Origin of the sequence: Clostridium weizhouense, assembly GCF_019431045.1 — a bacterium.
Taxonomy (GTDB): domain Bacteria; phylum Bacillota; class Clostridia; order Clostridiales; family Clostridiaceae; genus Clostridium; species Clostridium weizhouense.
In genome coordinates, this window is record NZ_JAHXPT010000002.1 from 1 (window position 1) to 115343 (window position 115343).

Consider the following 115343-nt stretch of genomic DNA (forward strand, 5'->3'; position numbering starts at 1 on the left):
ATAGTGTAAAAAAAATAAGTGCTAGCTTTAATCTTTTACAAGATTATTGGCTACACTTATAACGTACCAAAAACACCCTATTGGTGCTCACTTATTGCCATTTAAATTATTCAATTACTATAAATAAAAACTTCTTAATCCAATAAGTATTATTATTTATACAAATTCTATATAGATCATCTGTTTCACATTCTGTAAAATATATTTTGTCTTTTTCTAAAATACCTTCAAAATCTTTTTTTATGCATAAAAGCTTTTTCATATTTATAAGCTCCTTATTCTATTGTACAGCAACTTCTGCTGGTCTTGCTTCTGTATATTCCACTTTAGTTATTTCTGTATATTGTTCTGTTGTTATTTTTTTATAACTTACAAAGTCCCATACATCTGCATTATTATAGCAATGCCAATCATTATAATACCTATTTACTTTTTCAAACCAATTCATTATTTAATACCTCCTACTATTTGTTTTGTTAAATCTGCTACATCTTTTTGTAGTTGCTCTATAGCTAAATCTTTCTTCGCCATTTCTTTTGCATTTTGAGATAATTCTTCTTTAAGTAATTCCATTTCTGTTTTTGGTATATCTTCTAAAACAAGTTCTTTTGTTTCTACATTTACGCCTTTAACCATTTTACCTTTAGGTATTTCTGCCTCTAAGTATTGTATGCCTCCTTCTGGTACTTTATAAGAACCTGTTTGTTGCATTAGTATATATCCTGTATTGTCGTAAATTATTAATGTTTTCATATTATCTCTCCTTTAAAATATTATTAAACTAAATTTTTTATTTAAAACATATATATCTAACAACATCCCCACCTGGTCTATTAAAAGTTTCATAAGCATAAAATCCATCTTCTGTTACCCTTACAACATCCATTGAAAAATCGTTTTTCAAAAACAATTCTAGACTAGGAACGTATAAACTGTTTATTTTTTTTACGGTGTTATAATTATATATTACAACTGCAGATGGCTTAAATCCTACGTTAATAAATATTTCATGTTTTTCACCTTGTCCTGTTTTAGATGTATATGTTTCTCCGGATGAAAATCCATTTGTTGTTATTTTACTTATTTTAGATACCAAACTAGCTAAAGTTTCATTTCCATTAGCACTTACACCTTTACTATTAAGATTACTAGCTGCTGTATTCTTATCGATTTGTATCCTATTTGCTATTTCTGCATGAGTATTATTTCCACTTACATTTCCAACTTTGCCAGCAATAAGATTTTTCCCATTACTGGCATACTGAAAAGCCTGATTAGCTTTATTTAATGCTTCATTTCCTTTATCATAAGCAACTTTAACTGAATTTGGTGTAGCTGCTTTAATTGTAGATGTACTTGAAATACTATCTTCTAGTTGTACTATACCCTTTTGGCTTGTAGTACCATCTGCAATCTTTATATTTTCAACTTTGTTTATAACATTATTTACTGATGTATTATTAGCTTTTAATTCTTTATCAATAATTTCAAAGTTGTCCACAAAGTCCTGACGTTTAACATTGTCAGTACCTTCCATTAACTTTAATCCATAGTTTGTACTTTTTCTCAACTTTAATCATCTCCTTAATCGTAAATTTCTAAGTCGTCCCACGCAATACTATCTGCATTGTTATAGGATAAGTTCTTACCATCTAAGTAGTTCCAGTTTGTATAGGTGTATTTAAATTTATAATCTAAATGAGCAGGCTTTATATTATCTAGCATATCCTTGAAAGCCTGTAAATTACGTGGAATACCTTTCACACCTACAAATTGTATTGTAAATTCATATGGTCCAGTATTTTCTATTACATTACATTCTCCACCAGAAAAGGCTTCAGCAGCGTTTTTTATAAGTGCTTTAGTACATGTGCCTTGTCCCCTTTTTTTAGCCTTTAAGATTTCTCTTCTTTCTTCATAGCTGTAATTAAGATTAGTTTCTATACCATATTCCTGTTCCCAGTAGACTAGTCCCCATGTTGCTGTATCTATAAAACACTGATTAATTAAATCATCAATGCAATAATAAAGACTACCTAATTCCATGCCTTGAGCATCATAGATAGCCTTTATTTCTTTTAAATTACTTATAAAAGATGGTACATATTTAGTTAAATCTACAAAATACTTTTTTAAATCTTCTTTATTAGGGATATTTTCTGCATATCTACTTAATCCATACTGGCTTTGTCCATATCGCATCTATAATCCCTCCAGTTCATTCCAGGTCATACCCTTCTTTACTTTCTTATCCTCTAGTTCTTCAAGAGCTCCTTTTACATTTGAACTTTTAAATTTATCGGATGCTATTAAAACTACATCACTTTCAGTTTCAAGGTGATATATATTTCCGGCTGAATCTTTAACTCGAATTTTCCTTGTTGCCATAATCTATACCCCCTCTAACTCATTCCAGGTCATGCCTTTTTTTACATAGGTCATATTTATTTGTTTCCCATCAGAATCTTGCGTTGCTTTTGTCGCAGTTCCATAAACATTAGAAGTTATTGTAGCTATAGAGCAATTAATTGTAGTAGCATAATTATTAGGTAATGAAGTAGCTGTTGTACCATTAAAATTAACTGTACAATTAGAATGAAATAAATTAGATATAGCTATAGCATCATATCCTTCAGCTTGTTTTATCCAAACTTCATACGTATTTCCTGTTGCACTTACTTTATATAATTTAGCATTACTTCCATATGATATACTTCCTTCATAAGTAAATAATGAGATATTAGGAGTAATATTATTTTCATTATTAAATTTTATAGTAAATGTAGTTTTTTGATTTGCACTTCTGCCTATTAAATCAAATATTATAGGACTATTACTATAATTAGATGTTACTGTTATAGTAAGCAATTTCATGTAAGCTACATTGTTAAAAGAAAAATATTTATCATAACCACTTCTAGTAGTATTTATATTTATATTTTCACTACCGTCAAATATAGCATTTCCAGTTACTGCACCGTTTAATGCTATATTTCTAGCTGTTGCTAATTTTACAGCAGTATTAGCTGAATCCGAGCTCTTTGCATGACTTACATTAAAATTACTTGGATTATATACATACATGTTATTAGAATCATTACCACCCCATAACCAATTTGGTTGTCCTCCTTGACCGGACCAATTCCAGTTTTTATTACATGAAGCACTTTTATCAATTTTATTATTAAGAGCATTTTGAGTGGCTTTAGATATTGGTTTCTCTAAGTCATTAGTGTTATCTACATTATTTAATCCAACATCTGATTTATTAGGTTTTCTATTGGTAGTATATACATTAGCTCCATTAACTTGTAAATTATTTGCGTTAATTGTTCCTTTAGATGCGATATCTCCATTTCTAGTATTTATAACAGTAGTACAACCATTAGTTCCACAGGTGCTAGTAAATCCTATTCCATACCATGAACTTAATTCTAGATTATATTTAGAAAAATCTGCTCCATCAGCTATCCCTGCAAATAGTCCATTATGTGAACCATAACCATCTATACTACAAGCGGATGATGTTCCTCCATTAGCAGGTAATGAAGTTGGGAAATCTGTTATCTGACTTTTTGTATGAGTATGTGAACTATTAGCTTTACTATTAATTTTATTATTTAAATCATTAATCTTAGTATTTATTTCTGTTTCTGTATAATATCTATCATCATGAGTATGACCGCTAGGCGTATAAGTACTAGGTTTTCCAGTTACATCACCCCATGATGGAACCCATGTATCTTGTCTATAAGGATGATTATGATTATTAGCTTTTTTCGTCAATTCTCCATCTACATATGATTTATCAGTTTTTTTATTTACAGTATTCCAAGAATCTATTAAAGCTTGTGTTATCTTATCTAATATAGGTTTGTTGCTATGCACATGATTTTGAGAAGTATCTACATCACTAGCTGTAATATAACCTTTGTCATTAACAAATTGACTTAGCTTTGTAGGCATATCCGTAATATTGGCTTTACTATGAGTATGTGAACTATTAGCTTTTCCATTTAAAGCATTTTGAGTAGCTTTTGAAATAGGTTTTTCCAAATCACTCGTATTATCCACATTATTTAAACCAACATCGGATTTACTTGGCTTATTACCTTCGTGGTATATTTTAGTTGTCTTGGTATCATTACCGTTAGTTATAACCGCATTTTGATTTGGGTCAAATCCCATTGAACCCAAATTACCATTAATATTACTATAAAGTATTTCTGAAAAACCATTAGCATCTCGTTTTATGTTTAATTGTCCTCTGTAATTTGGGTTTGAAATGGTATCACCCGATTTACTAACTCTATTACTTACAGTATTCCAAAGATTTCTCTCATTACTTGTAATATGTTTTACAGCATCTGAAACATGAGAAAAGGCACTATTCCAGTTATCCAAAAGTGCCTGTGTTATCTTGTCTATAATACTGTTATTATCATGAGTATGTTTTTTATTATTACAATCATTAAGATTATTTCTTTCAGTATCAGTCATGAATCTATGTGTTGAATCTTCTGTTATCATACTTGCTGCATGAGTACTCGGATGTGTATAATTATTTGCATTATTAGCTATTCCATCTAATTTGGATTTATCATTTTTAGACATTCTACCATCTAAACTAGAAGTAGCTAAAGGAATAGAATTTGATGATATATCTATCCATTTAGAACCATCATATCTATAAGTGATATTATTATCTTTTACATTAACAGTCCAACCATCATCGGGTTTAGGATAAGTTTTAGATATATCACTAAAAGTATTTACACTTTCTTTCCAATCTAAATCTGTTATAACTCTACTTATTTTATTATCTATTTCATTTTTAGTATATTTATCACTCCAATTATCCAATGAAGATTGATTGATTTTATCTAAAATGTTTTTATTAGAATGTTCATGCTTTTTTGATATTAGATCATCTACTTCTAGTATCTTTTTTAAGATTCTATTTATATCCATATAACACTCCTTTCTAGTCTATTATTTCAAAAAATAGACTTATTGGTTTTGCATCTTCTAATGTTTTTCCAATAGAAACACCTCCTTGAACAGCACTTACTAAATCTTTTAAGACTTTTCCTTGTTTAGCTGAAAGAGCCTTGTTAGAATCACTAGAATTTAAATTATCTATAACTTCAGTAGGCTGTCCACTAGAATTAATAATAACCTTGCAGTCTATAGGTTCATTATTTGACAAAATAATAGAGTTGGCATCTTTTATTTTAATTCCTACCAACTCAAGTTTTTGTGTCCCATTATAAACACCTATTATAATATTAGTATCATTTAAGTTATGCTGTACTATAACATTATAGGTGCCAGAATTATTATCTAATATCCAATCATTTTGAGATACATTTATAGGAGTATTAGTTACTATTTTTTCTTGTCCTCCAGCTGTAGATACTACAATTTTATTACCAGTTTTTGAAACAGTAACATTGTTACCACCTTCAAGAATAATATCATCTGTAAGACCATTAACTGTTGTACTTACTATTTTTCCACCTTTAAAGGTTAAATCTCCAGTAGTACTTTCACCTAATCCATCTAAAATAGATTTATTAGAATGAATATGTCTTTTATTATAAGCATCATCCCAATTAGGCTTATTACTATTAAAAGTACTTTTTATAGATTCTTCTTCTTTTTTAGCTCTATTAATTTCTGTATTTAAACTATTATTTGTATTATTGATATTATCATTTAAACTTTTTTCTGCTGCTTTTGATCTACTAACTTCTTCAATTAAATTTTTATTTATAATATCTTCAGACTTTGTTGCTCTAGATATCTCAGTATTTAAATTATCAGTAAGTGTTTTCTCAGCAGACTTAGATCTATTAATTTCTGTATTTAAGTTATCTGTTAAGAGCTTTTCTGCATTAGTTGACCTATTAACTTCACTTGCTAAATTATCAGATATAATTTTTTCAGAAACTTTGGCACGTTCAATTTCACTATTAAGATTTTTTTCTATCTCATTTTCTTTTTTAGTAGCTCTATCAATTTCAGAATTTAATTCTTTTTGTGTAAGATTAACAGAATCTTGTAAATTGTTTATATCTTCTGCTTCAACTTGATCTCCAGTAGTTTCATAAGAAATATATAACTTAGGTTCTTTAGAAAATATTTTTATTATAGTTTTCCAAGGCGTTAAAGAAGGAGTTGATGTGCTATAGGTATTAATCTTAGTTCCAGTAAGCTTAGAGCCTGTATAAATATTAAGAGTTTTAAGATTAACATTATCATGGATTAATTCAGCTTCATATACACCATCTATAAGCGTTACAATTTCTTCTATAGTGTAGATATTTCCATCAATTCTATTTAACTTTTCATTAAATTTGCTTATCTCCAATCTACATCACTCCTAACTCAACATTTCCCAAAACAGCTATTTCATCTTCTCCTAAAATAATATTGTCACTTGCTCCATTAATTTTTAAATTAGAATAATCTATAACTCCATTTATTCCTATCAAAAGCCCCCCAAGCTTAGCCATAGATATCTTTTTAGATTTAAATACAATATCATTAATATATTTTTGTATTTCATCAGCAAATATCTTTTGTATATCTCCTAATATAACGTTCGAATCTATTTCAACATTTGCTGTTATATTAATATTTGTTTCTTTTACTGTAGCTACTTCTAATGTTCCTGCCAATATAGGTCTAACATTGTCTATATGTTTATAAGTTTCCTCTATCAATTCCTTATTGGCTGCACGTTTATTACTATCTGTTATTATTACTTTCACATACCCTTTACCAGGAATACATTTAGCAAATCCTACCCCTGTTACTTCTCTAGCCCATTGTTCATAGTGTGATGGATTTCCACTTGTTGCAGGAGTTTGTACCTTTAGTAAATATCTATCATATAAAGCTTGGTCGCTTTCTTTATCATATCCATTAGTTACAGCTTCTTTATTGATGATACTAGTTATCCCATTATATTTTATTGGTAAATAATTTATCTCTCCAACTTTTGCATTATATTTACTACCTGAATTTTCTGCTTTTATAATAGCTTCACCATGTCCATCCTGATCTAATACTAAATCATTTTGAGTTATATATAATCTATTATCTTTAATTCCAGCAATACTATTTGCTTTTAAATTTGCTTTAGGAGAACCTTTAACGTCTACTACAGTACTTGCATAAGTTGCTTGTTTTCTTTCTATTCCAACTTCTTTTACTCTCATTTCTAAGTATTGGGAGTATCCACTTTCTACAGCAGAACTAGCAAATACTTTTTTTGTTGCTTCATCTAAATCTAAAAGCGATTGAGATAATTTCATACATACTGGCATGCAGGCGTTATATATCAAACTTCCTTCTCCAGTATTAGTTGCAGTATATCCTAGAAACATTTCATTATATATATCTTCTGCGCTTCTATAATAAGCCATCAAATCACCTCCTAATCTATATCAATATAAAAACTATCTTCCTTGCTTCCATAGATGCTTTCTAATGTATAATTTATCTTATAACAGCTCTTTTCTAATTTAGTTGAAAAATTACTTATTCCTGTAATATAAGTTCCGTTTACTAAACAATCTACTAGCATTTGATAAGCATATGTATCACCATAATCTTTACCTTTTCCAATTAGCTTATGAAATTGACTTCCAAAATTCTTGCTATAGATTAAGTAACCTTCTTTTGCAAATGGATCTAATTTCTTTGTGTGTATTTTTCTCCATGCCTGTACTATTACTGCATCTAATCCCTCTACAATAATTGCATTTTTATTTTCATCTAATAATATTTCACCTGTTGTCAAATCTATTGCATAATCCTTTAATAAAGGTACTTCTTTTTTCTTTCTTAGATTTATTCCTTTATTATAAAAATCTTCTGGAAAAGCACCCATTATTCTATCACCCCCAATACAACATACCTTTGATATTCTGTTCCATTATGTTCAATCCCATAGCAAACAACATTTGAACCAATTTTTAATTTTGAATAGTGATAAATAGTTGAAATAGTATGATTATGATTATCGTTAGTGCTAGTGATGATATTTACCTCTTCATACCATGCCAGTAAGTAAGGATTAATATATAAATTATTTTTGTATAAAGGAAGACCCTCCAGCTCTACAACCAAAGGGTCTATTGAAGTAACTTCTGCAATTTTAAAAGGTTCTTCAACTGTATTCTTTTTTTGCTGTAAATCTATAGAATTCCAAAATTCATCAAATGATGAAGCCATTATATCATCCCCTTATTTCAATGCATTTTTAGATTTTAATATACTATAAGCTTTAAGTACCTTACTAGAATAGTATTTTTTTTCATTTGCATCCCAACTAGGATTATGAGCTTTTACATAATCATATAAAGCATCACCTAATTGTTTAACTGTTACAGTTGATGCATTGTATCCATTTTGTTTACAAGCATTAAGTACTGTACCTTCTCCAGAATTATAAGCAGAAAATATTACATGAGGTTGAATACCAACAGCACTCATTTTTTGCTTATATTCTTTCAATCCCTGTTCTATATTATTAGCTGGATCTGATGAACCTCCGCTTACTTGCATTAATCCATAATATGAACTTCCACAATAAGGATTACCTTCACTTTCTATTGCTATAATCGCAGCAGTAATATAAGAATCTATTTTATATGCATTAGATTTATTTATAATAATATCCTTATATCCATATTTACTCATATTTGAAATAAATGTGTTGCAATTACTCTCGACAGCAGTTAAATTACCAAGATACTCTTCAGGTATTCCTCCAATATTAATATCAAAATAAGTACCAGACTTACTAGGTGGAATTACTCTGCGAACAGAATATATATCTGTTCTTGTAACATCTACAGTTTTAACTATATCATTATGTTTAGGTGCATGAAGCATTCTGTTATTTCCTAAATAAACAGAAACATGGCCAGGATATGGTGGGTCAGCTTTCCAAAATAATAAATCTCCCGGTTCCCAGCTATCTTTATTATCTTTATCTACTTCGCTTCCTTGCTTGCATTGTTCATATGTAGTCCAACCTATTGTTAGCCCTAATTCATCTGTATATTGGTTATAACAATATTCTACTAACCCACTACAATCGAATGTATCTGGTCCATGTTTTCCCCATGCATATGGTTTACCTTCTTGTTGTTTTAAAACAGAATAAATTTTTTCCCATAGAGCAGAACTAGAAACTGAACTTCCTTCTTCATCTTCATCATCAGATAAATCTGACCATTCTACTTCATCCATCACTCTACTAGGTGTCAATGTAAGTTTACTTATAAATAAATTATTAGATTTCCATTCGTGTTCTACTTCTTTAATATACATAAAACAATCTTCATAACCTTTTAAAAATGGTGCAACTAAATGAACTCCAAAACCTACTCTATAGTTTATATCTCCTATGCACTCTACTTCTATAGTTTCTTTAGGCTTGCAGTTCTCATTTAATATTCTTTTTGCTTTTAGTGAAGCATCTTCTTTTTTAGATTTAAAAATAATATCTTGAATAATTCCATATTTTTTAATAATACTATCTGTCGCAGTTAAAGTATTATTAATTGCTTCAGCTTCTTCGCCATTTTCATTTTTCAAATTATTTAATCCTAATAATTCATTTACTTTTTTAGTTCCTAATGATTGAGCTTTTCCAATACTCATATGCTCTAGTTCTTCAGAAGATTTAGCCATTCTCTTCACCTTCTTCTATTTCATCATCTTCAGCTGAATCTCCAGTTTCTATATCAACAGCATTACCTTTACTATCGAATAGCTGTACTCTAGTAATCATGTCTGACATATCACTTTTATATGATAAAGCTATTAACGTTCCATCTGGATTAGGCAAAGAAGGATCACTGCATGGTCTAATTGTTTGCTTGCTCCAGTATCTATCACATGGCATTAATCCAACATTTCCTGCTACATCCATAAACATATAATAAAAAGTTCCAAACTGATTATGAACCTCTGTTGCTATCATCATACAGGCATCATAAGCACTCTTGTTTTTAACTAAATGATCTATATTTATTGATGCACCTTCACCATTAGGTCCGCCTAAAATTCCATTTTCACTATATGGAATTTCTAAATCATTAAAAATTTTACATACTGCATCAAATGCTGAAATATTACTAAAGTTATAAACAACTTTTGACTTAGTTAAATACCAAATATAGTCATAGCAAGTCAGTTCCAGTTCCTCTTTATCTGCTTTTAAATCTGAAGTCATTACTTTACCTTTAAAAATATTTCTATCTCCAACGTAAAGTTCTATTTTTTGTCCCGATTCTATATAAAAAGAAGGTAAATCACTATAAATTCCATAAGCTAATGTTATGTCTACTTGCTGTGCTATTTTATCTAAGCTACAAGTATATTTTACATTTGTAATTAAATCACTCAAACTTTTGCAAATACCACCATCATAAACATAAACGTCTAATCCCATTTGTAATATTCCTTTCTTTAAATTTAGATATAAAAATAACACCTAGGATTTCCTAAGTGTTTAAAAATTTTTTATTTATTTTTACGCATTTCTTCTAACAGTTCTACTTGTTTTTCTGTATTTTCAGCTATAATAGCAATACAACCGAGTACTGCTTTAATAGCTAAGCCAAAAATAAAAACAGAAATAGCTCCAATCAATAGACCTATTGATATCCCTATGTTACCAGTTATAAAAGCTCCTATAAGACAAAGTATCATTAATATTGCAACAATATTAAACACAGTAGCAATATTTTCTCCTGATAATTTCGTTTTTCTTATTACATCATTTTTATCATTATTATTTTTTTCAATGTTACTTTCCATGTGTATCCCCCTAAACAATATATACTATAATTGTATATTATTAGAAGGTTTTGTCAATCATTTATCTTATTTTATAACCTGTTTCTGCCATAATAACAGGACTAGTTAAATTATTTAAAGTCATTATTGTTTTATAATATTCACTACTCCCATAAAGCTTTTTAGCCATATCTTGTATAGATTCACCTTCATCCGGATAATACATATTAGCTGGATAATCAGTTGCTCCATTTTCTCCACTTTCTAAATTTAATGTCTTATATTCTTGAAATTGTATATCATAGTAAACATTTTGGCTCGCATCTTTTCTACCAAATTTAAAACTTTTTATTTGGCAATTATAATACTCTCCCCATGTTTTAAACATAAATGCCAGTGGAGTTTGATTGTTTTTCCAAGTCAGCAACGTATCACAATAATAACTATAGGGGTCCTTTATGTCTCCATTGACAAAAGGATACTTAAAGGACGGAAAAAAACTTGATATTCCCCAGGTGGCTAATTTCCTATTCATACTTACTGGCAACTCTCCATAATTCATGAGTTTTATTGTTTGAGAGTCACCTTCTTCATTAAACATCAAATCACTAGGCGATACTGGTAACAATATTATTCTATTATCAATAGCAGTATTTTCATCAGTATTAGCTAGAATTTCTTGCATATTATTATAATTAGAAAGTGTAGTTATTCTAATTAAAGATGAAAACTGCTCCATTGTCATACCATTATTCAATATATCACCTACTTTCTATTTTTTTGTGCTGATTTTAAAGATCTCATTATTTCCTCGAAATTATTAGCTTCTATTTTTTGAATTGTTATATTATAATTATTTTTTTCATCATTTTTTATATAATCTTTTAATGATTTTTTTTCACCATCTGATAACTTGGTATTTTTATCTATTGAAGTATTTGCATTTGCATCTGTTAATAATTCAACTCCGAATAAATTATTAAGCAAACTATTTGCGTCCTCTAATATAGGAGTGCTTGAATTATTTTCTCTTTTTACACCTTTACTACCTAGTATTCCATAATCTGTTTTTATTCCAAATAAATTATTAACCCAATCAATTTTTCCACCAACCCAATCTTCTGCTGCATCTGCATAATTTCCTTGTGCAATATCTGCTCCAACTTGGAATTTTGAAGTTTTATTTATCACTTCATTTCCAACTGTTTTTTCTACTAATAAAGGTAACTTATCTATAATATTATCTAATTGACCACTATCAACAAAATGCTCTATCATTTTAGATAAAGCATCTCCTATTTTTGTTATTGCATCAGCTACCTTATTTATAGTATCTGGAGTTAATGCCTTACTAAATGCATTTGAAATTGATGTGAAAACACTTCCAAATGATTTTCCAATAGTCTCTAATCCGTTTATTGTACCTTTGTCTTCTAATTTATCTTTTAAATCATCTACCATTTTAGCAACAGCAGCAAATACTCCTCCTTCTTTTGCAGTACCTGTATTAGTATCAATTCCCATTACTTCAGCTTTCAGTTTTCCCCATACGCCCTCTAATCTTTCTAGCTTACCTTTTACAGTTTTTGCATAAGTTTCAGCATAGCCGGCCATTGGAGATTGCTCAATGTAGCCAGTAAGCAAATTAACATATTTTTGAGGATCACCTGCAGTACCTTTTTTGCTTAATGCACCTTTAAGGGATTTATATTCTTCAGGGTTAGATTTCTTTAAACTTTTATAATAAGATGCAAGGTTTCTATTATTAATACCATACATTTGCAGCATATTAACTCTACCTTCTATAGCTTCTTTTACTGCTAATCCTATATGGCTTGTATCAACTTCATCTCTAGTACCTGCTACATCAAGAAACTTTTCTAATTGATCTTCACTAAGACTTACATTCATTTGACCCATTTTAGCCATAATATCAACTGTGTCAGTTTCACTAGCATATGTTTTATTGGCTTCATATGTAGCTTTTTGATATGCATCAAGTCCTTTTTCTTCATTTCCATAAAACAAATCAAGTTTCATTCTACCAGTTTCAAAGTCCATAGATTTTTCTATTGCATTTTTAACACCTTCATAAGAAAATAGTCCATCTGCTACTCTATTAAGTATTCCAAATCCTTGTTCCATCCAGTTATTCATGGTTTTCATAGCTGCTATACTAGCTGTTATACCAGCACCTATAAGACCAAGTTTTCCTATTATTCCCGCAAATCCACTAGTTAAAAAACTTTGTGCAAAATCCTTAAATCCATCCGGACCTCCAGCACCACCAGTACCAGAGCCACCTCCACCATTCCAAATATTGTTGGAATCTTTTTGGGCTTTTGAATATGCCTCCTGTATGGTCATTCCAAGTTTAATATACTTTTGTGAAAGGCCTTCTATAGTCTTTTCTTGATTTTCTTTTACTCTATCATTTGCCTTATTAATAGCATTAGCTACACTATCACCTTTTTGAATAAATTTTTCTGCTATTTTATCCACTTGTTGATATGTCTTTGTAGTTTCATTAATTATCTTTTGATTGCTACCAGTAATGCTGTTAGCAAACTGCTTAAATTTGTTTTCTGTTGCTAATACTTGGCTTGCAAATTTCTGTAATGGACTAGTATATCCATCTTCTAAAGATAATCTACCACCTAAAATATTTTCGCTCAATTACCTCCCTCCTTTTTACTTTTTAGCACTAAATTGATTGGCTAATTTGCCTGTATATTCTGCTAATGCTATATTATTATCCGTTTCTTGTTTTTTCATTATCAGCATACTAGCAATATAAAATGATTTTTCTAGTTCTGATAAATTACATAATTCCTTTAAAGTATGTCCATGTTGAAGATAATGAGCCATCATATAAAGTTCTATATCAATTTGCTCACCATCTTCGGACATAATTAGTTTTTTAGATCTTCAATTTCTTTCTTAAGGATTTCCCCTGGTTTTAATTCACTTAATCCATTAAGTTCCATTATTATTTCTGATACTGCAATCAATTCATTTTCTCGTGGAAATAACTTTTTTACTATTTTATGTGAATTAGTTTTGCATTCATAAGCTTCTAATACCTTAGAATCTTGTAAATAGTCAATACTAAGATAAATCATATATTGAATTCCAGATTCGTAGTCATCTTTCATTTTGGCCCTAGCATCTGCTAAATCACCTTTATCTAATTCATGAGCTATTAATGATCCTCTAAGTTTCTTACAATATATTCCACACGTATGTATTTCTGTTGCCTGTTCTCTTAACATATCTTTTTTATTTATAATATCATCAATTGTTAATACATAATCCTCTATTTTTACTTCTTCGTTTTTTATTTCTAAATTATTATTCATCACAATCATCCTTTCAATTTTAAATTAAAAGGTAGAGTATTAAAGTTTTACTCTACCAATCTTCTCCATCATCTATAGTATTTGTATAGTCAGCATTTTCAATCATAAATCCTGCTTCAAAGCTGTCTTCTGCAAAATTATTTTCACTAGCCAGCTTCATTAATGTTGTTTTACCTTTAATCCACGCCTTTGTTATAGCAATGCTTTCTTCTTCCTCCTCGTCAGGAGTATAATTTGTTGCTTCAAAGTCAAAAATAAAATTTTGCAGTTTCTTTGCTGCTTCTAATACTGCTGGTTTAAATCGGCTATATCTCTTATTGAGTTTAAAAGATATAGTACATTTATAGCTCATAGTTACTTCTGCATCTGTAGCCGAATTCATAAGTGGTAAATTCTTAGTGTTAGGTTCTATGCTTATTTCACACTCTTTTAATTCTGCAAGTTCTATGCCGTTAATCTTTATATACCCCTTATTGGTTCTAATAACGTCATAAGGGTTTAATTTTTGTCCCATTTAACCAACTCCTTTCTAAGTCTCATATTGAAGGCAGATATGAATATCTTCAATACAATCCATAATCTTCAGTGTAATTTTTATAAATACATAACTTCCTGTTTTGGCTTTTAGAACTTCTTCATCCTTCATTTCATCAGTATTAATGCCTTTACTTTCTAGATATCTTCTAGTTGCTTCAGCATCTAATTCAGCAAAGGATTCTTCATCGTTACTCAAGTAACCTTCATTACTTAATGTTTTTAAATAAGAATTCAACTCATTTGTTAATGTTTTTCTATTTTTATATGAGTTTCCTAATCTACCTAAATAATGTGATTCAAATATCTTATTAGAATCTGATTTTACAAGATCCATAGTTTCAATGATTCTGATTTTAGATAGTGCTTCTGATTGTGAATTTTCAATAACCTCAAGTGAATTTACACCCCTTGAGTAAACAATATTAGTACCATTGTTATATAAAAATAATTCCCCATTAGATACGCAATCGTTATTATCTGCTTTCACATCACAGCTTTTAACATTCTTTGCAATATGGTTTGTGATTGCTTCATTTGCACCCAAAGTACACAATGTAGCTGCTGTTTGTATTGTATATTCTTCTGGAGAAATATCTCCCAAATCTTTTCCAGTAAAATTTACTATACCTTCAAAATTACTTTTATAATTGTAAAGTACAGCTTTTATTTGATAGTCCTCTTCTTTTCTTTGAGATTTAACAAAATCTGCTACCTTCTTTTTATCCTCATCTGTTTTAATTTGTGGTACTGCTAACCATCCGTTTTCATTTATTTTATTAAGTAATGAAAGTGATTTATCTAAAGAGCCAGTTAGTCCACTTTCAGCGTGTCCAACAGATACTATTAATGTTTTAACTCCATAATCAGCAAAAATTGTACTTATAAGAGATTTATTCTTTTCTTCATATTTTTCAACAACTTTTTTTAATTTGGAATATTGATATACTCCTGGAGTTACAGCTAGATCATCTAGAATTAGAAAAAGCACTCCATGTTTTGCTCTTATATTGGCTGTCTCTGCTAATGCCTGTACTGTAAACTTAGTACCATGCATAGTATTGTTTGTTGCCATACACATCTCTCCTTTCTAATTTTGTGCATAAAAATAAGACCAGTTATAATTAAAAACTAGTCTTTAATCAATAATATTTAATTTTAAAATCCCCATAAGCTTATCATAAGTTGCATCTGGAGTTTCAGGAATAGGTTCAGCCTTTCCATCATAAAAATTTAAGGTCATCATAAAATTAAGGCAATCATCATTGTTATCTATATCTTTATTTAATATTGGTAATGCTCTTGATTTAACATATATACATTCATCAAACAGCTCAGTTAAATTATCAACCATTTGTAATGAATTTTCTTGTGTTTTAACATCTTCCACAAAAGTTATATAAATATTATTAAGCTTTTTTCTTGAGCCAAAATGATTAGTACTTTTTAAAGGTTTGATTTTAACATTAAAAGTTGGAACTGTTATTTCCTCTTTATTATCATCAATAAAAATATTGTTTTTAGGAAACCTATCTTTTAATGTTTTACATACACTATATAAAAGTTCCACATTTTCAATCATTTAAATGCATCACCTATCTTTCTTCTTAACCTTTCCGGTAATTCTGATTGTACTATAGTTAAACTATCTCTTACTGTATGCTTTCCTGGTACAAACTCTTTAACAAGCTTTTTACCAATAGAAGGAACATATTTTCCTACTTCTTGTTTATGACCATTCTCATAAGCATCAGCGTAAGGTGCTTGATTTGAGTCATATCCAACTTTAATAGAATGAATATTACTCTCTACTTCAACTTTTCCAGTAGTTGCAGACCTTCTTAAATTTCCTGTTTTCACTGAAGTTCTAGCTTGAATTTCAGCAACACCTTCTATTGAACCCTCAATTAAAGTTTCATCTATAACATTATTTAATTGTTGTTGTGCTTCATTTATTTTATTAATAAATTCTTCAAATCCGAATGTACTTGTACTATCCATTACTCTCAACCCCAGTTTCAATAATCTTTATATCTTCCTTAGATTCCAGTATCATAAGTTCTAAATAATCATCCCATTCAATTATTTTTTGTATAGAATAAAACTTATTTCTATACTCAATAACAACACTTTCGGTTATTTTCCCATAAATATCAGAAAAAACTCTTTTAGTACACTCAATATCATATCCATAATCTTGTTTGCATTTCTCAGCAGAGTATGGCTGAATATCCACTAAGTAAGGTTCATTACTTGCTTTTATATAGCCATCTCTCGTTATTCCATGTTTATCCTCATAGTCTTTATAGGTGTAAATATTAATTTCTTTATCATAAAACCAATCCATGCTATCACCCCTAATAAAACATCTTAATATATGGAACTGGTAATAATGCTTTAACATCATCAGTTATACAAAATGCTGTGTTGTCCCCATACGCAACATTTCTAGCGCCTTGACTAATCGATTTTATATTTCCTTTATTGCCACTCTTTTTATATTCATAAGCATTAGAAACAATTAAAATAATAGCCATACTGAAATTTTCTTCAATATAGCTATTATCAAAATTATCATTATTTAAATATTTCTTTATGAGAGTTATTGCCATGCTAATATATAGTTTTAATTTAGGATCATCATTTTCTGTTTTTATTCCAAGTAATGTTTTAATATCATTTAACATTATCAAGTTCCTTTAATGCAGCAACTAACTCTTCTTTTTTCATATTGGAATAGCCTTCTAATCCTTTTTCCTTTGTAATTTCTTTAAGTTTATCAACTGTCAATGCTGAATAATCAATACTTTGAACATCATTTATTTCATTAACTACTTTATAGCCTTGTGTTATTAACTTATCCTTGCTATTTTCATTATCAACTATTTTAATAACATTTAATTTCTGCAATTTATGCATGTTTATCATCCTTTCCACTAAAAAGGACCAGGCATTATACCTAATCCTAAACTAAAGCTTCTTTAATATTTACTCTGCAAAGCTTAAGTGCTTCATCCATAATCCATAAGTCATGGTATTTTCTATAATCAAGTTTCCATGCATCAGCATTTTGGTTAACATTAGGATCAAAGATTCTTACTTTTTCAGTTTTATTTACTGCTATTGGTGCTGTTAAAGGAGTAATAATCCAGTTTATATTTTTAGCATTATCTGCTGCTTTAAATCCACCTATCTTTTGTCCATCTGTAACACCATCAAAGAAAGTATATGCTGTTTTCAATCTTCCACTAGGTACTTTAATTATTGGGTTTCCATCAAGACTTCTAACCTTAGTTGAAATACCACCTTTTTCAAAGTTTGTAACATCTAGATGCTTACTAATAGCTACATCTTGGTCTAATAGTGAAGCAATTGTTGCAGACATTGTTATAACTAATGGAATTTCTCCTACAACATCTTCTATAGCTGCTATATCAGCTTTTAAAAGTGCAAAAGCATTAGATGAAGTAATAACATTACCACCAGTAGCAAGTACAACTTTTGAGTCTTTTGCTGTAGTAGCTTCTATTGCTAAACTTGCAATTTTAGAATATCTGTAAGCATCAATCTCTGGAACTACCTTAGTTGCTTGGAATTGTCCCATAACATTAGTAGCATTAGCAACAAAATTAGATTCGTCAACATCTTGAGAATCTAACATAAATGATCTACCTCTATCCATTGTCATTGTTTTTGTTTCATACTCTAAAGTTACTGCTCCATCTGTAAAACCACTAGATCTACTATAATCACCTAAACCATCCATAGAAATTTTAGGAATCTTTACTTCCTTACCACCATTGTATTTTACTTGTCCTGCATTAGCATCCATCCAACCTGATGTAAGTTTTGCTATTGCTTGTTTATCTAAAGCTTGTTGAAATAATGTTGCATATGCGATTTTATTCATAATATCACTCTCCTAATTTAATTAATTTTTATTTTTACATCATCATTTTTGCTAAATCATCTGCTGTTAGTTCTCCTGCTCCATTTTCACCTGGCGGAGTATAAGAACCATCAGCAATTTTTTCTTTAACACCATTGCTTACCATATCATTTACATAAGTACTGAAATTGTCAATTCTAGTGTTAGTTGTTTCTTCATTATCAGTTAAGAAATAATCAATCATTTCCATTGGTATTTTCTTTTCTGCTAGTACATCTTTATACTTAGCTATAGATTCTGCTCTTTCAGCTTTTGCCTTTTGTTCATTAAATTGTTTTTCAAGTTCTTCAATTTTAATTTGTTCTGGAGTTTTCTTCTTACCAGTAGCCTTAAGAACCTCATCATTTATAAGAGTTTGTAAATTCTTATCTTTCCAAGTTTTAATGCCATCTGTTACTCTCTTATCCCCATAAGTTTGAAGATACTTTTTACCATCATCATTAGTTTCAACAAAGTTTTTAACATCATCTAAAGTTAAACCCTTCTCAAATAATTTAGCTAATGTACCATTCCCTTTTATAGTTTCATCTATATCAGCATCATCAGCTATATTCTTTAATAGTTCTGTTAATTCTGTTTTTTTCATTGTTAACTCCTTCCCTATGCAGTTTTATTGCTAACCCTGTATAGTTAAACCTTTTATTTTCCTAACAGTTTAATGCCTTGTTAAGGGCAAAATAAAAAGCCTTATTCCTAAAGCTTACTTAATACCTTTATATGCCGTTTGAAGTAAGAATCCCAAATGATTCCACACTTGATTTTTTATTCTTTCCTTACATATGTCAGCGCCAATTATCTCATTATAATTCTTTGGATCTACACATGCAGAACTTTCAACAATTGTAAAACCATTTACCAATGTTGCAATAACAATAGTAATTTTATCTTTCTTAGTAAACACTTCATAGTCAACAATAAAATCATCAACCATTTCTTGACCTACTGAAACGCCACTAGGTAAGTTAGGATTATGATCTACTTTAAGATAAGATTTTTCAAATACATCTTTAGGTGACCATGAAATATAATCATCTGAATACTTAACCATATACCCTTTTGTTTTTGGGTCTTCATTTTCTGGAATAGTCCACCCTTTGAATTTATTATAATCTCCTAAATTCATTTCTTTTGCTTCTATTAATTTAGTTCCAATATACTTATTCATTATTTTTCATTCCTTCCTAATACATTTCTTTCAATTCTATCTTCTACTCTTCTATTCATCCACATTAAAGCTTCTTCAATATGAGTTAATGCACATGCATTTTCTCTACTTGAAAATGGTCCAGCTTGAAAACTCTTTAGTCTATCTCTTACAATTTCCAATAGATCAGTGTCAATTACACCATGTTGTGAGTTTTCTTCTTTTCTAGCACCTTTTTGGAATACTATCTTTTGTTCTTTAGGAACTTGTAAACCAACATCTGAAACTATTAAGTATTTATGATTAGCACCTCCAGGACCTATTTCATCAGTAGCAAATACCTTATTTAATTTTTCTCTCTTTTGAATAGTGTTTAGTTCTTTCATCTTTCAATTCCTCCTAAAATAAAAATAAGCCTATAATGTTAGACTTAAATATTAGATCACCATATTCCTTTCTTTGTTAAAAGCTTTAAGTTTTTCTGTTAATCCTTTCATAACTTCATCTATATCTACGTGTAAATTAACATTTAGACTTATATTAAAATCCTGTTCTTTAGTTGATTTATTGTCATTATTAATAATTTTAACTTCTGCAACCTCTGAAAGATTTATTATTGTATTATTATCTAAAATCATAAGTCCATCATAATTTAAATGTAATTGTACATAAACGTCTTGTATATCTTTAGCTTTATCCATTTCTTGAATATATACATTTCCACTTTTCATTAATATTTCTACTTTCATAGCATATCTCCTTAAATTTTTGCATAATAAAAGCACTTACTATCTAAGTAAATGCTAAATTTATATAATATGTTCTTTTGATAATTCAAAAAGCGTAACCAACATATCTATTGGTGTATTTGCTGGAATAACTAGACATTTTTCGCCATCATAATCCCTATAACCTTCTTTTGATGAATGATATGTTATTTTACATTCTGAATAATGACCTATAGGTATTAACTCAATACTTTCAATATATACCTTTTCTATTTTAGTACCTAAATATTTTTGTATATCTTGAAATGTATTTCCCTTCAATAAATCATATATAGTTTTAAAATTCTCCATATAACCACCTCTAAATAAATTATATCATAATACAAAAGCACCTACTCATTTTTCTAAGTAAGTGCTTATTCTTCTATTGCATCTTTAGCCCATTGAATATCTTGTTTTATATCTATATTGGGATATTTTTTTTCAAGTTCTTCAAGAATTTTTATAAATTCATCACTTTTAAAATTATATGATATATCCTCAAAATATCCAGCCATATACCATATTTGATGTTCAGTACATTTATTAAAAAATTCTTTTGTTTTTTTCAAATCCTCACTAAGCATATTTACAATCTCATTCCAATATTCATCAAGATTAGGAGATGCACCATGTTGATTCATAGCCTCTATATATTCTAAATTACTAAATATTTTATTTTCATCGATCATACCTTATTCACTTCCTAACATTCTTTGACTCTCATCTGGGAAAATTGTTGTTATTTTTTTTAATGTACAATCATAACAAACTCCAACTGTAACATTATTATAATTTGCAAATTTAAATATACTTATGACATTTTCATTAAATTTATTATGCTGTAATATATATTTCTTTTTATCTTTTAAATTTGCTACATACTCAGCAGCTTTTTGAATATCTTTATCTGTCCAATTTTCTGGGAACCAAGCTTGACCTGTACCAGTCTGTTTAGCATTTAATTTATGATTTGGGACATTACCAACTCTAACACCATTAGCATATTCTTTTACAATATTATACTCTATTTTTTTATCAATTAAAAGTTCAATCGATTTTTGACTATGACCTCCACTTTTTAATCGTATTTCTCCAGGTTTTATTTTTTTAGGATTCTTTGGATTAGTAAAATCACCTTCATAAACATGTTTGAGTGTTTTTTCTGGAATATTTAATAATTTATTATCATTGTCTAATCCATTATTATAATTAATCATCCACTCTTCATAAGATTGCCAATTAATCTTTTCCTTAGTCTCGTTATCAAGTCGCATTTTAGGTCGCCAATCAGAATTAGGTATATTTACATAAGTGCATCTGCAAAAACAATGCTGAGGTAATGAGATAGGCTTTTTATGGATAGGATAATCTTTGCCATCATATTGTCTACAATCAGCACAAGTATTTCCACATAAAGTAGCCATGTAAAGCACATATTTTACATTGTGGTCCTCTCTCCAAACATCATTAATAGATTCTTGTACCCTAGCAACATTATCCTGCACTAACCTTTTAGTATTATATGCATTAGAATTGCATTTTTTCTTAATTTTAGCTTCAATTTCATTAACACTAGTTTTTCCATCAAGAAAATTATTAATTTCTAATTGCAAATCTTTTTGAAGATCATTTTTATTATCCCATAACCTGTCACTCCATAACTTATTATCCACTTTAGTATTAATTACATTATTTAAAGTTACATCGTCTACAGGCTTAATATCCCAACTAGTGTTCATTCCTATATCATGCAAATAGTTGTTAATATTATATTTTTCTTTGCCAGTAGATTTTAAGAGTTTATCAGTTAAATTAGTTTCATCAATAAGCTCATTCTGAATTTTATCTCTAATAAATTTACTTAGCTTTTCTTTTAATTTTTGCTTTTCAATGCTTCCAATAGATAATGTACTATCAGTAATGGTATAAGACAGCATTATTTTAGCTATTTCATTTAAAATATCATCCCTATTACTTTTCTGCTGCTTATATGGTTCCTGGAGCTCTTCATCAACTTTATCATATAACTTTTCTGCAAACTCTAATTGCTTATCAATATAAAGTTGTTGTTCTTTAGTAAGTTTCTTACTCATTTGCACCAACTACCTTATCAAGATCTACTTCATTTTCTGATTCTTTCTTTTTATCAGCTTCACAAAGTTCCTCTTCTCTATCTGAGTTATACATAAAGCTAAATAAGTTTCTTGATGTTTGCTTAGAAAGTATTCCTTCCGGCAATTGTGATATAATTTGTGCCATAACTAAATCATCTTGTGGGATATTTAAAGTAAACTTGGCTGATATGTCCCTATAGTCATAATCAAGATTTTCAACTTTATTAAATAGCTTAAATAAAAAATAAAGTCTACCTTGGATAATATTTTTCATACTACCCTCACTATCCTTTACTCTTTGTTCTAAGCCTATAAGTCTATTTCTAATAGCACTACCACTTAAATTACTTTGTAATTTTTCATTAGTATCAATATGATTAGATATTTCATACATATTTTTCTTAAGAGTATTTAATGTATTTTGTACAAAAGTATCATTTATCTCTTTAGTTAAAAAATAGATTTTTCCATCTTTTTCACTTACAGATATAGCACCTTTTTCTTTTAAATGATCAAGTTGTGTCTTTCCATGTTCATCTTTTTTAGTTGTATCAATTTGACACCCAGAAAAAATCAAATAAGCTAATCTATAGTCTGATATTTCATTTACAATATCAGATAAATTTGTTTCAAATGCATCTTGTAAATCTTTAAGTTCATTAAATAGTGTATCTTGTTCTTTATACTGGCTTACAGTTCCTATTCTTACTGGAACCTCTCCAAAGCTATTTATAGTTGGTTCATCAACTTTATTAAAGCTTTCATCAACATGATATATGTATTCTGGTGTATAAATATCAATGTATTGCTTAGTATCAAATTTCTTCTTATAAAATCTAAAAAACATTGATATATTTCCAAAATCATCAGCTAATACATAACCATCACGTGGATTTACAATCTTAGCATTAAACAATAATTCATCATTCTTCTTATTGGTATAATAAAGCTCATATACACTACCAAAAGAAAGCATATCTCTAAGTAGCATTTTTTCATGGTTTTTATCCCAGTGAGCTGTTTTATTCTCTAAAAAGTCCAATTCTTCTTTATTATCAGTTTTACTTGTATAAGTGATTTTATTACTTACTAGATAAGCAACTTCTTCTTTAATAAACTTCTTAATAAAATTTGTTCTAACCTTTAGATTACTTCTTTTAGGATTATGTTTATATTCTTTATAGGCTTCTGATTTACCAGTAACACAATAATCGTATATTTTATCATAAAGAATCTTTTTAGCTTCAAAGTCGCCTTTAATATTATTCAACAATTCAATGTTTTTTTCTATAAATCCCAATTTACCACCACCTTTCTAAAACAGTGCTGACCTATCAAATATTTGTACAACTACTGGTGCTTTTATTTCATCAACTTTTAACCAAAATTCAGATGTAACGTCAGCAGCATCATCATGTAAGGTATACTTTTGACCTGCAAACTCCATAAATTGATTATTAAATTCTTCATCTTCAGAGCAAAAAATAAATTCCCCTCGATTAACGAAAGGAACTATAGTTGAGATTTTATCATCTTTATTTTTTCTTTGAGATTCATTAATAATTATTATATTTCTATATTTCAGTATTGGATGTTCTTTAATCTTCTTTTCAAGTTGATTTGCATCAGCTCCATTAAAAGTATTTTTTTCAATACTTACATGAGTTGCATCTTGATATTCCAGTAATAATTCAATCATGTGATCTATATACTTATCAAACTCCTGTCTTGCATTAATCTTAGCAAGTTCACCTTTTCTACAGTATTTAAATCCATTAGCAGCAGTTGAACCTACCATATAAGCGCTATAGTCATTTTTACGTCCTCCACCAGATGCAGGGTCTACAATAAGCATAGTTTTAGTAAAGTCATGCGTTTCAATCACTTTTCTAATTTCAGTATGCATTGACTTGAACCACTTTTCGCCTATACAATCAACGTCCCCCTGAACTTCTTGCTTAAAAGAGTTAGGATTTTCATAATAATCTAATGCTAATTCCAAGCAACTCCAAAATTCACTCCAAAGGGTTTTAAATTGCATTTCTTTTTCATGCTTATAATAAAATTCTTTAGCATCTTCTAAGTGATCCGGATTCTTAAAGTCATTTAATATATTCTTAAATTCTAGCCATAAACCAGTATTGAAATATTCATCAACATCATCTACCAAAACACCTTTATACTTTTTAAATTTCCATGTAGGTGATTTAAGTAACCTAGAATAAAAGCATTCCTTATGTTGTTGAGTTCCCCAAGCCATTAGAACAGTACCTTTTTTAACTATCTTGCCATCACGTTTTACTGGTCTTTGCTTAGCAAACTTAACATCATCAGAATATCTTTTCCACTTCTTTTCTCTAGCTTCTTCTGTTCTACAATCATCTTCAGATTGGTAATCATCAAGAATTATAAGATCTGGTCTAACATTCTTATATTTTCTACCTCTCATCGGTGAAGTAGATGAAATAGCTTCAACAAAAGTTTTATTAACAAATTCTAATTGAGTAGCATTACAAATAAAGTTTCTATTCTTATCATCTAGTAACTTACCAAATGCCTGCTCAATATAAGGATTCTCAATCATATTATCCTTTATATCTTTTATGAACTTTTCAGCCGTAGAGCCTATATCTGAGCAAATCAGCACATATGTTTTATGTTTATATGCTACTGACCAACAAGTAGGTCCTAATGTACCAAAAGCACTTTTTCCAGTACCTCTAGGAAGAACTCTTCCTAATTGTTCAGGACCATTACCAATAATACTATCCTGAATATCTTTCCAAAGCTCTTCATGAACATCAGCGAGTGGAGCTGCTGCATTATCTTCTTTGGGAAGGTAAATATCTTGCATAAAATACATACAAAAAAACTCTAAGTCAATTGCTCCGAGTTGCCATGCTAATCCATGGTACCCAAACAAATTCTTAGAGTTTTCTAATATTCTACTATCCGTTAATTTTTCTGCTTTTTTATCATCTATACCTATATCAGTATATGATTTTTTTAGAAAGTGATAAAGCAGCCATTTGTTTCTAGCTTCATCACTAGGGAAATCATATGGAATTTTCAAGCTTTATCACTCCTTTCACTAAAAAATTAAATTATTGTACCATTAAAATAATTTATGATATCCTTAATCAAATCATTATAATAATTTATTTGTATTTCAACATCATTATTATCTTTAATAGAATTTAATTCACAATTTTCTCCATTCATATTAAATATTAAATTAAAAGCATTTGTTCTTTGTCGTTCATATTGAATACTTGTAATATCAATTTTATTACATTTAGTAATTTTTACAGTTTGACTGTCTTCATCAAACGAAACTTTTACTACATAATCATCAAAAAATCCAAATAAAGATACATTAGTATTTGTAAATAAATTTTGAAAATAACAAAAAGCATGTTCAAAATTGTAATTATTTATATCTAATTCATTTATTATTTTTTTTGCTTTATCACAATAATCTAATTTATTTGCACAATGTTTTAAATGAGAATATTTGCCCATATGGTTCATAAACCTACCACCTTTCCATAAAATACAATATTCTACAGAAAGAGTTATAATCCTTTTTAATGAATACTAATTAATATATTGGCAATAATAAAATTAGAATTAAACTTAATTGAGGTGTTTTTATGAAAAAAATTATTGACTTAATAAACTTTATTGCATCTTTAATTACTGTAGAAGAATTTGTTCGTAAAGTTTTGTCTATTTTTTATACAGCTTGTCTTAAAGCCTATATATTTAAAGAAAAAAAATTTTTCTTTAACAAAATAAAAACAAATAAACCTCTATTGAAGTACTTTAAAATTCAAAAAAACATTATAATTGAAATATAACAAAAGCACTTACTATAAAAAATAAGTGCTTTTGTATTATTTAAAATTTTCATTATACTCTTTAGCATACCTATAATAAGTTGGCTTAGTTATTCCTAGTAATTTCATGCATTCAAATGGTCTAATATCACCACTAAGTACTCTTTTATATTCTTTAGAGAATTTATCAAACTCTAATGCTCTTGGTCTACCATAATCATCCCATTCACCTCTAGCCTTTTTAGCTGCAATACCTTCACGTTGTCTTTTTTCTTTTTTCTCCAATTCAGCCTGAGCAAATGAAGCATACATTTCAATAAGCATATTATTAATAGTTTCCATTATCATAGTAGCAATGGAACTATCACTTGGGAGCTCTGCAAGAGTTGTTGGGATTTCTAAAACCATTAATCTAATTCCGTTATCCTGCATCTTTCTTATTTCTTTTAGAATAAGTTGTTTATTCCTACCCAATCTATCAAGTTCAGTAATTATTAATGCAATACCTTCACTAGGATTAACCTTTTTTACAAGGTTCATGTCATTAATCATTTTGTCATATAATGGTCTATCAAAGTTTTTACCTGTTTGTTGATCTGTATAAATTTCATTTATCAACTTAATCTTTTCTTTATTAATAAAATCATTTATCTCCTTAATTCCTCTATCCAAATGTTGCTCTTTAGTTGATGTTCTATGGTATGCGAAATATAACATTATTAAACACCTCGACTTTTTAAAAATACTATAGAAATTGTGTAACTGGGCGACAGGGTTTTGAGCCTTTTCTAATTTAGAAGGTACCCCCTAGTTTTGGAATATATTTCTATAATATCATTATCCTCTTATAGTATCTAAATGTCAACATATATTTTTGATACCTTTAAAATGCTTTTTAATTCCATTTAAATGGCTTAAGTACGTTGATTTTTCAATAGTCTCACATGGTACACATTATGATACTACTTAACAACTGTAAAACTCTTAATTTCTTCAATCTCTTTCTTAAGAGTATTAGTATCTGTTGAACTGTCTTTATTACCTCCAGTAGAAGTATCAATAGTGCTAGCTGAAGCTTTGCCTAATCCCATCTCAATAATAAACTTATTGGCTTGAAATCTAACTCTTTGGTCAGTCTTTTGATTAGCCATATCATACATATTATCAATGCAAGTCGTAACGTTTGATACAATTTTGTCTTGAGCTGTCTTTTTTATCTGTTCTCTTCGTCCTTCAAGCTCAGCCATAACTAACGGTTCCTTTTTCCATGCATAAATAGTAGGTCTTGATACCTTACATGCATCTGCAATATCTTTAATATTAAAGCCACTTAAGAGCATATCAATCATCTTATCTTTTTCTTTAGTTATTATATGAGATTCGATTGCCATGGTATCACCTTCTTTCTTTACACTTATTTTACACTTCTTAGCCTTACTGTTAAGTTATATTAAATTAGTAATATACTTTTACCTTTTAAAATAATACCTCTTATGTAAGCTAATAAACATATTAAAAAGACACCTATAAATTAATATAGATGTCTAAATAAATAAGAGGGCATTTGATTTATCTTTAGTACCTGTAAGAACTCTTAATGAATTCTTTCTACAATACCATTATATTACCTTTGAAGCCTTGAAAACAGTAAGGTTACAATAATATAATAATAAAATAATAAAGATATAAGAATAAAATAATAATAATCCTTTAGAGTATATAATCTGCTATTCTATCTATTACTTTACGTCTAACTTTAATGCAATTATCTACTGATTGATTTAAATCTTGTGCAATACTTGTCCAGCTTCTAGTTGGTTTAGAAAAATATCTAAGTTCAACTAATTTACGTTCATCATTTTCTAATAGATCTAAAGTTGTAGTTATTAGTTCCTTTTCTATAAGCCTACTTTCTTTATCTTTTTTAAGCTGCTCTATTTTATCTTTAATATGTTCATCACGTCTAATAATTTCATTTTCTACTGAACTATTAAATGCATTAGTTGGACCTGTTTTTTCTTCATATGTTACTGCTCTAATGGATACATCATTTAAAAGTTGTTTTATTTTTATATCTGCTAATTGATTAAGTTTATCTATATCTTTAAATTTATATAAATGATATTCTGTTTTCTTAAATCTATCTTCCATTTTTTGCTCCTTCAATAAATTTTATATCTATAAGTAAACATTTCTTTTCTGAATTTAATCTATTAACTGTATTCCAATCTTTTCTTTTTACTGCTTTTTTAATCTGTAAATCTATTTCTTTTAATCTATCTTTCTTAATTTCTAACATATCAATTTTAATATTAATCACCTTCTTTTTTATTCTGTAACAAAAATAAGGGTCTTTTGTAACAAAACTAAAATGTACTTTGTTACAGCTATAACCATTGATATTACTAGTTTTAAGCTACCTTGTACCAATGTAACAAAAAAATAAAACTTATATGTGTAACTTTATATAATATATAGAATATATATTTTTCTCGTTATATATATATTATATTTATATTATTGTTACAAATTATATTATATATATAAAGAAAGGCATAACTATGCAGGTTTGAGGGTGTAACAAAAGCTGTACCGAAAATATTTTTACACATTTTTACAAAGTGACTCAAAGCATTGATATAACTTACTTAGAGCCTGTAACAAAAGCAATCTAAATCTTGTTACAGTTTTGTTACACGTTTGTGACAGGGATATTTGCTTCTACTGGCAGGTTAGTTTTGGTTTGTTTCTTTTATCTTGCTTTCATATGATGATTTTCTTTATTACGTTCTATTTCTTCTGTAAATCTTTCTAAAGTTTTGTTTTCTTCTTCACATTCTTTTAATTCATTTTTCGATTCTTTTGATAAAAAACCATGGTCACAATCATCTAACATTTTTAATCCTTCATATACATTCTTTTTTAATTTTAATTTATCTCTTAATGCGTGTTTTAATATACAGCAATCTTTGTAACTTAAATTTATTAAAAATTTGCTCATAGCTATATCCTCTTTTTATCTACAATCTTTAATAAAACTTCATTTTCCTTTATAGATATGACTTTTAATCTAACACTTGAATAGATATTTACAGCTGTATTCTTTTTTACTTCATATGTTTGTCCTACCTCTAAATCTATATTTTTAAGTTGCTCTACAATAGCCTTATTTCCTATAGTTTTTACATTGTTCCACATATTTAAAAATTTATATTCCATGTTAAATCCTCCTAATTTTAAAATTAATATCTTCCCTCGCTTATATCATCTTTGGACTTATTCCATACCATTCTTGAACTTACATAAACGTTATCTATCATCTTAAGTATTTGTCCTACTCTATCTTTAAGTGGTGGATTTTTAGGTACTCCTCGACTTTCGTTAGTTCTTATGTTATACAAAATACTGGACCACCTATCATATACTCCTAATGCTTCTTTGTGTAATTTATAAGCTCTTGCATACTCATTATCTTGTAATATATTCATTTCATTCATAAGACTGGTGAAGTTGTTTAGATCTTCTGTCGTTATAAATTTGCTATCTAATTCATTCATGAAGTACCTCCACTATTCTAGGTTTGATTATTTCATCTATGGTCCTTTTACTTTTTTCTGTAGCAAGATAATTCCTGTTATTTTTTATGCAACTTACTATTTCACTACCGCTACCTGTAAAACCTATAAATACTATATCTCTTTCATTGCTGCTAGCATTTATGATCCTGTCACATATTTTTAATGATTTTACTGTTTTAAATCTCTCTCCATTTTTATAATAAAATCTTTCTTTAGAGCTTTGACTAGCTTCAGCTAAATCGCACCATACATCTGTTGCTCTTTTAAACTCATTCTTTCTTGGTTTACCATTACATTGAAGATCTTTTCTAGTATTCTTTATTTCTGTATAAGCTGGATTCCATATAAATTTATTTCTATCTTTAACGCACATTATTAGCTCTTCTCTTGCTTGTGGAAAACCCTTATATGTTGCCCTTATCCTTGTATTTCTTTGAGTTATCCAATTTACTATATCTAATACTTTGTTTTCATGGATCCATTTAACTATATCTAATAGTGCAAAACCTTTATTTACTCCTATGGCTCCCCAAAGATACATAGTTCCTGTTGGCTTTAATATTCTTTTACCTTCTAAAATACATTCTTTTATAAATTCTATATATTCCGCTTTATCTTGCCATTGATTATCCCAATCCGAATCTACAATTTCAAAATAAGGAGGATCAAAAATAACTAAATCTACACATTCATTAGGCAATGTTTTCATATACTCTTTGCACTCAGCATTTATAATTTTATTTACCTCTATCTTTATCACTTCCTTTTTTGAATTACCAAGCCTGTCCATACTGCAAGTTAGCTTGGACATAGGCTTGTAATTCTGTTTATTTATGAATAATTAAACTTGCTGTAATTCAAATTCCACTCTTTCATTTTCTTCTGTCCATAATTTGTTAACTATAAGTTGGATAACTTGACTATCATCATCAAATGCTATCTTGTTAAGTGAATCCAATATTATCTTTGCTACATTATCTGCATCAGGCTTCTTTTGTGGACGTTCTAGTCCTTCTCTTATAGCTTTTAATCTCTTCTTTGTGTAACTCTTAGGTACTTTATGATAAACATTAATTACTGCTTTAACTGGACCACCAATATGTTTTCCATCCTGTTGTTGATAACAAATCTTTACCCAGTTTTCATAGTTAACAGTATCTTCAGGTGTTACTGCATGTCTACCAAATACTCTTGGACGAGCTTTGCCTTTTATCTTTCCTTCTACTATTACCATGCTATACCTCCTAACTAAAGCACATTTGATTATTAGTTTCTTGGACTTCTCTTAATAAACCACCTTGCAATTTTAGACTGCTAATATAATTAATTGCTTTATCAATATCTTTTCTTAATAGATTGTGATAAGCAGTAATATTGAAATACTCCTTAATACTTCTCCAGACATATCTATAAACTTTACTTCTAAGTTTTTTATTTTTATATGCAGCACTTTCATTTCCACAACATAACTTCTTAACCTCTAAATCTACAGCTAATTTAATATTGCACGCTTGTCCATGATCTATTGTCATGTTATTTTCTAAAGTATTTACCTTACTTTCAACTTTATTAAGCTTTTCCTCATGTTCTCCCAAAACTTGATATTGAAGTCTTAATTGATCCATAGGTGATAATTTTTTAACTTTAAGTGCTTTTTTCTCACATTCTATAAAATAGTTTCTATAATCATGAGATTTTTCTGTTCGTGCCATCATTGCAATATGTTTTGCAAATTCTAAGCTAATCGCAAAATCTTGTGTTTCATTACCCTCGACATCAAGTCGAACCCCTACAAAATCGTGCCCTACATGGAAAAATTCATTATTTACTATATTAGTTGTATACCATCTTGACCATTGAGATTTATTCAATCCTAGACCTAAATATAATTCTCTTGCACTCACTGTTTTCATACCTGTGTCTGTCGTATTTAATTTTATTAATTCATTCATTAGCCTGATCTCCTTATTATCAAATGATTATCATATGAGAATAAAGAGTTGCAACTGTAGTTGCATCTTCATTCTCTATTCAGTTCTTCATCCTGTTGTAGTATTGCGTAGAACTAATTTAATTTAGACAGCTCTTTATATATATAAGTCTTACACATTCTATCTTCGTTGTAAGTGCCTTTAATTTCTTTAGTTTTATTTTCACAAAATTCTTTTACATCTTCTTCATTATCACATTCATAATAACCACTAATTTTAGTTCTTATAGTAGTTCCAAATGTGAAAAGAGTCGTTTCTTCTTGTATTAAATAAATCATAATTTTCCCTCCATTTATTACGTCAAATCTACATATTGTGTATTATTCTTGTTGTTCTGTATATTTTAATTTCTGACCACAATTAGGACAATGCTTATAATAAAGTTCATCGGCTTCATAATCTCCTACAACTTCTTTGCAGTTAGGACACAACATATTAAAATCAATGTCATATTCTCCACTAACACCAATACCTCTATTAATAGTGTCTGTTTCAACTTCTTTAGGCAATTGTTTTTCTAATCCTTCAATTGATAATTCAACTACATCTTTATCTATAGCAGTGCTTAAAACACAATATTTCAATCTATCTTTCATATGTTTAATTGCCTTTTTAATTTTTTCTTTATTAAACATGACATAAACTCACCTTTCTATTTACATATTGTGAATTACTTTTTTAAAATATCTTGGTAATATTTTTAACTCATGAGTTTTATTTTCTTTAAAGTCTGCTATTTCTAAAGGTTTGGCTGTAAATGTCTTAATACCTTTAATCGTTGTTCTACCTCACTTCTAATAAATTAATTCCACATATATCTCCATTAGTTGCTTCAAAATATACACTTACACCATTTTCTAAATGTTTAGCTCCTACTTTCAATCCATTATTTAAAGCATCTTGAATCAACTTATTCATTTTTAATTTATAATAAACTGGATCGTCTTTTCTTAACCCCATATTCTTCACCTTTCTAATCTTCTTCTTCAAAATCTTCTATATCAGTACATTCAATTTCGCCAAGATCTCCATCTTCATCTCTTACACTTTCTATAATTTTTAATCCATTTTCTTCTAATAAGCACTCATAATCATTTATTCCAAGCATTCTTTCAGATTCAATCTTATCTAAAATAGAATCTAATTTATCTGCATTTTCTGCTTCAACTACAAATTCATGTCTAAAACTTCTTGTTTCATCTACTTCAATTTTAAACTTCATCATTCTTTACCTCACTTTCCTGAAACTCATAATCACAATTTTCACAAACAAATACTGGTATTTCATCATCATTAAATTCGGTTAAATTATTACTTCCACAGTTTGGACAACATATTTGTTCGTCTTCATCATCTGGTTTTAAATCTAAATGCAATAATTCGTTTAAAGTTCCTTTTTCAATCAAAACTCTAATGTTTTTATTAAAACTTTCTTTACTTTCATATTCTTCTGGTATACCCAAAACATCTATTGGAATAGGAATGTCTGCTCTACCATCTTCATATTTTTTTATTTCTTCTTCATCAAATCTATGTGCAATTCTTAAATCAGATGTATAACCACTTTTACTATCTCTATTCCCCCAAAATAATGCCCAACAATCTCCAAACATACTATTATGTCTATTGCATAGTAACAAATATTTTTTACTCATATCCTTCGTCCTTTCTACATATTGTGAATTATATTTCTTCTATAATTTCTATTTCCTCAAACCCTATAAAAATAATATTGCTTTCATCTTTTCCTACTTCTGTCCACATTCCATCTTCATCACAACTTACAAATAAGCCTTTATGCTCATTACCGTTTTTCATTTTTATTTTTACTTCTGACATACAGTTTATATATTCTTCACCGTCATTAATCATTAATGTATAAACTGGTTCTATTTTCATTGCTTTACTTCTTTTTAAATTCTCATATTCAGATTTATTACTATCAAAATTAGATATATATTCTCCATTTGAAGCTGCATACTCCTTTTGAGTTTCATTCCAGCAATGTTCACACATCATTGCTCCTAAATCTGCCATAAAAGGTGATGGTCTTAAAATTTGATTTTCTTCATCACAATAATTACAAGTTCCAATTTTATAAAGACTCATTATTCTCCCTCACATTCTAATAATTTTTCTAACCTCTTTATTTCATTTGAATAATATCTAAATGTATTTTTCATATCTTCTCTAAGATCTGCTATATCATTTTTTATTTGCTGTTGTTTAGAAAGTATCTTTGTTTGTCCTTCCGTACATTTTAATTGATTGGCCATAAAAGCTTCTTTGCATTCTTCATGTATTATTGTGTCTCCAACTATATTCCATTGGTCTTCCCATATAACATCATCACATACTGGACATGTTCCTATAATGCATCCACTAGCCATATTCTCACCTACATTCTGCTAGGTGTTACAAAATCAACATAGTCTTTTACATGATCTATTTCTATATAATCTTCAAATTCTTCTACAACACATCCATCAACTCTGACTTCTGTATCTGCGCCACCTTCTTTTTTAATTACTTCTAAATAATCAATTAAATCTTGTATATTTTTACTCATTGCTCTCTACCTCACTTTTAACATACTCATAATGTACTGGCTTATTAGTTACTAGTGCATACTCATGCTCAACTCTAGCTCCTCTGCTATCTTCCCAGTTACTTAACATATAAATTGCATCACATTGGTCTATCATGCTTGTACAAATCGGCATATATGCTTCATATGGAAAACCTTCCGGAAGAATAGCTGGATTCATGCAAATATGCCCTTGTGATTTTAGCTTTTCCTCTGCTTCTTTAAATATTTCTTTATAATTCTTAAGTCCGTTTATCTTTCCTGCAATATAAACTTTACTCATTATTCTTTACCTCACTTTCACTTCTATATTGGAAACACATTATTAATAACTTTATTCTCAAATTCGCTAACTACTTCTTCCAGATCATTATCAGCACATTCAACTATTGAATTTAACTTTAAATTTTGAAACATTCTTCTATCATATTCGTCAAACCAAGCATTTGAACTGATTGTACTATCTGAAGTAGTAATTCTGTGCTGTTTTGCATTAGCTTTTATAATATATCCTGCTTTTTTAGCTTGTTTTTTAAAATCACTAGTTTTTAATGGAACCAAATCTACTGATTGATACTCTTTTATATACCTGTGAATTGCATCTATAATAAGTTGAGTTCTCATATAAACTTTTCCACATTCACACTTAATGGCATTTTCATTGCAATAATAACTAACGTTTTGTAGCATATCGTTATATAGCACTAGCATTTGTTCTACTACACTTTTTGTATCTTCTCCACCATCTAAAACTTCTTCACGTATATTTTGTTCAATATACCTATAGTAATCTTGTACAGGCTCTAAATTATGTTTTAAAAGCACTTTGTTAAGTAGTTCAATGCCACATGAAATATTAACAGCAGTATTTAATGGTCTATCCTTTAGATGGAATATTTCTCTTAACTCTGATCTAAGGTTCTTATATTCTTCTATTGGTAAATTTAAAGCTTCTAATATAAGTGTCTTTCCTAACTTCTTAAGCAAATCCTCATGGTCACTTAACCAGTACATGGATTCACTATTTTGTTCAGTTCTTTCATTCTTACTTATATAAACTATACAAGAACGTGTTATATTAGCTTTTTCTTGATTAGGATAACTTTCTTCTCCTGCTATTATTAAAGGTCTATCAAGTTTAAATTCCTTGACATTAAAGGTCTTATCCCCTCTAGAAATGGTTAATCTGTCATAAGCAGTTCTGAATATATCACTAAGTTTCATGTTTTTATACTTGTCCATCATAGATGGCTTAAATTCATCAAACAGTATTGGATAATTACCAGTACTAAGCATTTTTTGAATAGCAAATGGTGAAGTTGACATGGCTTTCTTTTCATCTACACTATAGTTAAGTAATAGAGCAACAACTTTTTCTAAAATTGTACTTTTACCCGAACCACTTTCACCTACTATAAGCAAGTGATGTAATTTCTCTGCTGCAGCAATGTTATGCCCTACTTCTAAGAAACTTATTGCACTTCCAATAATAGATATTGCTTTATCGTAGCTTACAAACTTGAATAAGTGTTTCATTAACTCTTTTAGTTCATCTTTTTTTATTGTTTCTATGTCTAAAATATCAATTTTAGTGTTTTCAGCAATCTTAGAATAATCAACTCCTACTGGAGATATTGAACCTGTTGCTGTAATTAATTGAAATCCATCTTCTACTGGAATAAATTTAGCACCGTTATAAATTTCTTTATTGTCAATTGCTAGATATTTAGTTATCCATACCTTAAGATCAACTAAATCTTTTAATTTAGTACCAGTAAAGCTAAAATCCATTCCCAAACAACTTCTAAAGGCTCTTAAATCATCAAATATCTTACTACTACCAATCTTTTCTGCTATTTTTTCATCTATGCAACTTTTAACTTTAAGTCTTATCCCTTCAACTTCTGCATCTACTTTATTAACTTTACTTGCTTCTAAAATATTGAAGTTAGTAATATAATCTCTTGTAGGCTTACTTTCTTCATCATCATTTTTAGAAAACTTAAGTTTATATATTCCATTAGAATCTTGTTGAAATTCAAATTTGTTTTTTAAATCTAAGCTTCTCTTAAATGCCTGTAATAGCTCTTTTTTAGTGTGTCCTGCTTCTAGCCAATCAGTTACATCAATGTTATCTCCCATAGCCTTAATGCTTGGTAAATTGATGATTTTAAAGCTACTAGCAATCTTTATAAAATTGTATTTAATGTTATCAATATACTTTTGACCTGCTTCGCCCGTATCTCCTATAACTGCAATTTTCATAAACTCGCCTTTAATCTTGTCGTAGTCTTTAAATCCCTTTATACTGGTTGCTACGTAATCTTTTTTACTAAGCATATTAGTTATAGTATTAACATCCTTTTCGCCTTCTAAAAAGACGATAGTCTTATTCTCGGCTATTCCTTGCAATAGATTGTAATAGTTATAAGGTACTTCCTCATATCCTCTGTTATTAACAACCTGTCCATTTTCTATATGATAGTATGGTGTTTCTTTTTTACCATCAGGCTTTAAAAACTTAACCTTAGCATATATAGGCTTGTTATTTTCATCTACAAAAGTAAATATTCCTAAAGGTTTATAACCTTTTTTATTACCTCTAGTGACTTGATTTCTCACATATTCTTTAATAGCTTCTTCAAAATCTTCTACTGGTGACTTTTCAACTTCTAAACCTAGATATTCTCTAGCCTGGTTGTATTCCATATTCTTATAATTCATTATAAAATCTATGGCATCACCTACAGCACCACAACCCCAACATTTGTATCTCTGCTTATTGGCATTAGGTATGAACTTAACACTCATAGAAGGTGTTTTTTCACTATGAAAAGGACATTTTACATATCCTTCTCTATTGAATTTTTCTCCTGTTTCTTGCTCTATAAGTTGCTTTAAGTCTATATCTTGTAATTCCTTCAATACTTTCTCACCTCCTATAAATTAAATCCATTAATCCTTTCATACTCTGTCATTTTTCTTCCTATAAGACTTTCTATTTCTATAATTAAATTACTCAATTCTCTAGTTACTGTATTGAATAAACTTAAATATTTCATACATTCTTCAATAGTATGAGTTCTGAAATATTTCTCAGCATCTCTATTTCTATTTAAGTTATAATTGTATTTTTTCTTTAAGAAAGTTAATTGTTGTTTCTCCATTAAATCAACCTCTATTTTTAGTCTTCTGCTTATTTTTCATTCGCTTTTGATACTTTTCTTTTCCTTTATTAGTTGTATTTAGCCTAGTTGTTACTGTTTTTAATGCAGCATCTATTATTTCATCAACACTTCTCATTACCATCAATATCACACTCCCTATAGGCAAATTTACAGTTCCCTAAGTCTTCTATTTCATTGAATGGTATAACTTCTTGTTCATTAAAATGTTTGTACAGATCACATTCTTTAAAACATTTAGTGCAATTTTTACAGTTAAGGTCCATAGTTATTTCCACTAGGTCAAAATATTCTTTACTATCTTCGTATGCTGTATCAAGTTCAGCACTTTTACGTTTCTGTAATACATCCAACTCACTATCACTTATTACAACTATCTTAGAATTTTCATAAAGTCTTACAAATTTTTTAGCTTCTTTTTCTCCTAGTCTTGCTATCATTTTCTTAAGAGTGTTTTTTATAAAAGTACCACCTCTTTTAAGATTAGATTTTTCTTCTTTATCCATTACATTTCCATTAGTAAAATGTTCTACGAGTACTCTTACATAATTAAGAATAAGCAGCTCCTTAACTTCCTGGTTATTTAGATAATCTTTCATCACCAAACAACTCCTTCTAATTTCTTAAATTTCTTAGCTTTCCAATCATCTATTTGCATTGAACTGAATATTTCTCTTAGCTGCTGACACATTATCTCTACATCTGCTATTTCTTCACATACATTATCTACATCTGAATTTTGATTAAGAACATACTTACTTAAAGCTTGTATTAATTCTCCACATTCTTCACAAGCTTTTATCATTTGATTATTTCCTCCAAAAGTCCTTATAGCTTTATTGCAAATCTCTGTTTGCTTTTCAATACTAATCAAGTTCCTCACCTTCACTTTCTTCTAATATAAAGCCTTTGTGCTTGAACAAATTGTATACATAAGCCTGTAGAGTATAATAAATCTCACTTCCCATACACTTCTTATCTACTGGAACTATTACTGTGTTATATTCAGCTTCAATTCCTTTCTTAATTCTCTGCATTAAAGTAAACGGATCATATTGACTTCTATAATTTCCATTTCTTAAATTCTCATGGAAATTCTTGTCCTCTACAAAAAAGAAATACTTTATATCATGCATATTCATGTGTGCTAATTCTTTCTTAAGTCTTGCTGCATCTTCTTTAAGATTGCCTGCTATTTCATCAATAGAGTTTTTGCGTTCAATTGCTATGTCCCTATCAAAGTAAATATCAGTTGTAAACTGTCCTATAGTATCTTTGGGTATCATAGCTGTATAATCTCCAAAATCATTTTTAACTGTCTTATAAGGTATTTTCTTTTTATTAAAAAAATCCAATATATGTTGATTATTTTGCTCACGACTATCCACCACAACTGTCATATTATCTAAGATTTTTTTCATTTCCTTATCTGTAAATTTATATCTCAATTCTTCACCTTCTCATATTTATTAAATTTTCTGCATATCTAAACTGTTGTTTAATATAAGAGTCAGTTACTTTTCCTCCACTTGATAACCAATCTGTTATCCTACTATTTATGTCTTTTAAAGCAACCATTGGTAATATATTGCTGTGTTTCACCAATTCTTCAATACTGTTTATTTTAATCATGTTAATTCCCTCTCAACTGATTCTCTTTTGAGAATAAGAGAATCTAACTATATCGTTAAATGCTCTTATTCTATATTATTTTTAAGTTCTAAACAGATAATTTGTACTAGACATATTAATTCTGCCTTGCTTAGCTTTTACTAAGTCTTTCCCATAACATGGTGCTTTACCACTAATAACAATGTCATTACTACATTGGCACTCCTTATTAAAAGGGCACGCTTGATTTAAACACTTCATAATATCACCTCTAGAATGGCATAAATCCATCATCTACAACTTCTACTAAATCATCTACATTTTGTGTGCCACTAGGATTTAATAACTTATCCTTAGGAACATCTACGCCTTTTTTAATTTCTTCTACTGTTCTAAAATTTTGAAATTTAACTGCAAACTTACTTTCTCCATAAGAATTTAGGTATTCTTCTTTGCCAAATAACGCACCTACTAATTTTCCTTTAAAACAATCTGCAAAATGTTCTCCCCATACAACTTTAAATCCGTTATTACTTTTCTCTACCATATCTATAAAAGTCTTAAACCCTCTATTGGTAGCACCTTCTGCATCTAATACTAATTGTCTTACTATTGCATTATTGTTCCATTTCTTTTCTGCTCTAGTATCACTCTTATAAGCATTAGAATAGTAATTAGGTTGGCTATCACTCTTATCTGTATCTAAATAGATAACCACCATGTCTCTTCCTGCTTTACTCTTTGTTTCTTCAACCTTCATTATCTTACAGATATGTCCACCTGCTTCTAGTGCTTGAAATCCTGTAAATCCTTGTGTTTCATTAAAATCTTTTGGCATTAACATAATTATTTATCCTCCTTGTTTGCTTTAATACTTATTGAATGAACATCAATTTCCTTATAAAGTTCAGATATATCTATATGGTCAATTTCCTTATTGTTAACCTTAGTAACTGTACTCTCTACCTTTTCTTTTTCTAATCCTTGTCTTACACTATCAGCTATCTTTATAGCACCTCTAGGACAACTATATTCAGTTAAATCATTCTCAGCCAAGAATTGTTCTAGTTCTTCCTTTGCACCTGTTATATAAGCTTTAATGTTCTTAGATTCCTCTCTCTTTTCTAAGATACAAGCTATTAAATTTTCTGCTCTTTCTTTACTTATTGTATTCTCCATTAAAATTCCTCACTTTCTATTAATCAATTACTTTGTTTCCTTTAAATTCAAATCTATACTTTTGCTTTTCTAATGGGTATTTCTTATGGTCAACCTCACTAGCAAACATCTTAAGTGGTCTTACCCAAACCCTATCTTGTCCATCAAGTTCACAGTACACCACCATATCTTCCAAACTCTCTGTATGCTTGCAGATATATAACACTAGGTAGTAATTGCCTTTGAAGTGCTTATATACTCCTTCTTTTATTTCTCTAGTCAATACTTATCCCTCCAACTCATAATATTCTCTAATAGTCTTATCAACTAATTTCAAGTCATTATCCATTTCTAGTGGAAACATATCCATAGGACTTTTTGCAGTTGTATAACCGTCACTTTGGGTAATGAATTTATGTTCAGTACCATCTGTACTAGTTAAAAGAACTATACTAAATAATCCTTCTAGTGTAAGTTGATTATCAATCATCTTTCCACTTGTTTTAGCTTTAATTTTTCCTGTTTCTGTAGTTTCAACATGATGCAAGAAATAAACTATTACATCATCTGGAACACCTGTAATAATGAACTGAATGAGATTTCTAAAATCTAGCGCAATATCTGTAAATTTTCCGTAACCTGTCTCCTTTGCTTTATCAAACATTTGAAATGCCATTAGGTACTGACTATCATCAATTACATAAGTCTTAAGTTTAGATTTTGATAATCCACTTACAATTTGTTTATAACTTGCACCATTAAGTTTTGGTAACTTCTTTCTAAATGGTAATGGCTTACTTGCTACATTAAATATTCCAACTTCTCCATCTTCAAAATTTCTCATTGAAGTGCTTTTCCCACTTCCACTTTCTCCTAAAATTAATACTGGTAATCCCATCTATTAAAACCTCGCTTTCTTATTTTCCTCTACTGGAACATACTCAATAATGATTTTCTTAACAATTCCATAATCATCACTAATTGGTGTAACTTTAACAACATCAGCTCCTTTTAAAGTTTCTTCTAAAGATTTTTGCATTAAGTCATTTAGTTTCATTAATTCTTACCTTCCTTTCTTTCCTTTAACTCTCTTAATGTCATAACTTGTCCTATAGGTTCATTCACAATTTGTATTTGACCTGGTATCAAATTCATTAATACATTAAAAGCTTGTCTTTGCTCATCATTTAAAACTACTGGATAAGCTATATTATCCTTAATGAATGTTAATAAGAAATTGTTTCCTGTTGCTTACATTAGCTTTCACCTTCCTTTACTGGTTCTAATACTTCCAATAATTCAGAATAGTATTTAATACTTCTTTTACACTTATCTAGCTGTCCTCTAAGATAATGTAAACAATCTTTAGTTACTGGCTGTTGAATACATTCCTTTAGGTCAATTAAAGTTGCTTGTTGATAAGCTAATCTTTCCTTAGTGATTTTTGTTAAATTCAATTTAAATCACTCCTCTATATCTGAAAGTACACACTCTAATGTTTCTGTAATACTTAATATTAGCGTGTATAACTCGTCGTAGTTGTTTTCTAACTGATATGCTAGTTCTTCATTCTTCACATGAATAACGCTAACTGTATCATCTATAAGCGTGTTTACTGTTGCTGCTTTTTCTTTTAACCTTTTAAGACTTACCATCTTTAATCTCCTCACACTCAAAATAAATTTCATTATCTTCATCAAGATAAAATTCTTTTATTCTATAGGTTGGATTTTCACAATCTAATAAGTTAATCCCTAAACTTTTAGCTTGGCTGTTAATTTCATTAAGCTTATTCATTAGTTCATTCTTTTTATTAACAAATAGCATTGCTATACCTCCAATATGTGATATAATTTATTTAAGTATTTTTTTGCATGGCTACTTCGGATACTTTGGTCGGGTCCTTGGTAGCTTCTTTATTGTTAATAGTTTTATAAATTACTAAAGCTCCACTAACATATTGAGTATGCCATCCATATTCAGTATCTGGTGGATAACATGAAACCCCATATTTAATATCAATAATTTCAATTTTTTCATCCATTTCTTTTAACCATTTATTCATTTCGCCATAGTCTTTACTTTCTTGCATATCATTAAATTTTTTTACTTGAATCACTGTTTTCACCTCTTTTCATCTTCTCTATTTCTTCCTGTAGAATGTCTCCAAACCTTAAATTTTCCTTATCACCTCTTTTAATAACTCTACTAGTAAGCTCTTTTGCTTTTTCTCTGTTCTCTGCAATCTTATTTATTTCTAAAATATTTCCCATATTATTTGCCTATAAACTTATCTGTTATTTTTTTAGCATCATTAAAATCTCTTAAACACTTAGGACAAAGTTTAAATCCCATATACTCTACTAAATCTTCGCTATTCCCACAGCAATGACAACCTTGAATATACTTTTTTAAAATTATGTTATCTCCTTCTACATAAATTTCTAATGAATCTCCTGTTCCTTTTGCTCCACCATTGATGTTAAATAATTTTCTTAGTTCTTTTGGAAGTACTACCCTTCCTAACTCATCTACTTTTCTTACAATTCCTATTGCTTTCATTTTTCTTAACCCTCCTATAAATTTAATTTAATTCGTTCCAATACTCCCTCTTAGCCTGTAGTAGGTTCTGTGTATTTTCCTATAGGTTATAACCTACGTATTAACTACAGTTTGACCAATAATGAATTATGTTGACTATTTATTAACAACTATGCACCACATATTCTTACCGTTAATTCTTACTTGCTTGTAGATTATCTTATTGAGCGATTCAAGCTTTTTCTTTATATCATGCTTTTTAATATTAAATTTACTAGCTTCAAAGAACAGAACATCCTTATCTACTACAATTCCTTCTTCTGTTCTTCTAAGTATTCCATCAACAATAGAATTAGCAATTATTTGATTAATCATATCGATTGTTATTCTATTTAGTCTTACCTCCAATGGTTCATTAATTTTTAAATAATGTTTTCTATTGGCTATACTTTGCTTTTGTTTCTTATAAACTATTTTTTCAAGTTCTTGTAACCTTGAATTAGTACTTGCAATGTATTCATACATACTGGAAATCTGTTCTGAAAGTTGATTTATTAATTCATTAGGATTTTCAATTACTTTTTCCATAGCTGCAAACTTGTCCATATACTTATCTGTAAATAAATTTCCCTTAGTTCCAGTAGTCTTATGTGCTAAGAACTCACAACCTCTTTTAGTGATTTGGTATTCTTTCCTTTCTTCTCCTTTCGCATCTTTGTATGAACTTTCTACCCAATATTTAACGAATCCAATTTTGGCTTGGTTAAAATCTTTGTTAATTCCATCAATTTTTCTTAATAACTTTGAATGTTCCATTTCCATCATTTCAGCAACTTCTCTTGATGAAAGTTTGTTTTCTAATTGTTTAATCATCACTTGTCCTCCTAATCTATAATTTTAAAATCTTTAAAAGCTGAAGATTACTGAATGTAATTGCTTTTAAGCTTTAGATGTGCTTGTACAATTTATTTGTTATGTTAATTACTTGTATGCTTTTTATTCTTTTTTAAAATTTCTAAAAAATATTTCTCAGCTTCACACATATATCTAGTTCTCCTTTAGAATTTCTGTTGGTTTTACATCTAGCGCATTAGCTAAAGAATGAATTGTTTTAACTTGTGAATTTGAAACTTCAGTATTTAAAATTCTAGAAACTCTACTTTTCGAAACTTTCATTTTTCTAGCTAAATCACTGGGTGCTATACCCTTTTCTAGCATTATTTTTTTAACTACATTAATATTTATTGGCATTTATTTTTCCTCCTTTTTGGTTCGCTTGGTATGTTTTTATTTTATATTTTGTTTCCCTATAGGTCAACATTAGTTAAGTTTGATTAAAATAAATTAACTCTTTATTCCTTTATATTCCTTTTAATTGCTGAAAATTGCTACCTTTTTACGTTTTTTGTCGTTGGTTTATTATATTGATTTAAATTCCCCTATAGGGTTATTTTAGGAACAATAAAGCACATTATATATATTAAAGGTAAACCAATGTTGACAAAAGTTAACCAACATGTATAATAAAAATAGAGGTGAATATTATGGAATTTATAGACAGACTAGTTGGCTGGATGAAAGAAAATAAAATTAAGCAAGCAGAAATATCTGATAAAGCCAATATGAGTAGGAGTTATATAAGTAAAGTAGTTAATGGAAGTAAACCACCTAGTGAAAACCTAATTAATGTTTTAGCTAAAATGAGTGGTAAAAGTGTTCATTGGTGGCTTTTTGGTGAAGATGAATATAAAGGATTAGCTTCTTTGAATGCTTTAATTGATACATTCATAAAAAGTGGAGAGATCAAAGAAGACGGTACATATGATTGTGATATAGAAATGATTTTAAAAACAATGTTGGATAAAGAAATTAGAGATAAATTAAAAGAAGCACAACGCTAATTTGCGTATTGTGCTTCCTTTTTTTTAAGTACTTCAAGTATTTCTAGTAAATATTCTTCAGCTTCACGCTGATTTGTTTTTTTATACTTGACCATTAATATGTCCCCTTTCAAATATAATAAGTCATATTTATTATTCATAAGATGTTAATACTTTAATTATTGGTATTAATAAATCATTATGTATTGAATTCTAGCTCTTTTTATCTTAAAATTGAAAAACAAATAGTCTTAACATCAATTTTCTTAATAAAAATTACTTATGTATAATTTTGAAAGATTGTGTATATTATAGCATAATTATGTTATTTTTAGCAACACTTTATCTTTACTTCTATTATACAATATACGAACGTACGTTTGCAATATATTAAGCAAAATTTTACAAAAATAATAACCCTAAAGTTGTCCTTTCTTTTTCTCTAGAATATATAATAAGTATTCTTCAGCTTCAGTCACTTTTACCATCCCCCAACTACTGGAAATATTTAAATATTGCAAGCATTATTTGCCTTGCTGTAAACTTATTATATACCTAAAAAGGTTGTGTATATTACAACTTTTCCCTATAATAAGACACTTAAAAAGAGAGGTGTTAACTATGCTAAGATACAAAAGAAAAATAAAAGGTCTAAATCAATCACAATTAGGTCGAAGATTACGAAAAAGCAAAAGTTATGTAAGTAGATTGGAAAGAAAAGTAAAAGGATATGAACCAAGCTTGCATATGATAAAAAAAATAAGTAAAGAATTGGAATGTTGCCCTATAGAATTATTTTTATTTTTTTCAGATATTGATTGCAAATATTTCAAAAAGAATAAAAAGTCAGATTCTATTTTAAAATAATAAAATTATAACTACCCACTCTTAATGGTTATAATTTCACCTTTTTAGTGTATAAATAGGTGATTTTATAGCCATTTATTTTTTATATATTCCTGTATAATTATAGAAAAAGGACAGGGAGCATATAAAGGTGTTAGGTGATAGAATAAAACTACTTAGAAATGAACAAGGAATGACACAGGAACAACTTGGAGATTATTTAAATTTATCTAGATCAAGCGTAAAAGGATATGAAAATGATGGTGTAGAACCTAGCTTAAGTGTTCTAGTTAAGATAGCAGATGTATTTAATGTAAGTTTGGACTATCTCCTTGAAAGAACTGAAGAAAAGTATAACATTAATCTATTAAATGAAGCTGCTAAAGATTTTCTATTAAAAATAATTAAACTTGCAAATGATTATAAAATAACAAAGAAGTAATCTACATAATTTAATATGTTGGATTACTTCTAGTTTTTTATTTTCTCATTTTTATTGATTTCTTACTGATAAATTCTAAAGGATTAAACTCTTCAAAGTCTTTTTGTAAGTCTTTAGTAAACATATTAACGTAATTTCTGACCATATCTAAATCACTATGATTAAGTATCTTCTGAAGTTTTATTATGTCACCATTATTGAGAATCCACTGCTTAGCAAAAGTATGTCTCCAGCGGTGTATACCTGTTTTATTAATTCCTCTAGAATGATTATAACGTCTCATACTACTATCAATGCTATCTCTGTTCATTTTCTCTCCATAAGCAGTACAAAATAACCAATCTTCATCGCTTCCGTTTCTAATAGATAAATATTCCCTTAAAATAGGCTGCAATGATTTAGTTATTGGAATTGCAAGTGGTTTTCTATTTTTAGTAGTTCTTAAATGTAATAAATTATTATATAAATCAACTTCTTTGACTTTTAGATCTCTTATATTAGAACATCTCATACCTGTAGCATATAATACATTACATATGGTCCAGTTTCTAAACTCAACAAAAGTGCAATTACTCTTATTGGGTTTCTTTAATAATATTTTTATTTCTTCTTCTGTATATGTTTCTATTACTGGCTTATCATATTTTATTAAAGCTATATGGAACTTCTCCATATATCCAAGTTTCATAAAATAATAAAGTATAGTTTTTAAGCCCCTTAGATAAGTATTAATTGTAATATCTTTAATATCCAATTCATTTTTGCAACCAATAACAAAATTATCAACTGTATCTTTTGTAATATCCTTTATTGACGTTTTAGGCTCAATAAATTTATAAATAGTTCTTACAGTATTATCATAAAACTTAATTGTAGCTGGTCGAAAATTTCTAGTTCTACAATAAAAAATAAATTCATCATAACCTCTATCAAATGTTATACTCTTTGTGTTAATTTCAATCATTTTTCTTTTCATAATCTACCACCTTTTATATAAAAAATACACACACGTCTCGACTATTTTTTATCAAAAGACGTGTGTGCAAATCTAAGTATTTAGGTGATTAAAACTATCGAATTGGTGCAGGTAACGGGACTTGAACCCGTACATCACTGAGACACACGCCCCTCAAACGTGCCTGTCTGCCAATTCCAGCATACCTGCATATATTCTTCATATTTAATTGTAAAACATTTTTACAACTTCTTCAATCATAATTTACAGAAAAATACCTAATCCATTCTCTAATTGACAAACAACAATTAATGAATAAACCTTATGGAACTTATATTCTTATTATATTTCTAATACTTAAAATATCTATATGACATTAAAGCATTTAAATTATCATAAGAATACACTTGACTTCCATCGTCCATGCCATATCCACCATATACTGGACTATTAAAATTACTTATTTGAAATGCACGAATTTTATTCATAGCAAGCTTTGCTAATTCCTCATCGTTCGTTCTAGATGATATTTGCACTATAAATGAATATATAGATGTTGATTCAATATTAGAAATTGCTTTCCCATCTTTTGAATATGATGTTGAAATAAAGCCATCTGCTTTAAATCTATTCTTAATCCATTGAATACTTTTACTTATATCCTGACCATTTTCTTGTTTATTAAGTATTACAATCATAGATAAAAGTGTATCAATATTTTGATTATCATCATAAGTTTCTTGCTTTCTATTAAATTCCTTCTTATAGAATGGTACTTCATCACTTATATATCCATTATTTATAATTTGAACTGAACTCTCTAATACCTTTTTCCATGAAGAATCTAAATCTGATAGCATCCTTAATGTTTCAAGATCTAAATAACATAAGGTAGTAACATCACTCATTTTATATCTATCATTAAAATCTACAATAACATTATTATCTACAAGTTCTTTATATATTCCTCTAGATATATTAATAGCCATTACTCTATAGCTTTTAATATTCCACCTTTTTTCTGCTAAAAGTAAAGCCTTAACTATTCTTAAATCATCAATCGTTGCAGATGTATCCGATTTTAAACTACCTTCTACTCTCCAGCTTATAAGACTATTAGAAAGTATCATATTATTTTTTATATACTCTAATGTTTTATCAAACAATATTTTGTCATTTTTCTCTAAACTATATAATAACATTATTCCTTGAGATTCTGATAATATAGCATGGCCTTTTGTTATATCTCCAGCAGATTTTACATTAGTATAATTTGTATATATTCCACCATTACTATCTGTTAAATTATTATTTACAAAATCAAATAGAACCTCTTCCTCTTTTGATATATTTGTTCCTAACCATATCTTATCACTGTATACTGTCCTAAAGTATGGAGCTGCAATGTAATATATTATAGTACTTAGTAATAATAATGTTGCACCAATTAATATAACTTTTTTCTTCATATTTACCCTCATCTTTTATTTATAAGAATTTATTTACTTATCGTATAGATATTTGTAAACATTATAGTAAGTAGTTACTTTGTCTAAATATTTTTTTGTTTCTTTAAAAGGTATATAACTTAAATCCATTCCATTTTCAGAAAGTTCTTCATCTTTAAGCCATTTATTAACATTTCCTGGACCTGCATTATACCCTGCAATTATAAGTTCCAAATTTCCATTAAACATTTTTCTTAATTCACTTAAATACCAACATCCCATTTTTATATTATATTCTTCATCAAATAATCTCTCTTTAGAAAAATCATTTAAATTCATTTTTTCAGCTGCCCATTCACCGGTTTCAATTGTTATTTGCATAAGGCCTAATGCCTCTTTATTAGAACGTGCCTTTTTATCAAAATTACTTTCTGTTTTCATAACTGCTAATACAAAAAATGGGTCGAGATCATATTCTTTGCTATATTGATCTACATATTCTTTATATTTATAAGGAAAAAATACTTGTTTTATTAAATACTTAGACCCAATTCCTATAGCTATTAAAATAAATACTACTATAAGAAATTTACTTTTTCGCGCTCTCATTTTTTTCTCCTTACTAAATTATTTATATACTCAAATACTGTACAAAAACTGACCACTTAATGAACTTCTAGATAGAACAAAAGTGGCTACACCACGTTTCAATTGACAGTTGACAATGCACAATTATGGTTGAAAGCCTTTGGCTTTTTTCAAATATATTTTAGAAATCTTCTTAAGAAGATTTCTTCCTTAATTGTCAATTATCCATCGTCCATTGTCAATTCAAAAATTTCTCCATAAATTTAAATTTCATCTAACTTTTGGAATGTATATAATAAAAATTCAGCCGATTTATAATGTTTTTATAAAATCAATTAAATCATATACCTGCTTTTGTGTGTCAATCAAATCCCCATTATTATCAATAATAATATTTGCATAATTTTTCTTTTCATTTAAAGGCATTTGTGCATTAATACGACTTATTGTTTCTGCTTGAGTTAATTTATCTCTTTGTTTTACTCTTTGTATTTGTGTTTTATTATCTGCACAAACAAGTACAACATAATCTACTTCTTCATGCATTTCATTTTCTATTAAAGTTGGTGCATCTATTATTACTACCTTTTCACCTTGTTTTTCATATTTTTGTACTTTTTTCTCTATTTCATTTTTTATATAAGGCATAATAATACCTTCATATTTTTTTCGTTGTTTTGGGAATTTAAAAATATGATTTCCAAATTCTCTTCTTCTAAATTCCCCTCTCCAATCAAAAAATCCTGATCCAAATTCAATTTTAACTCTATCTAAAATTTGAGGATTTTTCTCTAAAACCTCTTTTGCAGTCATATCCGCATCTATAACAATAAAATTTTCATCTCTAAACATACTAGATATAGTGCTCTTTCCAGTTCCTATACCCCCTGTTAACCCTATTTTTATCATTTAAAAAGTTCATCTCCCATTTTTATTTTGCATCATACCAAGTTGCACCATATTTTAAATCGACATCAAGTGCTACATTTAATTTAATAGCATTTTCCATTTCTTCTGTTACTAATTTTTCAACCATATCAAATTCATCTTTTTTTACATTCAAGATAAGTTCATCGTGTACTTGAAGTATTAATTCACTTTTTAGGTTATTTTCTTTTAATTTATTATAAACATTAACCATAGCAAGTTTTATAATATCAGCTGCACTTCCTTGTATTGGTGCATTCATTGCTAATCTTTCTCCTAATGCTTTAACTATTTTATTAGAAGATTTAATTTCTGGTATAAATCTTCTTCTATTTAAAATAGTTAATACATACCCCTTTTCTTTAGCATACTCGCTTACATAATTTAAATATTCCTTTATTTTAGGATATCTTTCAAAATAAATAGCCATATATTCACTTGCTTCTTTTTTAGTAATTTTTAAATCCTGTGCTAAACTAAAATCACTTATACCATATACTATTCCAAAGTTTACTGCCTTAGCATTACTTCTCATTATAGATGTAACTTCATCAACTGACACTTTAAACACCTCTGATGCAGTTTTAGTGTGAATATCACTATGATGTTTAAATGCTTCTATCATATTTTTATCATCTGCAACATGTGCTAAAACTCTTAACTCTATTTGAGAATAATCGCAAGAAATTAATACATCATCTTCTTCTCTAGGAATAAATACTTTTCTTATCTCCTTACCCATTTCATATTTTATAGGAATATTTTGAAGGTTAGGCTCTGTACTTGATAATCTTCCTGTAGTTGTAACAGTTTGATTAAAGTTTGAATGTATACATCCATCTTCATCAATTACATTTTTTAATCCTTCTACATATGTAGAATTAATCTTAGTAATTTGTCTATAATACATTACCTTAGATATTATAGGATGTTTATCAAGTAATTTTTCTAAAACCTCTTGATTAGTTGAATATCCTGTTTTAGTTTTCTTAATAACAGGTAAATCAAGTTTTTCAAAAAGAATTTTTCCTAATTGTTTTGGTGAACTTATATTAAATTCTTCTTCTGCTAAATCATATATTTCCTTTGCAGTTTTTTCAATTTGTTCATTAAATTTTACTCTTAATTCTTCTAACTTTTCTCTATTTATATTAAATCCAATGCTTTCCATAGATGATAATACATATATTAATGGATGTTCTACTGTATAGTACAACTGATCCATATTTTCCTTAGTAAGTTTCTCTTTTAATGTATCATATAATTTTTTTAAATAACTACAACATATTCCTTTAAGATTTATTCCTTCACCTTTAATATCTTTACCTAGATATTGATTTATTAAGTCTAATATCTCATAGTTATTTTTTGAAGAATCAACTAAATATGCAGCTATAGCTGTATCAAAATCAAATCCTTCAATTTCTATATCATATTTATTTAAAAATGTAATTAAATTTTTACCATCATGTATTACTTTATTTATGCTTTTATCTTCCATAAAATTCTTTAAAAGTTTTAAAGCTTCATCTTTATTTTCCATACTTACCAGTTTAAAATCTATAATATTAGCTTCATTTTCTTGTCCTAATATTAAATGTTCTAACTCTAATTTAGAATATTTAGTTTGATTACTTAAAGTAAATAAAATATAACTTCTATCCTTAATCTTAGATAAAGTTTCTTTCATATCATTTAATGTTTCAATCATACTAACCTTTATATTAGCAATTTCAGCTAATTCTTCTTCTTCGTTATTTGAGTTATATTTGGCAAGTACAGATTTTAACTGAAGATTTATAGCTAATTTTTTTAATTCTTCTAAATTAACATCACTATCACTTTCTATATCTTCTATAGATAATTCAATAGGAACTTCTCTCATTATAGTAGCTAATCTCTTAGAAAATACAGCCTGTTCCATATTATTTTCTAAGTTTTCTTTTAACTTTTTCCCACTTATTTCTGGAATATGCTTTAATACCTCTTCAACAGATCCATATTCTTTAATAAGTTTAAATGCAGTCTTTTCACCAACCCCTGGAACCCCTGGAATATTATCAGATTTATCACCCATAAGTCCTTTTACATCAATAAATTGAGTTGGTGTTATTTCAAATTCATCCATAAACGCTTTATAATCATAAATTGCTGTTTCTGTAACACCTTTTTTAGTTATTACAACCTTAGTGTTTTCTGAAGCTAATTGAAGTGCATCCTTATCCCCAGTAACTACGAAAACTTCCATACCATTTTCTTCTGCAAATTTAGATATAGTCCCAATTAAATCATCAGCTTCGAAACCATCTAATTCAAAAGTTTTTATTCCCATAAATTTTAGTAAATCTTTAATTATTGGAAATTGTTCACCAAGCTCTGGTGGCATTTTCTTTCTTCCTGCTTTATAATCTTCATATTCTTTATGTCTAAATGTTGGTGCTTTTCTATCAAATGTAGCAATTATGCTATCTGGATTTATTTCATCTTTCATTTTAAATAACATATTTGTAAAGCCGTAAATAGCATTAGTATTTATTCCTTCGCTATTTGTAAGAGGAGGCAATGCATAAAAAGCCCTGTTCATTAGTGAGTTTGAATCTAAAATTAATAACCTTTTCATTTCTAATCCTCCTGTAATATTAAATAAGTTTATGTATTGTTTATTAATTTAAATTAGTCATACATTAACATTATACTATCTTTATTAAGTAAAATCATTATTCTTTAATAAAGGTAACCATATTTTCTAATATTAATTCATATAAATCTTAAAAAGCAACTCTTTTATCTATAAATTATAAATAGGTCTATTATTAAAATATTTTTTAATTCCAATCTCAAATATAGTATTTGTTTAAATTTATATAAATAAATTTAGACATTTTATCAAAATAGTGACATAATAAATATCAAATGATTATTAAATTTATTTTTTAACATTTCTATTTTTCTAAAAATTTACTAAAATTATAGTTAATACTTTATTTTAGAGTGTTAATAATAACATTTATTTAAAATATAGTCAAAATTTCGGTATATATTTTAAATAAATACTAATATTGTAAAAGCAAACTAAATATTAGCCTATGTTTTAATTAGTATTAATAAAACATAGCTGAAGATTAAAATAATTTATGAGGTGATTATTAAATGTTTAAAGATTTACTAAAAAACTATGCAAAACTTACTGTAGCTAAAGGAGTAAACTTACAAAAAGATGGTCTTTTGGTTATTAATTCTCCTATAGAATGTAGTGAATTTGCAAGAATGATTGCTGAAGAAGGATACAAAGCCGGTGCTTTAGATGTTTATATAAATTATTCTGATGCAAATTTTAATAAAACAAGATTACTTAAAGCTTCTAATGAAACACTAAAAAATGTTTATAAATTTGAACAGGATAAATATGATTATTTTGCTGAAAATGGTGCTGCATTTATAAGTATTTCTGCTTCTGATCCAGACCTTTTAAAAGATGTAGATTCATCTAAAATTTCTATCTATCAAAAAAGTAGAAGTATCGCATTAAAAAATTATCATGATAGATGTTCATCAAATAGAAATTCATGGTGTATTGTATCAATCCCAACTGAAGCATGGGCAAAAAAAGTATTTAGTGAACTTCCTCCTGAAAAAGCTATAGAAAAGCTATGGGATGTAATTTTTGAAATAATGAGACTTAAAAAAGCTGATCCGATAGAAGCTTGGGATGAACATACTTCTATTCTTCATGATAAAGTAGGAGAATTAAATGATCATAATTTTAAATATATTGAATTTAAAAACTCTTTAGGTACAGATTTAAAAATTGAACTTGTAAAAAATCACCTTTGGTGTGGTGGAGAAGATAGATGTGAAGCTGGCTTTAATTTTATTGCTAATATGCCAACAGAAGAGGTCTATTCAATGCCAAAATATGATGGGGTTAATGGTACAGTCTTTAGTTCAAAACCTTTAAGCTATTGTGGAAATATAATAAATAATTTTTCACTAACATTTGAAAATGGAAAAGTAGTAGATTATTCTGCTGAAATTGGTAATGATGTATTAAAAGAATTACTTGAAACTGATGAAGGTTCAAAACATTTAGGAGAAGTTGCTTTAGTGCCTTTTGATTCTCCTATATCTAATTCAAATATAATATTTTATAATACTCTTTATGATGAAAATGCATCTTGTCATTTAGCTCTTGGTAATGCTTATTCTTGTTGTATTAAAAATGGAGAAAATATGTCAAAAGAAGAATTAATTAAAGCTGGCTATAATCACTCACTATCTCATGTTGACTTTATGATTGGAACAAAAGATATGAATATAGTTGGAATCAAAGAAGATGGTACAAAAATTCAAATATTTAAAAATGGTAATTGGGCATAAATATTAATTCTAACATTAAAACATTTAATTTATTTTAAACTTTATTAGAAGTTATAAATTTTAAAATAACAACTTCTTAGTATTAGATTATATGCTAATCTAAAGCACATGAAATAAAATAATAAATCAAGAGAGATATTATATATTTTGTATCAGACAATGAAGCAACTCTAGTTAATATTAGGGCATTAACCCAGTTTGCTAAAAATATCACACAAAATATACGATTATTATATTGATATATTATTTTTTGAATTTGTCTAATACTAAGAAGTCTGTTTATATCTTATTAATCTAAATTTTTACAATAAAAGTTATTATTTTTATACTTAAATTAATCTAACGGTTCTCCTTGATAATTTGTATATTCTGGTTCATTTTTTGGATCACCAACATTATCCTGATTATCATGAATTTTTTGTCTTCTTCTTCCTTTTTGTACTGGATTAGATGATCCATGTTTACTCATTGCATGTTTTGCCATATTAAACACATCCCTTCTTTAAATATCCTCTACAATAAGATTTATATTATATTTCTTAAATAGTTTGTACATATATATATATTTAATTCATTATAATTTTTTACATATATATTTTTTATTTGAAAAACACAAAAATTAATACCTTCTACCTTATTAGTTTAAAAGTTTATATATTTTATTTTTATACTAATTTATACTCTAAATTTTATAATCTTCTCTATTAAAAATACTACTTCTATAAATAAACATAAAAAGTTCTAAATTTTACATAAGATAAAAATCCTATCTAAAACTTAGAACCTCAACTAATATATTCTAATTATTAACAGTTATAAAGTTCCTCAACTCTTTCCCAGTCAATAATATTCCATATGTTTTTAACATATTCTGCCCTTAAATTCTTATATTTTAAATAATACGCATGTTCCCAAACATCTATTGTTAATATAGGTATTAACCCTAAACTTAAAGGAGTATCCTGATTTGATGTACTTATTAATTTTAATTTTCCTTTTTTGTCTTTTACAAGCCATCCATATCCTGATCCAAATTGGTTAATAGATATATTACTCATTTCTTCCTTTAAATTTTCTAGATTTCCAAAAGTTAAATTTATTTGTTCACGTAATATTCCCTCTGGAGCTTTTTTAGGATTTGGTGATAAAAGTGAAAAATATAAATTATGATTTGCTACTCCACCACCTTGATTAATAACACCCTGTCTAATTTTTCTAGGTATTTTAGTAAGATGAGCAAGTATCTCTTCTAATGTTTTTCCTTCCGTAAACTTCTCATATCCTTCTAACAGTTTATTTAAGTTGTTTACATAACTTTGAAGATGTTTTGAATAATGTATTTCTACAGTTTGTGCATCAATATATGGTTCTAATGCATCATATGAATAAGGTAATTTGATTTTATCATATTTCATTTCATAATCTCCTATTAATAATTTATAAAAACCTCTATACTAATATATTAAAAAATTATCCGATTATGAAATTTTTTTATTTTTACCTACTTATTTTTTTAAAAACTATCTTTAAAATAAATTTATATTGCAATCTAAAAACAAATTCATGCAAATTTATCATGTTAATACCTTTTGTTCTAAAACATCACTATAAATTTAAAATATACTTTTTTACATAATTTCTTCTAATCTATTTCTAATTGCTTCTATAAACTCAAATGTATTTGCAACTTGTATATTATCATGCTCTGCTAGTACTGCTAAATCTCTTGTCATTATTCCATCTTCTATTGTTTTTATACATGCTTTTTCTAATTTATCTGCAAAAACCATAAGTTCAGAATTTCCATCTAATTCTCCTCTTTTTCTTAATGCTCCTGTCCAAGCAAAAATAGTAGCTATAGAATTAGTTGAAGTTTCCTCACCTTTTAAGTGTTTATAATAATTATCTTGAACTGTTCCATGTGCTGCTTCATATTCATAATTTCCTTCTGGAGATACTAATATTGAAGTCATCATAGGAAGTGAACCAAATGCAGTTGCTAGCATATCACTCATAACATCTCCATCATAATTCTTGCAAGCCCAAATCATTCCACCTTCAGATTTTATAACATTTGCCACTACTGTATCTACTAATGTATACACATACTTAATTCCTAATTCTTCAAACTTTTCTTTATATTCATTTTCAAACATATCTTGAAAAATATCTTTAAAAGTATGATCATATTTTTTAGAAATTGTGTCTTTAGTTGCAAACCATAAATCTTGTTTTGTATCTACTGCAAAATTAAAACAACTTCTTGCAAAACTTTCTATAGATTTATCCAAATTATGCATTCCAAGTACTATACCATTTTCAGGGAAATTATGTATTAATTCTCTTTTTTCTTCTCCATTTTCTGAAGTAAATACAAGTTCACACTTACCTTTTCCTTCTATTTTCATTTCTACACCTTTATAAATATCCCCATAAGCATGCCTAGCTATAGTTATTGGTTTTTTCCATGTTTTCACATAAGGCTTTATAGGTTCTACTATAATTGGTGCTCTAAATACTGTTCCATCTAAAATTGCTCTTATTGTTCCATTAGGACTTTTCCACATTTCTTTAAGATTATATTCTTTTACTCTATCTGCATTAGGAGTAATAGTTGCACACTTTACACCTACTTTATGTTTCTTTATTGCATTAGCTGCATCAACTGTCACTTGATCATTAGTCTCATTTCTATATTCTAATCCTAAATCATAATATTCTGTATTCAATTCAATAAAAGGATTCAAAAGTTCTTCTTTAATAAGCCCCCAAATAACTCTTGTCATTTCATCTCCATCCATCTCAACTATTGGCTTAGACATTTTAATTTTTTCCATTCTTATTGCCCCCATTTCTATTTTTTAAGACATTATCTATTTTAATGTCTTAAGTAATGTTATTTAATTGATACTATTTCCCTAACATCTATCTTATATTTAATTGATGAAAGAATTTTAAGTGTCTCTATAAGTTCTTCTAAGATTCAGATATATAAAATTTATATATAAACTTAAATCCTAAGAATTACTTGATAAATATTATACATTATTAATGTACTGTAAACAATATATTAAGTTTTTACTATAATAAAAACTTATTTTAAATAGTCATTTCTATAAGTTATATTATATGTAATACTTCTAAGTTATATATATCCTTCTAAGTAGATATTATTAATTAACAAAAGTATTAAAATAATTATATACTTCTTTTCAATCCTATTCATACAATATTTAAATATAAATTATATATTTTAAAAAAAATTTCTTCATTAATATAACACTTATGCTATTTATAAATAATTTTATTGATTAGAACTTATATTTAACTCTAAAATATTATTTTAATTAATGTAAGCGCAAATAATATTTGAAAACTACCTACTATAATTCCATACATCATAGATTTGGGTCCCTCTTTAATTAAATCTGAAAATTTAACCCTCATTCCAATGGCTGCTAATGCGATTATCTCAAAATTATTACTTATTAATTTAAATGTTTTTTGAATTAAGTTAGGTACTAAGCCCAAACTATTAATTAAACATAATATAAAAAATCCTATAATATACCATGGTACTTGAATATTAGATTTTTTCTCTCTTTTTATTATTTCAGTCTCTGACATATCTTCATTTTCCTCAACTTTGACTCTTGAAAAACTTATAACAACAAATATCAAAAATATTATTCTTATTATTTTAAATATAGTAGCTAAAGTTACAACATCTTCATTAATAAATTTTGCAGAAGCTATAACTTGTCCAACTGATTGTAATACCCCTCCAACCATTGCAGATGTTTGAGTTAAACTATTTCTATATAAGAATGTTGTAATTATAGGTATAACAAACATTAAAATTGTACCTGTTAAATTCACTACTGTTACTGAAATAGCTTTATCTTTATCATTTGCATTAATAACTGGTGATACAGATGCAATAGCAGATGAACCACAAACTGCATTTCCTGATGCCATAAGTAAAGAATATTTTTTAGAAAACCCTAATCTCTTACCTATAAAATATGTAGTCAAAATGGTTAGACTCATTTGAATTGCTATAAATAGCACTCCTTTAAAGCCAAGTAGACTTATTTGCATAAAACTTATTGTTGATCCCATAAGTACTATTGAATATGATAAAAGATCCTTTTCTGAGAATTTAGAACCTTTATCAAACTTAGACTTATTAAATATTGTATTTCCAAATATAATCCCTAAAATAATTGCAAAACTAGCTCCACCTATTATTGGCATAAAATTCCCTAATATTTTTCCTAAAATAGCAATAAATATACATGCTGCAAGACCTGGTATAATGTCTTTAATTTTCTTTTTCATATAATCACCTCAAATTTATTTTTATCTTAAGCTTTTCTTAAATTCGAGTTAATTATATTATATGAATTTCATAAAAGGAAATACTTATTATAATATAATATCAATAAGCATTTAGTTATATATAATTTTACTATTGTTCTATATTTTGAAACAATATCAACTCCATTTAAAACATCTTTTAATTTTAAGCAAATTGAAAAGAATAATAGACTAGTAATCTCATCTATTTTAAGTCATTTAACATTAGCAAATCTAAACTGAACTTGCTTTATAGACTAACACATAATATACAACACACTTTAGTCTATTATTTTATTTCCTGTGCTTTAATTTATTGTTTTAAAGAATATTGAATAAAATTTTTCATATTCTTACTTAAGAACTTATCTTTATGATAAATAAGCCTAAGTGCTCTAATAATTTTGCCTTCAGTTAGTCTATATCCACTTAATGCACCGCTATCAATTTTTTCTTTAACACTTCTAACAGAAAGACAGCTTACTCCTAAATTTGCTTCCACACTTTTCTTTATTGCTTCTGTATTGCCAAGTTCCATAAATATTTTATAATCTATACTATTATTTTCTAAATATCTTTCTACTACTTCTCTTGTTCCACTCCCATCTTCCCTCATTATTAATTTTTCTTTGAAGATATCATTTTTATTCAACATCTTCTTTTCATTCCATGGATGTAATGAGCTAGAGATAAATATTAATTCATCTTCCCATATTTCCGATTCAACAATTTCTTCTAAATGCGATTTTCCTTCAATATAAGCAAAATCAATTTTATTTTGAAGTATCATTTTTTCTATATTAGCTGTATTATCTATACTAAGAGATATTTCAATTTCACTATGTTCTTTAAGAAAACCTTTTATTATATCAGGCAATATGTATATTCCTATTGTTGTACTTGCTCCAATTTTAATCTTTCCTTTTTCATTAGTATTTATGTCACTTATAGCCCTTATTGATTCTTCATAAAGATTAAGTATTCTTCTTGCATAATTTAGATATATTTCTCCTTCATATGTTAAATATAGTTTTTTTCCTATTCTATCAAATAGCTTAATCTCTAATTCTTCTTCGATTTCATGTATTGCTTGACTTATAGATGGTTGGCTTATATATAATTTTTTTGCTACCTTTGTCATATTTAATTCTGTTGCTGTTTCATAGAATATCTTTATTTTTCTAAAGTTCATCTTATATCTCCCTATTAATACTTTATTTTCATACTAATAAATAAATTTTAATTTTATATTACAAAAATTGATTAAAAAATATTTTTACATTTAATAAACTTTCTTATTTAAAATCTTTTTATTTAGATTAACTTATACTATTATACATTATTATTTAAGAGATATCTTTTATCAAATTTCTCTTTTTAATAAATACAAACTCTTCACTTTGCTTCAATAAAAAATTATTTTTTGCTATTTATTTTTATTAAACTTTAAATAAAATATAACTTTAGTTATACATAAATTCTTTAGAAATACAGCTTTCTAAAGAACAAAAAAAAGTGTCAATTTTAACAGTGACACTCTTTTTTATTTAAATAATTTTATTTTAAACTTCAAAATTTCTTACTAATTCATTAATTTTAAAAGCTATATTAGCTTGATCTTCTGATGTAGCTAAAACTTGTTTCATTGCTAAAGTTGTATCATGTAATCCTTTTTGAATTAAATCTACACTTTTAGATGATTTTTCACTATCGCTTCCTACATTTTTCATAACTCTACTTACTTCACCTATAGTTGTTTCAACCTGTTCTGACATTAATGCTAACTCTTGGGACATATCACTAATAAATTTTCCATCCTTACTATATTTTTGTCCAATAGAAGCATATTTTTCTAGATTCCTATTAACATCTTCCATTATAAATTTTAAAATTTCATTACTATGACATGAAAGATTATTAACTGACTGTTCTACCTTGGTTATAGTCTTCTTGATAGTTTCTACAGTATGTGATGATTCCTCTGCAAGCCGTTTGACTTCATTTGCGACAACACTAAACCCTTTTCCTGCTTCTCCTGCATGTGCTGCTTCAATTGTTGCATTCAATGCTAAAAGATTTGTTTGACTTGCTATATTTGATATTGCATCTGCCATTTTTCTCACTTCAGTTACTACCTTAACATCTTCAATAGCTTTTATAATATCTTTTTCTTTTTTTTCATATATTAAAGATATTTCTTTCATTATTTTTTCACTATCTTTTTCTATTATCAATGCTCTTTCTTCAATTTGATTAGCATTATTATTTCCATCAATAGCTTTCTTAGATAAATTCTCCATATTAGTATTTACATCTTGTATAGAAGTAGCAATTTCTTCATAAGTTGTTATGCTTTCCTTCATTCTTTCATTGATTTCTTGTGTAGACATATCCACTGTTTCTACCTTTGAAGTAACCTCTTGAACTGTTGCAGATAACTCTTCACTTAAAGCACTTATATTAGATGTTTCACCCATTATTATAGTTATAAGATCCCTTATATTTTCTTGTGATTTGTTTAATAATATTGCAGTCTTTCCAAATTCATCTTTACTATCTATATCTATATTTTTAGAAACATCATATTTTGAAATTCTTTCAGCTAAACCTTCTATTTTTTTTAATGGTTTTAATATACCTCTGCTTATTAAAACCACTAATATAATTGCACCTACTATTCCAATAATATTTATTCCAATAGTTAATACTAAAACATTATTAAAAATATTATTATTATTTATATTATTTTTTTCTGCATTAGTTTCAGAAAAAGTAATATTAGTTTTTAAAAGATCATATATACTATTTTTAACTCTAATCATTGATTTATTATATATTTGATTCGCTTCTTCTATATTACCATTATTAATTAAATCAAGAACTTTATCTGTATATTCATCAAACTCTTTAAAATCTTCTTTCAATTGATTATATTTGTTTTTTTCTTCTTTAGTTATTCTTACCTTTTCATGATCATTAATTAAAGCTTTAGTTTGCTGTGATAATATTTTAATTTTATTAGAATATATATTTATATTTCCATTATCAGAACTCATAAATATATTAACAAGATAAGAATCTACTTCTTTAATATTAGAATTTATGCTCTCTAACGTTTTTATTGATTGAAAACTAACATTATACATATTATTAGCATTTTTATTTACTATTCCAATTCCAGTAATAGAAGCTACACCTAATACTATCATAAGTATACATAATATAGCATAAGATACTCTCAATTTTATTTTCACACTTAAATCTTTTAATTTATTTAAGTATATTAATTTATTTTTTTTATTTTTTTTGATAATGTTACTCTTAAAAATCACTTTTTTTATCATAAAATAATCCTTTCAAATATATCTTAATTTCACATTAACTTAAAAATATATATTAAATTAGAATCGTTTCCAAAACAATATTAACATTTATAGGATATTTTTTCAATATAGATCAATGTATACCTTTAGTTAAGCATATTTTTCAATTTTTTTGAAATAATTGTTATTTGATACTTGAATTTTGAAATATATGGTGCTATAATCTCAGTATAGTAATGAATTGATATTAACTTGATTTCATCAATTGGACAAGTATATATTAATTTTAGGAACCGTTTCCGATAATTTTATTCTTATATTTAATATAAGTGATTTTTTTAAAAATCTAAGTAAACGGATACATTGATTAAATATATCTTATTTCTACTATATATTTCAATTTTATGTATTTTTAGTTAATGTATCTTTTTATTACTACATTTTTCGGAATCGTTTCCGAATATTATTACATTATCAAACATTTTGTGGGAGGGGTAACAATGAAACTAAAAATGAAAAAAACTCTATCTGCAGTATTAACAGCCTCACTTCTATTAGGGACTGTTACAGGATGTTCATCATCTAGTAATAAGACTGCTGCAAAATCTGAAGGTGGCAAAACAATTAAAGTATTTCAACTAAAAGTTGAAATCAATGATGCACTTCAAAAATTAGCTAAGAAATATGAAGAAGAAACTGGTGTAAAAGTTGACATTACTTCTGTAGGTGGAGGCGCTGACTATGGTGCAGCTTTAAAAGCTGAATTTGCAAAAGGCACTGAACCTGATATCTTTATGATACAAGGTGCTGGTGATTATAAAGTTTGGGAACATAAAATAGATGAATTAACTGATCAGCCTTGGGTTAAAGATGCTGTTCATGGAACATTAGATTCAGTTTCATTTGATGGCAAAGTTTATGGAATGCCAGCAGCAACTGAAGGTTATGGTTTAATGTATAACAAAGATATCTTAGATAAAGCTGGAATAGATCCTGCTTCTATAGATACTTTTGATAAACTTAAAGCAGCATTTGAAAAATTAGATTCTAAGAAAGCTGAATTAGGCATTGATAATGTTGTTTCTTATACAACTAAAGAAACTTGGGTTACTGGTAATCATACATTTAATATTCCTTTAGCTGCTCAAGCAAATCCAGCTCAATTTGTTAAAGACTACATTGATGGAAAAGCTGATTTAGTAAACAACCAATCATTTAAAGATTGGATGAACCTAGTAGAATTACTTGTTAAATATGGTGGTGGCGCTACTTTAGATACTATTGATTATAGTGCTCAAGTTGCTAACTTTGGAGTAGGTAAAACTGCGTTCTTACATCAAGGTAACTGGACTTCTGGAGATTTAGCTAATTTAAAAGCAGATTTCCCTAAAGGTTTTGTTCCATTAGCTATCAATAATGATCCTAAAGTAAGTGGAAGTATTCCTGTTGGTGTTCCTATGTACTGGGCTATTAATAAAGATTCATCTGTTAATAAAGAAGCTAAAGATTTCTTAAATTGGATGGTAACTAGTCCAGCTGGTCAAGAATCTATAGTTAATGATATGAATATGATTCCTGCATTTACTAATTTTACAGTTGAACCTAAAGATGAGTTAGCTAAAAATATTGTTGAATATAACAAAGCTGGAAAAACTCTTCCATGGGCATTCACAAATCTTCCAGATGGATTTACATTACAAAACGTTGGTCCTGTATTCTCTAAATTTGCTAAAGGCGAAATTGATAAAACTCAAATGCTTCAAGAATTACAAGATGCTACTGCTAAAAAATAATTTTTAAATTAAATCCATAAGGGGGTTTCTCCTTATGGATGTTTATTAGCCTATAAGGTACTAAAAAATAATAGACCAATACTTTCGTCTATTATTTTATTTTATGTGCCTAATACATACAGCAAATTATGCAGTATGAATCACACTATAAATTTACAACAATTTTTATTACAAAGGAGTGAAAATATGAGTAAAAAACGTAAAGAACAAAGAGATTTTTGGCTTTTTATAGCACCATGCCTATTTTCTCTTATTATGGTAGTCTTTATTCCTTTTATATCTGGAATTTATTACACTTTCACAAACTGGAATGGCGCTAATCCAGAGTTTAAATTTGTTGGATTGCAAAATTATTTAGCAATTTTAAAGGATACTCAATTCCTTTATTCTTTTAAAATAACAATTTTTTATACTATTACAAGTGTAATTAGTATTAACATAATCGGTTTCGGTTTAGCCTATATTGTTACTAGAAATTTAAAAACTAAAAATTTCTTAAGAACTGGTTTCTTTATGCCAAACTTAATTGGTGGTTTAATTTTAGGATTTATATGGCAATTTTTATTTAATTCTGTATTTACATCAATGGGAGAACATATAGGTTCAAAGATTCTATCTACTTCACTACTTCAAAATACAACTAGTGCGATGATAGCAATGCTTATTGTTGCTTCATGGCAATATGCTGGATATATAATGGTTATATATGTTGCCGCCCTTGAAAATGTTCCAACAGATTTATTAGAAGCAAGTCATATTGATGGTGCTACTGGACTTCAGGCATTTAGACACATTACTATACCAATGGTAAGACCTGCTATTACAGTATGTTTATTTTTAACATTAGCAAACTCTTTTAAAATGTTTGATTTAAACTTTTCATTAACACCATTAAAAAATACTGAAATGTTAGCTCTAAATATATATAGGGAGGCCTTTACCTCAAACAATATGGGTATAGGACAAGCAAAAGCTATTATATTCTTTATATTTGTAACAGCAATTTCTTTAACTCAAGTTTACTTTAATAAGAAAAAGGAGGTAGAAGCTTAATGCAAACAAATGTTATTAAAGATGATAAAATAACTACTAATATAAGTACTAAAAAATCTAAAAAATTAACAACATTAAATGGATATGGAAAAAAATTAGGTTTTTTAGAAATTCTTACATGGTTGCTATTAATACTTTATCTAGCTCCTTTTTACTTAATGTTTATAAATTCATTCAAAACAAGAAGAGAAATTTTTACTAATACAACTGGATTGCCAGCTATTTGGAATTTTAGCAATTATGCAGATGCAGTTTCAAGGATAAATATGGGAAGTGCATTAATAAATTCCGTAATAATTAGTGTTGTTAGTGTGGCATTAATAGTTCTATTTTCTTCGATGGCATCTTGGGCACTAGTTCGTAGTAATTCAAAAATTAGTAGTGTTATATTTTATCTTTTTGTTGCTGCTATGGTTGTTCCTTTTCAAGCTGTAATGCTACCATTAGTAAACTGGATGGGAAAATTAAGCATTGATTCTATTAATTTTAGTATGCTTGGAACTCATTACGGTCTTATATTTATGTATATTGGATTTGGATCTAGTATGAGTATTTTCTTATACCACGGTGTTATAAAAGGTATTCCAAAAGAAATTGAAGAAGCTGCAATTATTGATGGTTGTAGTAAATGGAAGGTTTATACAAAAGTAGTACTTCCATTATTAAAACCAACTACAGTTACAGTATCTGTATTAAATGGAATATGGATATGGAACGATTTCTTACTTCCTTTCCTAACAGTTAATGGTAAAATAAACACTGTCCCACTTGCTATGAATAACTTCTTTGGAGCTTTCTCAAAGCAATGGGAATTAGCAATGGCTGCATTAATCCTAGCTATAATTCCAATAATATTATTTTACTTCTTTGTTCAAAAACAAATTATTGCTGGAATCGTGCAAGGATCTATTAAATAACTTCTTAAATAATAGTGAAAAGGAGATGTACTTAAACAATGTCATCTCCTTTTTTAATTCTATTTTTTGTAATGGCCTTCCCTTAATGTTTTATAACTTCTACTTATCACTAAAAATTAAGACTCTATTTTAATCAGTTAATACATATTTATTCTTAATACACAACCAAATACTCTATCCTAATTTCAATGGAAAATTGTAGTTTAAAGCCACAGGCTTTCTTAAAAATATATGTTATTTTATAGATCACAGCACGATTTTATTCTAAATTCTCAACCTTACCTTTTCTATTAAAAATATTTCTTTCAGACTTATAAAATCTATATTTTCCTAGACACAAGTAAAAGAGCAAACATTAAAAATGTTTGCTCTTTCTTAGTAACTGATTTTTAAGTTGTCCGCCAACTGGGTACGCCATACATCGTACATTGCTTCCGGGATTTTTCCGTTGCCCGTCACCAACTGCATACCTTTTTACGATATGCTCTTCTGCCGGATTTAAGTGTCAGTCCACTAAGATAAATTACTTAACTCTTTATCTTGACTTTATTATATAATATTTTGTAATTGATTTCAATACCTTTTTAAGAATTTTCTGATTTATTTTTTATATTATATAAACTCATTAAAATCTAAATAATTAATTTTTATCTTAAGTTATATTATATCTATCTTCTAACTAAGTTAAGATATTTATACGCTTTTGTATAATTAACACTCTGTAATTAAAATATTATAACTTTTATATATAAGTTCATAACTATACTGTAAAGTCATAACATTTATAAAGTTTCTAAGACTTATATTAATGAACAAAATTTAGATACTATGAATTTAGATTACATAATAATACCCTACTTAAAAATATTATTGATATAATAATATTTTTTCTTTTTTAACTAATTATAATTAATACTCTCTCTTCATCTCCAACGATTACAAACTTTTACGTTTAATATATAACATAGAAAATCTGTTTTGCAAAATATATCCTTATATGATTTTTTAAGTTATACATAAATTAAACTAAATTATCAAATTCCTAAAAAAGAGTATTACTGAAAATCAAAATTCCCAATAATACTCTAATAATAAATTAGACTTTAAAAATTCTCTTAATTTTTAAACTTAATACAGTTATATTGTCATACTTTTAATATTTTCCTTTATTATATATTTATTAAAAATTAAGTACAAATTAAACATTAAATATTTATACCCAATTTTAAATACTAAATTTTATAATATAACAACTGCTTTAATAAAATCCTTTGGCTTATCCTTCATTAATAATAGTGCATCTTCTATATGTTCAAAACCATTATATACATGTGTAACTAATTTACTTAGATCAACACGATTATATATCACTAAATCTCTTAACATTTCTGCTCTAAGACGTCCACCTGGACAAAGACCTCCTCTTATAGTCTTATGAGCCATTCCACAGCCCCACTCAACACGAGGTACTGGTAAAGTATCTCCACTTCCATGGTAGTTAACATTTGAAACAACTCCACCAGGTTTAATCATAGAAATTGCTTGAGCTAATGTTTCAGGACCACCGCCTGCCATAATAACACGATCTACACCTTTTCCATTAGTTAAATTCATAATTTGTTTAACTATATCACCATTTTTATAATTTACAATATCACTTGCTCCATAAAATTTAGCAGCTTCCACGCAAACTGGTCTACTTCCTACACCAATAATTCTACCTGCTCCACGTAATTTAGAACCTGCTATTGCCATCAATCCAACTGCACCAATTCCTATTACTACAACGCTAGAACCCATTTGTATATCAGCTAATTCAGCTCCATGAAAACCAGTAGTCATCATATCTGTTATCATAACAGCACTTTCTAAAGGTATTTCCTTCGGTAAAAGTGCTAAATTCATATCTGCATCATTTACATGAAAATATTCTGCAAAAACTCCATCTTTAAAGTTTGAAAATTTCCATCCAGCAAGCATACCATTTGAATGTTGTTGAAAACCAGCTTGAACTTCTAAAGATCTCCAATCTGGAGTTGTACAAGGAACTATAACTCTATCTCCAACTTTAAATTCTTTAACTTCACTTCCAATTTCAACAATTTCTCCTACAGCTTCATGACCTAAAATCATATTTTGCCTATTTCCAAGTGCACCTTCAAAAACAGTATGAATATCTGATGTACATGGTGAAACAGCTAACGGACGTACAATTGCATCATATGGACCTGCAACTGGCTTATCTTTTTCAATCCATCCTACTTTATTAATGCTTAACATAGCAAAACCTTTCATAGTAAAATCCCCCTAATGTATATTAATTTGTTTGCTATTCCTAAAATTTTTTAAAATGTTTTTTATCATTATAGAAACATTTTCAAGTTTTATTTTAGGCTTTACAATACTATATTTAAGCAATTATTATGCCAAATTTATTCTTTTAATTTTTGTTTATTCTAAATATTTCTTATAATACTACATATTATGTCATTTGTTTTAATAAAAATAATCTAAATGTACAATATAATTTTCTAATTAAAAAATTAAAAGTGTTGTAAAATTCAACACTTTTTAAAAAATATTGTGGTATTTTACAACACTGTTGTGTTTTTATACATAATTAAAATAATATCTTTATTAAGTATATTTTAAAATAACTCTGTTTTAAATGAATGCTGATATTAATATAAAACTCATAGACAGAGGATTTAAAACATAATGTTTAAAATAGATTTTATATTAAAGCTTATCTATTTATAATTTTTATAAACATAAATATATTCTATCTAAGCTTAATATTATATTTCTTTATTTTTGCATATAATGTGCTCCTATTTATCCCTAATACTTTACAAGACTTAGTGACATTTCCATTACAATTATTTAAGCAAGCTTTTATTGCTCTTTTTTCCAATTCTTCTAGTGAACACATATCATACTTTAAATCCATATCATTATTATTGTTTTGTTCTCTTACTAATGATTTATTTTCAAAATTAAAAGAACTATTTCCATTCATATTTACAATATTCTCAATACAATTTTCTAATTCTCTAATGTTTCCTGGCCAAGCATAATTTAAAAGATTTTGATATATACTTTTTTCTATTTTAGGAATATACTTTCCTAACTTAACAGCTTTAACTTGTAAAAAGTATTTTATAAGAAGTTCTATATCTCCATTCCGCTCTCTTAATGGTGGTACGTTTATTGGAATTACACTTAATCTATAATATAGATCTTCTCTAAAATTTCCTTTTTCTACTTCTTCTTTTAAATTCTTATTAGTTGCAGCAATAATTCTTACATTTACATTAATGCACTTGTTGCCTCCTATTCTAGTAATATTTCCTTCTTGTAACACCCTTAAAAGATTTATTTGCATGTCTAATGGCATTTCACCTATTTCATCTAAAAATAATGTTCCTCCATTAGCAAGTTCAAATTTTCCTGCACACCCTCCTCTTTTTGCACCAGTAAAAGCTCCCTCTTCATATCCAAATAGTTCACTTTCTATTAAACTTTTAGGTATTGCTCCACAATTTATTGCCACAAAACTATTGTTTTTTCTATCACTATTATTATGAATAGATTGAGCAATAAGCTCTTTTCCTGTTCCACTCTCCCCTTGAATAAGTACTGTAGAAGGACTATTAGATATACTTTTTACCTGTTCTTTTAATTTTAAAATATTATCACTTTTCCCAACTATATCATCAAAAGTATATTTAGCTGTTCTTCCTGTATATTTATTAACTAAATTATATACATTTTTCATGTCCTTAAATATGCACACCATGCCAGTTATATTTCCGTCTTTATCCTTTATTGGATACACATTTAAATTAAACCTTTTCTTTTTATCTGAATATATGATTTCTATATTTTCATATACTTCTCCATTCTTAAGCTGACTAAATATATCTTCCCAATTATCTAAAACTGTATCTACATTTTTATTTAAAACATCCTCTTCTTTTATATGTAACATATCACATGCACTATTATTTATAGCCGTCACTAATCCTTCAGTATCTACTGCAAAAATTCCTAAGTTTAAAGAATTCATAACCTTATTTAGATATTGATGCGCTTTAAATAGCTCTTTTTGAGTTTTTTCAACCTTTAAATGATTTTCAATGGATTTTACTGCTGCTACTACAAGCCCTAAAGTATGAGGATGAGCTAATTGACGTCTTCCTGTTAAATTAAGACATCCAATTATATCTCCTTTTTCACTATGAATAACAGCTGAAGAACATGTCCAAATATGAAAAACTTTTATAAAATGTTCTTCTCCTAAAATTTGAATTGAAGAATCTTCATAAATAGCCGTTCCTATTCCATTGGTACCTGCGCTTTTTTCACTCATGTCCGTTCCTTCTATAATTCCAACCTTAATCTGATCTTTTATTATATCTTCATCACCTATAATAGTCAGAACAACTCCATCTCTATCAGTAAGATATAATGAAAACCCAGATCCTCTCAAAAAATCATAAAGTATTTCCATAAATGGTCTTGCTATTTTTATTAATTCACAATTTTCTTTTATTAATATATCAAATTCTTTATTTTTAAGTATTCTTAAAGGATAAGGAATATTTCTTCCTACACCATATTTAATACATCTGTTATGAGATTTATCTAATATATCAATATATGTGTTTTCTTTAAACATTTAATTTTACCTCCACACTATTATTTTTTTATAATAATGATAGTAATTATTTTTGAATATAAATTTTATCTTTTAGCTATGTTTTAAGTGAATGCTTATATTTTATTTAATACAAAGGCGAACTAGCATTGGAATTTGCTTTTTACTACAATATCAACCATTATTTAAAAACATACTCTATCTTTTAAATAAGGTTTATTTTAACTAAAATACTCATCAAATCTTTTTAATTAAAATTAATATACCCTTCTTTATAAATTTTAGCCTACATTCCTTTATAACTCAATAATTACAATTTATTTAAATAAAGTATTTTTATTACTTTATTTATATTTCAAATTAATGTTGAAAATTGATATATAATTTAGGCATATATTTATTTTCAAATTTACTATTATAAACGATGTAACATATACTTATACAAAAACAACTAACTTTGAAGATAAACAATCATTATTTATATAATGATACATTATATAAATAATGTTATAATTACTGCATAGATTAAATAGCATTACTCATGTAACTTATGATATATGGAGGATAGATATGATATTTAAAGAGTTTGGAAATAAGAATAAGCCAGTTATTATTTTTCTTCATGGTGGTGGACTATCATGGTGGTCATTTAAACCACAAATTGAAGCACTTCAAAAGGATTATTTTATAGTTACACCGATTATTGATGGACATGGTGATGATTGGAATAATACTTTCATAAACATAAGAAAATCAGCAGAGCAAGTTATTAATTATATAGAGGATAATTGTACTGGAAAAGTTTTTTCAATTTGTGGTCTTTCAATTGGCGCTCAAATTGTTGTAGAGATACTATCTCAAGAACATGATATTACAGAGAATGCAGTTATAGAAAGTGCTTTAGTTTATCCTATGAAAATCTCAACTAAATTTACTGTACCAATCTACAATCTATGCTATGGATTAATTAAAAAAAGATGGTATGCAAAATTACAGGCTAAAACATTAAATGTACCCGAATATTTGTTTGAGTACTACTATATGGATAGTTCACGAATGACAAAAGAATCCTTAATCAATATTACAAAAAGTAATAGTGAATATTCAATATCTCCAACATTATGTAATACGAATGCAAAAACATTAATATTGGTTGGAGAAAATGAATTGCCAGTTATGAAAAAGTCTGCAAAATTACTTCATGCTACTATAAAAAGTAGTTCTTTAAAAGTAATTGAAAAATGTGGTCATGGAGCAATTAGTTTAATTCATACAGATATGTACATTAACTTAATACAACGTTTCTTCTCAAATAATAAAAATTAATGGAACTCCTTTTAAGTTCCATTAAAAAACTCATATTATCAGCATTATTCTAAAACATATCAATTACTTTTTAAATATGAGTGTTAACAACTTAAATTATGTTTATTAATATAACAATCTTTTAAATAGTAAAAACATGCTTTTGTTAACTATATGAATTGTTATTCAGTTAACAAACTATGTGTTAAAATTATATTTACATAATTTTTAAATTTTATTCTTATCTTTGTATACATATCTTTATCTTTTCTATTCTTTTTTCTTTAACTTCTTCAATCTTAAATACTATATCTTCATATTCAATAACTTTTTCTTCTAAAGTTTTTGGAATTCTCCCTATATGGTTAATTAAAAATCCACTTATGGTTTCACAATCATCTGAAAGTAAATTTAAATCAAGACTATTATTTAAATCATCTATTGAAAGTAATCCATTAACTATAAATGTATTACTATCTATTTGATTTATATAAGGTTCATCATCGTCATATTCATCATCTATATCTCCCATAACTTCTTCTATAAGATCTTCTATTGTAACTATTCCCGAAAAACCTCCATATTCATCTATTAATATTGCCATATGCTTTTTAGAATTTTTAAGTTCTTTAAACAATTGATCAATATTTTTTGTTTCAGGTACAAAATATGGTAAATGTAATATCTTTCTTATATCAACATTTCCAAATCCATGTTTACGAGCTTCAATTATAAAATCCTTCATATATAGTATCCCTATAACATTATCAATATCGTCTTCATAAACAGGTATTCTTGAATATTTTTCTTCTAATAATTCATCTAAATATTCATTTAAAGGTGCATTTATATTAATTAAATATACCTCAATTCTTGGTGTCATTACCTTTTCTGCTAATTTATCATCAAATTCAAATATACTATTTATCATTTCTTTTTCTGTTTCATTTATAACACCATGTTCTTGACCAACTTCTACTAAAGATTTTATTTCTTCTTTTGATACTTTCTCCTCCAAATTTTCTATGTTCATACCTGTTAATTTAATTAATATATTAGTTGAAATAGACAACAGTTTAATAAATGGTAAAGTCAATTTAGAAACATAAATTATAGGTCTAACAGAAAACATTGCAATTTGTTCTGATTTTTGCAACGCAATTCTTTTAGGATATAGTTCACCAAATACAAGTGTCACATATGATAGTATAATTGTTATAACTATTAATGATATTTTTTTTGCATAAGGAATATTATATTTAGATAAAAATAAAGCAAAACTTTCAGATAATCCAATAGCAGCTGATGCACTTGAAAAGAAACCTGCAAAGGTTATTCCTACTTGTATAGTAGATAAAAATTTAGTTGGTTCCTCTATAAGTTTTTCTAACAATTGTGCTTTTTTATCTCCACCTTCTGCTAAAATTTTTATCTTATTTTTATTTAAAGATACAATAGCCATTTCTGCGGAAGAAAAAAATGCATTTAAAAGTGTTAAAATAACTATTAATATTAATTGTGATGCTATATTTGAAGAATTATTTTCTAATTCCATAATTATTTCCTCCCCAAAATTAAGTAATATAAAATCTTATAATTCCATAAAAAAATATTTAAAATTCTTTCATTTATTTTTTATTATTCCTTATTTAAACACTTTAATTCTAAAAAAACAAAAGTAGTAGAAACCCTTTTTATCGTTCTCTACTACTTTCTTTATCTTTTATTCCAATTTTTCAAACTAATACTATATATGCTTTAATTAAATTATTACATATATAATCTTTTATAGAATTTTTATAGAAAATTATATCTTTAATTAATAATCTCTAGTTAGAAGCATATATATCATAAATTTTCTATATAAATTTCTCACTATAGTAATCAGTACTATTGTTTATAAATATTTTAAAATTTATATTAATGAACAAACTTTATTGAAACTTATATATTTTCAATTTTAGATATACTTTTTCCTTTGTATACATTAATTATAATTCCAACTATAAACATATTTATAATAGTAGCTGTTCCTCCATAACTTACAAAAGGTAATGGCATTAGAGTAGATGCACTTATAGTTACTCCAAAAGTCATTAATATATTGCCAATAAATTGAATTCTTATTATAGATACAACTCCGAAAACTAATGATTTAGCATAAGTATTTTTTACAGAGATTGCTACTTTAATCATTCTTATTATTAGTGCTCCAATTAAACCAATAACAATAACACCAACTATCCAACCAAAATTATATATTATATATGAAAGTATATAATCTGTATAAAAATCTGGAATAATATTTATATCAAAATTATTAGCTCTTCCAATTAATACTGATAAATCTCTAATTATCTTAAGTTTATTGTTAATATCTCCATATCCATTGATATTATTGCTTATATCCATAAAATTTAAATTAGTTTCAAAACCTATCCTACTTAAAATTATAAGTAATGCTTCAACACTAGCAAATAATCCTAATATCTTTTTACTTACTTTAAATGAATATAACAATACAATTAATGAAATTCCATAAATAATAAAACTAAATAATGAATTTGTTCTAACAAGTAATATTAATGGTAATAATCCTAGGAATAAGCCTATTATAGTTTTTCTTTTATCAGCCCAATCATACTTATCATATATTCCAGCTAAAGCAATTATAATTATTATTGGTGCAAAATATCCTATGTTTATAGTCAATCCTCCTATTTGTACCCATTGTTTTACTCCATTATAAGCTGGAATTCCTGAAAATCCAGTATAAACTAAAGCAAATAAACCAACAACATAAATATATTTTGAACATTTTTTAATTTTTCTATAATCTATAAAACAAGCTAATGATAATATAATTATACTTAAAATATTAAACATAATAGTATTCTTTGATACATGATTATTACTTACTCCAAAATTTTTTTCAAAAATATTTATTATTACTGTACTTAGTAGTATAAGTCCTACACTTAAAGCTATTACACTCCATTCAGGCTTAGACTTATGTAACTTATTAAGTTCACTTCCTACATGTTTAGATGATCCCATTTCATTAATTGCTTTTTTCAAAGCATTTTCTTCTTTTTCTCCTGATTTTATATACTCATTTGCCTTTTCCTCTAAATGTGCACTTAATTCATCTTTTATTTCATTATGAACCCTCTTATTCTTCACTTGGGAGCACACATCATTAATATATTCTTTTATTTCTTTACTATCTTTTATAGTCATCTTCCAATCACCTCACCAAATTATTTATTTTTAATGCTATGTTGATATTCTAGTATAAGGGCGAAATGGCATTGGAATTTGCTTTTTAGAACTCTTAAGTGAAAGTCAAAATTTTATATTTTGTCACTTAAACTTACTCAGCGAATGTATATGAGTCGAGTTTCCTTTTAATCTTACAATTAATTGCTTGTCAGCAATCTTTGATTGGGAACATGCATTAATTGGACTAAGCTTTATTTTAGAGTTCTTAAAGTAAATTCCTCTGTCCATGAGCTTTATACTACAATATTAACACTCACTTAAAACATAGCCATTTTTAAATATACTTATGTTATCTTTTGTAATCTCCCCATATTTTCTAACATTTTAATGTTTTTACTATTTTCAGATTTAAATTTTAAATATTCTCTTCCTTTTCTAGTTAATCTATAATACTTTTTATCTATTTCATCACTTTCATGAAGCCAATAAGATTCTAATAAAGCTTTTCCTTCTAAACAATGCAGAATTGGATATATTTCACCTTCTTGCATTAAAAGTGTCCCTTTAGACTTAATTCCTAATTCTTTAATTATTCCATATCCATACATATCCTTTCTTTGAATCAATTCTAGCACTAATATTTCTAAATCAATTTTTTTATTTTCTATTTCTTCCTCATCCCGTATTGCACTTAAAATATTCTGTAATATTTCTTCTTTAGATTCTAATCCCTTATGAATTGCTTTTTTAACTATATCCTCTTTATTCAAAATACACCCTCCTATATTTCAAATTCTTCACTTATCTTGTTCATTGTCCGATACAATCTATTTTTAACAGTAGACTCACTTATATTAAGACTCTTACTTATATCTTTTATTTTTAAATCACTTTGAAAATATAAAACACATATCTTAAAAGTAAGTATGTCCTTCTTCTTTATATAACTCCATATTTCCTTACATAATGCTTCTTCCTCATAGTTAGATTCAATATTCAAATCTTCTTGAATATTTTTAAATTGTTTCTCATCATTTACTGAAAATATCGGAATATGATTTTGTACCATTTTTAATACTCCATAATGCTTATATACTTCATTTCTTGCAATTCTAATTAAATATTTTTTAGGTTCTTTTATTTCTTTTTTATTTTTTAAAGCTTTATAAAAATTTAAATATATATTTTGCATTATATCTGCTATATCATTGCTACTTCTACATTTTAATACTACATATCTCAATACATCATCATAAGTATTGTTATATATGTCAATAATTAATTTCTCCATATCCATTTCTTGCACATTTCACACTCCTTACACTAATAATGATACTTAAATTTCAAGTTTTGTTTCAATAAAAATAAATTTTATTGAAAATTATTTTGAATGTCTTTTAAAACACTTTAATACAAAAATCATAGATAAGAAAATTTACTTAAAATATAGTTTTATTATAAAAGAAAAAAGCTCAATCTATGGATTTAATCCAAGTATTGAGCTTTTTATAAAGAGTTAATAGTATATAGTTAATTGTTTAAAGTTAAGATTTTTTCTATTTTAAAAGCAAATTAGTCCAACTTAAAACTTTAAGTTAAACTAATTTATTTTTGAAGTATTATATTAATATGTAATTTTAATAAATATTTATCCTTATTAGCTATTTTATAAAGAACTAATTAAACTTAATTGCTTAATTTTTTATTCTTTAAGTACGTCTTTGTTTTTTTCATTAAAAACACCTCATCTTTCAAAAAAATTATAAGATAAGGTAAGATAATATGATTGATATTTTCTGCGGATTTTTTATATAATCTGTTATTTAAATTAGAGTTTATCTCTCTAATATATCTTTTATAATTATATCTACTGTTTCATCTACACTTAAATCTTTAGTTAAAATCTTTTCTTTAATAATTTTAATAAAATCCTTCTCATTCCACCATAGTTTCATATCATTTTCTCCAAATTCATTACAATTTGGCTTTGTTTTATGGCGTACTATGGTTTCTTCAAAAAGAATATCATAGTAATAAGCAAATATTTTATCTTTAAATTCAGACTTTGCAAGTTCAAATAATGTTTGATACCAACTAGAATTTAAAATACCTTCTAATATGACAATATCACACTTATTTTTTCCATATAAAATAAGCTCTTTAATAAGGGGTAATGCTTTTGTATCAAGTCCATCATGTACACATAAGATATCTCGTCTAATAACATCCTGTGAAATAAGCATAATATTATGTCCTAATTTTTGTTGTAACGTTTTTGCCACTGTAGTTTTACCACTACCTGAATTTCATCTAATAATAATTAATTTAGACATAACAACCCCTCCACAAATTGTACTTTATTAATCTCTTTTATATCCATAAATTACATATGTATCATTATATTTTTCATAATTAATGTTATATTTATTAAGTATTATTAGAAACTCTTTTTCAGCATCATGTATAACCTTTTTAGGACACAATCTTCCTCCTTTTGTTTCATAATATCGTGGTCTGACCTTAATCCATTCTATTAAATAATACTTTAGATAGACAAAACTTTCTTCATCATATCCACCAAAATAATTTACATCCGAAGTAAAGTGAGTATAATATATGCTATCATCTTCAACTTCATATATTGTTTTAATTATATATGGTGGTGGGAATGGCATTTCCTCAATCATAGCTTTCCTAAATTCTTTCCACTTTGTATTATTCATAAAAGAAACAAGCTGTTCCTTTTTAATATATTCTCTTGCTTTCTTTTTTGATTTTTGAATACGTGCATTTTCTATATTTGTCATTCTTTATCTTTATTTCCTTCATTATATAAATTAATGTCTATATTACTCCACTTTAAACCTGCTAATGAAAATCAAGTCTTTTTTTATAAATTTTTTAATTATTTTTCATTCTCTATTTTTAAGCATAACAAATAAACCAGTATATTTCACTGGTTTCATGGAAAAATAAACTAATTATTTATATATATTTCCATAACTCTTGCATAATAAATATGTAAAAACTTATTAAATCCAGCTATTTTAGATACTTTATTAGGTTTCCCTTCAGCATCTTTCTTTTTTATGTATAAGTAAACTGCATCATGTTCTGGCTTACTTTGCTTTAAGCAAGTCATAGCCTCAAATCCTACTTTACGCAATGTTGATGAGCCACGTTTAGAAATATGTCTATCAGTTCCTGTAAACTTTCCCGATTGATATGGCGGGGCGTCAATACCAGCATAAGCAACTAGAGCTTTCGCTCCGTGGAAGCGTCTTATATCACCAATCTCACCTATTAGCCTTGGAGCAATTACATCTCCAACACCATTCATAGCTCTAACAATATTATATTCAGGTAAATCCTTTGCTATTTCTTGCATTCGTGATAAAATTTTTGTGAGAGTAGATACTATCTCTCTTATCATTTTTACCGATTCATGTACCAGCATTTTGGTTGATGGGGTACTAGATGGTAAAGTTGGAATACCGTCTTTAGCAACTGCATAAATCTGTTTTGCTTTAGCTTCGCTTTGACGGTATTTATTTTTCTTAGACCAACTGTTATAACTTTGAATAAATTCTTCTTCACTTAATTTTGTAATGTTATCAAAGTGCCAGTATTCATCAACAAAATCAGCCAACTTATCCTTACCTGAGGTCTTATTCCAACTACTAAAAAGAGTTTTTATACCTGGCATAGTATAATCTAGCATATGAGTTAGTTCTAGCATATTTTCTACTCTTAATTTCATGTAACTTCTATATTGTCTTCCGAGCAAGCGTAGCTCTGAATAAACTGATTCACTTTTAGTATAATCCTTAAGATGATACCAAAAATCAATTCCATAGTTAGCTACAACAATAGAGTCAATTTTATCTGTTTTAGGATTTCTAATCCCCTTACATCTATAGCGTTTCATTTCTAAGGGATTAATTACTGATACAAAAAAGTTTTGGTCTTTTAGATAACTTAAAATAGGCAAATGATACACACCTGTTGCTTCCATCACTATTTTTATCTCATCACTAAAGCGGCTTATCAGCGACGAAAGCTTATATAGTTCATCTTCTGTATGATTAACTTCAAATGGTTTCATAAGAATTTCACCACAAGGTTTTACAATACACACAGTGCTTTTTTCCTTGGATACATCAATACCTACACTAATCATAGTAACCTCCTAATTTAATTGTTTTATAATTGTTTCCATCCACACTTATTGAAATTCATTTTCGTTAGTTACACGAAAGCCTTCTAAAGGTTTCAACCTGCTTAACCGAATTCTTACAATAAGAGAATGGCTGACAGTTTATCGAGCGGGTGTTATAACCCAATTGGAATTACGTCAGACCAATTATTCCCTTATTATAAAGAAATAAGTGTAGATAGTTAAGTGATATTTCACTTAATCTCTACACTTATATAGTACGAAATTGGAATTTATATAAATGATTTATAAAGGATAAACTTTTTTGCAATTTTTCAGTTCATCACAATCTGCTTTAGAAATATATATTTCTACTGATTTTGATAAATCATTTTCTAAAAATATTTCCTTTTTAAGTATATCAATTATAAAAGGATAATTTTGTTCCGCTGATGTAGTTTTCATCCAAATACCAATTGGGTTATTTTTACCTTCTAAATAATCATATCCATTGTCCATTATTTTTTTATCTGATAATTGCTTAATTCTATCAGGTACCCTATAGCATAAATCTAAATCAGGGTTTTCTAATAATTCAGGGGTTAATTTAATTACTATTGTCTCCATGTATACTTCTCCTTTTCTACAAATTCCTATTTATCTTTTGGTTAATTATATGATATTTTGTAAATACAACCTTATATTTTTTTAAGAGCATTTACTAGTAACTACAACTTTACATATTATAAAAAAGTATATAACTTTTTCTTCTAACTTTGTAATTTCTAATTCTAAAACATATATCCTATATGAAATTAAATTAAAGAGGGTTATACTATCATTTAAAGTTAAACTTCATGTTTTATAAATAATTAGAAGTTGCATTCTGTAATAAATAACTAATTGTAATATTCCTCATATAAAGAAATCAATAGTTCTTCAACTTGTGCTTCATCAGGCTCCTTAGGTAAAGTAGTATTCACTGATGCTTCTTTAAAATTAAAATCATATAACTCTACCAATTTAAACAATTCGTCATAACTATACTTGCCTTTTCTAATATCAATTAATAAATCTTGTTCTTTCTCTCGATAAGTATTAATTTCATGAGTTTTTAATATTTCAGTTCCCATAATTAGAAGTCTTATTAAATGCATAGCATGTTTTAAGAGTTTGCCCTCATCCTTTTTTCTATTCCTATGATTGAGTTTATCATAATCACGAACAATATTACTCATTTGTGAATATATACTGATAAAATCCCTTAATGGATATTTATCTATACTAATATCCATTAATATCTCTGTTTCTATTTCTTGTTTATCAGATTTATCAATATATAATTTTATGCTTCCTTTTGGAAACTCTGTATAATTAGATGAAAAATGGTTCATTTTATTCTTTATTGTATTAAGCATATGTTTTTCTTTTTCTTCCTGATGATACTCATCCCTTGCTAAAGCATTCTGAAGCCTTCTTAATTGTGCAGTAGCGTAATTTCCAAAAGTGTATATTACTCTTTTGGATAAAAACATATCTATATTCTTACGTAATTTCTCCCCATATTTATTCATATATATAATATGCTCTTCCTTAGTACCTAATAACTCAAGAATATTTGGATTCCCTTTTAATGCTAATGAAACAAATTTCTTAAGTCCATATATAACAGTATCTGTTGCTGTATCTTCAAATTGTTCAAAGCTTTGAAATCCATACATATTTTCTTTTCTTTCAATTGTAATTCCTCGTAAATCTATGTCACTACTATCTAAATTAGTTCCATATCCTATTGATCCTGAAAGAGTTAAATAAATGATGTTTTCTCCTAAATTCTTATTTAAATGTATAAATTTATATTCCTCTTTATTTAAAATTTCATTTGTCACCTTACTCATTTATACCTCCGCTAAAATCTCTAAGAGTCTTATGAAAAAATTCATTTAAAATACACGAATTTGACTTGTACATTAGTTTTAATGCTTTTCTAAGATCCCATCCATTAACATCTAACACCTCATCTACAGGTATTTCAATAATATCAGCACCTTCAAATACACTTAAATACCATTTAATTGGATGTACATAAATAAATCTCACATCAAAATTACTATCTTTAGATTCAAATCCCCAGCCACGACTTCCTGATTCCACAGCATATAGTATTTTTACATTATTTTTTTCTTCTATACTTCTCAATTGAGCTTGAATTACCTTATCTACAAATATATTTTTTCCTTCTTTCTTTAAGCAATTATTTAATATATTATTAAAATAATTTTATTTAAATATTCAAATTATCCTTGAGACTTAAAATTATAAATTGGTTTAATTATTTCAATAATTTCAACTGTTTCAGAAATATTTTGAATAATTTCCGTTTTAGGTTTATAAACCATTGGAGCTTCATCAATTGTTGCTTCTGTAACTGAAGTTGTAAAAATCCCTTCCATTGAAGCCTTAAATTCTTCTAAATTCACTTTTTCTTTAGCTTTAGTCCTGCTCATGATGCGCCCAGCTCCATGTGGTGCTGAATAATTCCAATCTGGATTTCCTTTTCCTATGGCAATTATACTTCCATCTCTCATATTAAGAGGGATTAATACTTTTTCTCCTTCATAAGCTGAAATGCTTCCTTTTCTAATTATGTTGTCTTTAAAATTTATATAATTATGAATCGTAGAAAATGATTTAAATTCCTCAAAGCCTTTTCCAAGCAGCTTTTTCAAAATTATATCTGCCATAGTGTTTCTATTTAAGACAGCATATTCCTGGCATATATTCATATCATGTAAATATCTCTGCCTATAATCTTCGCTTAAAAAACATAAACCTTTTGGATAACTTGGCATTAAGTCATTATATAATGCTTCTAAATCTTTTAATGCTTTTTGAATTTCCTTTCTACGTCCATCAGCTTTATATTCACTAATTATCTTTTCTCTTTTAACAAAATAATCTTCTTTATCGCTACATAAATCTATAGCCAAAATTTGATAAATACTAGCCACTTGTGTTCCTAAGTTTCTACTTCCTGAGTGAATCACTAGATACTTTGTACCATCAGCACTTTCATTTATTTCAATAAAGTGATTTCCACCACCTAGACTTCCAATACTTCTTTCTATCCTTTTAGTATTTTTCAAATCTCTATAACAATTTAAATTTTGTAATTCTGAAAATCTAACAACTCTTCCTTTATGAACATTCATTCCTGATGGAATATATTTATGAATGATATTATCTAATTTTTCTAAATCTATTTCTATTTTCCCTAAGTTTACAGTTAGCATTCCACATCCAATATCAACTCCTACAATATTAGGAATAACCTTATCTCCTAAATCAGCTGTAAATCCAATAACACAGCTTGCCCCTTTATGAGTATCTGGCATTATTCTAACCTTGCAGCCTTCTACAAAAGGCTGATTACATAATTCTTTTAATTGTTCAATTGCTTCTATTTCTATATTATCTGTAAATACTTTTGCCGTATTATATTTTCCTTTAACTTCTATCATAAATATTACTCCTAAATTTAAGGGGAGAAAAACTATTTAAGTATTTAGTGCTCTACCACCTGAGCTACTTATAATTTCTAAGAAATATAAGACCGGATTCGAACCAGTGACATCTATCGTTAACAGCGAAGTAACTTAAATATACACTTCCCCTATGTTTTTATATAATTGATTTTAATTCTTCCTTAAAATAATAATCTTCAATTTTTCCTTTTATATTGATAAAACCAGCTTCTACCTTTGGTATAAATTCTAATATCTTTTCATTCCATCCTGCAATTACATTAACCTTATTTCCTTTAAATTGCTGTGTACCATAACCTAAAATATCAATTGCATGAACCCAAACATTAGGATTTACTTTCTTTTTATATTCATTTACATAAGCTTGACATACTCTCTCATATCCACTATTTATCTCATTGTCTGATAGAAGTATTATTCTATCTACATAAATTTTATTTTCTAACAAATATCTTATTGGTAGTGAAAGATCAGTTCCTCCCCATGTAGGACGTATAGATTTTGCATTAGCTATTATTCCATTTTGGGTTGCAAGTGGTGTTATTTTAAATTTTGTATCAAAAGTACTTGTTATAGCTTCATCACAGATATTATTTGCAATTGCCATAAGAACAGTACCTATTTCAGCACAAGTCATATCACTTTTTGCACTTACTCTAGAGCTCATAGAACCTGATACATCCGTAGATATAAAAGTCTTGCCACTTAATCTTTCTATATTTTTTGTAGAATGTCTAATTGCATTTTCCAATACATCATAAATTTTTGATGTTCCTAATCCTTCATTTGATAACACATTAAAGGCTGAATAATATCTAAAAGGTAGTTGCTTACTTTTTTTAACTCTATTGTCATTTTCTAAAACTTCATATACCTTATTTATATTTTCTGGTCCAGCTTTAATAATATTTCTCAAATTACGAAGAATAGCCATATAACCAAGCTTATTGCTATCAATTAGTTTTTCCCATGTATGCTTGTTATTACCTTCACTTGAAAGCATTGTTTCCCAGGTAAATGGTGTTTCCAAATTGTCTTCAAATAATCTCTTAAACATATGACTTTGCTTATCTGTAGCTGGCTTCGGATGAACTAAATTTACTATGTCTTTAAGTTTAATTTCTTTTGCTCCATTATATTTTGCAAGAGAAAATTCATCAAATCTCAAGAAACAATCCGATATACCTTTCTTTAAAGAATTTGGTATTGGCTTGCCATAAACATTTAAATAATAGATTAAGACTTCTGACATATCATCTACTCTTTCAACTATTCCATTTAAAACTCTTCTAACATACTTTTTACCTTGAACATCATTGGCAAGTTCTGAAACTATAACATGCGAAATGCTTCTTAAGTGAACTTCCTTTCTAGCATATATAGCTAAGTTGGCTACAAATTTTGGATCTATCTTAATAACTTTTCTTAAGTCATTAACTATTTCTAAAGAATTATCTCCATAATATTTTCCTTCATTAAAGAAGCTAGTTAAAACTTCAGTTATTAGTTTTTCCTTCAGTTCCATTTTAAAAGCCACATGACCTTCATTATTTTTTGTGGTATTCTTAAAAATATTAAACTTTAACATTTTAATTTGCTCCTTTCAATTTTGAAGTTCAATAATACTTTAATTTAAATAATTTATAGAATTACATATTACAATATCCATATAATCATATTAATTATTTAAGGGAGAAAGGCGAAAAGTGTTAGTTGCAATCATAATTACAACAAATTCAATTTATTACCCAAAAATAACGAAGTAACACTTTTCTACACTGCCCTTATTTAAATATGGAGAAAAAGCTATTTAAGTATTCTGCTGACACTCTTCCATTTAAACCATACATATTAACAACATGTAATTGGACTCGAACCAATACCTCCAGCTCGGATGCGAAGTAACTTAAATATACACTGCCATATTTTGTTTTCCTGACTACAATATTCATTATATTCCTTCTAAAATTTTCTTACAGACAAAAAGTTTGCATCTTTTGAATTACAACCCTTTTATATTAACATAATATCCCATATGTATTTATTTGAATAAAAAATAATCTGTATAACCTTAAGTTTATGAATTTTATTCACGCTCCTTAAGTCTACACAGATCATTCTTATATATTTCCTCGTTAAAATATTTTTTTAATTCCTTTTTCATGATAACTTATTTATGTTTTTTATAGTTTCAGCAGTTTCAAACATAAATGCCTTTTTAATATTATCAATAACAATATCTCTAACTCGACTAGGTGACTTTACTTTAACATATGGGCCTAAGGACATTATTTTTCTTATAACCTCATCTTCTTCAAAGGTATAATAATAAATATCTATTTCATATTTATTTTCTGAAATTATCCTGGAATTTCTTTCAAATGAAGATAAACTCATAAAACATCTTTCCATAGCACCCCTAATATCTTCAAGTTCAATTGTTATTGGAATTTTTGAATATTTCTTTTCCTTTAAGTTCTTAATCACATCTTCTTTTTTTACTTTTGAATTAAAATTTTGTGCTATTTTAACTTCCTTTAAGGTATGTAAATTAACCATTATAGATCGCTTCTCTTCTAAAGAATATAGCGATGCTCTAAATTTATCATCTTTTAATGAATACTCAATTCTAATTGGAAGTGCTAATTGATTATTATATTCATTGCCATTCTTATCTACATTGGAATATAAAATAGGCTTCTCATTAATTATTCCTTCTAAAATAGTATAAAAATCCTTACTTAATTTTTCTAAATCAACATCAAAATCATTTTTCCCCTTGTTTGTAAATTCTATTACTTGATTACTACCTGCTTTTACCTCTGCTAAACCTGCTTCCAATTTTTCTAAAGTTTCTTTTCCTAGCAAAGCTTGTACTACTGGTTCCTTAGTCATTCCATTAAGCCAGGATTTTTCTAGCTTTGAAAATCTAACTTTAATAGGTATACTATCTTTATTATTTAAAATACTATAATACTTTCCATCTCTTTCTTCTAAAAAATTAAAATTGTCTGTTTTGTTATATTGATTTAAAAGCATTCCTTCAAAGGTTTTAAAGTCTTTTCCTATTATTTTTTCATCATACTCCTCCTTTTCAATAAGCCTTATAACTTCATCTTTATAAAGCCCATTTTTTGCTAGATTTAAAATTCTAAATACTAAATGAAAATATTTATTTTTATATTCATGAAATAACTCCATAATTATTCAGCATATCCTCCCAATCCTGTTTTATTTTTCTATGAAGATATCTAGGCGAAATAACCCTTAAATAACCACCATATTTTCTAATCCATGGAATCATTTCCCAAGAATCATTTACTATCTTTTTAAATGAATATTTAGTATTACTTATCTCCTCAAAAGTGCACTCCTCTAACTCACCTTTTATCTTTTCAACTATATAATATTCATTAACAGAATTTATATTAACTTCAAATTCTACTTCTTCATATGGAGCATCACTGTTATGTGGTACACTTGAAAAACTTTTCTCCATAGCTAATTTATACTTTTCCTCATATTCATCATAGTTAAATCTTGTTTTTAAAACCTCAACATCATCTTTCCTATCGAGCCTTGCACTAACACATCTTCCGGTGCTAGTAAATGAAAAGACATAAAATCTTCCACATTCAATATCATATCTAAGCTTAAAGGGCCTAATTGCTTGATTATCATACCTTTTGACATGTGTAGTTTTATAATTAATCTTAAGTCTTATTTCATTTCTATTTTCAATTGCTGTCATAATTTTCAAAATTAATTCTTCTTCAATTACAGGATGAAAATGTAAGTTTTTATATTGGAAACAATTATTATCATTTGGTATTATATTTCGTTCAAACTCCATATAATCTCTTAGTGTATCGTAAAAATAATGCCCACTTACATTAGGAAAGATAATATTTTTATATAAATCTACTATATTATAAAGATTTAGAATTTCTTCATTATCAAGTTCTTTTAGTATATCCTCTGAAATGTAATACTCTTTAACTCGCCCTTCCTTCTTAACTGATACAAGTTCCATAGAATTTACTAATTCATTAAGCTTTCTTTCTATAGTTTTACTGCTTATATTTCCATAATCAATCAATTCTTCACTTACCAGTTCATTTTCAATATCTGAAAATGTCATAGGTTTGTTTTTATAATTTAAAATTAAAAGCAAGTAATAATATAAGATAATATCAGCTTTAGTAAAACTCTTGCTTAAATATGTATTGACTAAAAAATTTTTTGTATTGGAAATGTCATCATAACTTAAACTTAAAAGTTTATTTTTACCATCCTTGTCTATTTTAATAAAATCATTTTCTATATATTGTTTAATTCGACGCATCTCATAGCTAACTTTTCTTGAACTCCCATGATTTTTATTTTCTAAATCACCTTTTGTAAAACATCCATATAAAAAAACATCTCGAAGTATTGAACGTATTAAATCATAATGTTTAATAAAATCTGGAAAAATAAAAATCCCCTCCTTTGCTTGACCAATATCTAATCATTGCTATAAATTATTCATCAAATTATGTTATGTTCTCCAACTTTCCATTATAGACATTATCTATATATAATCTCATTTTACATTTTCCCCCTTATTATACTATATTATTTTAATATTCTACCACTAAACTCCAAATACTTTCCCATAATTAGCATATAAACTTCCTATAAAAAATAAAACCCAGCACATACACCTTCTAAAAAGTCATACACAGTAGGTCCTAAATATATCTCTATTTTAATAAATCATCAATAAGATTAATTCCAAGAGCTACTGAAAGATGTGTTTTTCCACTCACCTATGGAATGAGAAAAATACTTTAGAAATATAAAAATATATATGATTCTAACTAAATAGTGTTTATTTAAAGATATAATTTTTTATAAAAATTAATATCCCCCACGCAACCCATCCCATTTTTGCGACTTATGCACAGGTTAGGAAATAGGTTAAAGAACGAAATGATAATAAAGTTTCCCAAAAATTAATAAGCTAAAAAGCCCCGTACTAAGCCATTTCTAACTTAATACGAGGCGTATTCCCTATCTATATTTTCCCGAACTTTTTTATGCGTTTGGGTAAATTTTTTGTTAGATTGGGAAGTTTATTTTAATAATACATTGGTATTACTATTTGTTCATACCTTCTTCAACAGCAACAGCAACTGCAACAGTAGCTCCTACCATTGGGTTGTTACCCATACCAATTAATCCCATCATTTCTACGTGAGCTGGAACTGATGATGATCCTGCGAATTGTGCATCTGAATGCATTCTTCCCATAGTATCAGTCATACCGTAAGAAGCTGGACCTGCAGCCATGTTATCTGGGTGAAGAGTTCTTCCTGTACCACCACCTGATGCTACTGAGAAGTATTTCTTACCTTGTTCGATACATTCTTTCTTGTATGTTCCTGCAACTGGATGTTGGAATCTAGTTGGGTTAGTTGAGTTACCAGTGATTGATACGTCAACACCTTCCATGTGCATTATAGCAACACCTTCTCTAACATCGTCACAACCAAAGCATCTAACTTTAGCTCTTTCTCCGTTTGAGTAAGCTTTTTCTTTAACTACTTTAACTTCTCCAGTATAGTAGTCAAATTGAGTTTGAACATAAGTAAATCCATTAATTCTTGAGATTACGAATGCAGCATCTTTTCCAAGACCGTTTAATATAACTCTTAATGGTTCTTTTCTTACTTTGTTAGCTTTTTCAGCTATTTTAATAGCACCTTCAGCAGCAGCGAAACTTTCGTGTCCTGCTAAGAATGCGAAACATTTAGTTTCTTCTCTTAAAAGCATAGCTCCTAAGTTTCCGTGTCCTAAACCAACTTTTCTGTCATCAGCAACTGATCCTGGGATACAGAATGCTTGTAGACCTTCTCCGATTGCTTCAGCAGCTTCAGCAGCCTTCTTGCAACCTTTCTTTATAGCTATAGCAGCACCTAAAGTGTAAGCCCATCCAGCGTTTTCAAATGCTATTGGTTGAGTTTCTTTAGCTATTGTGTATGGATCGATTCCGATTTCTGCACAAACTGCCTTAGCATCTTCCATAGTTTTCATTCCGTACTTTTCTAGTACTGGAGTGATTTGATTAATTCTTCTTTCATAACTTTCAAATAATGCCATAATAAAAATCCTCCTTTACAAATAATTATTTATGTCTTGGGTCTATTAATTCAGCTGCATCTGCAACTCTTCCGTATTGACCTTTAGCTTCTTCTAATGCTTTATTAGCATCCATTCCCTTGCCTATGTTTTCCATCATTTTTCCTAAGTTAACAAACTTATATCCAATGATTTCTTTATCTGAATCTAATGCTACATCTGTAACATATCCTTCAGCCATTTCTAAGTATCTAGGTCCTTTTGCAAGAGTTCCGTACATAGTACCAACTTGAGATCTTAATCCCTTACCTAAATCTTCAAGACCTGCTCCTATTGGTAGTCCACCTTCTGAGAATGCAGTTTGAGTTCTTCCATAAACGATTTGTAAGAATAATTCTCTCATAGCTGTGTTTATAGCGTCACAAACTAAGTCTGTGTTTAATGCTTCTAATATAGTCTTTCCTGGTAATATTTCTGAAGCCATAGCAGCTGAATGAGTCATTCCTGAACATCCAATTGTTTCTACTAATGCTTCTTGGATTATACCATCCTTAACATTTAAAGTTAATTTACAAGCTCCTTGTTGTGGTGCACACCAACCTATTCCGTGAGTTAATCCTGATATATCAGTTACTTCTTTTGATTGTACCCATTTTCCTTCTGCAGGAATTGGTGCTGGTCCGTGATTAGGACCTTTAGCAACTACACACATTTCTTCAACTTCTTTTGAATACATCATATAATTTTGCTCCTCCCTAATTAATAGATAATACTAATATTAAAATCGTATAATAATTACTTTCTTAATACTGTACTGGGCTAAAAAACATCCCAGTGGGATATTACACCCATATATATTCTAGCAAATGATTTAATTTGTAACAACCTTTATTTAAAAATTTTGAAGAAAAGTACCTAAAAAAATATTTCTTGAATTATTTTTCATATTATGCTAGAATAACTATTGTTCGGTAACAAGCCGATATGGCGGAACTGGCAGACGCACATGACTCAAAATCATGCGGGAAACCATGTGGGTTCGAGTCCCACTATCGGCACCATTTAAAAAGAGAAAACCCCTTGAAGTATTGAAACTACTAGGTTTCATTATTTTAAGGGGTTTTGATTTTATCAAAAGTAGTGTAACGGTAGTGCAACCAGAAATAACTTTATTTTTTATTGAAATTTTTTAATATCTATTAATCAATTTATATAGATATATTTATCTTTATTGCATTTTTATGTATTAATTATAAATGAATCTTTATTCATTTTTATCGTTTAAAATACATTTAAATAATAAAATTTTTACTCAAAATAAAAAACACCTACTAAAATTAATTAAGTAAGTGTAATAAAAAATTCTACTTTTATTAAAATAAATTTTATTTTATTCTAAGATCCTCTCCAATATAAATCAAATTTTTGTCTTTAATTTCATTAAGTTCTACTAAACTTTCAACACTAGTATTAAACTTTTGAGCAATTTTATATAAAGTATCTCCTTTAATCACACTATAATAAACTTTATTTTCATTAAATGAACCTGATAAGTCTTTTTCAATATCAAATACATTACATATACCATTAAAAATAGCTCCTGCAACTCTTTCTGGATTATAACCATTCATATCACTTTCGCTATCACAAAAAGCACACTCTATTAGTAAAGCTGGCATTATAGTTTAATTAATTATAATTTAATTTTATTACTAACCATTTTTATTCACTCCTAAAATTTATTTAACAATTCCATTTCCAATTGTTAAATAAATATATGTTTTTATGTTTAAAATTACATAAAAAATAGTAAGGTTATAAATTAAAAATCTTCTTAAAGCGCATTATACAAGCAAATTCTTAAATTCTTAAGTTCTTAAATTCTAAACTTCTAAAATTTTGGTGTTAGTATAATATTGTGGACACGTTAATATTTAGAATATTAAAATATATTTACAATTTTGCCATTCTTAATCCATGAAAGTTTTAAGGATTAAAGAATAACTATATTGTTCCTGCACTCTTTATTTCTAATTTAATCTATAAAATAAAGAGCCGTTACCCGCCCATTTAAATTAGATTCACAAATATTTTTCCAATATATGTTACAATAAACTCATAAATAGTAAATTATTTAAAATTAGTTTTGTTTTATTAAAGGAATGGGATCTGAGTGAATATAATTATTTCAAAATATGAGTCACATGATACTAATATTTTTTCTATTTATATTGAAGAGGAGATAAAGTTATGTATAAAGATATTGAAAATAGATTAGGTGTTAAAATAAAAAATGTTAAAGTTTTAAAATCAGGATGGGCAGGAGAAATTATCTCATTAGAATTTAAAGACAATGCTCAAAAATATGTAATTAAGACCTATAATAGTAGTAAAAATGGACTTGAAAATATAAAACTAGAATGGACAGGACTAAACTTGCTTTACAACGCAAATTATCCAGTTCCAAAGCCAATAATGAGTAACTTTATAAATGAAAAACCTTATATAGTTATGGAAAAAATTGAAGGGGAAAATTTATGGGACTGTTATCAGATTGTATCCAAAGAAGATAAAGAACAATTATTAGAAAAATTTACAAAGGTTTTTTTTGAACTTCATCAATTAGATATCTCGATGGTAGACAAGGAACTTATAAAAAATTCTACAATCTCTTTTATTGAAAAAGAGATTAATGAGATTAAAAAATTATTAGAAGAAAATAAATTAGAATATTTTACTCAAATAATAGATTGGTTACAGAAAGAAAAAGTGAATATTATAAGTAAGAAATTATCTATAATTCATAGAGATTATCATCCTTGGAATGTAATAGTTGATAACAATGAAGAACTCTATGTAATTGATTTACTGTGGGGAATTGGAGACTATAGATTTGATTTAGCATGGACATATACACTAATCGAAAGAAGTGGTTTTGAAAATTTTAGCAAAAATATGTTTAAAAAATATAAAGAGCTGAAAAATGAGAATATTAATAACTTTGAATATTTTAAAGTGTTTTCAACTTTAAGATGGCTAATTAATGTCATGATTTCATTAAAAACTGGTGAGAACCTTAATGAAACAAGAAATAAAGAATTTGAAAATTTTGTTTCCCCACTCATACAAAATGGAATAAAATCAATTCAAAAAATTACTGGCATACAAATAACAATTTAAGTTATCTACTGTCCTTAATAAAATTAAAAACCTAATAAAAATCACATACTTAAAATCAATTATATATATATTAAAAAAGTACCTATAACTTAAATTATAGATACTTTTTTTGCTATATATAATGTAATAAAATTTTAATATTAATTACTTCAGTTTAAGTTCTCCTACCATACTTCTCGTTTCTTTTAAATATTTATCTACAGTAGAAAAATTGTCTTTTGCAACACCTATAAATAATATATCAATAACTGTAAGTTGTGCTATTCTAGATGATATAGCTCCAACTCTTAAATCTTTTTCTACACTTGGGACTTGTATTTTTATATCACCTAATGAAGCAATAGGATTATTCCCAAATTTAGTTATTGTAACACACTTTGCCCCTTTTTCTTTCGCTTTAATAAGTGAATTATATACTTCTTTTGTTTTCCCTGAATAAGAAATTCCTATAGCAACATCACCCTCTGACATATTTGCTGACATTGAAATTTGTGTGTGACTATCTAAACTCATCATTACATTCTTATGTATTCTAATTAATTTATATTGTAAATCCATGCCTATTAATGCAGATTGTCCAACACCAAAAATATATATGTTTTTAGCATTTTGAATAATGTTTACAGCCTCTTCAATATTTTTTTCATCAAGTAATGTAACAGTATCATTTATACTCTGTACATTTTTATTACTTATTTTTAACATTACTTCCTTTATAGTATCATTTGTATCTATATAATCATACTCTACAACTTCATTAGATATACTCTCATCTTTAGCTAAAGCAATCTTAAATTCTTGAAAACCCTTAAAACCTAATTTTCTTGAAAATCGTACAACACTTGCAGCACTTGTTTCCGTAATTGTAGCTAATTGGCTTGCTGAAAATTTATATACTTCACTAGAATTGTTAAATAAATATTCCGCTATCTTTTTTTCAGATTCTGTCATTGTATTATAAATTTGTTTTATTAAAAGTGAACAATTCATATATTACTCCTTTATTATTTATTTTTTTGAATGTGTCTTATCTAATTTTTCTATAAGTAGAGCTTTTTTTATTTGTTTTTCTTTATATATTCCATTATTAAGTTCAAAAAACAAAACACATAAAACCATAAATATAAAAACTAACATTGCCCATATTATAGGATTTATATTTTCAAAGAAAATTTTAGGAATAATAAGAATAAGTGGGGCTGCAAAAGCAATAACCCACCTATTCATCTTAAATTTATTTATTAATTTTCTTGATAAATATATAGATCCTAATACAAACAATATCACTAAAATTATATATACTCCCCATATTAGTATCTTCATATTTTAACCTCTCTTAAAATTTATTTAGTATGAATAACTTTATACATTTCAATCATTTCTTCAACTAAATTATTTTCAGATATTGCATTCATTAATTGATCTTGAGCATGGACCATAAGTAATGATATCTTTACATCTTGTCCATTTATCTCTTGCTGAATTAATTTAGTTTGAGTATTATGCGCTAATCTTAATTCTTCTTTTGCCTTAGTTAACAATTTTTCTGCTTCTTCAATATTATTTTTCCTTGCTTTAGTAAGAGCCTCAAATGTATATCCTCTTGAATCTCCTGCATGTGATATTATTTCAAATATATCTTGTTCCATATAAATTCTTCTCCTTGTACTTAAAGCCTTTATTTAAATTGTAGTAAATATTCTTTATTAATATCTAATAATTCATTGATAACTGCTTCCTCCTATTATTGCAATCTTTAATCCTTCCATAGAATATTCCTTAAATATCTAAATACAGTATCATTTAAAATGTTTCTGTATTTTTAATGTTGCTTTTATTCATTACTTTGCAATCCTTCTTGAATTAATTTCTTTTCATATGCTTTAAAGAATGGAAAGTATATTACTGTTACAATTAATATATTTATTAAAACTAAAACTATTGCTCTCCAATCTCCACCAGTTGCAAGATAAGCTCCTATCGGTGCTGGTAATGTCCAAGGTGCCATTACAACTGGTTTTGCTACTAAATTAAGTGCCATTGCAAAATAGCTTATACATCCAGTAATTAAAGGTCCAACAATAAATGGAATAACTAATAACGGATTTAACATAATTGGAGCACCAAATATTATTGGTTCATTAATATTACAAATTCCTGGTATTAAACTAACTCGTCCAACATCTTTTAAATATTGTGATTTTGAGAATAACATTAAAAATACTAATCCTATTGTTGCTCCTGAACCTCCAATCCATATAAACCATTGAAAAAATGGTTCTGGTGCAATATTAGGTATTGCTTGTCCTGATGTTTGTGCTGCTGCATTTGCATCAAGCATAGCTAGCCATATTGGTCTTGCAACCGTACCAACAACAGAATCTCCATGTATACCACACCCCCATAAAAGCGTAATAAGTAATACTGGTACTAAAACACCTGGTAATGAATTTCCCGCTGTTACTAAAGGCATAAAAATCTTTAATATATTCCCTTGAATATCAAAATTCAACATATCTCTTATTATCCAAATTGGTATAATTATAAATGTAGCTGGTATTAATGCTGCAAAAGAATTAGCAACAGATATAGGTACTTCTTTTGGCATTTTAATAGTAAGATTTCTTTCTTTACAGAATCTTAAAGTTTCTACTGCAAAAATTGACATTAAAATTGCTACAAACATGCCTGCTCCACCTAGATTAGATAAAGGCAGTACCCAACCTTCTGGATCAAAATTTAATGGTATACTTGTAAGTAGAAATGCTGCTAGTCCAAGACTTCCACCTGACAATGGATCTAATTTATAAGATTTTGCTAAATTATAAGCTATACCAAATGATGCATATACTGACATTATTCCCATGCTTAACCTATAAGGAAACATTATTTGATTGACATATGGTTTTACTAGTTCTTTTAACCAAGCATTTGGTGGCACTGCAATTACTAAAAAGAAACTACCTACAATTATTAAAGGTATAGTAGATACGATACCATCTCTAATAGCTTTCAGATGTCTTTGTTCTGATACCTTTGTCATTGGTGGTACTAAGTATTTTTCTAACCAGTCAAAAAATTTATTCATTTAATATTCCTCCTAGTTAATATAAATTCTTAACTTTAAACAAAATTATAATTTACCTTATACAAAAATTCTTAAAAACATAAATTCCTAACGAATAGGATATAATCATTTTTTATTTACTTAGAATATTTTTTTATTTGTGCAAGAACTTTTGCACCACCTAGTGGAGTGTATCCCATTGGAACAATAGTATCTATAACTAAATTAAATTCAGCTGCTTGTTCTTTAAATGTACTCAATCTATGTCTTACTTGAGGAGCCACTAATGCTAGATCATAATTCCCATCTTTTATTTCATCATAAAATTCACCTGTACCAACAGCTTTAATTTCTAAAGCAAACCCTTCTTTATCTGCTTCTTTTTTAATTGCCTCTACCACTATTGCACTAGACATTCCACCTGAACATACCATTAAAACTTTCATAAAATTGCCCTCCATTATTTATATATTATTTTATTTATTAACCCTTAAGAATTAATTATTTAAACGTTTTCCAAAGCTTTATATATATACCCTTGATTTTTATTTAATAATTCCTTAGCTGAGACTTTATCCAAACTACTTTCAATCATGAAAATAGATAATTTAACATCATAATCAGTTTCTTTTAAATATTGTTCTGCTACATCTCTAGAAACATTTGTAGCCATCATAACTATTCTTTTAGCTCTTTCAACAAGTTTAAGATTTGATGCTTTTACATCAACCATCAGATTATTATAAACTTTTCCAATTTTTATCATTGATGCAGTAGATAACATATTTAATATCATTTTTTGAGCACTTCCTGCCTTCATTCTAGTAGATCCCGTTACAACTTCTGGGCCTGTAACTGCTTCTATCACAATATCTGCATGCTTTGATAAATCTGAGTCTTTATTACATGTAACTGCTACTGATACTGCTCCTAGCTTATTTGCATACTCAATTCCACCTATAACATAGGGTGTTCTTCCACTTGCTGCTATTCCAACTAATACATCTTTATTTGAAAAGTTTATGGCTTTTAAATCATTTTTACATTCTTCTTTACTATCTTCTATACCTTCTTTTGCCTTAAACATAGCATCTTTTCCACCAGCCATGATAGCATGTACCATTTCATCAGATACTCCATACGTTGGTAAACATTCTACCGCATCTAAAACTCCTAATCTGCCACTAGTTCCAGCCCCTATATATATTAGCCTTCCACCTTTCTTTAAAGCTTCTGTTATTTTATTAACTGCTATTTCTATTTGTGGTATTTCTTTTTCAACTGCACTAGCAACCTTTTTATCTTCTTCATTAATCATCTTTAATATTTCAAAAGTTGATACCTTGTCTATATTAACTGTATTGACATTAATGCTTTCGGTAATTAAACTTTCAAGATTAATCTTGTCCATTAAACCCCCTCCTACTTCCTTATAATTCCAGTGTATGCTTTTTGAAATATAATGTCAATATTTTTATATTTCAATGAAATATATTTTCAAGCAACGTTTAACTTGTATTTTACCACTACTATCTTATTTATAAGAAGTGTTATATTTTCAAATAAATATAAAAGCACTTACTCAAATTAAATTCTTTTTATAATTTAAAAATTTAATTTAGCAAGTGCCTAATATAATAATTTTTTTATAATTTCATAAAATATTAATTAAACTATTTTATCTACATAACTTTCTAAATTCATCTGCTACGAACTGTACTTGTGTACCTACAATAACTTGTAAGCTTGTTTTACCAGGTCTAATTATTCCTGATATTCCTGCAGATTTGATAACTTTTTCATTTACTCTTGATTGATCTTTAATTTCTAAACGCAATCTAGTGACACAATTATCAATAGATGTTATATTTTCTTTTCCTCCAACACCCTTTAATATAATAGAAGCGACTTCAGTAAAATCATTATTTGAAAGTATTGCATCTAATTCTTCATTTTCATCATCATCTTCTTCTCTACCAGGTGTATTTAAATTAAATTTTACAATTGCAAAACGGAATACTACATAATAAATAATAGCGAATACTAAACCAATTGGAATTATTAAAAGTGGATTAACTGCCATTGGAGCTTTAAAGCTTAAAAACCAATCTACAAAACCTGCACTAAAATTAAATCCTGATCTTACTGGTAATAATGTACATACAGCTACAGAGATACCTGTTAAACCAGCATGGATTAAATATAAACCTGGTGCTAAGAACATAAATGCAAACTCTAAGGGTTCTGTTACACCTGTAAAGAAAGAAGACACTGATGCTGCTAATAATAAACCATATGCTATTTTTTTCTTATTGTCTTTAGCCGTATGATACATAGCTAATGCACCTGCTGGTAAACCAAACATCATTACAGGGAAGAACCCAGTCATATACATACCAGTTACTCCTTTTGTTCCAGCTCCAGTAGTAGACCAGAAGTTACCGATATCATTAATTCCAGCTACATTAAACCAGAATACAGAATTAAGTGCATGGTGAAGACCTGTTGGTATTAACAATCTATTAAAGAATGCATAAATACCAGCACCAATAGCACCTAAAGAAATAATTGACTTACCAAAAGCTACTAAAGCTCCATAAACAAAAGGCCATATAAAGAATAATATTATAGCTGCAAAAATTGATTCTAAAGCTGTTACTATAGCAACACATCTTTTTCCACTAAAGAATCCTAAAGCGTCTGGTAATCTAGTATTTTTAAACTTATTATAACAACTTGCACCAATTAAACCTGATAAAATTTCTATAAATTGTGTTTGAATTTTACCAAAAGCTGCTGGTACTTCTGCCACATCAATATGTTTAAACATTCCTACGGCAGCTGGAGATAATAACATTGTAATCATAAGCCATGAAACTAGTCCTGCAAGTCCTGCAGTACCATCATTATCATCTGACATTCCAACACCTACACCAATTGCAAATAATATTCCCATAGAATCAATTAATGCACCACCTGCTTTTATTAAAAAAGCTGAGGCTACATTATTTGCTCCCCATCCAGTGGGATCAATCCAATAACCAATACCCATTAATATACTTGCTGCTGGTAAACAAGCTACTGGAAGCATCAAAGATTTCCCTAATTTTTGTAAATACTTCATCATAATAAAATTCCCCTTTAATTTTTTAATTTATTTTAAAAATGCATTTTTAATATTCTAATTAATTTTTTACACAAAAAAAGCTGAAAAGAACAAACAAAAGTTATCCTTTTCAGCTGATGCTCGAATTTAATCGGTGACACGCCAATAATCATTCCCTATATTTATCATTTTTTCTATGTTTTTATAATACCACATCTTGTAATCGTAATCAATGATTTTTTATAAATTTTTACTTTTTTATTTTTATACAATAAATCTGTTTTAATTATTTTTAATGGTAGATACTCTAAATCTTTCTATATGCATTGCTAAATAAGCAATCTCATCTTCTGATACATTTTTTTCCAATCTTTTTTCTAATATCTTAGATACATCTTTTGATATACTATATGATAATCTATATTTACATTTTATTTCTCTTATAAAATCGTTTTTTACCGGAGAATCCACCAGCATTCTCCTAATTGCAAATCTTACATGCGTAGCAAACCTTGCATAATCAAGAGAATTTTTATCTATTTTTATTTTTAACTTTTTTTCTACATATTCAATTATCATATTAATTAAATATGCATTTTTTATAGTATTTGATAAATTTCCTGAGTTTCTTGCTGAATGAATATGTAATGCTATCATTCCGATTTCATCATCTGGTATCATTATATCCATTTCATTATTTAATATTTTAGCTGCTTTTTTAGCTAAAATATATTCTCTTTGATAAAGAACTTTAATCTCCATAAGAAATGGATTGTCAATTATTTCATTATTTTTAATTCTTTTTATAGCATAATATAAATGATCTGTTAGCCCTATATGAATTCTTTCATCTAACTCCTCATTTAATTCTTCTGATATTAAGATTATTATTCTTTCACACATAGTCAAAAAGTCCTCATCAACTTTTTCAACTACTTGTTTAAAATTTCTTAAATTATCTTGATCTTCAATAACAAATATTTTTTCTACCTCAGTTCCTTCTTTAATCTTATCCCCAAACTTTTTACCAAATCCAATCCCTCTAGAAAACAATATTTTTTCTTTTCCATCCATTCTAATAGAAACTATATTATTATTATAAGCTTGTACTATAACTCCAGAATTAACAATTGTTTTCATAGTCTCACCTCTCTTATATAGTCTTTTTATTTAAATTAATAAAATATATGTTATATTACATATATTAGGTTTACTTAACAAAAATATAAAAAATCTTCTATTTTTAACAATATCATATTGTTTAAATTTACTAGATTCATGAAATTACCCCTGTATAAAGCATATAGGGCAAAAATTAAAGATATTCAAGAAATTTCTTATTTTTATAACGATTTTTATACTGTTTAATACAAATATGTCTTATTATAACATACTATTCTATAAATAATAACGATTATTATTTAATCTATTAAAAGTCCTTTTTATTAATAATCTTTAAAATACATATTTATATAATCTATATTACATAATTTAATTTAAAATTTTTTATATTTAATATTATTAAATATTTTATATTGAATAATATATAAATAAACTTTATAATAGAAAAAAATTGCTGATTAACTGTAAAATATAAATTTTTAACCATATACTCATTCAAAAATATAGTCTCACATATCAATAAAAACTCTGTTAAGTAAACATAGCTTTTAACTATGTAACTTAACAGAGTTTTATTCAATATTTATTAATTATTTATTTTGTTGGACATTAGGGCAGCTTTGTGTTGTTTGTTGTGTTGGGCAAGCCCCTTGACAATTTTCATTTTGACTTTCTATAACTTTAATGTTTGTACATTTATTTTTTATATCTATAGAATTATTTGCTGAGTTTTTACAACTATTATCACATGAAGTATTAGAAGAAGATTTTGTACAATCATCATCACATGTATTGCATGAATCCTTTACATAAAAGCTTGTACAATTAGTATTACATGAACCATCAGTACAGTAGTTGTTTGTAGCACTTTCATCTTCTACTTCATTTGTATCTGATGTTACTGTTTCTTTATTATCACTATTAGATTCTATTTTTACTTCATTAATATCATTCTTTTCTTTAATAGTTTCATTACTAACCTCAGGTGCTGTTGTCTCTGTAGAGTCTATTTTTTGATCATTATCTGATATAGCTTCTTGATTAACCTCTGTATTTATATCTTTATATTCTGTATCACTTTTAATATCTTGTATTGCTGTTGTATTTATTTTTTCTATGCTTTCATCTTGAGTAAAAGCAAAGGCTGTTGTTGCTCCAATTAATAAAGTACTAACTATAGATAGAACTATCATAAGTTTCTTTCTATTCATATTAATTCTCCTTTTAATTTTAAATTTAGTAATTTTTAAAATTACTTTACTAGTATTTTTAATATTGAAGTTGTTGCTTGTTTTATGTTTCTCAACTTCATGACCTTATTATAATTAAAAGTTTTAGTAAAATATATAGTTGATAACTGGACAATCTAATATAAACTTCCTACATATCCTTAGATTTTGTTACAAAAATTGTTCTAATTTTAACATTTTTTCTAATTTTTATTGATTTATTTTTAATATAATTCCGCTTTATCCATTTTTTATTCTAATTAAATAATCTTATTTATCATTAAAAATAGTAAAGATTCTTGATTAATATCTTTTTTATTACTTCTATGATCTTTATATCTATAATAGATTTTGTAAAAAATAAAAGCACAAAAGTAGAAATTTATACTTTTGTGTTTTTATTAGAATCCTAAATATTATTGAACATTATACATTCCTTTACTTTCCATATATTTAAATATAGATTCTCCATGTTTCTGTTCTTCTTTTTGTATATGATTTAATATATCACGTACTTGAGTATCTCTAAATTCAAAAATTGTAGTATCATAAGTACCTGAAACATATTTTTCTGTCATTAACAAATCTGAGCATATCTCCTTATCAGATAAATTATTTTGTGTTGATTGAGAATTGTTCATATTTGTTCCAGAATTTTGATTTTGTTGTTGATTCATATTTTGCCCTGAATTTTGGTTTTGTTGTTGATTCATTTGAGGAACAGTACCACTTAACAATTGATTAATAGTGTTAAGATGAGTCCTTTCAATTTGTTCATTTGTTTTACATATTTGCTGTAATTGAGTATCTGTTGCTTGATTTGCATAATTAGAATACTTATCTATACAAATCTGTTCATGACTTTTTTGATCTTGTAGTAACATTCTTTCTTTTTGTGTTAAAGTTATTTGCAAAATAAACACCTCCTAGATTTATTTTGCATTATTTTTATTTTTTTATACAATTAGATACTAAACTAATGTTTTTTGTATTGTAAATAACTCTTAGTAAAATATTATGACAAAATTAATTATATTGTCGCATTTTTATTATTATGTTAATATATTCTTATCGTTTTTAAAAGAAATCTATTTTTTTAATATATTTATTCTAATTAAGTTAATACCTTTACAATCTTTTATATAATTTTTATAAAAAATTATATCCTTGATTAATAATATCTAATTAGAATCATATATATTATAAATTTTCTTTTAAAATACTATTACAAATATTTGAAAGGAGAATTATATATGGAACATTGGTCGATTATTGCTATAGCAGTGTACATATTTATATTACTTTTTATAGGCTATTATTCTTATAAAAAAACATCCAATATTTCTGACTATATGCTTGGGGGTAGAGGCTTAGGTCCTATAGTTACAGCATTATCTGCTGGTGCAAGTGATATGAGTGGTTGGATGATTATGGGACTTCCCGGTGCCGTTTATTTAACTGGTATTTCTAGTCTTTGGCTTGGAATAGGATTAACAGTTGGAGCCTATTTAAACTATTTATTATTGGCTCCAAGATTTAGAGTTTATACCGAAGTTGCAAATGATTCCTTAACAGTTCCAGATTACTTAGAAAATCGTTTTAAAGATACTTCTAATATGCTTAGACTTATATCTGGTATAATAATACTTGTTTTTTTTGTACTTTATGTTTCCTCTGGAATTGTAGCAGGTGGTAAATTATTCTTAAATACTTTTGGATTAACATATACGATGGGGGTAATAGTTACCTTAGCAGTAGTTATTCTTTATACATACTTTGGTGGTTTTTTAGCCGTAAGCCTTACAGACTTTTTTCAAGGAACTCTAATGTTTATTACGTTGATTATGATACCTGTTGTAACATTTATGAATATAGGGGTAGATCCTGGTACTTTTGTAAATAAAGTAAAAGATATTGATCCATCATTATTTGATATATTTAAGGGAACGAGTTTGGCTACTATTATCAGCTTTTTAGCTTGGGGACTTGGATATTTTGGTCAACCACATATTATTGTCCGTTTTATGGCAATTAAATCACCAAAAGAATTAAAATCTGCTAGAAGAATAGGTATTAGTTGGATGGCTATAGGTCTTTTAGGTGCTGTTGCAAGTGGTCTTACCGGACTTGTATACTTTACTGAACATAAAAGTCCATTAAGTGATCCTGAAACAGTTTTTCTTCGTCTTGGTGATATTCTGTTTCATCCATTTATTACGGGAATAATACTTGCTGCAGTACTTGCTGCAATCATGAGTACTATTTCATCTCAACTTTTAGTTTGCTCAAGTTCTATTACAAAAGATTTTTATTTAACATTTCTTAATAAAAAAGCTTCAGAAAAGCAACAAATGTTAATAGGAAGATTATCAATTTTAATAGTTTCAGCATTTGCAACGGTACTTGCATATTTACCAAATAAAACTATACTTGATATAGTTGGGCAAGCATGGGCTGGCTTTGGTTCATCTTTTGGACCAGTACTTTTATTAAGCCTTTATTGGAAGAGAATGACTAAATGGGGTGCTTTATCTGGAATGATTATTGGTGGATTGACGGTCATAATATGGATTCTTTCTGGTCTATCTGTATATATATATGAGATGATTCCAGGATTTTTATTATCATTTATATCTATTGTAGTTGTTAGTCTTATGACTAAAAAACCAGATGAATCTATTAATAGAGATTTTACTAATATGGAAGAAACTTTATCAAATATAAAGTAATCGAGATTATTAATTTCTAACTACATATTGTATTCAGTTAAAGATTATCTTTAATTATAATGCTAACATAGAACTATTGGATTACATCTAATAGTTCTATTTTTTATTACTATTTCTTATTATAGATTATTTTTTACTTGTTTGTTTTATTATTTTATATTTTTGCTTATTCTAATTTGCATAATACTTTAATTATAAATAGTAAGAATATTTTACTATACTAGCATTAACAATTATTAACAATTTAACAAATAGTTTCTTTTGTAATTATAAATATGCATTGTATCTATTAAATTTTTAGTATTATTAGAATATTTTTTTGTATATGTGAAAATCTAAGCAAATAGTTGCTTTATCCCAATAAATATATTATTATTTAAACTGTTCTGATATTTATACGAAATTTGTAAAAAAATGATTTAAATTGGACCTAAATATTTTTTAGTTTTATATATTTAACAGAACACATACTAGTATAGGGGGGAATATAAAATGAAAACTACTAAAAAAATTTTGGCCTCATTAGCACAAGGATTATTAGTTGTTATACTTCTGAATGTATTTGTTAATTACAATTCAAAAAATAATAATGTTTTATTAGCAAATACAAATGAAAAAAATAGTTCAGTAGAAACACCTAATAATGAGACCTTAACCTCTAATAATGCTGAAATAAAAAACGAAGAAAAAAAAGCTACTAATTTAACAGAAAAAACTACTGAGGAAAATGTAGTAAGTGACGCTACAGAAATAGACGAAAATTCATTAAATCCTGATAATGTACAAGCTGTAGAAACAATAGAAGAACCTATTGTAGAAAATACTCCTATTATAAGAGCTACTTTAGAAAATGATCTTAATGATATTGATAAAAATATTTATGGTCTATCTTATGATCCAAATGAAATTTTATCATATAATGGAGAATCAATTGAAAGTTTTGTTCCAGCTGAAGGATTTGAAAATCCCAATAAATACATTGTAATAAAAAGAGAAAAGAAACGTATTTCAGATTCTAATTCTGATATTTCTATTATAGATTCAGTAAATGATAGAACATATCCTGGTGCAATACAACTTGCTAATAGAAATCTTGTAGAGAATAAACCAAATTTAATTTCTTGTAAAAGAAAGCCTATAACAATAAGTGTTGATTTACCTGGAATGGGTGAAGATGGCAAAAAGGTTGTTAATTCTCCAACATATTCTAGTGTTAACGCTTCAATAAATTCTCTATTAGATACTTGGAATACTAAATATTCATCTAGATATACTATCCCTACAAGAATGAGTTATTCTGATTCTATGGTATATAGTAAATCTCAATTATCTACTATGTTTGGATGTAATTTTAATATTTTAGGTAAATCATTAAATATAGATTTTGACTCTATATTTAAGGGTGAAAAACAAGCTATGATAGTTGCCTATAAACAAATTTTTTATACTGTAAGTGTAGATGCACCTGAGCATCCATCTGATTTCTTTGGTGATAATGTAACTTTTAATGAATTATCATTAAAAGGAGTAAATAAGAATAATCCACCTGCTTATGTTTCAAATGTAGCATATGGTAGAACGATTTATGTAAAACTTGAAACAACTTCTAAAAGTGCAAATGTAAAATCTGCATTTAAAGCATTAATATCTAATCAAGATATTAAATCCAATGCTGAATATCAAGATATATTAGATCAAAGTTCATTTACAGCTACTGTTCTTGGTGGTGGTGCTAAAGAACATACAAAAGTAATCTCTAAAGACTTTAATGAAATTAGAAACATTATACAAGATAATTCAGTATATAGTCCTAAAAATCCAGGTTATCCAATTTCATATACAAGTACGTTTTTAAAGGATAATAGCATTGCATCTATAAACAACAAAACAGAATATGTAGAAACAACTGCTACAGAATATACTAGTGGAAAAATAGTTCTTGATCATAGTGGTGCTTATGTTGCTCAATTTGAGGTTACATGGGATGAAGTAAGCTATGACAAAAATGGGAATGAAATAATAGAACATAAAGTTTGGTCTGGAAGCGATAAAGATAGAACTGCACATTTTAATACTGAAATATATTTAAAAGGAAATGCAAGAAACATTTGTGTTAAAGCTTGGGAATGTACAGGCCTTGCATGGGAATGGTGGAGACAAGTTATAGATGCTCAAAATATACCACTAGTAAAAGAACGAACATTCTCAATATGGGGTACAACATTATATCCAAAAAAATCAATTGAACCTGAAGTTTAAAATAATAATATAAAAAGTGGACACGTCACACTTTCATTAATATTTTATAATATACAATTAATGAAAAGAGAAGGTTAACAAATTTTAACCTTCTCTTTTTTACTCACTTTATTTTATGCTATATTTTAAAATACGCTTTATACTACAATGTAAACATTCACTAAAACATAGACTTATTTTAAAGTAATTTTATCATATCCGATTGCTTTTTTAGGACATGCTATTGCACATTTACCACATTGTATACAATCAGGATGATTTAATATATCACCTTTATATTCATAAGGAACTATTCCTAACGAACAGTGCTTTTCACATACTTTACAAGATACACATGAAGATGCTACTTGTAGCACTTTTTTATTTTTTCTAAACTTTGATATAACTGATGCTATAGTTCCCATAGGACAAAAATGACACCACGTTCTATGATTATAAACTAAAGATAATACTATACCAATTATAGTTGTTACAACAATCATTCTATAAAATACCATACCAATACCATATAAGTTTCCTAAGTTTTGTTTAATTCCAATACCAAACATAGACATCATAATAACAAGTACTATAGCTCTAAAATAATAAGATTTTAAAAATTTAGGTACTTTTCTTTTATTACTAAATTTAGAAACTATATTATCATAAAAATTTCCTCTTGGACATAAATTTCCACACCAAAATCTCCCTTTGAAAATTGAAACAATTACTGGTGCAATCATACATATAACAGCAGCTAATGCAAATCTTAAATCAATTAAACCTAATAATATAAAAGCTATTAATAATATAAATGAATACTTTTTCCATACTTTTAAAAACTTGTTCATTAAAAATCCTCCAATTCACACATTATCTTAAATTATCTATTTCTTTATCTATTCTTATTAGTTATCTTCTTTATTTTATTAAATAAATTTATATTTATCTGTAACTTTCTTACTCACAAAAAGCATTTAGCAATGTAACTAATTCTATTTTTATAGAGATTTTCCATATTCTATTTCCTCCTAAAAATCTATTTTATATTAAATGTTTTTAACTATTAAAATTTATATTTAATCTTATATAAATTTTAGTAATCTGAAATACTATTTTTTTAATTTACTTCTATTCATTAATTATTTCTTCGTTCCCATGTGTTTATTATAAATTAATCTGTTATATATTTATGTGACTTAATCACATGAAACTTTTTATAACTTCACTCATTTCCAAACCTAGTACAGGACTAATTGTGAACATATGATTATTTTTTATTCCTTAAGTTATCTACTCTCTTTATGAATCACATTTTTATATAAGTTATATACAAATTTTAATTTTTCGCTATGTTTTAAAACAGTGTTGATATTATAGTATAAGGGCGAACTGGCATTGGAATTTGCTTTTTAGAACTCTTAAGTAAGAGTCAAATTTTTATATTTTGCTACTCGAACTTACTCAGCGAATGTACATGAGTCGAGTTTCCTTTTAGTCTTACAATTAATTGCTTGTCATCAATCTTTGATTGGGAGCATGCATTAATTGGACTAAGCTTTATTTTAGAGTTCTTAAGTGAGAATCCAAATTTTATATTTGGTTCTTCGAACTTACTCCACGAATGTACATGAGTAGAGTTTCCTATTTCAATTCTGTCCATGAGCTTTATGCTATAATATCAACATTCACTTAAAACATAGCGTAATTTTTATAATTTTTTTAAATAAAAAACCACCTAAGCTTTTATACTTGAGTGGTTCCATATACACTAATAGTTGTTTAAGGCACAATCAAAAAAATAACAAATCCATTGCAACTTTGGACTTGTTATTTATTTTCATGTGCCTAAATATCGATTTTTCTAGTTATTTTGTTGTGTTTGATCTATAATACTTTTCATTTGTTCTTTACTTAAAGCACCACTTACATACCCATAAATTTTACCTTCTTTATTTATCATAAATGTTGTAGGCAATGAATTTATATGATAAGCATTGAATATTTCCCCACTCTCATCAAAAACGACTGGGAATGTAAACTTTTGTTCATTTAAGAAATTTTTAATTCCATTTTTATCCTGTTCATTACCTCCTGGTTGTGATACTCCTATAATTATAATATCATCTTTATTATAATTAGATTCTTTATATAATTCTTCTATATGGGGCATTTCCATACGACATGGCGGACACCATGTTGCCCAAAAATTTAAAAATACTGTTTTCCCTTTATAATCTGATAACTTATGAGTATTTCCATATTGATCTGTTAATGTAAAATCTATAGCTTCCATAAGTTCCTTATTATTTGAACTATTATTACTAGAATTATCATTTATATTTTTTTCTTGTTCTGATTGATATTCTTCTTCTATAGTATCTTTATTTTGCGAAGATACTACATTATTTCCTGATTCTGATACTCTGTTTAAATATCCTGTAATATTATTTAACCACCCTGTAAAAGTCATAATCCCTATAATTATCATTACAAAACCACCAGCTTTTATTGTATACTTCATTATCTTTTTATTTTTATTTATAAAATTCAAAGCTTGAGTTGTAAATATTCCAAGAATTAAAAATGGTATTACAAAACCTAAAGAATATATTAAAACTAATATATTTCCTATAATCGTACTTTGAGCACTTGAAGCAAGAATTAAAACTGATGATAATGCTGGTCCAACACAAGGTGTCCATGCAAAACTAAATGTAAAACCCATTAAATAAGCCATTAATGGGTTTACTTTCTTTCCACTTAAATTTAAATTGATTTTATGCTCTCTTTGCAAAAATTTAAATTTAAAAATCCCAATTTGGAATAATCCTAAAAGAATTATTATTACTCCACCAATTTTACTAAATATAACTCTATTGTTATTAAAAAATGTTCCTATAGCAGTAAAAGACAATCCTAATATAAAAAATGCAGTTGAAATTCCTAAAACAAAAAATATTGTATGTAATAAAACTTTTTCTCTTTTATACACAATTGTCCCATCATTATTTTCTTGCTTTGAATTTCCAGCTAAATATCCTATATATATAGGTATTAATGGTAAAACACATGGTGATAAAAATGAAAGTATTCCTTCTAAAAAAACTAGAAAAAAACTTATATTACTTGAAGATACTAATCCTTCAAACATTATTATAAATGTGCCTCTATTTTATTTATTATACTTTCTTTTGGCATAAAACCAGCTAAGTTTTCTACAGATTTTCCATCCTTAAATATGATTATAGTTGGTATCGAAAAAACTCCATACTTTTGAGCTATATCCCCACTTTGATCCACATCTAACTTGAAAAATTTAGCTTTTTCATCAAATTCACTACCTACTTCTTCAAATATTGGTGCTAACATCTTACAAGGAGCACACCAAGTTGCAAAAAAATCTACTACTACAACACCTTTATTATTTTCTACTTGTTCAATGAATTCATTACTATTTATAATTTTAGCCATAATTAATCCTCCAATTCATATTTTAATATATATTTTAATTTGTGTTTCTTACTTTTTAATTATACTTATATTTTTATATTATTTAAGTGACTTAATCACATTTATATATTATATTACTAATATATTGTTATTTTTTATATAAAAATATATTCTTTACTAACATTATTGGTACTTTGTAGACTATTATATGATAAATGTTTCTTATAAATAATTATCACATAATTATTTCACTAACTACAATTGTTATTTCATATTAATTACAAATTAATAAACATTATTATATACTAAGGATGTTTATTTGTCAAAAATTACTGATATTTATAGAAAGATACTCTGATCATGTAACTATAAATATGGTTACATACTAATTTTTTATAAAATTTATTATTTAACATATTCACTATAGTTTAAATTTTTACTTTTCTTTTTGCATTTTTTATATAGTCTATATTTTAAAACAGTTTTTATATTTTAGTGCATAATAAAAGGTACTAATAAAAAACTTACTAATACCTCTAATTGATTATTATATAAATTCTATTCTACTATAACTTTTGCATTTTGAGCCAAATTGAATAAATCTGAACTTACAAAAATAGTCCCATCTTTTAATATAGTTTTACTACTTAAATAATAATTAGTATCTTCTATATTTACCATATCATTATTAATAGTCACAGTATAAGGTTTTGCCCCTTCTTTTGTAATTGTAACCACATCTGTATTTTGATTTATACTAACATTATATCCAAGTTTTTCTGCAACTACTTTTAAAGGAAGCATTAACTTATCTTCTTGCATGAATGGAGTTTCATTTGAATTTAAATTAATATCATCTCCATTTATATTTAACTTATTAGTTGAAGCTTTGATTAATCCACTATATTCATAAGGCATAAGTAAACATTTATCTATTTTAACTCTTTCCGGAAGTTGCATTGTTTGTATGCCGCCTTGTTCTATTCTATCCCATAAAACTAAAGTTGAACCTGGTCTTATATTATCAATAGTTACAATATTCTTTGTTAAATAAGGAAATATATTAGTATCTTTATCTAAGGTAGCTTGTAGATATCCATCTTCGCTTGTAACTGTTACACTTCCATCCTCATTCTTATTTACAGATTCAACTTCTATATATCTAGGAACTGCATAATCTTGAGGTATATTTACCATAATCACTTTAGCATTAGTCATAGGTGGTAAACTTAATGTCATTACTGGACTAATATAAGCGTAAATAGTTTCATTACCTGTTATATCTTTAATATTAACTGGTAGTCCACTAACTGCATCAATTATTTTAGTTTCTTCTGATATATTTAATATAATATCATTATTTACATTACTTGAATTTTTAATATGGATTCTATTTTCATCTTTTTCTTTAACATTTCCCCATACTTGTACAAACTTTGGCATTTGAATAATTTCTCTATTTGATGTTATCATTTCATTAGCTGATACATATTGAGGTACTCCCATAATTATTGTTAACGCCAACATACTCCCTAAAATTCTTTTTATTACTTTCATTAAAATCATCTCCCTAATTTAAATTATATATATTCACTTTAATCTTTTCTGCTTTATTGTTTCCTCCTTCACTTATAACACAATTCAAACTGGGGAAATGTTGCATCTTTTAGAATATTTTAATTTATTTTCTTTCATATTCCTTATATTTTAATATAACTTTATCCTTACTTTCTTCCAAAAATATATTTAAATAAGCAAGTTCTTTAAAACAAAATTCTTCTATTTGTTTTTCACTAGTTTCTCTTACATAGTAGTCATGCGTATATCTATTTCTAAGCTTTACTGCTATAGATAAATAATTTTTAAGTTTATCATCAAAAAAACCCATTTCAAAAGCTTGTTCAATTAATTTTAATGATGTAGTTGAACTATTTAATCTTCCATTATTTATAACAATATAACTTTCACACATATCAACTATATATTCAGAAAAATCCTGAAAAAACGCGAACATAGCTCTTTTTATAATTCTGCTATTAGTTTTTTTATATTCATCTATAGCTTCTTTTAAATCTTCTAAATTATCATATGCATTTTTATATTTTTCTAAGAATTTTTCCTTTTTATATTCATAATAGGGACTCATCTATAACACCTCCAAAATACCTATATTGTTCATCTATTTTCAATATTTTTTCAATTTTTAAATTGTTTCTAATAAATTTTAAAACATAATGTTGAAAATCATACCAATTATTATAATCTACAATATACTGTTCTTCACTATCAACTGCAATTCTTGCAAATTTACTTCCAAAATCATTAAATAAAATAAATGTTAAATGTATATTATCATAATCATAGTATTCTTTAGCTAATTCAATAATATCTTCTTCAATGTCTAATGTATCCATAATTGTTACACCTGATTTTACAATAACAGCTAAATCTATATCACTTCTACCTTCAATCCAATACTCACTTCCATAGCTTCCAAATTTACATACACATATTACATTATTAATTTTTTTTAATCCATTTATAAAGCCATCTGTATCCAAAATAATCACCTCTTTTAGAATTAATTATCACATTATATATGTTCTAATTAATTTATTACATTTATAATCTTCTATACAATTTTTATAAAAAATTATATATTTAATTAATAATATCTAGTTAAAAGCATATATATCATAAATTTTTCTATATAAATTACTTACTAAACCAATTAATCATGACATTTATAATATTCTAAGGTTTATATTAATAAACAAAATTTATTGGAACTTATATAGCAACCTTATTTAAATCTTAAATATTAGTAAAATTCAATATAAATCTATTAACTTTGCTTATATTATATCCCAAAGTATATAGTTAATAAACGTGTTATTTATATTAAATATTAACACACTTATTTAACAAAAAACTAATTTTTTAGTTCTTCTTTTAAACAATGTTTATATAAAAATTCATCTCTATTAAAGATTATTTTTCATAATCTTCATCTATATCTTAATTTATTGGTATTTCTACTATATTTTTAAACTCCGTCTTATTTATAACTTTTAATAACACTCTAATTCACTCTCCTTGTAATAAACTACTTATATACATCTAAGTTAAAATATTACATAATAAGTGTTTATAAAAAATCCCACAATTTCTTTATAAAAATGCGGGATTTTTTATAAATATATATGTTCTAATTAAGGTAAAATATTTATATTAATCAATAAACTTTATTAAAACTTCTATATTTATCTAAAATTATATTCTGTAACTATACTTTCTCTATTCATAGTTTTATCATTAAAGTATTCATATAATGATATTCCTAAAAAACTTCCTGTTATATTACGTACATTATTAAATCCCAAATTTTGAAGTGCTAAAGTAGCATTATAACTTCTTTGTCCTGTTCTGCAATGAAGATATACTGGCTTATCTTTTGGAATTTCATTTATTCTTTCTCTTAGTTCACTTAAAGGTACATTTTTAGCACCTTTAATATGTCCATTTGCATATTCTCCTCTTTCTCTAACATCAACTATATAAGAATTATTTTCTACAAGTTCTCTTACCTTATCTATATTTACTTGTTTAAAATCTCCATTTAAAAGGTTAGATCCAACATAACCTGCATAATTAACAACATCTTTTGCTGTTGAAAATGGTGGTGCATAACATAACTCTAAATCTTTTAAATCATCTACAGTTGCACCAAATTTTATAGCGGTTGCAATTACATCTATTCTCTTTGTGGCATCCCCTTTACCAATAGCTTGAGCACCTAAAATTTTTCCTGTTGGAACTTCATACAATAATTTAAAATGCATTGGTGAAGAACCTGGCATAATCCCAACTTTATCATTAAGTATCACTCTTACAATATCATAATTAATTTTCATATTATTAGCCTTTATTAAAGATTCATTTAAACCAGTTGATGCTCCATTATAATCAAATACTTTTATTGCAGATGATCCTATATACCCTTTATTTAATGTAGGTTTATTATTTATCTTATCAGCTACTGTTCTTGCTGCTTTTTGTGCTGGTCCAGCTAGAGATAACTTAGTCATAGAATGAGTAAGTTCATTATAAACTTCTATTGCATCACCTACTGCATATATATCATCATCATTTGTCTTATAGTTTTTATCAACTTTTATAGCTCCAGTTTCCCCAATTTCTAATCCTGATTCTTTTGCTAAGTTTATTTCAGGAGTTACACCTATTGCCATAACTACAACATTAGCATTTATCTTTTTCCCTGATGATAAAATAACCTTATCTTTTTCAAATTTTTCAACCTTATCTCCAACTATTAAATTTATTCCATTATCATAAAACTCTTTATGAAAAATTTGAACCATATCATAATCAAATGGTTTTAATATTTGATTAGTTGCTTCTATTAATGATACATTATATCCTGCTTCTCTTAAGTTTTCAGCTGCTTCAACGCCTATGTATCCCCCACCAATAACAGCTATATCTTTACTATCTATAGCTTTAATAAATCTATTTAATTTATCTATATCTACAACATTTCTTATTGTAAATACATTAACATCTTCAATTCCTGGAATATTAGGCAAAATAGGTTTCGCCCCTGGTGATAAAATAAGCTTATCATATTTTTCTTTATAAATTTCTCCTGTTACTAAATCTTTAACATCTATATACTTATTTTCTCTATCTATTAAAATAACTTCATTATTAACTCTTGCTTCAATTTTATATTGAGTTAAAAATTTTTCTGGACTCATTAATACTAATTTATCTGCTTCATCTATTTTCCCACTTAAATGATATGGAAGAGCACAATTTGAAAAAGATACGTGTGGCCCTTTTTCAAACATTATTATTTCATCTTCTTCACTATTTCTTCTAAGTTTAGCCGCTGCTGATGCTCCTCCTGCAACTCCACCCACTATTAATATTTTCTTCTTCATAAATACGTATCCTCCTAATAAAATTATAAAATACTTAACTAAATTTAATATTCTTAAACTAATTTTTTTCTGTGCTATAACAAAATAGTTAATCAATTCTTTTTTAGTTGAAAATGTTAATATGATAATTAAATGTTTTAGTTAAAACTCTTAAAGACTTTCTCAAAACTATTTAATTTTGTTTGTTCCTAAATATGAACCAACTCCACCTGAAACATTTATAACATCAAATCCTTGTTTTACAAGATTACTACAAGCTCTTGCACTTCTTCCTCCTGATTGACACATTATGTAATATTCTTTATTTTTCTTTAAATATTTACTAGGTTCATTTAATAACACTCCCATTGGAATATTTTTTGCAGTTTTTATACTTCCATTTCTATATTCATATTCTTCTCTAATATCAATTAAATCTATTTTCCCTATTAAATTGTCTATATTATTTACATTTATAACTTTTGTATCTTCTTTTTTAAAAATTCCAAACATATTAAATTCCTCCTAAATTATCAAAATATTAATTAATATCTCAATATACATTTTAATTTAAAATAAGCATTACTCTAATTAAAATATGTCTTTATATTAATCTTTTCCATATTGTTAGTTTTATATATCCTATTTTTAATATATTATGATTTAACTTTCTATGACTTTATTTTATATTACTTTTTTATAAATTTATGTGACTTTATTACACAAATTTATAAATTACACATTTTGATAAGTACCTTTTATATTTGATTTTCTGTATAACTTTTCTAAAGAACAAAAAAATACCGTAAATTCACTTCTATAAAATATATTCTATAAATATAAACTCTATATTTAGAATATATTCTTTTGTGAATACTACGGTATATTAATGTATCAACTTATTTCCTATTTTAATATATATGTTCTAATTAAGTTAATGGATTTATAATCTTGGCTATGTTTTAAAACAGTGTTGATATTGTAGTATAATAGCGAACTGGCATTGGAATTTGCTTTTTAGAACTCTTAATAAAGATTTGTACAATTAATTGCTTGTCAGCAATCTTTGATTGGGAGCATGCATTAATTGGACTAAGCTTTATTTTAGAGTTCTTAAAGTAAAATTCCCTGTCCATGAGCGTTATACTACAATATCAACATTCACTTAAAACACAG

The 115343-nt window shown here is 27.1% G+C and carries 136 protein-coding genes, 2 tRNA genes and 1 pseudogene; 13 read left to right on the forward strand and 126 right to left on the reverse strand.

Annotation, left to right across the window (positions count from 1 at the left end):
* Nucleotides 1-106: 106 nt before the first annotated feature.
* The 36 genes from KYD98_RS02490 to KYD98_RS02675 form a co-directional block, all read right to left on the reverse strand.
* Nucleotides 107-262: a hypothetical protein gene (locus KYD98_RS02490; protein WP_219778018.1), complete on the reverse strand. Its 156-nt coding sequence runs from the start codon at nt 260-262 to the stop codon at nt 107-109.
* 18 nt (nt 263-280) lie between these two features.
* Complete coding sequence (locus tag KYD98_RS02495; protein WP_219778019.1) at nt 281-448, reverse strand: XkdX family protein; 168 nt, start codon at nt 446-448, stop codon at nt 281-283.
* Nucleotides 448-753, reverse strand: a complete 306-nt coding sequence (locus KYD98_RS02500; protein WP_219778020.1) for a hypothetical protein — start codon at nt 751-753, stop codon at nt 448-450. The genes KYD98_RS02495 and KYD98_RS02500 overlap by 1 nt, the downstream gene beginning before the upstream one ends.
* 37 nt (nt 754-790) lie before the next feature.
* Nucleotides 791-1570, reverse strand: coding sequence for a phage tail protein (locus KYD98_RS02505; RefSeq protein ID WP_258049594.1), 780 nt, complete (start codon nt 1568-1570; stop codon nt 791-793).
* A 14-nt stretch (nt 1571-1584) separates the two neighbouring features.
* The gene (locus KYD98_RS02510; RefSeq protein WP_219778021.1) at nt 1585-2202 is read right to left on the reverse strand and encodes a YmfQ family protein; all 618 of its coding nucleotides are present in this window, start codon (nt 2200-2202) and stop codon (nt 1585-1587) included.
* On the reverse strand, nt 2203-2388 hold the full coding sequence (locus tag KYD98_RS02515) for a hypothetical protein (RefSeq protein ID WP_219778022.1): 186 nt from the start codon (nt 2386-2388) through the stop codon (nt 2203-2205).
* 3 nt (nt 2389-2391) lie between these two features.
* On the reverse strand, nt 2392-4971 hold the full coding sequence (locus KYD98_RS18065; RefSeq protein ID WP_258049596.1) for a tail fiber protein: 2580 nt from the start codon (nt 4969-4971) through the stop codon (nt 2392-2394).
* Nucleotides 4972-4984: 13 nt separating this feature from the next.
* Nucleotides 4985-6373 (reverse strand): hypothetical protein, encoded by a 1389-nt coding sequence (locus KYD98_RS02535; RefSeq protein WP_219778023.1) that lies wholly within the window; start codon nt 6371-6373, stop codon nt 4985-4987.
* A 1-nt stretch (nt 6374) separates the two neighbouring features.
* Nucleotides 6375-7433, reverse strand: coding sequence for a baseplate J/gp47 family protein (locus KYD98_RS02540; RefSeq protein WP_219778024.1), 1059 nt, complete (start codon nt 7431-7433; stop codon nt 6375-6377).
* 11 nt (nt 7434-7444) lie between these two features.
* On the reverse strand, nt 7445-7900 hold the full coding sequence (locus tag KYD98_RS02545) for a DUF2634 domain-containing protein (RefSeq protein WP_219778025.1): 456 nt from the start codon (nt 7898-7900) through the stop codon (nt 7445-7447).
* Complete coding sequence (locus KYD98_RS02550; protein WP_219778026.1) at nt 7900-8244, reverse strand: DUF2577 domain-containing protein; 345 nt, start codon at nt 8242-8244, stop codon at nt 7900-7902. The genes KYD98_RS02545 and KYD98_RS02550 overlap by 1 nt, the downstream gene beginning before the upstream one ends.
* A gap of 12 nt (nt 8245-8256) precedes the next feature.
* Nucleotides 8257-9711: an NlpC/P60 family protein gene (locus KYD98_RS02555; protein WP_219778027.1), complete on the reverse strand. Its 1455-nt coding sequence runs from the start codon at nt 9709-9711 to the stop codon at nt 8257-8259.
* Nucleotides 9704-10474 carry an XkdQ/YqbQ family protein gene (locus KYD98_RS02560; protein WP_219778028.1) on the reverse strand — a complete coding sequence of 257 codons (771 nt, stop codon included), beginning with the start codon at nt 10472-10474 and terminating at the stop codon, nt 9704-9706. Before KYD98_RS02560 ends, KYD98_RS02555 begins: the two co-directional genes overlap by 8 nt.
* A 71-nt stretch (nt 10475-10545) precedes the next feature.
* The gene (locus KYD98_RS02565; RefSeq protein ID WP_219778029.1) at nt 10546-10842 is read right to left on the reverse strand and encodes a hypothetical protein; all 297 of its coding nucleotides are present in this window, start codon (nt 10840-10842) and stop codon (nt 10546-10548) included.
* Between the two features lie 61 nt (nt 10843-10903).
* Complete coding sequence (locus KYD98_RS02570; RefSeq protein WP_258049597.1) at nt 10904-11578, reverse strand: hypothetical protein; 675 nt, start codon at nt 11576-11578, stop codon at nt 10904-10906.
* A gap of 8 nt (nt 11579-11586) precedes the next feature.
* Entirely contained in the window at nt 11587-13497 is a 1911-nt protein-coding gene (locus KYD98_RS02575; protein WP_219778030.1) for a hypothetical protein, read from the reverse strand.
* 15 nt (nt 13498-13512) lie between these two features.
* Complete coding sequence (locus KYD98_RS02580) at nt 13513-13731, reverse strand: hypothetical protein (protein ID WP_219778031.1); 219 nt, start codon at nt 13729-13731, stop codon at nt 13513-13515.
* Between the two features lie 2 nt (nt 13732-13733).
* A complete protein-coding gene (locus KYD98_RS02585; RefSeq protein WP_219778032.1) occupies nt 13734-14180 on the reverse strand; it encodes a hypothetical protein in 447 nt (148 codons plus the stop codon).
* 52 nt (nt 14181-14232) lie between these two features.
* Entirely contained in the window at nt 14233-14694 is a 462-nt protein-coding gene (locus KYD98_RS02590) for a phage tail tube protein (RefSeq protein WP_219778033.1), read from the reverse strand.
* A gap of 15 nt (nt 14695-14709) precedes the next feature.
* Nucleotides 14710-15789, reverse strand: coding sequence for a phage tail sheath C-terminal domain-containing protein (locus KYD98_RS02595; RefSeq protein WP_219778034.1), 1080 nt, complete (start codon nt 15787-15789; stop codon nt 14710-14712).
* A 63-nt stretch (nt 15790-15852) separates the two neighbouring features.
* Entirely contained in the window at nt 15853-16296 is a 444-nt protein-coding gene (locus KYD98_RS02600) for a phage tail terminator family protein (RefSeq protein WP_258049598.1), read from the reverse strand.
* Nucleotides 16293-16715 (reverse strand): HK97 gp10 family phage protein, encoded by a 423-nt coding sequence (locus KYD98_RS02605; protein ID WP_219778035.1) that lies wholly within the window; start codon nt 16713-16715, stop codon nt 16293-16295. The genes KYD98_RS02600 and KYD98_RS02605 overlap by 4 nt, the downstream gene beginning before the upstream one ends.
* Nucleotides 16708-17061 (reverse strand): hypothetical protein, encoded by a 354-nt coding sequence (locus tag KYD98_RS02610; protein ID WP_219778036.1) that lies wholly within the window; start codon nt 17059-17061, stop codon nt 16708-16710. The genes KYD98_RS02605 and KYD98_RS02610 overlap by 8 nt, the downstream gene beginning before the upstream one ends.
* Nucleotides 17062-17071: 10 nt before the next feature.
* Complete coding sequence (locus KYD98_RS02615; protein ID WP_219778037.1) at nt 17072-17401, reverse strand: head-tail connector protein; 330 nt, start codon at nt 17399-17401, stop codon at nt 17072-17074.
* Nucleotides 17391-17633, reverse strand: coding sequence for a Rho termination factor N-terminal domain-containing protein (locus KYD98_RS02620; RefSeq protein ID WP_219778038.1), 243 nt, complete (start codon nt 17631-17633; stop codon nt 17391-17393). Before KYD98_RS02620 ends, KYD98_RS02615 begins: the two co-directional genes overlap by 11 nt.
* A 46-nt stretch (nt 17634-17679) precedes the next feature.
* Nucleotides 17680-18624, reverse strand: coding sequence for a hypothetical protein (locus KYD98_RS02625; protein ID WP_258049599.1), 945 nt, complete (start codon nt 18622-18624; stop codon nt 17680-17682).
* Between the two features lie 34 nt (nt 18625-18658).
* Complete coding sequence (locus KYD98_RS02630) at nt 18659-19249, reverse strand: DUF4355 domain-containing protein (RefSeq protein WP_219778039.1); 591 nt, start codon at nt 19247-19249, stop codon at nt 18659-18661.
* 114 nt (nt 19250-19363) lie between these two features.
* Nucleotides 19364-19828, reverse strand: a complete 465-nt coding sequence (locus tag KYD98_RS02635) for a Gp49 family protein (protein WP_219778040.1) — start codon at nt 19826-19828, stop codon at nt 19364-19366.
* Entirely contained in the window at nt 19828-20193 is a 366-nt protein-coding gene (locus KYD98_RS02640) for an Acb2/Tad1 domain-containing protein (RefSeq protein WP_219778041.1), read from the reverse strand. Before KYD98_RS02640 ends, KYD98_RS02635 begins: the two co-directional genes overlap by 1 nt.
* A 51-nt stretch (nt 20194-20244) precedes the next feature.
* Entirely contained in the window at nt 20245-20556 is a 312-nt protein-coding gene (locus KYD98_RS02645; RefSeq protein WP_219778042.1) for a hypothetical protein, read from the reverse strand.
* A 60-nt stretch (nt 20557-20616) separates the two neighbouring features.
* A complete protein-coding gene (locus tag KYD98_RS02650; protein ID WP_219778043.1) occupies nt 20617-20886 on the reverse strand; it encodes a hypothetical protein in 270 nt (89 codons plus the stop codon).
* A 65-nt stretch (nt 20887-20951) separates the two neighbouring features.
* Entirely contained in the window at nt 20952-21266 is a 315-nt protein-coding gene (locus KYD98_RS02655; protein WP_219778044.1) for a hypothetical protein, read from the reverse strand.
* A 3-nt stretch (nt 21267-21269) separates the two neighbouring features.
* A complete protein-coding gene (locus KYD98_RS02660; protein ID WP_219778045.1) occupies nt 21270-22670 on the reverse strand; it encodes an EndoU domain-containing protein in 1401 nt (466 codons plus the stop codon).
* The gene (locus KYD98_RS02665; RefSeq protein WP_219778046.1) at nt 22663-23991 is read right to left on the reverse strand and encodes a phage portal protein; all 1329 of its coding nucleotides are present in this window, start codon (nt 23989-23991) and stop codon (nt 22663-22665) included. The genes KYD98_RS02660 and KYD98_RS02665 overlap by 8 nt, the downstream gene beginning before the upstream one ends.
* A gap of 15 nt (nt 23992-24006) precedes the next feature.
* Complete coding sequence (locus tag KYD98_RS02670) at nt 24007-25764, reverse strand: hypothetical protein (RefSeq protein ID WP_219778047.1); 1758 nt, start codon at nt 25762-25764, stop codon at nt 24007-24009.
* A gap of 26 nt (nt 25765-25790) precedes the next feature.
* On the reverse strand, nt 25791-26222 hold the full coding sequence (locus tag KYD98_RS02675; protein ID WP_219778048.1) for a hypothetical protein: 432 nt from the start codon (nt 26220-26222) through the stop codon (nt 25791-25793).
* Nucleotides 26223-26344: 122 nt separating this feature from the next.
* Here KYD98_RS02675 and KYD98_RS02680 point away from each other — a divergent pair, with 122 nt between their 5' ends.
* Entirely contained in the window at nt 26345-26551 is a 207-nt protein-coding gene (locus KYD98_RS02680; protein WP_219778049.1) for a hypothetical protein, read from the forward strand.
* Nucleotides 26552-26587: 36 nt separating this feature from the next.
* Here the strand turns inward: KYD98_RS02680 and KYD98_RS02685 are convergent, their stop codons facing one another.
* The 40 genes from KYD98_RS02685 to KYD98_RS02880 form a co-directional block, all read right to left on the reverse strand.
* Entirely contained in the window at nt 26588-27247 is a 660-nt protein-coding gene (locus tag KYD98_RS02685) for a recombinase family protein (RefSeq protein WP_219778050.1), read from the reverse strand.
* A gap of 245 nt (nt 27248-27492) precedes the next feature.
* On the reverse strand, nt 27493-27921 hold the full coding sequence (locus tag KYD98_RS02690; protein WP_219778051.1) for a helix-turn-helix domain-containing protein: 429 nt from the start codon (nt 27919-27921) through the stop codon (nt 27493-27495).
* A gap of 319 nt (nt 27922-28240) precedes the next feature.
* The gene (locus KYD98_RS02695; protein WP_219778052.1) at nt 28241-28681 is read right to left on the reverse strand and encodes a DUF722 domain-containing protein; all 441 of its coding nucleotides are present in this window, start codon (nt 28679-28681) and stop codon (nt 28241-28243) included.
* A complete protein-coding gene (locus KYD98_RS02700) occupies nt 28671-28850 on the reverse strand; it encodes a hypothetical protein (protein ID WP_219778415.1) in 180 nt (59 codons plus the stop codon). Before KYD98_RS02700 ends, KYD98_RS02695 begins: the two co-directional genes overlap by 11 nt.
* A 432-nt stretch (nt 28851-29282) precedes the next feature.
* Complete coding sequence (locus tag KYD98_RS02705; RefSeq protein ID WP_219778053.1) at nt 29283-29531, reverse strand: hypothetical protein; 249 nt, start codon at nt 29529-29531, stop codon at nt 29283-29285.
* A gap of 2 nt (nt 29532-29533) precedes the next feature.
* Entirely contained in the window at nt 29534-29749 is a 216-nt protein-coding gene (locus tag KYD98_RS02710) for a hypothetical protein (protein ID WP_219778054.1), read from the reverse strand.
* 23 nt (nt 29750-29772) lie between these two features.
* On the reverse strand, nt 29773-30087 hold the full coding sequence (locus KYD98_RS02715; protein WP_219778055.1) for a hypothetical protein: 315 nt from the start codon (nt 30085-30087) through the stop codon (nt 29773-29775).
* Nucleotides 30080-30919, reverse strand: coding sequence for a DNA-methyltransferase (locus KYD98_RS02720; RefSeq protein WP_219778056.1), 840 nt, complete (start codon nt 30917-30919; stop codon nt 30080-30082). The genes KYD98_RS02715 and KYD98_RS02720 overlap by 8 nt, the downstream gene beginning before the upstream one ends.
* Before the next feature lie 30 nt (nt 30920-30949).
* Nucleotides 30950-31342 carry a RusA family crossover junction endodeoxyribonuclease gene (locus KYD98_RS02725; RefSeq protein WP_219778057.1) on the reverse strand — a complete coding sequence of 131 codons (393 nt, stop codon included), beginning with the start codon at nt 31340-31342 and terminating at the stop codon, nt 30950-30952.
* Between the two features lie 10 nt (nt 31343-31352).
* Nucleotides 31353-32060 (reverse strand): ORF6C domain-containing protein, encoded by a 708-nt coding sequence (locus tag KYD98_RS02730; protein WP_219778058.1) that lies wholly within the window; start codon nt 32058-32060, stop codon nt 31353-31355.
* Between the two features lie 113 nt (nt 32061-32173).
* Nucleotides 32174-32377, reverse strand: coding sequence for a hypothetical protein (locus KYD98_RS02735; protein WP_219778059.1), 204 nt, complete (start codon nt 32375-32377; stop codon nt 32174-32176).
* 42 nt (nt 32378-32419) lie between these two features.
* The gene (locus KYD98_RS02740; protein ID WP_219778060.1) at nt 32420-32734 is read right to left on the reverse strand and encodes a hypothetical protein; all 315 of its coding nucleotides are present in this window, start codon (nt 32732-32734) and stop codon (nt 32420-32422) included.
* A 148-nt stretch (nt 32735-32882) separates the two neighbouring features.
* Nucleotides 32883-33059 carry a hypothetical protein gene (locus KYD98_RS02745; protein ID WP_219778061.1) on the reverse strand — a complete coding sequence of 59 codons (177 nt, stop codon included), beginning with the start codon at nt 33057-33059 and terminating at the stop codon, nt 32883-32885.
* A 13-nt stretch (nt 33060-33072) separates the two neighbouring features.
* Nucleotides 33073-33324, reverse strand: a complete 252-nt coding sequence (locus KYD98_RS02750) for a hypothetical protein (protein WP_219778062.1) — start codon at nt 33322-33324, stop codon at nt 33073-33075.
* Nucleotides 33311-33754 (reverse strand): DpnI domain-containing protein, encoded by a 444-nt coding sequence (locus KYD98_RS02755; protein ID WP_219778063.1) that lies wholly within the window; start codon nt 33752-33754, stop codon nt 33311-33313. The genes KYD98_RS02750 and KYD98_RS02755 overlap by 14 nt, the downstream gene beginning before the upstream one ends.
* A 28-nt stretch (nt 33755-33782) precedes the next feature.
* On the reverse strand, nt 33783-34208 hold the full coding sequence (locus KYD98_RS18070; RefSeq protein ID WP_258049600.1) for a hypothetical protein: 426 nt from the start codon (nt 34206-34208) through the stop codon (nt 33783-33785).
* On the reverse strand, nt 34208-34489 hold the full coding sequence (locus KYD98_RS02765) for a hypothetical protein (RefSeq protein ID WP_219778064.1): 282 nt from the start codon (nt 34487-34489) through the stop codon (nt 34208-34210). The genes KYD98_RS18070 and KYD98_RS02765 overlap by 1 nt, the downstream gene beginning before the upstream one ends.
* A gap of 8 nt (nt 34490-34497) precedes the next feature.
* A complete protein-coding gene (locus tag KYD98_RS02770; RefSeq protein ID WP_219778065.1) occupies nt 34498-34668 on the reverse strand; it encodes a hypothetical protein in 171 nt (56 codons plus the stop codon).
* Nucleotides 34661-34969, reverse strand: coding sequence for a DUF4406 domain-containing protein (locus KYD98_RS02775; RefSeq protein WP_219778066.1), 309 nt, complete (start codon nt 34967-34969; stop codon nt 34661-34663). Before KYD98_RS02775 ends, KYD98_RS02770 begins: the two co-directional genes overlap by 8 nt.
* Nucleotides 34970-34992: 23 nt before the next feature.
* A complete protein-coding gene (locus KYD98_RS02780; RefSeq protein WP_219778067.1) occupies nt 34993-37611 on the reverse strand; it encodes a CHC2 zinc finger domain-containing protein in 2619 nt (872 codons plus the stop codon).
* A gap of 14 nt (nt 37612-37625) precedes the next feature.
* Nucleotides 37626-37853, reverse strand: coding sequence for a hypothetical protein (locus tag KYD98_RS02785; RefSeq protein ID WP_219778068.1), 228 nt, complete (start codon nt 37851-37853; stop codon nt 37626-37628).
* Nucleotides 37854-37857: 4 nt separating this feature from the next.
* Entirely contained in the window at nt 37858-37995 is a 138-nt protein-coding gene (locus tag KYD98_RS02790; RefSeq protein ID WP_219778069.1) for a hypothetical protein, read from the reverse strand.
* Nucleotides 37976-38470: a DUF5651 domain-containing protein gene (locus tag KYD98_RS02795; RefSeq protein ID WP_219778070.1), complete on the reverse strand. Its 495-nt coding sequence runs from the start codon at nt 38468-38470 to the stop codon at nt 37976-37978. Before KYD98_RS02795 ends, KYD98_RS02790 begins: the two co-directional genes overlap by 20 nt.
* Nucleotides 38470-38745, reverse strand: a complete 276-nt coding sequence (locus KYD98_RS02800; RefSeq protein WP_061280916.1) for a nucleoside triphosphate pyrophosphohydrolase family protein — start codon at nt 38743-38745, stop codon at nt 38470-38472. The genes KYD98_RS02795 and KYD98_RS02800 overlap by 1 nt, the downstream gene beginning before the upstream one ends.
* Nucleotides 38738-39319 carry an ERCC4 domain-containing protein gene (locus tag KYD98_RS02805; protein WP_219778071.1) on the reverse strand — a complete coding sequence of 194 codons (582 nt, stop codon included), beginning with the start codon at nt 39317-39319 and terminating at the stop codon, nt 38738-38740. Before KYD98_RS02805 ends, KYD98_RS02800 begins: the two co-directional genes overlap by 8 nt.
* Before the next feature lie 4 nt (nt 39320-39323).
* The gene (locus KYD98_RS02810) at nt 39324-39503 is read right to left on the reverse strand and encodes a DUF6877 family protein (protein ID WP_219778072.1); all 180 of its coding nucleotides are present in this window, start codon (nt 39501-39503) and stop codon (nt 39324-39326) included.
* Between the two features lie 81 nt (nt 39504-39584).
* Complete coding sequence (locus tag KYD98_RS02815; RefSeq protein ID WP_219778073.1) at nt 39585-39743, reverse strand: hypothetical protein; 159 nt, start codon at nt 39741-39743, stop codon at nt 39585-39587.
* A gap of 10 nt (nt 39744-39753) precedes the next feature.
* Nucleotides 39754-40326 carry a hypothetical protein gene (locus KYD98_RS02820; RefSeq protein ID WP_219778074.1) on the reverse strand — a complete coding sequence of 191 codons (573 nt, stop codon included), beginning with the start codon at nt 40324-40326 and terminating at the stop codon, nt 39754-39756.
* 2 nt (nt 40327-40328) lie between these two features.
* Nucleotides 40329-40661, reverse strand: coding sequence for a hypothetical protein (locus KYD98_RS02825; protein WP_219778075.1), 333 nt, complete (start codon nt 40659-40661; stop codon nt 40329-40331).
* A 19-nt stretch (nt 40662-40680) separates the two neighbouring features.
* Nucleotides 40681-40923, reverse strand: a complete 243-nt coding sequence (locus KYD98_RS02830; protein ID WP_219778076.1) for a DUF1653 domain-containing protein — start codon at nt 40921-40923, stop codon at nt 40681-40683.
* Between the two features lie 3 nt (nt 40924-40926).
* Entirely contained in the window at nt 40927-41538 is a 612-nt protein-coding gene (locus KYD98_RS02835; RefSeq protein ID WP_219778077.1) for a DEAD/DEAH box helicase family protein, read from the reverse strand.
* 3 nt (nt 41539-41541) lie between these two features.
* Nucleotides 41542-41697, reverse strand: a complete 156-nt coding sequence (locus KYD98_RS02840; protein ID WP_219778078.1) for a hypothetical protein — start codon at nt 41695-41697, stop codon at nt 41542-41544.
* A gap of 199 nt (nt 41698-41896) precedes the next feature.
* Nucleotides 41897-42097: a helix-turn-helix domain-containing protein gene (locus KYD98_RS02845; protein WP_219778079.1), complete on the reverse strand. Its 201-nt coding sequence runs from the start codon at nt 42095-42097 to the stop codon at nt 41897-41899.
* A 6-nt stretch (nt 42098-42103) separates the two neighbouring features.
* Entirely contained in the window at nt 42104-42295 is a 192-nt protein-coding gene (locus tag KYD98_RS02850; RefSeq protein WP_219778080.1) for a hypothetical protein, read from the reverse strand.
* Nucleotides 42282-42467 (reverse strand): hypothetical protein, encoded by a 186-nt coding sequence (locus KYD98_RS02855; RefSeq protein WP_219778081.1) that lies wholly within the window; start codon nt 42465-42467, stop codon nt 42282-42284. The genes KYD98_RS02850 and KYD98_RS02855 overlap by 14 nt, the downstream gene beginning before the upstream one ends.
* A 31-nt stretch (nt 42468-42498) precedes the next feature.
* Complete coding sequence (locus KYD98_RS02860; RefSeq protein ID WP_219778082.1) at nt 42499-42759, reverse strand: sporulation protein Cse60; 261 nt, start codon at nt 42757-42759, stop codon at nt 42499-42501.
* The gene (locus tag KYD98_RS02865; protein ID WP_219778083.1) at nt 42737-42913 is read right to left on the reverse strand and encodes a hypothetical protein; all 177 of its coding nucleotides are present in this window, start codon (nt 42911-42913) and stop codon (nt 42737-42739) included. The genes KYD98_RS02860 and KYD98_RS02865 overlap by 23 nt, the downstream gene beginning before the upstream one ends.
* A 1-nt stretch (nt 42914) precedes the next feature.
* A complete protein-coding gene (locus tag KYD98_RS02870) occupies nt 42915-43202 on the reverse strand; it encodes an AbrB/MazE/SpoVT family DNA-binding domain-containing protein (protein ID WP_219778084.1) in 288 nt (95 codons plus the stop codon).
* A gap of 135 nt (nt 43203-43337) precedes the next feature.
* A complete protein-coding gene (locus KYD98_RS02875; RefSeq protein ID WP_219778085.1) occupies nt 43338-44054 on the reverse strand; it encodes a Rha family transcriptional regulator in 717 nt (238 codons plus the stop codon).
* A gap of 174 nt (nt 44055-44228) precedes the next feature.
* Nucleotides 44229-44432 (reverse strand): helix-turn-helix domain-containing protein, encoded by a 204-nt coding sequence (locus KYD98_RS02880; RefSeq protein WP_219778086.1) that lies wholly within the window; start codon nt 44430-44432, stop codon nt 44229-44231.
* Between the two features lie 293 nt (nt 44433-44725).
* Here KYD98_RS02880 and KYD98_RS02885 point away from each other — a divergent pair, with 293 nt between their 5' ends.
* The 3 genes from KYD98_RS02885 to KYD98_RS02895 all read left to right on the forward strand — a co-directional run bounded on the left by KYD98_RS02885 (nt 44726) and on the right by KYD98_RS02895 (nt 46349).
* On the forward strand, nt 44726-45082 hold the full coding sequence (locus KYD98_RS02885) for a helix-turn-helix domain-containing protein (protein WP_219778087.1): 357 nt from the start codon (nt 44726-44728) through the stop codon (nt 45080-45082).
* 600 nt (nt 45083-45682) lie between these two features.
* The gene (locus KYD98_RS02890; RefSeq protein WP_219778088.1) at nt 45683-45928 is read left to right on the forward strand and encodes a helix-turn-helix domain-containing protein; all 246 of its coding nucleotides are present in this window, start codon (nt 45683-45685) and stop codon (nt 45926-45928) included.
* Nucleotides 45929-46058: 130 nt separating this feature from the next.
* Nucleotides 46059-46349, forward strand: coding sequence for a helix-turn-helix domain-containing protein (locus tag KYD98_RS02895; RefSeq protein ID WP_219778089.1), 291 nt, complete (start codon nt 46059-46061; stop codon nt 46347-46349).
* Nucleotides 46350-46386: 37 nt separating this feature from the next.
* On the opposite strand, the gene KYD98_RS02900 is transcribed toward KYD98_RS02895, so the two are convergent.
* The 6 genes from KYD98_RS02900 to polA form a co-directional block, all read right to left on the reverse strand.
* A complete protein-coding gene (locus tag KYD98_RS02900) occupies nt 46387-47325 on the reverse strand; it encodes a tyrosine-type recombinase/integrase (protein WP_219778090.1) in 939 nt (312 codons plus the stop codon).
* Between the two features lie 103 nt (nt 47326-47428).
* Nucleotides 47429-47514 (reverse strand) — tRNA-Leu (locus KYD98_RS02905).
* A 140-nt stretch (nt 47515-47654) separates the two neighbouring features.
* Nucleotides 47655-48773, reverse strand: coding sequence for a glycosyl hydrolase family 8 (locus KYD98_RS02910; RefSeq protein WP_219778091.1), 1119 nt, complete (start codon nt 48771-48773; stop codon nt 47655-47657).
* Between the two features lie 33 nt (nt 48774-48806).
* Nucleotides 48807-49361: a lytic transglycosylase domain-containing protein gene (locus tag KYD98_RS02915; RefSeq protein WP_219778092.1), complete on the reverse strand. Its 555-nt coding sequence runs from the start codon at nt 49359-49361 to the stop codon at nt 48807-48809.
* A gap of 291 nt (nt 49362-49652) precedes the next feature.
* Nucleotides 49653-50249: a dephospho-CoA kinase gene (gene coaE / locus KYD98_RS02920; RefSeq protein WP_219778093.1), complete on the reverse strand. Its 597-nt coding sequence runs from the start codon at nt 50247-50249 to the stop codon at nt 49653-49655.
* A 22-nt stretch (nt 50250-50271) separates the two neighbouring features.
* Nucleotides 50272-52887 carry a DNA polymerase I gene (gene polA / locus KYD98_RS02925; protein WP_219778094.1) on the reverse strand — a complete coding sequence of 872 codons (2616 nt, stop codon included), beginning with the start codon at nt 52885-52887 and terminating at the stop codon, nt 50272-50274.
* 530 nt (nt 52888-53417) lie between these two features.
* On the opposite strand from polA, the gene KYD98_RS02930 reads away from it, so the two are divergent.
* Nucleotides 53418-54644: an aminopeptidase gene (locus tag KYD98_RS02930; RefSeq protein WP_219778095.1), complete on the forward strand. Its 1227-nt coding sequence runs from the start codon at nt 53418-53420 to the stop codon at nt 54642-54644.
* 334 nt (nt 54645-54978) lie between these two features.
* On the opposite strand, the gene KYD98_RS02935 is transcribed toward KYD98_RS02930, so the two are convergent.
* From KYD98_RS02935 to KYD98_RS02960, 6 genes are all read right to left on the reverse strand, one after another.
* Nucleotides 54979-55128, reverse strand: coding sequence for a clostri-philic family protein (locus tag KYD98_RS02935; protein WP_219778416.1), 150 nt, complete (start codon nt 55126-55128; stop codon nt 54979-54981).
* A gap of 322 nt (nt 55129-55450) precedes the next feature.
* A complete protein-coding gene (locus tag KYD98_RS02940) occupies nt 55451-56059 on the reverse strand; it encodes a superoxide dismutase (protein ID WP_219778096.1) in 609 nt (202 codons plus the stop codon).
* A gap of 213 nt (nt 56060-56272) precedes the next feature.
* On the reverse strand, nt 56273-57481 hold the full coding sequence (locus KYD98_RS02945) for an NADP-dependent isocitrate dehydrogenase (protein WP_219778097.1): 1209 nt from the start codon (nt 57479-57481) through the stop codon (nt 56273-56275).
* Nucleotides 57482-57974: 493 nt separating this feature from the next.
* Nucleotides 57975-58985 (reverse strand): YeiH family protein, encoded by a 1011-nt coding sequence (locus KYD98_RS02950; RefSeq protein ID WP_219778098.1) that lies wholly within the window; start codon nt 58983-58985, stop codon nt 57975-57977.
* 331 nt (nt 58986-59316) lie between these two features.
* Entirely contained in the window at nt 59317-60195 is an 879-nt protein-coding gene (locus KYD98_RS02955; RefSeq protein WP_219778099.1) for a LysR substrate-binding domain-containing protein, read from the reverse strand.
* Between the two features lie 370 nt (nt 60196-60565).
* Nucleotides 60566-62347, reverse strand: a complete 1782-nt coding sequence (locus tag KYD98_RS02960; protein ID WP_219778100.1) for a methyl-accepting chemotaxis protein — start codon at nt 62345-62347, stop codon at nt 60566-60568.
* Between the two features lie 479 nt (nt 62348-62826).
* On the opposite strand from KYD98_RS02960, the gene KYD98_RS02965 reads away from it, so the two are divergent.
* From KYD98_RS02965 to KYD98_RS02975, 3 genes are all read left to right on the forward strand, one after another.
* Nucleotides 62827-64119 (forward strand): ABC transporter substrate-binding protein, encoded by a 1293-nt coding sequence (locus tag KYD98_RS02965; protein WP_219778101.1) that lies wholly within the window; start codon nt 62827-62829, stop codon nt 64117-64119.
* 186 nt (nt 64120-64305) lie between these two features.
* A complete protein-coding gene (locus tag KYD98_RS02970; RefSeq protein WP_219778102.1) occupies nt 64306-65172 on the forward strand; it encodes a carbohydrate ABC transporter permease in 867 nt (288 codons plus the stop codon).
* On the forward strand, nt 65172-66089 hold the full coding sequence (locus tag KYD98_RS02975; RefSeq protein ID WP_219778103.1) for a carbohydrate ABC transporter permease: 918 nt from the start codon (nt 65172-65174) through the stop codon (nt 66087-66089). Before KYD98_RS02970 ends, KYD98_RS02975 begins: the two co-directional genes overlap by 1 nt.
* A gap of 1239 nt (nt 66090-67328) precedes the next feature.
* Here the strand turns inward: KYD98_RS02975 and KYD98_RS02980 are convergent.
* Nucleotides 67329-68384: an NAD(P)-dependent alcohol dehydrogenase gene (locus KYD98_RS02980; protein WP_219778104.1), complete on the reverse strand. Its 1056-nt coding sequence runs from the start codon at nt 68382-68384 to the stop codon at nt 67329-67331.
* Nucleotides 68385-68871: 487 nt separating this feature from the next.
* Entirely contained in the window at nt 68872-70770 is a 1899-nt protein-coding gene (locus tag KYD98_RS02985) for a sigma-54-dependent Fis family transcriptional regulator (RefSeq protein WP_219778105.1), read from the reverse strand.
* Between the two features lie 549 nt (nt 70771-71319).
* Between KYD98_RS02985 and KYD98_RS02990 the strand changes: the two genes are divergently transcribed.
* Nucleotides 71320-72075 (forward strand): alpha/beta fold hydrolase, encoded by a 756-nt coding sequence (locus KYD98_RS02990; protein WP_219778106.1) that lies wholly within the window; start codon nt 71320-71322, stop codon nt 72073-72075.
* A 220-nt stretch (nt 72076-72295) separates the two neighbouring features.
* On the opposite strand, the gene KYD98_RS02995 is transcribed toward KYD98_RS02990, so the two are convergent.
* From KYD98_RS02995 to KYD98_RS03070, 16 genes and pseudogenes are all read right to left on the reverse strand, one after another.
* Nucleotides 72296-73609 carry a hemolysin family protein gene (locus KYD98_RS02995; protein WP_219778107.1) on the reverse strand — a complete coding sequence of 438 codons (1314 nt, stop codon included), beginning with the start codon at nt 73607-73609 and terminating at the stop codon, nt 72296-72298.
* Between the two features lie 389 nt (nt 73610-73998).
* Nucleotides 73999-75294 carry an FtsW/RodA/SpoVE family cell cycle protein gene (locus KYD98_RS03000; protein ID WP_219778108.1) on the reverse strand — a complete coding sequence of 432 codons (1296 nt, stop codon included), beginning with the start codon at nt 75292-75294 and terminating at the stop codon, nt 73999-74001.
* 326 nt (nt 75295-75620) lie between these two features.
* A complete protein-coding gene (locus KYD98_RS03005) occupies nt 75621-76046 on the reverse strand; it encodes a PadR family transcriptional regulator (RefSeq protein WP_219778109.1) in 426 nt (141 codons plus the stop codon).
* An 11-nt stretch (nt 76047-76057) separates the two neighbouring features.
* Nucleotides 76058-76573: an RNA polymerase sigma factor gene (locus tag KYD98_RS03010; RefSeq protein ID WP_258049634.1), complete on the reverse strand. Its 516-nt coding sequence runs from the start codon at nt 76571-76573 to the stop codon at nt 76058-76060.
* Between the two features lie 538 nt (nt 76574-77111).
* Nucleotides 77112-77570, reverse strand: a pseudogene (locus tag KYD98_RS03015) (P-loop NTPase family protein); the annotation flags it as partial.
* 66 nt (nt 77571-77636) lie between these two features.
* Nucleotides 77637-78083, reverse strand: a complete 447-nt coding sequence (locus KYD98_RS03020; protein WP_219778111.1) for a DUF6678 family protein — start codon at nt 78081-78083, stop codon at nt 77637-77639.
* A gap of 170 nt (nt 78084-78253) precedes the next feature.
* Nucleotides 78254-79456 carry an IS110 family RNA-guided transposase gene (locus KYD98_RS03025; RefSeq protein ID WP_219778112.1) on the reverse strand — a complete coding sequence of 401 codons (1203 nt, stop codon included), beginning with the start codon at nt 79454-79456 and terminating at the stop codon, nt 78254-78256.
* A gap of 282 nt (nt 79457-79738) precedes the next feature.
* A complete protein-coding gene (locus tag KYD98_RS03030) occupies nt 79739-80059 on the reverse strand; it encodes a hypothetical protein (RefSeq protein ID WP_219778113.1) in 321 nt (106 codons plus the stop codon).
* 272 nt (nt 80060-80331) lie between these two features.
* Nucleotides 80332-81330, reverse strand: a complete 999-nt coding sequence (locus tag KYD98_RS03035) for a nucleotidyltransferase domain-containing protein (protein ID WP_219778114.1) — start codon at nt 81328-81330, stop codon at nt 80332-80334.
* Nucleotides 81323-81697, reverse strand: a complete 375-nt coding sequence (locus tag KYD98_RS03040; RefSeq protein ID WP_308462431.1) for a DNA polymerase beta superfamily protein — start codon at nt 81695-81697, stop codon at nt 81323-81325. The genes KYD98_RS03035 and KYD98_RS03040 overlap by 8 nt, the downstream gene beginning before the upstream one ends.
* 32 nt (nt 81698-81729) lie before the next feature.
* On the reverse strand, nt 81730-82953 hold the full coding sequence (locus KYD98_RS03045; protein ID WP_219778115.1) for an RtcB family protein: 1224 nt from the start codon (nt 82951-82953) through the stop codon (nt 81730-81732).
* Nucleotides 82954-83113: 160 nt separating this feature from the next.
* Nucleotides 83114-84565 (reverse strand): TROVE domain-containing protein, encoded by a 1452-nt coding sequence (locus tag KYD98_RS03050; protein ID WP_219778116.1) that lies wholly within the window; start codon nt 84563-84565, stop codon nt 83114-83116.
* Between the two features lie 572 nt (nt 84566-85137).
* Nucleotides 85138-86178: a WYL domain-containing protein gene (locus tag KYD98_RS03055; RefSeq protein ID WP_219778117.1), complete on the reverse strand. Its 1041-nt coding sequence runs from the start codon at nt 86176-86178 to the stop codon at nt 85138-85140.
* Nucleotides 86162-87322 (reverse strand): helix-turn-helix transcriptional regulator, encoded by a 1161-nt coding sequence (locus tag KYD98_RS03060; protein WP_258049601.1) that lies wholly within the window; start codon nt 87320-87322, stop codon nt 86162-86164. Before KYD98_RS03060 ends, KYD98_RS03055 begins: the two co-directional genes overlap by 17 nt.
* A gap of 797 nt (nt 87323-88119) precedes the next feature.
* Nucleotides 88120-89121 carry a GGGtGRT protein gene (locus tag KYD98_RS03065; RefSeq protein ID WP_219778118.1) on the reverse strand — a complete coding sequence of 334 codons (1002 nt, stop codon included), beginning with the start codon at nt 89119-89121 and terminating at the stop codon, nt 88120-88122.
* Between the two features lie 25 nt (nt 89122-89146).
* On the reverse strand, nt 89147-89839 hold the full coding sequence (locus KYD98_RS03070) for an iron-sulfur cluster assembly scaffold protein (RefSeq protein WP_219778119.1): 693 nt from the start codon (nt 89837-89839) through the stop codon (nt 89147-89149).
* A 239-nt stretch (nt 89840-90078) separates the two neighbouring features.
* On the opposite strand from KYD98_RS03070, the gene KYD98_RS03075 reads away from it, so the two are divergent.
* Nucleotides 90079-90161: transfer RNA gene (locus KYD98_RS03075), tRNA-Leu, on the forward strand.
* A 324-nt stretch (nt 90162-90485) separates the two neighbouring features.
* Here the strand turns inward: KYD98_RS03075 and KYD98_RS03080 are convergent.
* Nucleotides 90486-90731 carry a LysM peptidoglycan-binding domain-containing protein gene (locus KYD98_RS03080; RefSeq protein WP_258049602.1) on the reverse strand — a complete coding sequence of 82 codons (246 nt, stop codon included), beginning with the start codon at nt 90729-90731 and terminating at the stop codon, nt 90486-90488.
* A gap of 619 nt (nt 90732-91350) precedes the next feature.
* Between KYD98_RS03080 and KYD98_RS03085 the strand changes: the two genes are divergently transcribed.
* Nucleotides 91351-92280, forward strand: a complete 930-nt coding sequence (locus KYD98_RS03085) for a phosphotransferase family protein (RefSeq protein ID WP_219778121.1) — start codon at nt 91351-91353, stop codon at nt 92278-92280.
* Between the two features lie 144 nt (nt 92281-92424).
* Here KYD98_RS03085 and KYD98_RS03090 read toward each other — a convergent pair whose 3' ends face one another.
* From KYD98_RS03090 to KYD98_RS03135, 10 genes are all read right to left on the reverse strand, one after another.
* Complete coding sequence (locus KYD98_RS03090; RefSeq protein ID WP_219778122.1) at nt 92425-93270, reverse strand: MurR/RpiR family transcriptional regulator; 846 nt, start codon at nt 93268-93270, stop codon at nt 92425-92427.
* 18 nt (nt 93271-93288) lie between these two features.
* Nucleotides 93289-93603 (reverse strand): hypothetical protein, encoded by a 315-nt coding sequence (locus tag KYD98_RS03095; RefSeq protein ID WP_219778123.1) that lies wholly within the window; start codon nt 93601-93603, stop codon nt 93289-93291.
* A gap of 20 nt (nt 93604-93623) precedes the next feature.
* On the reverse strand, nt 93624-93929 hold the full coding sequence (locus KYD98_RS03100) for a PTS lactose/cellobiose transporter subunit IIA (RefSeq protein ID WP_219778124.1): 306 nt from the start codon (nt 93927-93929) through the stop codon (nt 93624-93626).
* A gap of 185 nt (nt 93930-94114) precedes the next feature.
* Nucleotides 94115-95368, reverse strand: coding sequence for a PTS sugar transporter subunit IIC (locus tag KYD98_RS03105; protein ID WP_219778125.1), 1254 nt, complete (start codon nt 95366-95368; stop codon nt 94115-94117).
* A gap of 116 nt (nt 95369-95484) precedes the next feature.
* Nucleotides 95485-95793: a PTS sugar transporter subunit IIB gene (locus KYD98_RS03110; RefSeq protein ID WP_219778126.1), complete on the reverse strand. Its 309-nt coding sequence runs from the start codon at nt 95791-95793 to the stop codon at nt 95485-95487.
* A gap of 59 nt (nt 95794-95852) precedes the next feature.
* Nucleotides 95853-96758 carry an N-acetylmuramic acid 6-phosphate etherase gene (gene murQ, locus KYD98_RS03115; RefSeq protein WP_219778127.1) on the reverse strand — a complete coding sequence of 302 codons (906 nt, stop codon included), beginning with the start codon at nt 96756-96758 and terminating at the stop codon, nt 95853-95855.
* 267 nt (nt 96759-97025) lie between these two features.
* Entirely contained in the window at nt 97026-98474 is a 1449-nt protein-coding gene (gene nagE, locus KYD98_RS03120) for an N-acetylglucosamine-specific PTS transporter subunit IIBC (protein WP_219778128.1), read from the reverse strand.
* Nucleotides 98475-98735: 261 nt separating this feature from the next.
* Nucleotides 98736-99593, reverse strand: a complete 858-nt coding sequence (locus tag KYD98_RS03125; protein WP_219778129.1) for a BglG family transcription antiterminator — start codon at nt 99591-99593, stop codon at nt 98736-98738.
* A gap of 572 nt (nt 99594-100165) precedes the next feature.
* The gene (locus KYD98_RS03130; RefSeq protein WP_219778130.1) at nt 100166-100786 is read right to left on the reverse strand and encodes a hypothetical protein; all 621 of its coding nucleotides are present in this window, start codon (nt 100784-100786) and stop codon (nt 100166-100168) included.
* Between the two features lie 434 nt (nt 100787-101220).
* Nucleotides 101221-101718 carry a spore coat protein gene (locus tag KYD98_RS03135; protein ID WP_219778131.1) on the reverse strand — a complete coding sequence of 166 codons (498 nt, stop codon included), beginning with the start codon at nt 101716-101718 and terminating at the stop codon, nt 101221-101223.
* Between the two features lie 339 nt (nt 101719-102057).
* On the opposite strand from KYD98_RS03135, the gene putP reads away from it, so the two are divergent.
* On the forward strand, nt 102058-103533 hold the full coding sequence (gene putP, locus KYD98_RS03140) for a sodium/proline symporter PutP (protein ID WP_219778132.1): 1476 nt from the start codon (nt 102058-102060) through the stop codon (nt 103531-103533).
* A 492-nt stretch (nt 103534-104025) separates the two neighbouring features.
* Nucleotides 104026-105792, forward strand: coding sequence for a thiol-activated cytolysin family protein (locus tag KYD98_RS03145; RefSeq protein WP_258049604.1), 1767 nt, complete (start codon nt 104026-104028; stop codon nt 105790-105792).
* 173 nt (nt 105793-105965) lie between these two features.
* On the opposite strand, the gene KYD98_RS03150 is transcribed toward KYD98_RS03145, so the two are convergent.
* From KYD98_RS03150 to KYD98_RS03190, 9 genes are all read right to left on the reverse strand, one after another.
* A complete protein-coding gene (locus KYD98_RS03150) occupies nt 105966-106622 on the reverse strand; it encodes a 4Fe-4S binding protein (protein WP_219778133.1) in 657 nt (218 codons plus the stop codon).
* Nucleotides 106623-107221: 599 nt separating this feature from the next.
* Nucleotides 107222-107434 (reverse strand): hypothetical protein, encoded by a 213-nt coding sequence (locus tag KYD98_RS03155; protein WP_219778134.1) that lies wholly within the window; start codon nt 107432-107434, stop codon nt 107222-107224.
* Between the two features lie 201 nt (nt 107435-107635).
* On the reverse strand, nt 107636-108925 hold the full coding sequence (locus KYD98_RS03160; RefSeq protein ID WP_219778135.1) for a cytochrome c biogenesis protein/redoxin: 1290 nt from the start codon (nt 108923-108925) through the stop codon (nt 107636-107638).
* A 2-nt stretch (nt 108926-108927) separates the two neighbouring features.
* Nucleotides 108928-109245, reverse strand: a complete 318-nt coding sequence (trxA, locus tag KYD98_RS03165; protein ID WP_219778136.1) for a thioredoxin — start codon at nt 109243-109245, stop codon at nt 108928-108930.
* A gap of 537 nt (nt 109246-109782) precedes the next feature.
* A complete protein-coding gene (locus KYD98_RS03170) occupies nt 109783-110781 on the reverse strand; it encodes a stalk domain-containing protein (protein WP_219778137.1) in 999 nt (332 codons plus the stop codon).
* A gap of 124 nt (nt 110782-110905) precedes the next feature.
* Entirely contained in the window at nt 110906-111370 is a 465-nt protein-coding gene (locus KYD98_RS03175; protein WP_219778138.1) for a HepT-like ribonuclease domain-containing protein, read from the reverse strand.
* Nucleotides 111354-111785, reverse strand: a complete 432-nt coding sequence (locus KYD98_RS03180; protein WP_219778139.1) for a nucleotidyltransferase domain-containing protein — start codon at nt 111783-111785, stop codon at nt 111354-111356. Before KYD98_RS03180 ends, KYD98_RS03175 begins: the two co-directional genes overlap by 17 nt.
* 702 nt (nt 111786-112487) lie before the next feature.
* Nucleotides 112488-114188 (reverse strand): FAD-dependent oxidoreductase, encoded by a 1701-nt coding sequence (locus tag KYD98_RS03185; RefSeq protein WP_219778140.1) that lies wholly within the window; start codon nt 114186-114188, stop codon nt 112488-112490.
* A 168-nt stretch (nt 114189-114356) separates the two neighbouring features.
* Complete coding sequence (locus KYD98_RS03190; protein WP_219778141.1) at nt 114357-114680, reverse strand: rhodanese-like domain-containing protein; 324 nt, start codon at nt 114678-114680, stop codon at nt 114357-114359.
* Nucleotides 114681-115343 lie beyond the last annotated feature (663 nt).

Bases quoted from the DNA above. Each gene is read 5' to 3' on its own strand.
- KYD98_RS02490 (WP_219778018.1), bottom strand. From the start codon at position 262: ATGAAAAAGCTTTTATGCATAAAAAAAGATTTTGAAGGTATTTTAGAA.
- KYD98_RS02495 (WP_219778019.1), bottom strand. From the start codon at position 448: ATGAATTGGTTTGAAAAAGTAAATAGGTATTATAATGATTGGCATTGC.
- KYD98_RS02500 (WP_219778020.1), bottom strand. From the start codon at position 753: ATGAAAACATTAATAATTTACGACAATACAGGATATATACTAATGCAA.
- KYD98_RS02510 (WP_219778021.1), bottom strand. From the start codon at position 2,202: ATGCGATATGGACAAAGCCAGTATGGATTAAGTAGATATGCAGAAAAT.
- KYD98_RS02515 (WP_219778022.1), bottom strand. From the start codon at position 2,388: ATGGCAACAAGGAAAATTCGAGTTAAAGATTCAGCCGGAAATATATAT.
- KYD98_RS18065 (WP_258049596.1), bottom strand. From the start codon at position 4,971: ATGGATATAAATAGAATCTTAAAAAAGATACTAGAAGTAGATGATCTA.
- KYD98_RS02540 (WP_219778024.1), bottom strand. From the start codon at position 7,433: ATGGCTTATTATAGAAGCGCAGAAGATATATATAATGAAATGTTTCTA.
- KYD98_RS02545 (WP_219778025.1), bottom strand. From the start codon at position 7,900: ATGGGTGCTTTTCCAGAAGATTTTTATAATAAAGGAATAAATCTAAGA.
- KYD98_RS02550 (WP_219778026.1), bottom strand. From the start codon at position 8,244: ATGGCTTCATCATTTGATGAATTTTGGAATTCTATAGATTTACAGCAA.
- KYD98_RS02555 (WP_219778027.1), bottom strand. From the start codon at position 9,711: ATGGCTAAATCTTCTGAAGAACTAGAGCATATGAGTATTGGAAAAGCT.
- KYD98_RS02560 (WP_219778028.1), bottom strand. From the start codon at position 10,474: ATGGGATTAGACGTTTATGTTTATGATGGTGGTATTTGCAAAAGTTTG.
- KYD98_RS02565 (WP_219778029.1), bottom strand. From the start codon at position 10,842: ATGGAAAGTAACATTGAAAAAAATAATAATGATAAAAATGATGTAATA.
- KYD98_RS02580 (WP_219778031.1), bottom strand. From the start codon at position 13,731: ATGTCCGAAGATGGTGAGCAAATTGATATAGAACTTTATATGATGGCT.
- KYD98_RS02585 (WP_219778032.1), bottom strand. From the start codon at position 14,180: ATGAATAATAATTTAGAAATAAAAAACGAAGAAGTAAAAATAGAGGAT.
- KYD98_RS02590 (WP_219778033.1), bottom strand. From the start codon at position 14,694: ATGGGACAAAAATTAAACCCTTATGACGTTATTAGAACCAATAAGGGG.
- KYD98_RS02595 (WP_219778034.1), bottom strand. From the start codon at position 15,789: ATGGCAACAAACAATACTATGCATGGTACTAAGTTTACAGTACAGGCA.
- KYD98_RS02600 (WP_258049598.1), bottom strand. From the start codon at position 16,296: ATGATTGAAAATGTGGAACTTTTATATAGTGTATGTAAAACATTAAAA.
- KYD98_RS02605 (WP_219778035.1), bottom strand. From the start codon at position 16,715: ATGGATAGTACAAGTACATTCGGATTTGAAGAATTTATTAATAAAATA.
- KYD98_RS02610 (WP_219778036.1), bottom strand. From the start codon at position 17,061: ATGGATTGGTTTTATGATAAAGAAATTAATATTTACACCTATAAAGAC.
- KYD98_RS02615 (WP_219778037.1), bottom strand. From the start codon at position 17,401: ATGTTAAATGATATTAAAACATTACTTGGAATAAAAACAGAAAATGAT.
- KYD98_RS02620 (WP_219778038.1), bottom strand. From the start codon at position 17,633: ATGCATAAATTGCAGAAATTAAATGTTATTAAAATAGTTGATAATGAA.
- KYD98_RS02625 (WP_258049599.1), bottom strand. From the start codon at position 18,624: ATGAATAAAATCGCATATGCAACATTATTTCAACAAGCTTTAGATAAA.
- KYD98_RS02630 (WP_219778039.1), bottom strand. From the start codon at position 19,249: ATGAAAAAAACAGAATTAACAGAACTATTAAAGAATATAGCTGATGAT.
- KYD98_RS02635 (WP_219778040.1), bottom strand. From the start codon at position 19,828: ATGAATAAGTATATTGGAACTAAATTAATAGAAGCAAAAGAAATGAAT.
- KYD98_RS02640 (WP_219778041.1), bottom strand. From the start codon at position 20,193: ATGAAAGAACTAAACACTATTCAAAAGAGAGAAAAATTAAATAAGGTA.
- KYD98_RS02645 (WP_219778042.1), bottom strand. From the start codon at position 20,556: ATGAAAGTAGAAATATTAATGAAAAGTGGAAATGTATATATTCAAGAA.
- KYD98_RS02650 (WP_219778043.1), bottom strand. From the start codon at position 20,886: ATGGAGAATTTTAAAACTATATATGATTTATTGAAGGGAAATACATTT.
- KYD98_RS02655 (WP_219778044.1), bottom strand. From the start codon at position 21,266: ATGATCGATGAAAATAAAATATTTAGTAATTTAGAATATATAGAGGCT.
- KYD98_RS02660 (WP_219778045.1), bottom strand. From the start codon at position 22,670: ATGAGTAAGAAACTTACTAAAGAACAACAACTTTATATTGATAAGCAA.
- KYD98_RS02675 (WP_219778048.1), bottom strand. From the start codon at position 26,222: ATGAACCATATGGGCAAATATTCTCATTTAAAACATTGTGCAAATAAA.
- KYD98_RS02680 (WP_219778049.1), top strand. From the start codon at position 26,345: ATGAAAAAAATTATTGACTTAATAAACTTTATTGCATCTTTAATTACT.
- KYD98_RS02685 (WP_219778050.1), bottom strand. From the start codon at position 27,247: ATGTTATATTTCGCATACCATAGAACATCAACTAAAGAGCAACATTTG.
- KYD98_RS02690 (WP_219778051.1), bottom strand. From the start codon at position 27,921: ATGGCAATCGAATCTCATATAATAACTAAAGAAAAAGATAAGATGATT.
- KYD98_RS02695 (WP_219778052.1), bottom strand. From the start codon at position 28,681: ATGGAAGATAGATTTAAGAAAACAGAATATCATTTATATAAATTTAAA.
- KYD98_RS02705 (WP_219778053.1), bottom strand. From the start codon at position 29,531: ATGAGCAAATTTTTAATAAATTTAAGTTACAAAGATTGCTGTATATTA.
- KYD98_RS02710 (WP_219778054.1), bottom strand. From the start codon at position 29,749: ATGGAATATAAATTTTTAAATATGTGGAACAATGTAAAAACTATAGGA.
- KYD98_RS02715 (WP_219778055.1), bottom strand. From the start codon at position 30,087: ATGAATGAATTAGATAGCAAATTTATAACGACAGAAGATCTAAACAAC.
- KYD98_RS02720 (WP_219778056.1), bottom strand. From the start codon at position 30,919: ATGTCCAAGCTAACTTGCAGTATGGACAGGCTTGGTAATTCAAAAAAG.
- KYD98_RS02725 (WP_219778057.1), bottom strand. From the start codon at position 31,342: ATGGTAATAGTAGAAGGAAAGATAAAAGGCAAAGCTCGTCCAAGAGTA.
- KYD98_RS02730 (WP_219778058.1), bottom strand. From the start codon at position 32,060: ATGAATGAATTAATAAAATTAAATACGACAGACACAGGTATGAAAACA.
- KYD98_RS02735 (WP_219778059.1), bottom strand. From the start codon at position 32,377: ATGATTTATTTAATACAAGAAGAAACGACTCTTTTCACATTTGGAACT.
- KYD98_RS02740 (WP_219778060.1), bottom strand. From the start codon at position 32,734: ATGTTTAATAAAGAAAAAATTAAAAAGGCAATTAAACATATGAAAGAT.
- KYD98_RS02745 (WP_219778061.1), bottom strand. From the start codon at position 33,059: ATGGGGTTAAGAAAAGACGATCCAGTTTATTATAAATTAAAAATGAAT.
- KYD98_RS02750 (WP_219778062.1), bottom strand. From the start codon at position 33,324: ATGATGAAGTTTAAAATTGAAGTAGATGAAACAAGAAGTTTTAGACAT.
- KYD98_RS02755 (WP_219778063.1), bottom strand. From the start codon at position 33,754: ATGAGTAAAAAATATTTGTTACTATGCAATAGACATAATAGTATGTTT.
- KYD98_RS18070 (WP_258049600.1), bottom strand. From the start codon at position 34,208: ATGAGTCTTTATAAAATTGGAACTTGTAATTATTGTGATGAAGAAAAT.
- KYD98_RS02765 (WP_219778064.1), bottom strand. From the start codon at position 34,489: ATGGCTAGTGGATGCATTATAGGAACATGTCCAGTATGTGATGATGTT.
- KYD98_RS02770 (WP_219778065.1), bottom strand. From the start codon at position 34,668: ATGAGTAAAAATATACAAGATTTAATTGATTATTTAGAAGTAATTAAA.
- KYD98_RS02775 (WP_219778066.1), bottom strand. From the start codon at position 34,969: ATGAGTAAAGTTTATATTGCAGGAAAGATAAACGGACTTAAGAATTAT.
- KYD98_RS02785 (WP_219778068.1), bottom strand. From the start codon at position 37,853: ATGGAGAAACAACAATTAACTTTCTTAAAGAAAAAATACAATTATAAC.
- KYD98_RS02790 (WP_219778069.1), bottom strand. From the start codon at position 37,995: ATGGTAATGAGAAGTGTTGATGAAATAATAGATGCTGCATTAAAAACA.
- KYD98_RS02795 (WP_219778070.1), bottom strand. From the start codon at position 38,470: ATGAAAGATTATCTAAATAACCAGGAAGTTAAGGAGCTGCTTATTCTT.
- KYD98_RS02810 (WP_219778072.1), bottom strand. From the start codon at position 39,503: ATGATTAAAATAAACAGTATTGAAGAATTGGTGAAACACAGCAATATA.
- KYD98_RS02815 (WP_219778073.1), bottom strand. From the start codon at position 39,743: ATGAAGTGTTTAAATCAAGCGTGCCCTTTTAATAAGGAGTGCCAATGT.
- KYD98_RS02820 (WP_219778074.1), bottom strand. From the start codon at position 40,326: ATGTTAATGCCAAAAGATTTTAATGAAACACAAGGATTTACAGGATTT.
- KYD98_RS02825 (WP_219778075.1), bottom strand. From the start codon at position 40,661: ATGGAGAATACAATAAGTAAAGAAAGAGCAGAAAATTTAATAGCTTGT.
- KYD98_RS02835 (WP_219778077.1), bottom strand. From the start codon at position 41,538: ATGGGATTACCAGTATTAATTTTAGGAGAAAGTGGAAGTGGGAAAAGC.
- KYD98_RS02840 (WP_219778078.1), bottom strand. From the start codon at position 41,697: ATGAAACTAAATGACTTAATGCAAAAATCTTTAGAAGAAACTTTAAAA.
- KYD98_RS02850 (WP_219778080.1), bottom strand. From the start codon at position 42,295: ATGGTAAGTCTTAAAAGGTTAAAAGAAAAAGCAGCAACAGTAAACACG.
- KYD98_RS02855 (WP_219778081.1), bottom strand. From the start codon at position 42,467: ATGCTATTTGTTAATAAAAAGAATGAACTAATGAATAAGCTTAATGAA.
- KYD98_RS02865 (WP_219778083.1), bottom strand. From the start codon at position 42,913: ATGGGAAATATTTTAGAAATAAATAAGATTGCAGAGAACAGAGAAAAA.
- KYD98_RS02870 (WP_219778084.1), bottom strand. From the start codon at position 43,202: ATGAAAGCAATAGGAATTGTAAGAAAAGTAGATGAGTTAGGAAGGGTA.
- KYD98_RS02875 (WP_219778085.1), bottom strand. From the start codon at position 44,054: ATGATTAAACAATTAGAAAACAAACTTTCATCAAGAGAAGTTGCTGAA.
- KYD98_RS02880 (WP_219778086.1), bottom strand. From the start codon at position 44,432: ATGCCAATAAATATTAATGTAGTTAAAAAAATAATGCTAGAAAAGGGT.
- KYD98_RS02885 (WP_219778087.1), top strand. From the start codon at position 44,726: ATGGAATTTATAGACAGACTAGTTGGCTGGATGAAAGAAAATAAAATT.
- KYD98_RS02890 (WP_219778088.1), top strand. From the start codon at position 45,683: ATGCTAAGATACAAAAGAAAAATAAAAGGTCTAAATCAATCACAATTA.
- KYD98_RS02900 (WP_219778090.1), bottom strand. From the start codon at position 47,325: ATGAAAAGAAAAATGATTGAAATTAACACAAAGAGTATAACATTTGAT.
- KYD98_RS02910 (WP_219778091.1), bottom strand. From the start codon at position 48,773: ATGAAGAAAAAAGTTATATTAATTGGTGCAACATTATTATTACTAAGT.
- KYD98_RS02915 (WP_219778092.1), bottom strand. From the start codon at position 49,361: ATGAGAGCGCGAAAAAGTAAATTTCTTATAGTAGTATTTATTTTAATA.
- coaE (WP_219778093.1), bottom strand. From the start codon at position 50,249: ATGATAAAAATAGGGTTAACAGGGGGTATAGGAACTGGAAAGAGCACT.
- polA (WP_219778094.1), bottom strand. From the start codon at position 52,887: ATGAAAAGGTTATTAATTTTAGATTCAAACTCACTAATGAACAGGGCT.
- KYD98_RS02930 (WP_219778095.1), top strand. From the start codon at position 53,418: ATGTTTAAAGATTTACTAAAAAACTATGCAAAACTTACTGTAGCTAAA.
- KYD98_RS02935 (WP_219778416.1), bottom strand. From the start codon at position 55,128: ATGGCAAAACATGCAATGAGTAAACATGGATCATCTAATCCAGTACAA.
- KYD98_RS02940 (WP_219778096.1), bottom strand. From the start codon at position 56,059: ATGAAATATGATAAAATCAAATTACCTTATTCATATGATGCATTAGAA.
- KYD98_RS02945 (WP_219778097.1), bottom strand. From the start codon at position 57,481: ATGGAAAAAATTAAAATGTCTAAGCCAATAGTTGAGATGGATGGAGAT.
- KYD98_RS02950 (WP_219778098.1), bottom strand. From the start codon at position 58,985: ATGAAAAAGAAAATTAAAGACATTATACCAGGTCTTGCAGCATGTATA.
- KYD98_RS02955 (WP_219778099.1), bottom strand. From the start codon at position 60,195: ATGAACTTTAGAAAAATAAAGATATTCTATGAAACAGCAACAGAATTA.
- KYD98_RS02960 (WP_219778100.1), bottom strand. From the start codon at position 62,347: ATGATAAAAAAAGTGATTTTTAAGAGTAACATTATCAAAAAAAATAAA.
- KYD98_RS02965 (WP_219778101.1), top strand. From the start codon at position 62,827: ATGAAACTAAAAATGAAAAAAACTCTATCTGCAGTATTAACAGCCTCA.
- KYD98_RS02970 (WP_219778102.1), top strand. From the start codon at position 64,306: ATGAGTAAAAAACGTAAAGAACAAAGAGATTTTTGGCTTTTTATAGCA.
- KYD98_RS02975 (WP_219778103.1), top strand. From the start codon at position 65,172: ATGCAAACAAATGTTATTAAAGATGATAAAATAACTACTAATATAAGT.
- KYD98_RS02980 (WP_219778104.1), bottom strand. From the start codon at position 68,384: ATGAAAGGTTTTGCTATGTTAAGCATTAATAAAGTAGGATGGATTGAA.
- KYD98_RS02985 (WP_219778105.1), bottom strand. From the start codon at position 70,770: ATGTTTAAAGAAAACACATATATTGATATATTAGATAAATCTCATAAC.
- KYD98_RS02990 (WP_219778106.1), top strand. From the start codon at position 71,320: ATGATATTTAAAGAGTTTGGAAATAAGAATAAGCCAGTTATTATTTTT.
- KYD98_RS02995 (WP_219778107.1), bottom strand. From the start codon at position 73,609: ATGGAATTAGAAAATAATTCTTCAAATATAGCATCACAATTAATATTA.
- KYD98_RS03000 (WP_219778108.1), bottom strand. From the start codon at position 75,294: ATGACTATAAAAGATAGTAAAGAAATAAAAGAATATATTAATGATGTG.
- KYD98_RS03010 (WP_258049634.1), bottom strand. From the start codon at position 76,573: ATGGATATGGAGAAATTAATTATTGACATATATAACAATACTTATGAT.
- KYD98_RS03020 (WP_219778111.1), bottom strand. From the start codon at position 78,083: ATGACAAATATAGAAAATGCACGTATTCAAAAATCAAAAAAGAAAGCA.
- KYD98_RS03025 (WP_219778112.1), bottom strand. From the start codon at position 79,456: ATGATTAGTGTAGGTATTGATGTATCCAAGGAAAAAAGCACTGTGTGT.
- KYD98_RS03030 (WP_219778113.1), bottom strand. From the start codon at position 80,059: ATGGAGACAATAGTAATTAAATTAACCCCTGAATTATTAGAAAACCCT.
- KYD98_RS03035 (WP_219778114.1), bottom strand. From the start codon at position 81,330: ATGAGTAAGGTGACAAATGAAATTTTAAATAAAGAGGAATATAAATTT.
- KYD98_RS03045 (WP_219778115.1), bottom strand. From the start codon at position 82,953: ATGATAGAAGTTAAAGGAAAATATAATACGGCAAAAGTATTTACAGAT.
- KYD98_RS03050 (WP_219778116.1), bottom strand. From the start codon at position 84,565: ATGTTAAAGTTTAATATTTTTAAGAATACCACAAAAAATAATGAAGGT.
- KYD98_RS03055 (WP_219778117.1), bottom strand. From the start codon at position 86,178: ATGGAGTTATTTCATGAATATAAAAATAAATATTTTCATTTAGTATTT.
- KYD98_RS03060 (WP_258049601.1), bottom strand. From the start codon at position 87,322: ATGCGTCGAATTAAACAATATATAGAAAATGATTTTATTAAAATAGAC.
- KYD98_RS03065 (WP_219778118.1), bottom strand. From the start codon at position 89,121: ATGGCATTATTTGAAAGTTATGAAAGAAGAATTAATCAAATCACTCCA.
- KYD98_RS03070 (WP_219778119.1), bottom strand. From the start codon at position 89,839: ATGATGTATTCAAAAGAAGTTGAAGAAATGTGTGTAGTTGCTAAAGGT.
- KYD98_RS03080 (WP_258049602.1), bottom strand. From the start codon at position 90,731: ATGAATGGTTATAATCCAGAAAGAGTTGCAGGAGCTATTTTTAATGGT.
- KYD98_RS03085 (WP_219778121.1), top strand. From the start codon at position 91,351: ATGTATAAAGATATTGAAAATAGATTAGGTGTTAAAATAAAAAATGTT.
- KYD98_RS03090 (WP_219778122.1), bottom strand. From the start codon at position 93,270: ATGAATTGTTCACTTTTAATAAAACAAATTTATAATACAATGACAGAA.
- KYD98_RS03095 (WP_219778123.1), bottom strand. From the start codon at position 93,603: ATGAAGATACTAATATGGGGAGTATATATAATTTTAGTGATATTGTTT.
- KYD98_RS03100 (WP_219778124.1), bottom strand. From the start codon at position 93,929: ATGGAACAAGATATATTTGAAATAATATCACATGCAGGAGATTCAAGA.
- KYD98_RS03105 (WP_219778125.1), bottom strand. From the start codon at position 95,368: ATGAATAAATTTTTTGACTGGTTAGAAAAATACTTAGTACCACCAATG.
- KYD98_RS03110 (WP_219778126.1), bottom strand. From the start codon at position 95,793: ATGAAAGTTTTAATGGTATGTTCAGGTGGAATGTCTAGTGCAATAGTG.
- murQ (WP_219778127.1), bottom strand. From the start codon at position 96,758: ATGGACAAGATTAATCTTGAAAGTTTAATTACCGAAAGCATTAATGTC.
- nagE (WP_219778128.1), bottom strand. From the start codon at position 98,474: ATGATGAAGTATTTACAAAAATTAGGGAAATCTTTGATGCTTCCAGTA.
- KYD98_RS03125 (WP_219778129.1), bottom strand. From the start codon at position 99,593: ATGAAAACAATTGTTAATTCTGGAGTTATAGTACAAGCTTATAATAAT.
- KYD98_RS03130 (WP_219778130.1), bottom strand. From the start codon at position 100,786: ATGAATAGAAAGAAACTTATGATAGTTCTATCTATAGTTAGTACTTTA.
- putP (WP_219778132.1), top strand. From the start codon at position 102,058: ATGGAACATTGGTCGATTATTGCTATAGCAGTGTACATATTTATATTA.
- KYD98_RS03145 (WP_258049604.1), top strand. From the start codon at position 104,026: ATGAAAACTACTAAAAAAATTTTGGCCTCATTAGCACAAGGATTATTA.
- KYD98_RS03150 (WP_219778133.1), bottom strand. From the start codon at position 106,622: ATGAACAAGTTTTTAAAAGTATGGAAAAAGTATTCATTTATATTATTA.
- KYD98_RS03155 (WP_219778134.1), bottom strand. From the start codon at position 107,434: ATGGACAGAATTGAAATAGGAAACTCTACTCATGTACATTCGTGGAGT.
- KYD98_RS03160 (WP_219778135.1), bottom strand. From the start codon at position 108,925: ATGTTTGAAGGATTAGTATCTTCAAGTAATATAAGTTTTTTTCTAGTT.
- trxA (WP_219778136.1), bottom strand. From the start codon at position 109,245: ATGGCTAAAATTATAAATAGTAATGAATTCATTGAACAAGTAGAAAAT.
- KYD98_RS03170 (WP_219778137.1), bottom strand. From the start codon at position 110,781: ATGAAAGTAATAAAAAGAATTTTAGGGAGTATGTTGGCGTTAACAATA.
- KYD98_RS03175 (WP_219778138.1), bottom strand. From the start codon at position 111,370: ATGAGTCCCTATTATGAATATAAAAAGGAAAAATTCTTAGAAAAATAT.
- KYD98_RS03185 (WP_219778140.1), bottom strand. From the start codon at position 114,188: ATGAAGAAGAAAATATTAATAGTGGGTGGAGTTGCAGGAGGAGCATCA.
- KYD98_RS03190 (WP_219778141.1), bottom strand. From the start codon at position 114,680: ATGTTTGGAATTTTTAAAAAAGAAGATACAAAAGTTATAAATGTAAAT.